Here is a 91,984-nt window from a genome sequence, read left to right on the forward strand (position 1 = left end):
GCGGGTTTCGTCGGCGAAACTGGCGAGTACGGCGTTGCCGTGTTTGAGATTGGCGGCGAGGTCCGGCAGTGCGGGAAACTGGCCTTCGCCATCGTAGGTGGCATGGGCGAGCAGTTCGAATGTCAGGGATACAGCAGGACGTGCGAAACCGCCTCTCATCTACAGAAACTCCAGGAGCGGCCGGCGCTGGGCGCGCGGCGGGGGAAAACCGGGTCGTGAGAGTTTAACCCGCATGGGGCGGTCATTCGCCTTAATCAGCCATTGAGCAGCCATTAATCAGCCGCTGATCAACCGTTATTCGGCCAGCAAAAATCTGCCGGTTTGCCCGCCGATTCACTGCAGATTTGCCGTTCATACTGGCCTGTTTGAAAGAACTGTAATTAAAAGCGCATTCGGCAATCCGTCAGCAATGCGCCTGGCTTATTTCGCCGCTTTCCCGTCGGCCGATTGAACCGGTCCTGAACCGACCCCAGCAAACCGCGCGCCCGGCGGCCGCGCACCGCGAATGCCCTGAATCGCACCGGGGTATACGCCAAGCCCGGCGACCCGGTGCGCCTTGCATACGGCGATATAAGCATCGCGGCATGACCTCAATGCGATTCTCGCGATGGGAGCCTATGACGCCTTGGCCTAACCTTCGAACCTGTCAAAAGATGTCAAAACAGACTTCAAAAATAGACATGCGCCAAAAGAGCGCATCTGGCTGTGCGTCGACACCCACAAGTCAAAAACCTGCGAGACGAACCTGATGACGGCTCCCCAAGGAGATGCGGGACCGTTTCAGCATGCTGATAAAGGAGGCACTCACCATGATGGAACCGCACGCACAGCCGTTGTCGGACGTAGCAAGCCTGACCGACCCGGCCCTTCGCGACAGCGAAGTCGATGAAACCCTCGCCGAAGCAAGCGGCTTTCTCGACCGATATTTCGGCATCCTCCAGCGCGGCAGTTCCGTGCGCCAGGAGTGTATTGCCGGCGTCACCACCTTCCTTGCGATGGTGTATTCCGTGTTCGTCGTGCCGGGCATGCTCGGCAAGGCGGGCTTCGACACCAGCGCCGTATTTGTCGCCGTGTGTCTGACCACCGCATTCGGCTCGCTGCTGATGGGGCTGTGGGCGCGCCTGCCGATCGCCATCGGCTGCGCGATTTCGCTGACTGCGTTCACCGCCTTCGGTCTGGTGCTCGGCAAGGGCCTCAAGCCCGAAGTCGCGCTCGGCGCGGTGTTCCTGATGGGCCTCGTATTCACGGCGATTTCCGTGACCGGCGTGCGCTCGTGGATTCTGCGCAATCTGCCGCACGGCATCGCGCACGGCACGGGCATCGGCATCGGGCTGTTCCTGCTGCTGATCGCGGCCAACGATGTGGGCCTCGTGGTGAAGAATCCCGGCGCGGGTCTGCCGGTGTCGCTCGGCCATATCACGTCGCTGCCGGTGATCATGTCGGTGATCGGTCTCGCGGCGATCTTCGGCCTCGTGCGCCGTCGCGTGCCGGGCTCGATCCTGATCGTGATCGTGGCGATTTCGGCGCTCGGTCTTGCGCTCGATCCGGCCGTGCAATTCCATGGCGTGTTTGCGTGGCCGTCGCTGTCGGCGCCGGGTCATGCTTCGCTGATCGGCGCGATGGACATCAAGGGCGCGCTCTCGCTCACGGTGTTGCCGAGCGTGCTCGCACTCGTGATGACCGCCGTGTTCGATGCGACCGGCACGATCCGCGCCGTGGCCGGGCAGGCGGGCCAGCTCGACGCGAATGGCCGCATCATCAACGGCGGCCGCGCGCTGACGGCCGACTCGGTCAGCTCGATTTTCTCGGGCTTCTTCGGTGGCGCGCCGGCGGCGGCGTATATCGAATCGGCAGTCGGTGTGGCGGCGGGCGCCAAGACGGGTCTGGCCGCGGCGCTCGTGGGCCTGCTGTTCCTCGCGGTGATGTTCTTCGCGCCGCTCACGGGTCTGGTGCCGTCCTACGCCACGGCGCCGGCGCTCATGTACGTCGGCCTGATGATGCTGTCGAGCGTCGCGCGTCTGGATATGGAAGACATGGTCGATTCGATGGCGGGCCTCGTGTGCGCCGTGTTTATCGTGCTGACCGCGAATATCGTCACGGGCATCATGCTGGGCTTTTCGACGCTGGTGATCGGCCGCGTCGTCAGCGGCGAGATCAAGAAACTCAACGTCGGCACGGTGATCATCGCCGTGGTGCTCGCGACGTTCTACCTGGGCGGCTGGGCTATCTGATGCATTGCACGCAGCTGTCACCGCGTCATTGATATCGATGGTCCGCCATCGGCAAGACGGAACGCCTGGCGGCCCGTCCTGCCGGCTTCACGGCCCGCGTCCGCTTTGCTGCGGCGCGGGCCGTGCGGCATTCCGGGGCCGCGCGCAATGCGCTTATCCCGGCAGGATGCTGTTGTTGCGGCCGCCGCCGCCGCTGCGCTTGCGCGGTTTGGGTTCGACGCCGATGCGCGGATCGCGCGCAAGCACGAGCGCGACGAGCGCTTCGGCGGTGTCCTCGAAAGCCTCGTCGTCCTGCGGCACGTACAGCCATTTGCCGAGCACGGGATGCACACGCAGCGCGGCAAACGATTCGATCAGCGCGGCGTGCTGCTCGCGCGAGGTGGCCACCAGCAGACCGTTGAAGGGCTTCGCGCGGTCGGCGGCGATCAGGCAGAGCAGGCCGTCCACATAGGCGGCGTCGCAGCCGAACATCGGCTTGCGCACGTAGGTGGCTTCGCGCTCGAAGGCGTCGAAGATCCAGAGCAGCGAGTTGCGGATTCTGGACGGCATGGGCAGGCGGGGCAGGTGAAGGGGGCGAACCGTCATTCTAGTAGCGTGGCGGGCGAGCTTGACATCGGCGCGATGCGACCTATGCTAAACCACATGGTTAAGTATGAAGACGACGCGCTGAACCGCACCTTCGCGGCGCTCGCGGACCCCACGCGGCGGGCCTTGCTCGCGCGCCTTGCGCAGCAGGACGTGCTGTCGGTGAGCGCGCTCGCGCAGCCGTTTGCGATGTCGCTGCCCGCGGTCATGAAGCATCTGGACGTGCTCGCGGAAGCCGGTCTCGTCACGCGCGAGAAGACCGGGCGCACGGTGGCGTGCCGTCTCGCGGCGGGGCCGATGGAGGACGCGATGCAGTGGCTCGCGCACTACGAACGCTTCTGGAGCGCAGCGCTCGATCGTCTGGCCGCATTCGTGGAGGAAGACCCATGTCAACCCAACCCGACGCTGCTCCAGCCGGCGCTGCAAACACCAACGCAAACACAGGCGCTCACGCCGGTGCCCCCAGCCTCATCCTCCGGCGCCGTATCAACGCGAGCACCGCGAAGGTCTACGCGGCATGGACGCAAGCCGCGCAACTGATGCGCTGGATGCATCCGCTCGACACGATCTGCCTGCACGCCGAGGCCGATGTGCGGCCAGGCGGGCGCTTTCGCGTCCTGATGCGCTCGCCGGATGGCGAAGAACATGACGTAAGCGGCCGCTATCTGGAAGTCGTGCCGGAATCGAAACTCGTATTCACGTGGGCCTGGCGCAGCACGCCCGAGCGCGAATCGCGCGTGACGCTCACGCTGCGCGCCGACGGCAGCACCACGGAACTGACGCTGCGCCACGAACGTTTCTTCGACGAAGAAGCCCGTGACTCGCACCGCGAAGGCTGGTCGAGCGCGCTCGATCATCTGGTGGAACTGTTCGAATGATGGCGTGAACGGTGCATCCACAGCGCCGTTTTATCGATGCAAACCCGCAAGGAGGCAGACACGATGGAATCGCACAAGATTGTTTCGGAGGCCGAATGGATGGCGGCGCGCGAGGCGCTGCTTGCCGAAGAACGCGCCTTTACGCACGCGCGCGACGCGCTGGTGGCAAAGCGCATGGCGCTGCCCTGGGTGAAAGTGGAGAAAACCTATACGTTCGACACGCCGCAAGGCTCGCGCACGCTGGCGCAGTTATTCGGCCCGCGCAGCCAGTTGCTGACTTACCACTTCATGCTGGGCCCGGATTGGGAAGAGGGGTGTCCAGGCTGCTCGTTTCTGTCCGATCACGTGGACGGCATGCTCACGCATCTCGAGCATCACGACGTCACTTATGTCGCCGTTTCGCGCGCGCCGCTCGCGAAGATCGAGGCCTTTAAAAAGCGCATGGGCTGGCATTTTCCGTGGGTCTCGTCGAACGGCAGCGACTTCAATTTCGACTATCGCGTTTCGTTCAGCGAAGCCGACAAGGCGCGCGGCAAGGCCATTTACAACTACGTCGAGCAGGACTATATGAGCGACGAATTGCCCGGCATCAGCGCGTTCTATCGCGATGAACAGGGCAAGGTGTATCACACGTATTCGGCGTATGCGCGAGGCGTGGAGATGGCGCTGGGCACTTACGCGATGCTCGAATTCACGCCGAAGGGCCGCAACGAAGAGAAGGATATGCGCGAATGGATGCGCCATCACGACCGCTACGAAGACAGCGCACAGGCGCACGCGTGCTGTGCGCACGAGCAGAAGCCTTCATAGCTTGCGAGGGATGTAAAGCAGAAGAAATGTGCCTGTAAGCGTAGGCGAAAAGCGTCGATTATAAGCACAACGAAATCGACAGCGCGCCTGCGCTAGAGCGACATCTCGAAGGCAGGCCGCAACAACACTTCGATCGCCATCACGATGAGTCCCATCGCAGCGGCGGCGAGCGTCAACGTGCCATATTCGTCGTAGCGCGCGTCGTAGAGGCACGCAACCACGAACAGAATGGCGAGCAGATTGGTCAGCCAGTCGAAGTTCAGCGCGAGGAGCATCGGCGTATCCGGGTGCCGGGCCAAAGAACGCGCCGGCGGGTAGTGCAAACCGGCGCGATTTTATCGGATTGACCTTACGGATAAGCAACAATAGTGTGGTGCAGCCCACTTATTTTTGCGTCGAACTTCAGACGGGACTGAAGACGATGCCTCAACCCACGGGCATTTCGTCGCGGATCCAGTCCGTGACCGAGGTGCGTTGCGGCGTCCATCCCAGCAGCTTGCGCGCGCGTTCGCCGCGCACCCGGCTGTTCGAGCCCAGACCATACGACGCCATTTCGTAGCCCCATTCCTCGATAGCCTGTTCGAGCGGCCAGTCCTGCGGCGCGCCCAGACCCATCTTCTGCGCGAGCGCGGCCGTCATGGTGCGGAAGTCCGCTTCGCCGCTGTCGACGAAATAGAACGTGCCCGCAGGCGTTTTCTCGAGCGCGAGCCGATAAAGCTCGGCCACATCGTCGACATGCACGTTCGACCAGATGTTCAGACCGCGCCCGACATGACGCATCACGCCGCTCTTTTGCGCCTGACGGATCAAGCGCGGCAACTGCACGCTGGCCGTATCGGGCACCGCGCCCACGCCGTAAATCAGCGTGTTGCAGAGCACCGCGCTCTTCACGCCGCGCTGCGCGCCGGCCAGCACGAGATCGTCGATGGCCACGCGCGGCGCCTTGTCGGGCGTCGGCGCGGGCAGGGCGTCTTCGTAATAGATCTTGTCGGTGGCTTCGCCGCCCGAAGCATCGCCGACGATGCTCGACCCGCTCGTATGCAGCAGCGTCTTGCCCGAGCCTTCGAGCGCGTCGAGCAGCGCCTGCACCGCGCCGCGATGGTCGCTGCTGGCGGCGTTGATCACGGCGTCGGCGGCGCGCGCTTCGCGCATCAGCAGATCGCGGTCGTCGAGCGTGCCCGCCACGGGCGCAATGCCCAGCGCTGCGAGCGCGCCGAACTGTTCCTCGCGGCGCACGAGGCCGCGCACTTCATGGCCCGCGCGCACCAGATGCGCCGCAATCGTGCCGCCGATAAAACCGCCTGCGCCCGTCACAAATACTTTCATGGTTACTCCTGCGTTTTCCATTGATCCATTGAGTCTGGCAGTGAGTATCGCGGCATTCGCGTCTTGCAAAAACCGTGTTAGTCTCAAATGAATCTTGACTGCGGATCAATAATGAAAACCTCCACCGACGAATTGCTCGTATTCGTCACCGTGATCGATGCGGGGTCGATCACCGCCGCCGCCGAAAAACTCCAGCAGACCGTTTCAGGCGTGAGCCGCGCGCTCACGCGGCTCGAAAAGCAGCTTGGCGTCGCGCTGATTCTGCGCACCACGCGCCGCCTGCAACTGACCGAAGAGGGCGAACTCTTTCTCGAACGCGCGCGCACCATTCTCGCGGCGATGGAAGACGCCGAGGAGGCCGTCACGCGTCATCGCGAACAGCCATCCGGGCGCTTGCGCGTGGATGCGGCCACGCCGTTCATGCTCCATTGCATCGTGCCGCACACGGCGGCCTTTGCCGCGCGTTACCCGGACATCCAGCTCGAACTGACGAGCAACGAACGCATCGTCGATCTGCTGGAACAGCGCGTGGATATTGCGATTCGTATCGGCGCGCTGCAGGATTCGACGCTGCATGCGCGCTCGCTCGGCGTGAGCCGGCGGCGCGTGGTGGCCAGTCCCGCGTATCTCAAGGCGCACGGCACGCCGCGCACGCTCGACGCCTTGCGCGGGCATCGGCTGATCGGTTTCACGGCGCCGCAGCAGTTGAACCGCTGGCCGCTGCGCCTGCAAGCCGCGCGCAGCGATGCCGATACCGAAGCACAACAAGGCGCACAGCAAGGCGCGCTATTCGGCGACGAAGCCAACGAAGGCCTCGCGATCCAGCCCGCGCTGTCGGCATCGAGCGGCGAGACCATCCGTCAGCTCGCGCTGGGCGATGCGGGCATTGCCTGCCTGTCCGACTTCATGACCGCCGCCGACCGCGCGGCCGGCCGCCTCGTCACCGTGCTCGACGACGCGCTGCTCGCCGAGCGTCAGCCGATCCACGCGGTCTACTACCGCAGCGCCGCGCTGGCCGCGCGCGTGCAGTGCTTCCTGGCGTTCATCGCCGGCCGGCTGGCGCTTTAAGTGCGCAAAGGCGGCGTCGGGCTGCCGGATCGGGCTAGTGGATAGTCCCAGGCCGCGCCGCTGCATGTCGGAGTTGTCTATACAGGCGCGCCAGGCTAGACTGCCCGTCACTTGTATAGACAGGATTCGATCATGCTCCTCACGCCCGGCCATCTGACCCTGCCGCAACTGCGCCAAATCGCACGCGAATCGGTGAAACTCGAACTCGATCCGGCGAGCTTCGACGCCATCGACGCCTGCGCGCGCGCCGTCGCCGACATCACGGCCAAGGGCGAGCCCGCCTACGGCATCAACACGGGTTTCGGCCGCCTCGCGAGCACGCATATCCCGACCGACCAGCTCGAACTGCTGCAGCGCAATCTGGTGCTCTCGCACGCCGTGGGCGTGGGCGAGCCGATGTCGCGTCCGGTCGTGCGTCTGCTGATGGCGCTCAAGCTGTCGAGCCTCGGTCGCGGTCATTCGGGCATCCGCCGCGAAGTGATGGACGCGCTGATCACGCTGTTTAACGCCGACGTGCTGCCGCTGATTCCCGTCAAGGGTTCGGTGGGCGCATCGGGCGATCTGTCGCCGCTCGCGCATATGTCGGCGGTGCTGCTGGGCATCGGCGAAGTGTTCATCCGCGGCGAGCGCGCCAGCGCCGAAGCGGGCCTCGCCGCCGCCGGCCTCAAGCCGCTCGCGCTGCAGGCCAAGGAAGGGCTCGCGCTGCTCAACGGCACGCAGGCGTCCGCCGCGCTCGCGCTCTACAACCTGTTCGCGATCGAAGACCTGTACCGCACGGCGCTGGTTTCGGGCGCGCTCTGCGTGGACGCGGCCGCCGGTTCGGTCAAGCCGTTCGACGCACGCATCCACGAACTGCGCGGCCATCGCGGCCAGATCGAAGCGGCGGCGTCGTACCGCGCGCTGCTCGAAGGCTCGGCGATCAATCTCTCGCACCGCGACTGCGGCAAGGTTCAGGACCCGTATTCGCTGCGCTGCCAGCCGCAGGTGATGGGCGCGTGTCTCGACCAGATGCGCCACGCGGCCAACGTGCTGCTGATCGAAGCCAACGCGGTGTCGGACAATCCGCTGATCTTCCCGGAAACGCACGAAGTCCTCTCGGGCGGCAACTTCCACGCCGAGCCGGTGGCGTTCGCCGCCGACAACCTCGCGCTGGCCGCCGCTGAAATCGGCGCCCTGGCCGAGCGCCGCATCGCGCTGCTGATCGACGCGACGCTTTCGGGTCTGCCGCCTTTCCTCGTCAAGGACGGCGGTGTGAACTCGGGCTTCATGATCGCGCACGTGACGGCGGCGGCGCTCGCATCGGAAAACAAGACGCTCGCGCACCCGGCTTCGGTCGATTCGCTGCCGACTTCGGCGAATCAGGAAGACCACGTGTCGATGGCCACCTTCGCCGCGCGCAAGCTCGCCGATATCGCCGAGAACACCGCCAACATTCTCTCGATCGAGTTGCTGGCCGCGGCTCAAGGCGTGGATCTGCGTGCGCCGCATTCGACCAGCCCGGCGCTGCATCGCGTGATGCAGGCCGTGCGCGCCGAAGTGCCGCATTACGATCTGGACCGCTACTTCGCGCCGGATATCGCGGCCATCACGAAGCTCGTGCAGGACGGCGCGATCGCGGCGCATAGCCCGTTCGCGTTCGAATCGCAGGCGCAGTAAGCGCTGTGAGAACCGTGACCTGCGGCCGCGGGTTTCGATCGAAGCCCGCCGCCGCCGGATCGAACCCGCGATGAACGCCCCCGCCTATCAAGGCATCAAGGACTTCATCCTCGCGCGCATTCATGCGGGCGAGTGGGGTGAGGGCGACCAGGTGCCGTCGGAGAACGAGCTTGCGCGCGACTTCAAGGTCGCGCGCATGACCGTGAACCGCGCGCTGCGCGAACTGACCGCCGAGCAGGTGCTCACGCGCGTGCAGGGCGCGGGCACTTTCGTCGCGCGGCCGAAGTACGAATCGACGCTGGTGGCGATCCGCAGTATCTCCGACGAGATCCTCGCGCGCGGTCACGCCTATCACGCCCAGGTGCTGGAGATCGGCAGCATCGACGCCGACGACGCGCTGGCCGATGAAATGAATCTGCGCGCAGGCGCGACGCTGTTCCGCTCGCGCCTGCTGCACTTCGAAAACGACGAGCCGGTGCAGCTCGAAGAACGCTGGGTCAATCCCGCGCTCGCGCCCGACTATACGGCGCAGGACTTCACGAACATCACGCCGAATCAGTATCTCGTGCGCGTCGCGCCTTTGCAGCGCGTCGAATACCGCATCGAGGCGCTCGCGCCCGAGGACGACACCCGCACCCATCTGGCGATGAAAGCCGCCGAGCCCTGTCTCGTGCTGCATCGCCGCACGTGGTCGCGCCAGGCGGTGGCATCGGTGGCGAATCTCTGGCATCCGGGCAGCCGCTATCGCTTTACCGGGCACTTCTGAAACGCGTCGTCGCGTGACGCGAACGCGTAGTTTGTCACGGACTCCGAAGCATATTCGCGGTGCCCATCTTTCGTTTCGACCCCGCTTTTTAGCGGACGAAATCGCGTTTCTCTCATTTCCCTTTCGATTGCAACGATTCGTACGCGGGTTGCATCCTGCCTTGCAATGCAGCTAACCTTGAGACATCGGCCTGTTGGTGATGGCCCGCAAGGGAGGTTTTGGGCGATGGAAGATTCCGGCGCAACGCTCATGCCCGTGTGGCGCGCGAATCTCGCGATGCTCACTCGCGAAGTGGGCGCGGTCACGCGGCTCGCGCGGATGATGACGTTTTCCGAGAGCTATATGAAGCTGATCGTGTCCGGAAGGCGCGACTTCAGCGCGGAGTTCGTGCGCGGCGTGGAAGCCGTCACGGGCCTGCCAGAAGGCTGGATGGACGATAGCCACGAGGGCGAGGTGCCGCCGCAGGCGCGCGCCGCGATCGCCGATGAAACGCCGCACGCGCGCTTTCGTGGCACGGCGCATCCGGTGCGCAAGGCGCCGGTGCTGCGCGCGGAGCCGATTTTCGGGCAGCGGCCGGGCGCGCGCTTGGAGAGCAACGCAACGCCAGGTGCCGCGAAGCGCCCGGCAGGCACGCGCAAGATTCGCGAACTGGCCGCACAGGACGTGCGCAAGCTCGAACGTCACCTGAGCATGCTGCCGGTGGAGCCGGGCACCTTGCGCGCGCGCATCGAGGATGTCATCGCCCAGGCCGAACCCGACGAGCGCGCCCGCGCCGATCTGGAAGGGCGGCTCGAACAGATCGAGAAGCACCGCGAGTTGCTGTTACGCCACGTTTCGCGCCTGCACGCGCTGCTCACACGCTCCGGCGAAGAAGACGAACCCTGAGCGCCGATCCGATCAAACCCGCAGTTCCGCCAGAATCTGCTCGGCGAGAAAGTCGCACGGCGGGCGATTCGAGCGCGCGCTGCGCGCCAGCACCACTTCGAGTTCCGGCAACTCGGGCAGGCCGTGCTGGCGGCCCAGCGTCACGAAGGTCTCCGGCACCGCGCAGCGGGCCAGCGGCGCAATCGCCAGACCGGCCGCCACCATGCTGCACAAGCCCATCAGACTCGGGCTTTCGTATGAGGTGCGATAGGTGATGCGCTCGCGCTCCAGCGCCTCGATGGCGTTCTCGCGCGCCACGCTGCCCGCGCTGAAAAGCGCAATCGGCAGCGGTCGTTCGCGCCAGATTTCACGGCCGATTGCCGCCGTTGCCGTGGCGGGCGGCCCGGCCCAGACCATCGGTTCGAAGCGGATAAATTCGCCCGCGAGGCCGCCCGAACCCGTCGTGCCCGTCACGCAGGCCAGATCGATCTTGTTTTCGCGCACCAGCGGCGCAAGCGCGCTGCTCGGCAGCCCCACCACCTGAATCTCCACCTTCGGCCAGTTCGCCGAGAACTTGCGCAGCACCGGCGGCAATAGCGAGGACGCGTAATCGTCGGGCATGCCGATCGACACGCGGCCCTTGACCTCCGGGTGCGCCAGCGTCGCCCAGGCCTCGTCGCGCAGCGCCAGCATGCGCCGCGCATAGCCGATCAGCGTATGGCCGTCGGGCGTGGGCGTGACGTTGCGCGGCGCGCGAATAAAGAGCGGCTTGCCGATCGCCTCTTCGAGCGCGCGGATCTGCATCGATACGGCCGCCTGCGAGCGGTGCACGATCGCCGCGCCGCGCACGAAACTGCCGGCGTCGGCGACGGCCACCACCATGGCCAGGACGTCGAGGTCGAGGGTCTTCATGAAATCGGGGTCAAAATCGAAACGATGACGGGATTTCAATCAGAAAATCTGATTGAAAAGTTCAATATAACGCGTTTGTCTGAAGATGGCGACGCCCGTATGCTGGTCTCGGTTCGCCGCATCTTTCGCATCATTTCATTGACCCTCGAGACCGGGAAACGCGATGTCGATCAGCTCGTCAAGCTCGCCAGATACTTTGAACTACGAACGATTCCAGCAACTGCAGATGCGTCTGGATATGTCGCGCGGCAAGCCCGCGCCGGAGCAGCTCGATCTCTCGCAGGCCTTGATCGACGAAGCGGGCAAGGCCGGATATCGCGCCGCCGACGGCTTCGATTGCCGCAATTACGGCCTGTTGCTGGGCCTGCCCGAAGCGCGCGAACTGGGCGGCGAACTGCTCGGCGTGGCGGCCGCGCAGGTGGTGGCGGCCGGCAATTCGAGCCTCGAACTGATGCACGACGCGATGGCGTTCGCCTTGCTGCATGGCGTACCGCAAGGCGAGCAAGGGGCTGACGCTCAGCGCGGTACGCCGTGGCGCGCGCAGGGCGATATCGCGTTTCTCTGTCCCGCGCCGGGCTACGACCGTCACTTCGCGATCTGCGAAGCGCTGGGCGTGCGCATGATTGCCGTGCCCATGCGCGACGACGGCCCCGATATGGACATCGTGGAAGCGCGGGTGCGCGAGGACGCGTCGATCAAGGGCATGTGGTGCATGCCGCTCTACAGCAACCCGACGGGCGCGATCTACGCCGATGAAGTCGTGCAGCGGCTCGCCGCGATGCCAACCGCCGCACCGGATTTCCGCCTGTTCTGGGACGACGCCTATCGCTTCCATCATCTGGGCGATGCGGCGCACACCACGCTCGACGTCATGGCGGCGAGCGCGGCGGCCGGACACGCCGATCGCGTGCTGATGTTCGCCTCGCTCTCGAAGGTGACGATCGCGGGCGGCGCGATGGCGTGGCTGGCGGCCTCGCCGCGCAACGTGGCCTGGTGGCAGCGCAGTGTTTCGGCGCGCACGATCGGGCCGGACAAGCTCAACCAGTTGCGCCACGTGCGCTATCTGCGCGACAAGGCGACGCTCGAAGCGTTGATGGCGCGTCATCGCGCGCTGCTCGCGCCGAAATTCGCCGCCGTGGACGAGGTGTTCCGCGCGCGTCTTGCTCAGGTGCCGGGCGTGCACTGGAACCGGCCGCAAGGCGGCTATTTCATCAGTCTGTTCGTGCCGCCGGGCACGGCGCGGCGCACGGTCGAACTCGCGGGCGAGGCCGGGCTCGTGCTCACGCCGGCCGGTGCCGCGTTCCCCTATGGCGTCGATGCGCAGGACAGCCATTTGCGTATCGCGCCGTCGTTTCCGTCGCTCGACGAGGTGCGGCTGGCGGCGCACGGCATCGCGCTTTCGGTGTTGCGTGCGATTGAAATGCATGAAGAAGCGCACGAAGAAGCGACCGCCTGAACGACGGCGGGGGAGCGCCCGCGCCGATGTGCTAAAACGACAGGCGCGTCCCTTCGTCCCGAGGTTCCGGTGTCCGCTTCGCCCCGATTCACCGTCGCACGCCTGTCACGCGCGCTCGCCTGTGCGGGCGCGTTGATGCTGACGGGCGCGCACGCCCAGACGTCCGCCGATCTCGACCTGCCGCCCGCCACGCTGGAGCGCGACGTCCATCTGTTCGTGATCCAGAAAGACGGCTCGGTCGAGGAGCACGACGATTCGACGATGCGCGCCAACACCACCGCCGGCGTCGATGCCGTGGCGCAGCGCTACGTCTGGTTCAATAAGGATATCGAAACGATCACGGCACTGTCCGCGCAGACCATCGACCCTGATGGCAGCGCGCACGAGGTTGGCGCGAGCAGCATCCGCGACGTGCAGGAGCCGCGTTCGGCAGGCGCGCCCACGTTTCAGGACGGCGTGCTGCGCACCGTGATTTTCCCCGGCGTGCAGCCGGGCGCGCGCGTGCGGCTGGTGTTCGCCAAACGCCGCGCGCAGGCGCTCCAGGCGGGCACGTTCGCGTATTTCGTCGAGCCGCCTGGCGAGCCGGTCGCGTTCCAGCGCCTGATCTTCGATCTGCCCGCCGATGTGCCGCTTTACGCCGATGCGCGCGGCTTCGATGCGCTCGCGCCCGTCACCGAAAACGGCCGCACCCGCTACACCTTCGATTTTCGCCAGGGCCAGCCGGTGCCGCTGGAAGCGGGCGCCGTCGCGCGCGTGAACTGGGGCGCGCGTCTGATGGTGACCACGGTGCCCGACTACGCGAGCTTCGCCGCGCGTTACCGCGAAGCCGCCGCCGATGTCACCGCGACCGATCCCGCCATCGCCGCCTTTGCGCAGTCGCTCACGGCAGGGATCGCCGATCCGCGCGAGAAGGCCGCGCGCATCTACGACTGGATGCGGCTGAATATCCGCTACGTCGCGCTCTTTCTCGGCCAGACGGCTGCCGCGCCGCATCGCGCGGTCGACATCCTGCGCGACCGTTATGGCGACTGCAAGGATCACGTCGCGCTGTTCACGGCGCTGCTGGCGGCCGTGGGCATCCGCGCCGAGGGCGCGCTGCTGAACCTCGGGCCGGTGTATTCGCTGCCGGCGGTGCCGGGTTACGGCGAGGAGGCGATCAATCACATCATCGCGTGGCTGCCCGATCTGGGCGTGTTCGCCGATACCTCGTCGGGCGGCGTTGCCTTCGGTTTTTTGCCGGCGGGCGTGATGGACCGCCCGGCGCTGCTCATCGATGAAGGCGTGCTGGTGCGGACGCCCGCGACCCAGCCGCGCGCGAGATCGGCGCAACTCGATATCGACGTGGGCGAGGACGGCAACGCGTCGTATCGCTATCGTGCGGAAGATGTGGGCGCGGGCGCGGAGCCCGAGCGCAATACCTTTCGCCGCGCGACGCATCAGGCCGCGCAACTGATCGCCGCGCAGCGTCTGCGTCAGACCGGGCTGGCGGGCACGGCGCATCTGGTCACGAGCGCCACCGCGCTCACCAGCGGCCCGTTTGCGACCACGATGGACGGCGTGCTCGACCACGTCGTCTGGCCCGACGGCACCACGGCGCTGCCGGCCTTGAGCAGTCTTTCGGGCGGCATCGCCACGCAGCTCGACAACTGGCTGGCCGTGCAGCAGCGCACGCAACCGTGGGCGTGTATCAGCGGGGATTACGAGGAACATGCGCGCATCGTGCTGCCCGCGTTTGCGCGTGTGACCGATCTGCCGCGCGATATGCAGGCGAGCATCGCGCCGCTCGACTACAGCGCGCATTACATGTTCGATGCGGCGACGCGCACGGTGGAGATTTCGCGCCGGATGTCGGCGCATTTTGGGCGGCAGATGTGCACGCCCGAGCAGTTCGCGCAGATGCGCGAGGCGCTGTTGCGCATGCAGCGCGACGCGCACGCGCAGATCGTCGTGCGCGCGAAAGCGCCTTGAGCGACCGGCTGGCTAAGGGAACAACGCAGTAACAGCGCGGTAACAGAACCGTTCAGCCGCCGCGCGTCGTCACCGGCACCCAGGCGCCTTGCTTGACCTGATAGAGCGTCGATGCGCCATTCTTGAGCGCGCCGGTCGCATCGAATGCGATGTGGCCGGTCACGCCGTCGAAGGTCAGTGTTTTGAGCGCGGCGCGAAACACATCGGGATTCGCCGATTTGGCCGCCGTCATCGCGTGAATCGCGGCCCAGGTCGCGTCATAGCCGAACGGCGCGTAACCGAGCACATCGGTGCCGAAGCGGCTCTTGAACTTCTGCGCGAAACGCGGGCCTTCGGGCAGTTGCGCGAGCGGGCGGCCGTATTCCCAGGCCATCGCGCCTTCGCCGGCCGCACCGGCCAGTTGCACGAAATCGGGCAGCGCCACGCCGCCGCCGCCCACGAACTGCGTGTTCATGCTGCGCGCCTTCATCTGCTTGACGAGCGCGGCCGCCTGATGGGCGAGACCGCCGAAGTAGAGCAGGTCGGCGTCGGCGGCCTTGATGCGCGCGAGCTGTGCACCGAAGTCGCCCGCGTCGGTGGGCGCGAAGTCGCGCGCGACCACGTTGCCGCCGTGCTCCTTGACGGTGCGCTCGAACACATCGGCTTCGCCCTGGCCGAACGCGCTGCGATCGTCGACGATGGCGATGCGGCGCGCCTTCACCACGTCCACGGCCCACGCGCCCGCGATGCCGGCGTTCTGTGCGTCGTTGGCGATCACCGTGAAGGTGTTGGCGAAGCCCTGCGAGGTGATGACGGGATTGGTCGCGGCGGGGTCGATCATCGGAATGCCGGCGCTCTCGTAGATGCGCGAGGCCGGAATCGCCGTGCCGGAATTGAAGTGGCCGACCACGGCGGCGACGTTTTCGTTCGCGAGGCGTGCGGCGGCCTGCACGCCCATGCGCGGATCGGCGCGGTCATCGACGGCGACGAGTTCGAAATGCGCGACCTGGTCGCCGATCCTGATGCCCTGGGCGTTGGCGTCGTCGAGCGCCAGTTGCACGCCGTTTTGCAGGTCGTGGCCGTAGTTCGCGTAGTCGCCGCTGAGCGGCGCCACGAAGCCGATGCGCACCGTGAGTGGCCCGGCCGCGCGCGCGGTGCCGCCGGGCGCCACGGCGAGCGTGCACGACAGCGCGAGCGCGGCGAGCGCAAGCAGGGCGCTGCGACGCGCGCCATGGCGCTTGGGCAATGCGGATAAAACAGTGGATGGGCGAGGCGCCGTTCGGGCGGCCGAAGGCGCGCGCGATTCGAGGCGTGGCGTAGGGCGCGGTCTCATCGTGACTCCTGGCGCTGTGCGGCGCGGCGGTGTTCTTGTTCGTTGCGGTTGCGCGCGGCCTGAACCGGTCAGGCTGAGGCAGCTAACAGTGGTCCAGACAGTGATCGAAGCACTGACGACGGCGCTTGCGGTATGGCTTGACTTTGACGTGGCCGGACCGGCTGCCCCTTTATCGTGCTCCAGCGGTCCGCGCCGCCGCGGCAAAACGCTCGCGGGGCTTGAGTGCAACTGAATGCAATATAGCAGGCCCGCATGACGCGGGTTGGCGTCGTGCGGACCGGGGCTTTAGTAGCCCGACTGCAGCGCCATCAGCGTTTCGCGCAGATGCACGAGCGGCGCCATGGTGCCTTCGTTGGCCCAGCCTTCGAGGTCGTCGAGCGCGCGGTTGCAGCCGTCGAGCACCACGTCCAGATCGACCGGTACGCCGTTGGCGAGCGCGAAGCGGATGATGGCTTCGAAGCGCTGGCAGTCGTCGTCGCCATAGGCGATGTCGAGGTTATCGGCGATCGTCTGGGCGATGTCGCTGCGCTCGCGGTCTTCGGCATCGACGAAATCGATGATGCCGCGCGCCACGTCGGGCGCATGGTAAAGCGCGATATCGAGCCACTGGGCGGCGTCGAAACCGGGTTCGTGGCTGTTTTCTTCGAAGAATTCGATGGCTTCCTGCTCGTGCGTTTCGCCGCCGTCGACGGCGAGGCACAATTGCTCGAAAGTTTCTTCCTGTTCGCTGCGGATGGGATCGGACATCGGTGAATCTCTTGCTTCTTGACTAACGGGGTAACGCGGAAAAAGCGTGTGAGTGCCGCAACGGGAACGCGCCGGTCGCGAGCACATGCGGAACGCATTATAGGATGCGCCGCGCCACGTCGCCGGATTCGGCCGTAGAGGCCGCGTTCAGCCAGCCCTCAGACCCGGCTCAGCGTGACCTCAGACCAGATCGACCGACCACGCATCGAACCACTCGCGCGGCCGCGCGATATGGTCCTGCGCCGCGACGATTTCCAGCTCGTAACGCCCCGCGTCATACGTGGTCCTGACCACCGCGTTGACGGCCGCGAGCGTGTGTTCGAAGGCGCGCCGCAGCGTGTCGCCGAGCATCAGGCGCGCCACGAAAATCGCGCTCGTGATGTCGCCCACGCCCACCGGCTGGCGCGCGAACGGGTAGAGCGGGCGCTGCGCGAGCCACGCTTCGCGCTCGCTCACGACCAGCATGTTGAAGGTATCGGCGGGGCTGTTGCGGTCGAGCAGATGCTTGACGAGCACGAGCTTCGGGCCGCGCGCGATCAGTTCGCGGCAGGCATCGACGGCTTCTTCGGCGGTTTCCAGCTCGCGCCCGACGAGCCGTTGCAACTCGCTGTGATTGGGCATCATCGCGTCGGCCACTTCGGGCATATGCGTGACGAGGAATTCCTGGATGCCCGGCTCGACGCGGCAGCCGTTGTCGCCCGCCTGCGCGTTGAGCGTGCCCATCACCGGATCGCAAAAGTAGCGCGCCTGCGGATTCGCGGCCTTCACGGCCCGCACCACGTCGATCACCCCCTGCGCCTGCTCGGGCGTGCCGAGATAGCCGGACAGCACCGCATCGCAGCGCGGCAGCATGCCGATCGCGCCGATCCCTTCCACGAGTTCGACCATCTGCCCGGCGTCGATAGCGCTGCCGGTCCAGTGGCCGTATTGCGTGTGATTCGAGAACTGCACGGTATTGAGCGGCCACACGTTCACGCCGAGACGGCGCATCGGGAACACGGCGGCGCTGTTGCCCGCATGGCCGAACACGACGTGCGACTGGATGCTGAGTACGTTTTTCATGGTCGGTTCGCTTCGGTCTGCCCGGAAGGCCCGGAATCGCTCGAACTGCGCCGCGAGGCACGCAGCATGGGCGTTGGCGCGCTTTTTGTGCGCAGTGCAGCAACGATAACCGAATTCGCCGCGCCCGGTCGATGGGCGCGTGCGAGCGGTGTTGTGCCGATGTTGAGTGGCGATGACGTCGATCTTGCGCACCCGAGCGCGCGCCGCGCGGCCTCAGGCCAGTTCGCGATACAGCGCCATATAGCGCTGCGCCGATGCCGACCAGCCGAAGTCCTCGCGCATCCCGCGCGCGCGCGTCTCGCGCCAGTCGCGCCCGCGTGCGTGCAGCGCGAAGGCGCGGCGGATCGCGGCGGCGAGCGCATCGGGCTCGAAGCGCTCGAACACGAAGCCGGTGGCGGTGCCATCGGCGAGATTTTCGAGCGAGGCGTCGGTGACCGTATCGGCGAGACCGCCCACCCGATGCACGAGCGGCAGCGCGCCGTAGGCAAGCGCGTAAAGCTGCGTGAGCCCGCACGGTTCGAAGCGCGACGGCACCATCATCACGTCGGCGCCCGCGACGATCTCGTGCGCGAGCGCTTCGTCGAAGCCGAGTTCGACGGCCACCGAATCGGGATGCTGATGCGCCGCGCGCGTGAAGCCCTGTTCGAGGCTGGCGTCGCCGGTGCCGAGCACGACCAGTTGGCCGCCGCGCGCGACGATCTCGGGCAGCGCCGCGAGCAGCAGGTCGAGGCCTTTTTGCTCGGTCAGCCGGCTCACCACGCCGAACACCGGCGCGTCGTGTTTCTGCGTCAGTTGAAAGCGCTGCTGCAGGGCCGCCTTGCAGCGCAGCTTGCCGCTCATGCGCGTGACCGAATAGCGCGCGGCGATGGCGGCGTCTTCGGCCGGGCTCCAGACGGTGTAATCGACGCCATTGAGGATGCCGACCAGATCGTGGGCGCGGCCCTTGAGCAGTGCTTCCAGGCCGCCGCCCTGCGCCACGGTCTGAATCTCGCGCGCGTAGGTCGGGCTCACGGTGGTGATCTTGTCGGCGTAAAAGAGGCCCGCTTTCAGGAACGAGAGCTGGCCGTAGAACTCGACGCCGTGCATGTCAAAGAAGTCGTTCGGCAGGCCCAGTTCGTCGAATTGCCCGGCGGGGAAAATGCCCTGATAGGCGAGGTTGTGGATCGTGAAGACGCTGCGCGCCACGCCAGCCGCACGGGTCGCGCCGCGCTCGCGCGCCGCCGCGCGCAGATACGCGCCCGCCAGACCCGCGTGCCAGTCGTGCGAATGGACGATGCGCGGCGCCCACGCGGGATCGAGATGCAGCGCGAGCTGCGCGGCCGCCCAGCCGAGCAGCGCGAAACGCTGGGCGTTGTCGCCGTAGGGCACGTGTTCGGCGTCGAGGTAAGGGCTGCCTGGGCGCGCGTAAAAGGCATCGGCGCGAATCATGTAGACGGGCAGATCGTTGCCGGGCAGACGGCCCAGTTCGAGCGTCGCCTCGGGCGCGCCAAAGCTGCGTTCGAGCCGCGCGATCGGGCGCAGATCGGCCAGACCCGCTGCCACGGAGGCGAAGCCGGGCAGCAGCACGCGCGCGTCCGCGCCCAGTTCGATCAGGGCGGCGGGCAGGGCGGCCGTCACATCGGCGAGACCGCCGGTCTTGAGGAGGGGATAAAGTTCGCTGGCTACATGCAGGACGCGGATCGTCATCGGGCGGGAATCCTCTCGTGGGCGCGACGCGCTCAGGGTTCAGGTCGCTTCAGGCAATTTCAATCAGCTTCAGGCAGACATCGGCATGAGCCGCGCGGATTCACGCGCCGCCCGGCTGATTCGCCAGCGCCTCGCGCGTCACCAGTACGATGCCGTTTTCGGTGCGGTAGAAGCGCTCGCCGTCGCGCACCGGGTCTTCGCCGATCACCGTGCCGTCCGGAATCACGCAGCCGCGATCGACCACCACCTTGCGCAAGCGGCAACTCGCGCCCACGCTCACCTGCGGTAACAAGACTGCCTCGGCAATGTTGCAGAACGACTGCACGACCACATTTGTCGACAGCACCGAGCGCGAAATTTGCGAACCCGAAATCACGCTGCCGCCGCACACGATCAGGTTGGTGCCGGAACCCTGCAGGCCGTTGAGGTCGCGCACGAACTTGGCGGGCGGCAACTGTTCCATATAGGTCCAGATCGGCCAGTTGCGGTCGTAGAGATCGAGCGCCGGGATCGTCGAGGCGAGGTCGAGATTCGCCGACCAGTACGCGTCGATCGTGCCGACGTCGCGCCAGTAAGGCTCGGCGCTGGCATCCGACGACACGCAGGACATGCTGAACGGATGCGCGATCGCATGCCCGTCGCTGACCACGCGCGGAATGATGTCCTTGCCGAAGTCGTGTTCGGCGCCGCCGCGCGAGATGTTGTCTTCGAGCAGATGAATCAGGTAGGCGGTCTCGAACACGTAGATGCCCATGCTGGCGAGCGCGATATCGGGGTGGCCGGGCATGGCGGGCGGATCGTCGGGCTTCTCGACGAAACCTGTGACGCGGCGCTGCTCGTCCACGGCCATCACGCCGAAGGCGCGCGCCTCCATGCGCGGCACCTCGATGCAGCCGACCGTGCAATCGGCGCCGCTGGCGGCGTGATCGGCGATCATGCGCGTGTAGTCCATCTTGTAGATGTGGTCGCCGGCCAGCACGACCACGTATTTCGGCTTGATCGAACGGATGATGTCGATGTTCTGGTAGACCGCGTCGGCCGTGCCGCGATACCAGTGCGCGCCTTCCACCCGCTGCTGCGCGGGCCAGAGATCGAGGAACTCGTTGAATTCGCCGCGCAGGAAACCCCAGCCGCGCTGCAGGTGGCGCAGCAGCGAGTGCGCCTTGTACTGCGTCACCACGGCAATGCGGCGGATGCCCGAATTCAGGCAGTTCGATAAAGCGAAATCGATGATGCGGTACTTGCCGCCGAAGTGAACCGCGGGTTTGACGCGCTTGTTCGTGAGGGGGCCGAGGCGCGTGCCGCGACCGCCCGCGAGCACGATGGCGAGCGTGCTGCGCTGCAGATCGTTGAGGCTTGCCGGAGTTTCCATGGTCGTCTCCTTGTTGTGCCCCGGGTGTCCCTGGTCTTTGCCGATGTCCGTGCGCACTGCAAGGTGCAGCACAGGACCGGCGTCATTTTTGTGACCGCGCTCTGAATGTTCTAGCACCGAAAACGGCGTTGCGCGAATTCGTCGCGCCGGGAGCGCTCACGTCTGCCCGATCTATTGAGGAAGCAAACGGCTTGCCTGGAGCGTGGAATCGGCAGATTGACGGTATCGCCGCTGTCGAAGACGTTCGCGGCGCATGCCCGCTAGAATCGCTGGCGGTCCGCGTGACCGTGCCCTTCATCATCCCACTGCCCATGCCATCGATCCGCAAGCTTTTCGCCTTCGCCGCCTGCTGCGCTGCCGCATTGAGTCTCGTTGCGTGCGCGAGCGCGCCCACTTCGTCTACGTCGACCGTTTCAAACCCGGACGGCCCGGCCTACGGCCCCGAACTTCAGGGCTTCGATTACCCGTATCCGGTTCACGATTTCAGCTTCACGTCGCAAGGGCGGACGCTGCATATGGCTTACATGGACGTGCAGCCGCAGCATCCCAACGGCCGCACGGCGGTGCTGCTGCACGGCAAGAACTTCTGCGGCGCGACCTGGGAAGACACGATCACGCGTCTTTCGGCGGCGGGTTATCGCGTGATTGCGCCCGACCAGATCGGCTTCTGCAAATCGAGCAAACCGGCCGCGTATCAGTTCAGCTTCCAGCAACTGGCGCGTAACACGCATGCGTTGCTGGCTTCGCTGGGCATCGGGCGCGCGACGGTGATCGGCCACTCGACGGGCGGCATGCTCGCAGTGCGCTATGGTCTGATGTATCCGCAGGAAACCGGGCAACTGGTGCTGGTGAATCCCATTGGTCTCGAAGACTGGAAGGCGAAGGGCGTGCCCTCGCTTTCGGTGGACGACTGGTATGCGCGCGAACTGAAAACGAGCGCCGACGGTATCCGCCGATACGAACAATCGACCTATTACGCGGGCACGTGGAACGCGCGCTATGAGCCGTGGGTGCAGATGCTCGCGGGCATGTATCGCGGTCCGGGCAAGGCGCAGGTCGCGTGGGATTCGGCGCTGCTGTACGACATGATCTACACGCAGCCGGTGATCTACGAATTCGGCCAGTTGCGCGTGCCCACGCTGCTGCTGATCGGCGATAAGGATACGACCGCGATCGGCAAGGACGCCGCGCCGCCCGAGGTGCGTGCGCAGCTTGGTCACTATCCGGTGCTGGCGAAAGCCGCGCAGAAAGCGATTCCGGACGCGACCCTGGTGGAGTTCCCGGATCTGGGCCATGCGCCGCAGATGCAGGACCCGGAGGCGTTTCATGCGGCCTTGCTCAAGGGACTGGCGGCGTTGCACTGATTCGCTGACGCACGCAGATAGACGCAAGCACACAGACGCACGCACATAACGCAAAGCGGGCGCATCCCACCAGGATGCGCCCGCTTTTTTTATCGCCTCGGCGAGGCGGTCAAACGGCCGCGGCCATCTCCTCACGCACTTCGGCGGTGATCTCGAACGAGCGCAGACGCTTCGCGTGATCGAAGATCTGCGCGGTGACGATCAGTTCATCCGCGCCGGTTTGTTCGATCACCGATGCGAGGCCCACGCGCACGTTCTCGCGGTCGCCGATCACCGAGCACGCGAGCGAATGCGACACGCCCGCCAGTTCGTATTCGTTGGCGGCGATCTGCTCGACCGGCGGCGGCAGTTGCCCCGGCGTGCCGCGACGCAGATTGACGAACTGTTGCTGCAGCGAAGTGAAGAGGAAGCTCGCTTCTTCGTTGGTTTCGGCGGCGAACACGTTGACGCCGACCATCGCGTGCGGCTTCGCGAGCGTCGCGGAAGGGCGGAACTGCGAGCGATAGACGCGCAGCGCGGTGAGCAGATGATCGGGCGCGAAGTGCGAGGCGAACGCGAAGGGCAGGCCCATCTGCGCAGCCAGTTGCGCACCGAACAGGCTCGACCCGAGGATGTACAGCGGCACGTTCAGACCCGCGCCCGGCACCGCGCGCACGCGCTGGCCTTCGACGGGCGCAGCAAACAGACGCTGCAATTCGGCGACATCGTCGGGGAACGCTTCGGCGCTGGCCTGCAGATCGCGGCGCAGCGCGCGCGCCGTGGTCTGGTCGGTGCCGGGCGCGCGCCCCAGACCCAGATCGATACGGCCGGGATAAAGCGCCTCGAGCGTGCCGAACTGCTCGGCGATCAGCAGCGGCGCGTGGTTGGGCAGCATGATGCCGCCCGAACCCACGCGGATCGTCTTCGTGCCGCCCGCCACATAGCCGATCACCACCGATGTCGCGGCGCTCGCGATACCCGTCATGTTGTGATGCTCGGCGAGCCAGTAGCGCCGGTAGCCCCAGCGTTCGGCGTGCTGGGCGAGGTCGAGCGTGTTGCGCAGGGCAGCGCCGGCATCCGAGCCGGCGGGCACGGGCGAGAGGTCGAGAACGGAAAAAGGAATCATGGGGCGTTCCGGTGGCTTATGTCGTGTTGGGGCGTCGCGGGCAGCTTCGTGAGCCGCCGCAAGGCAGACGCAAGGTGGCGGCCATTGTGCCAAAGCACTTCCGATCCTGCTGACGGCGAGCCGGAACCCATACGCCCGGCGTGGTTTCCATTTGCGGCGAGTCAATTGTGCGCAAATCGTGAGCGAAGCGTGAGCCAGGCAAGAGTCAATCGCGAATTGATTTAAATCGCATGCATTATCTCAACTGAATCGGAATTATTCTTATTTAATTGATTGGGCGTGGTCTTTAATTCAAATTTATTAAAACTACTTTGCGATATGCTTACTGATTTTTTTCAATTCATAAAATCCTGGAAGGCCAATGTGGATAGCATGAAAAGATTTCAATTATCGCAATCCTGAGAAGGTTTTTTGCACGGTAGGAAAGAGCGGCAAACCGGTGTTGCTGCTACAATTTTTTCCGCTGAATCAGGGAGGAAGCCCCCCACATGCATTCAATTTTCAGAGCTTCCTTAATCAAGTTGTCAACTTGATTTGCTTTGCATCAAAACAACGTGTTCTCAATTGGGGAGTCGCGGGTCGCGTCTATGCGGCATCGATTCGATACGCGTCTGGTTTATTTATGAAATTCTGGGCTGGACAAAGGGTCCGAGGCGCCATGCGTAATCTCGCCAATATGTCGCACGATGCGCGGCCTATGGGTTTTGAGAAAGCACGGCCGCCTGCGGCAATGCGCGCGCCATGCCCCGTTCGCATGCGAGGCGCCGCGGCATGACGACATCGCTCTATTCCTTCTCGCCGCTCGCCTGGTGGCTGCTCGCCGCGCTGTGCGGCGCGGCCACCTTCTACGCCATCTGCGCCGCGCTGACGATGCCGCGTTTCGGTTCCGCCGCGCAGGTGCGCGAGGCCGCGCGTCTCGCCCGCACGCGCAAGCCGCTGGCGGTGAGCGTGCTCAAGCCGTTGTGCGGCGCCGAGCCGCGTCTCTACGAAAACCTCGCCACCTTTTGCGAGCAGCACCATCCGCGCTATCAGCTGATCTTTGGCGTGTCGTCGCCGAATGATCCGGCGATTGCCGTCGTCGAGCGCCTGCAGGCTGCGTGGCCGGGGCACGACATCACGCTCGTGGTCGACGCGCGCGTGCACGGCAGCAATCTGAAGGTCAGCAATCTGATCAACATGGCCGAGCAGGCGCGTCATGACGTGCTGATCGTCGCCGATAGCGATATCGCCGTGGCGCCCGACTATCTGGAGATTGTCACGGCGCCGCTGACCGATCCGCGCGTGGGCGTGGTCACGTGTCTCTATAGCGCGCGCAGCATCGGCGGCTTCTGGCCGCGCGTGGGCGCGCTCTTTATCAACGAATGGTTCGCGCCTTCGGTGCGCGTCGCGCATTCCACCGGCTCGCGTGCGTTCGGCTTTGGCGCGACGCTGGCGCTGTCGCGCATGACGCTCGAGCGCATCGGCGGCTTTGCGGCCCTGAAAGACTGTCTCGCCGATGACTACCTGCTCGCGCGTTTCGCCCGCGATCATGGTCTTGCCACGGTGCTTGCGCCCGTGCTGGTCGCCACCGACGTGATCGAGCCGACTTTCCGCACGCTCTGGCTGCGCGAGACGCGCTGGCTGCGCACGATCCGCTCGGTCAATCCGGCGGGCTTTTCGTCGCTATTTATTACCTTCACGACGCCGTGGCTGCTGATCGGCGCGCTGGGCTATGCCGCGCTGCTCGCGGGCAGCGGCGGCGTGCCGGTGTGCGCGTCGACGCGTGCCGTGCTGGCTGCGCTGGGCACGAGTACGGCTGGCGGTATCATCGCCCGGTTGGCGCTGCATGCGCGCAGCAGTGGCAGCCTGGGCACCTTTTTGCGCGATCTGCCGCTGGTGCCGCTGCGCGATGGGTTGCTGCTGCTGCAATGGCTGGCGGCGGTGTTCGGCTCGCACGTGATGTGGCGCGGTGTGCGCGTGCCGGTGGCGAATGCCGATAGCGGGGCGCCGGCGGGTATGAAGCAGGCTGTGAAGCCAGCCGTGAAGCAGACTGTGAAGCCGGTGATCAAGCCCGTCGTGAATCCGGCATCGGCGCCGCGTCGCGCGGCCGTCAAGATCACGGATGGACGTTAAGACGCCGCCAGGCACGAACCGATTCCTCGCGCGCTGCACGATTCTTGCCAGTGTGCGCGCCAACATTTATTTTTGGCCTCACTCACGCAGGCTAGCCGGAGCATCTCTCATGAAAACGCTGTTTTTGCAGGCCCCGTCCTATGACGGCTTCGACGGTGGCGCGGGTTCGCGCTATCAGGCGAAGCGCGAGATCCGCTCGTTCTGGTATCCCACGTGGCTCGCGCAGCCCGCGGCGCTCGTGCCGGATAGCCGCGTGCTCGATGCGCCCGCGGATGGCATCGGCGTCGAAGAGACGCTGAAGATCGCGCAGGACTATGACCTCGTCTTCATTCACACGAGCACGCCGTCGTTTCCCACCGATGCGCTCTTTGCCGAAGACCTGAAAAAGCGCAAGCCTTCGCTGCTGGTCGGCATGGTGGGCGCGAAGGTGATGGTCGATCCGCACAACTCGCTCACGGCCACCGAAGCAATCGATTTCGTGTGCCGCGAGGAATTCGATTTCACCTGCAAGGAAATCGCCGAGGGCAAGCCGTTTGCTGAAATCAAGGGCTTGAGCTGGCGCGCGAAAGACGGCTCGATCGAGCACAACGAGGCGCGTCCGATCCTCGAAAACATGGACGAATTGCCGTTCGTCGCGCCGATCTACAAGCGCGATCTGAAGATCGACAATTACTTTATCGGCTATCTGAACTACCCGTATGTATCGGTTTATACGGGCCGGGGCTGCAAGTCGCGCTGCACGTTCTGCCTGTGGCCGCAGACGGTCAGCGGGCATCGTTATCGCACGCGTTCGGTGGAGAACGTGATCGCGGAAGCGAAGTGGATTCGCGAGAACATGCCAGAAGTCAAGGAGCTGATGTTCGACGACGACACCTTCACCGACGATCTGCCGCGCGCCGAAGCGATTGCAATCGGTCTGGGCAAACTCGGCATGACGTGGTCGTGCAATGCGAAAGCCAACGTGCCGTACAAGACGCTCAAGGTCATGAAGGAAAACGGCCTGCGTCTGCTGCTGGTGGGTTTCGAATCCGGCGACGACCAGATTCTCGTGAACATCAAGAAGGGCGTGCGCACGGATTTCGCCCGCCGTTTTAGCGCCGATTGCAAGAAGCTTGGCATCAAGATTCACGGCACGTTTATTCTGGGTCTGCCGGGCGAGACGCAGGACACGATTAAAAAGACCATCGAGTACGCGAAGGAAATCAATCCGCACACGATTCAGGTTTCCCTGGCTGCGCCGTATCCGGGCACGACGCTCTATAAGCAGGCCGTGGAAAACGGCTGGATGGAAGAGAACAAGGTCATCAATCTGGTGAGCAAGGAAGGCGTGCAACTGGCGGCGATCGGTTATCCGCATCTGTCGCGCGAGGAGATTTATCACCACCTCGAACAGTTTTATCGCCAGTTCTATTTCCGTCCGTCGAAGATCTGGGAAATCGTGCGCGAAATGCTCACGAGCTGGGACATGATGAAACGCCGTCTGCGCGAAGGCGTGGAGTTCTTCCGCTTCCTGCGCGCGCACGAGGCATGATGTCTGCGCAGCCGGCCATCGCGCCCGAAGCGGATCGCGCGCTCATCTTCACCGCCGACGATTTCGGTCTGCATGCGCGCGTGAACGCGGCGGTCGAGCAGGCGCATTGCGAGGGCGTGCTCAATGCCGCGAGTCTGATGGTGGCCGCGCCCGCGGCCGCCGATGCGGTGGCGCGCGCGCGGCGTCTGCCGTCGTTGCGCGTGGGCCTGCATCTGGTGCTGGCCGATGGCGCGTCGATGCTGCCGCGCACGCAGATTCCCGCGCTCGTCGACGCCGATGGCCGCTTCGGCGACAACATGGTGCGCGACGGCTTTCGCTTTTTCTTTCTGCCGCATGTGCGCACGCAGCTTGCGAAAGAGATTCGTGCGCAGTTCGAAGCGTTCGCGGCGACCGGGCTCGCGCTCGATCACGTGAATACGCACAAGCATTTTCATCTGCATCCCACGGTGCTTTCCCTGATCCTCTCGATTGGCCGCGAGTATGGTTTGCGCGCGATGCGTCTGCCGCTGGAGGCGGGCGCGCCATTCGCGTTGCGGCCGTGGCTGGCGCTGGTGCGCTCGCGTCTCGCGCGCGCGGGCGTGGCGCATAACGACTACGTGGTGGGCATCGCCCACACCGGTGCGATGGACGAAGCGGTGCTGCTAAACGCCATCGCGAATCTGCCGGCGCAGGGTGTGGGCGAGATCTATTGCCATCCGGCTGCGGCCAGCGCAACGGACGCAGCGCCGATCACGCCTTCCATGCAGCACTACCGGCATGCCGATGAACTCGGCGCGCTGATCTCGCCGCGCGTGGCCGAAGCGCTCAAGCGCAGCGGTGTGCGTCACGGCGGCTTTACCGACGTGTTTTTCGCATCCGACGCACATACCGACGCACATACCGACGCACATACCGACGCACCCACGGCCGCGCGCGGCGTGCGGGAGGCGCGGGCGTCATCATGAAGTGGCTTCAGTGGCTGGGCCTGCCGGTCGGGATCGCGATCCTTATCGGCCTCGCGGTGCACGACGGCGCGCACGATATCGCGCGCGTGATCGGCACGGCGGGGCCGGTGCTGCTCTGGCTCGTGCCGTTTCACGCGCTGCCGTTGCTGCTCGACGCCTACGCGTGGCATCTGCTGCTCGACAAACGCGCGCCGCTGCGTTTTCTCTGGTGGATCGCGACGGTGCGCGAAGCCATCAACCGTCTGCTGCCCGCCGTGGGCGTGGGCGGCGAGATCGTCGGCGTGCGGCTCGCGCGCTGGCACGTGCGCGATAGCGATGAGGCGCAGGACGCGCGTGCGATGAGCGAAGTCACGGCATCGGTGATCGTCGAGGTGTTCGTGACGATTGCCGTGCAGTACGCGTTCTCGGCGCTGGGCGTGGTGCTGATCGTGGCGGCGACCGGCGAATCCGGCTCGCTGCGCACCATCGTGACGATTGCGCTCGCGTTGCTGCTCACCGCGCCGCTGCCCGTTCTCGCAGTGTTCCTGCTGCGCCGGGGCGGCGTGTTCCATGCGATCGAGCGCTGGGCCGCGCGCTTTTTCGGCGCCGATAATCCCGTCATGCTCGGCATTGACGGCAAGCAACTCGACGCCGATCTCGACCGGCTGATGTCGCGCACCGGTCTGATGGTCCGCGCGTTTTTCTGGCAACTGGGCGGCTATATGCTGGGTGCCTTCGAAACCTGGTGGGCGCTTGCGCTGCTCGGCCATCCGGTGACGGTGGGCGAGGCGCTCGCCATCGAAGCCATTACGCAGGCGGTGCGCCACGCGGCCTTCATGGTGCCGGCGGGACTGGGCGTGCAGGAGGTGGCGGTGGTGCTGCTCGCGCAGCTTTTTGGCGTGAGCCAGGAGGTGGCGTTTTCGCTGGCGCTGGTCAAGCGCATGCGCGAGGTGGTGTTCGGTGTGCTTGCGTTGCTGTCCTGGCAGGCCGCCGAAATCGTGCGCACGCGCCGCAACGTGAGCGGCAAATTAAGCGGCAACCTGAGCGGCAAATTGAGCGCGCGCCCGCACGTATCGACGCGTCCCGCGCGCCACGATCGCACGCTTTGAAGGTACATTGTGGGAAGTAAGCGCACGCTGAGCCTGGTTTGAGCCCGAGCTTGAACCCGGCTTGAGCCCGATGTCCAGCGTGCGCGCGACCTTCAACCGACGCGGTAGCCCGATCTTCACGCCATGTCGCCCACTCAACGTTCCAGGCGCTCGCTGGGCGCCGGACTCGCCATGCTGGCGGCGCTCACGCTCTGCGGCTGTGACGATCGCCGGATCGATTCGATGCTCGATACCCTGCGCCAGGCCTTCAGGACTTTCTTCGATTCGGTAAAGCCCGACGCGCTGCTGCTCAAAGGGCTGACGCCCGGCGTTTCGACGCTCGAACAGGTGCGCGCGCAAATGGGCAAGCCCGAAACCGAACGCGTTTTCGACGACGGTTCGCGCCGCCTCGAATATCCGCGCGGGCCGCAGGGGCTCAAGACCTATATGGTCGATATCGGCCCGAACGCGCGCCTGGTGGCGATCACGCAGGTGCTCACGGCGCAGAGTTTCGCGAAGGTGCGCATCGGCATGAGTCAGGACGAGGTACGGCGGCTGCTGGGCAAGCCCGGACAAGTGGCCGCGTACCGGCTCAAACAGGAAACCGTCTGGAGCTGGAAGTGGCTCGAAGGCGGCGTCACGCCCGAAGCGTATTTCAACGTGCACTTCGGCCCGGATGGGCAGGTCACGACGACGTCTCGCTCGGATGTGATGCGCGGGCATTAGATCGAACATGAGGTTGCAGGACGCAATCGCAAAAACAACAAGCTGGAGGTGCGCATGGTGATGCATCGGCGACGGCCCCCGCGTGTGGGGCTCGTGCTGGGCGGCGGGGCGGCGCGCGGCTGGGCGCATATCGGCGCGATTCGCGCGCTGGAAGAAGCCGGCATCAAGCCGGATGTGGTGTGTGGCACGTCGATCGGCGCGCTGGTGGGCGCGGTCTACGCGAACGGCGATCTCGACTGGCTCGAGGACTGGGTCGGCAAGCTCACATGGCAGACCGTGGTGCGCCTGCTCGATCTGCGTTTTTCGGGCGGGCTGCTGGGCGGGCGCAAGGTGATCGACCTGTTCGCGAAGCAGTTCAACGGACGCGCCATCGACGATCTCAAGATGCCGTTCACGGCCGTGGCCACCGAACTCGATACGGGCCGCGAAGTCTGGCTGCGCGAGGGCGGCGTGGTGGACGCGGTGCGCGCCTCGATCGCGATTCCCGGCATCTTTACGCCGATCTGGCATGACGGCGTCTGGCTTGTCGATGGCGGGCTGAGCAACCCGGTGCCGGTTTCGGCGGCGCGTGCGATGCGTGCGGATACCGTGATCGCCATCGATCTCAATCACGACATCCTGAATGGCCGCGACCTGGGCGGCGCAATCGACACGGTGCCGCGCGAGACGCCGGTGGAAGTGCCGCGTGCCGGCGAAGCGGGGCCGGTGGAGGCCGCCGCGGCCGCTGCCGCAGCTGCTGCTGCCGATGGCGCGCCCACTGAACCCGCGCCGCTGCTACGCCGCAACGGCAAGCGTTTCCCGAGCTGGCTGCAGCCGTCGGGCGCCGCCGCGCTCGGCAGCCCCGACGTGCGCGTGGCGCCGCCGCCGAGTACGCGTGTGCCGTCGATGCTGAGTTCCATCGCGCAGAGTATCGACATCATGCAGGTGCGCATCACGCGCAGCCGCCTCGCTGGCGAGCCCGCCGATGTGCTGATTCAGCCGCGCCTGGGCGGCATGGGGATTTTCGATTTCCATCGCGCCGGACCGGCCATAGCGGAAGGGCGCGCGGCCGTGCAGTACATGCTGCCGGCGATCAAGGCGCAGTTGGGGCTGGATTGAGGGCGCGAGGGCATGAAGGTGGGCTGGGCTTCAGGTTGGCGCGACCCACACCCATCCGCTTGAAGTCCTGCGCAATTGCGTCACCGAAAGCGGCGCGATCTCCAGTTGCCGGAACGCGGCGGACGGCGCGTCCAGCGCATGCAGCACGGCGGCGCGAATCACGCTGGCGTGCGTGAAGGCGACGAGGGACGCATCGGCGTGGGCGTCGGGCAGGGCGTCCAGCCAGGCGCTCACGCGCTCGCGCACCGCTTCGAACGATTCGCCGCCGCCGGGCGGTTGGAACGCCGGATCGCGCGTCCATGCGGCCAGCGCATCGGGCGTTTCCTGCGCGATGTCGATCAGACGGCGACCGCTCCACGCGCCGTAGGCCGTATCGCTTAACGCGTGGTCGATCCGGGCATCGAAGCCCGCCGCCGCGGCGCTCGCGCGTGCGATAGCAGCAGGACTCGTCAGCGCACGCGGCGCGCTGCGTCGGCTTTCATCGCTCTCACCGCTTCCATCGATAAGCGCCGCCCAGCGCGTGCGCCACGCCTCGACGGCTTCGACCGCGCGCGCATCCAGCAACCGAGCGACATCGATTTCGATATCGTCATCGTCACCCGAAGCCGCGCCGAAGACGCCCGCCTTGAGCGCCGCATTCGCCGCGTGGCTGATCAGCCAGACCTTTATCGCCATCCTGTTTCCTTACTCGCCGATTCGTCGTGTATTACATTCGTGCCGCGTCGCCCTGACGCAGCGCGTAGAATACAGGCTGCACGTCACACGGAAGCCGGTGCAAACCCGGCGCGGTCGCGCCACTGTGACCGATTGTTTTTGCAGCCTGCCGTCCCGCAACAAGCCCGCAACAAGCAAACGGAAGTCAGACCCGCGTGACGTACGCACCACCCGGTGCACACACCTCAATCGTTTTTCAACGACCCATCGGGGCGCGTAACCCCAGGAGAAGTCATCATGTCCGAAGCCGTCCTCGACGCGGCCCATGTTCCCGCCGCCACCCCGGCGCCCATCCCCCTGCGCGAAATTCTGCCCTGGGCCATTTTCGCGGGTCTCATGCTGCTGCTGGCGCTGTATTTCGTCGGCGCGGAGCAGGGCGCGACCTCGCTGGTGCCGGGCATGTACGTCCACGAATTCGTCCACGACGGCCGCCATCTGCTCGGCTTTCCCTGCCACTGACCGGGAGCTGACATGGTAGGCAAGCTGTTGGTACGCGGGATGCTCGCTGGCATCGCCGCGGGACTGCTCACGTTCTCGTTCGCGAAATTCGCGGGCGAGCCGCAGGTCGATCAGGCCATTTCCTTCGAGGAAAAAGCCGACGCCGCCAAGGGCGAAGCGCCCGAGCCCGAACTCGTCAGCCGCGATGTGCAGGCGAGCTACGGCCTCTTTACCGGCGTGATGGTCTATAGCGCGTCGATCGGCGGGCTGTTCGCGCTGGTGTTCGCCTATGTGCGCGGCCGCACGGGACCGATTTCGGCGCGCGCGCTGTCGATGTGGCTCGCGCTCGCGGCCTTCGTCGCGATCTATCTGGTGCCGAATATCAAATATCCGGCGAATCCGCCTTCGGTGGGCGACCCCGACACCATCGGTTTTCGCACCGGCCTGTTCTTCCTGATGATCGCGATTTCGCTCGCCGTCACGGTGTTCTCGCTCAAGGTGCGCGCCGCGCTGGCGGCGAAGTGGGGCGGCTGGAATGCGTCGATTGCGGCGCTCGTGCTGTTCGTCGTCGTGATCGGCGCGATCCAGGCCGCGATGCCGACGATCAACGAAGTCCCGGGCGCGTTCCCGGCCGTGCTGCTGTGGAAGTTCCGCACCGTGGCGATCGGCATGCAGGCGATTCTCTGGAGCGTGGTGGGCCTGCTGTTCGGCGCACTGGTCGAGCGTCTGGAGCGCGCCAGCGTGCTCGCCGGTTCGCTGGCTGCACGCCGCGCCTGACCTATTCGAGCGGCGAATACCTTAGGGTATTCCCGCGCTGAACCCTGCCGCACCTCGGGCCGCGCGTCTATCGCAAAAGCGACCCGAAACTTGTCAAAACCCACTCGACGCCCCGCTTGCCGGGGCGTTGTCTTTTCCGCTTTCAATTTCATCGCAGCCCTGACAGCGCGGGCGAAAAGCCCGGCCAGGCGCGCCTGTCGCCCGACGAGCCGTAAATGCTGCGCCGCAACACGGCGCCGCTTGCGGTTTGAGCAATCTTTTTGGCCTTGCGACGATCCGCGCCAATCCCCCAGGCGCCTTGCATGAGCGATGTGCGCCCGGGTTCGAACAACGACTTTGCGGAGACGCGCGTGATCCTCTACGGTTTTGGCCCGGTGCTGCTCGCTGGCACGATCCAGACGATCGAACTTTCGCTGCTCTCGCTCGGCGTGGCCGTGCTGCTCGGTCTGGCGGGCGCGGCGGCGAAGCTCTCGTTCAACCGGCCGCTCGCGGCCATCGCGACGGGTTACACGACGCTGATCCGCTCGGTGCCCGATCTCGTGCTGATGCTGCTGCTGTTCTACAGCATCCAGATCGGCGTGAACGAGGCCACCGACGCGCTCGGCATGGCGCAGATCGATATCGATCCGTTCGTGGCCGGCGTGCTCACGCTCGGCTTCATCTACGGCGCGTATTTCACCGAGACCTTCCGCGGCGCGTTTCTCTCGGTGCCGCGCGGGCAACTGGAAGCGGGCCACGCTTACGGCATGAGCGGCGCGCGCGTGTTCGCCCGCATCATGTTCCCGCAGATGATGCGTTTCGCGCTGCCGGGCATCGGCAATAACTGGCAGGTGCTCGTGAAGGCGACGGCGCTGGTCTCGATCATCGGTCTCGCCGATGTCGTGAAGGCCGCCCAGGACGCCGGACGCAGCACCTTCAATCTGTTCTTCTTCCTCGTGATTGCCGCGGCGATCTATCTCGCGATCACGACCGTCTCGAACTTCGTGCTGATCTGGCTCGAACGCCGCTATTCGGCGGGCGTGCGCCACGCGCAACTCTGAGGACCGCGCCATGAACGAAATCCTCCAGCAATTCGGCCGCGCGTTCATCTACTGGGACGGCGAGCATGTCTCCGGCCTCGCGATGACGCTCTGGCTGCTCGTGATCTCCGTGGCCTTCGGCTTTGTCTGCGCGGTGCCGCTGGCGGTGGCGCGCGTCTCGAAGCGCCGCTGCATCTCGCTGCCGGTGCGCTTCTACACCTATGTGTTTCGCGGCACGCCGCTCTACGTGCAGTTGCTGCTGATCTACACCGGCGTCTACAGTCTCGCCTTCGTGCGCAGCGAGCCGCTGCTCGACGCCTTCTTTCGCAGCGGCCTGAATTGCGCGATTCTCGCCTTCGCGCTCAACACCTGCGCCTATACGACCGAGATCTTCGCGGGCGCGATCCGCGCGACCTCGCACGGCGAAGTGGAAGCGGCGCGGGCCTACGGCATGAGCCCGTTCACGATGTACTGGCGCATCATCCTGCCTTCGGCGCTGCGCCGCGCACTGCCGCTGTACAGTAACGAAGTGATCCTGATGCTGCACGCCACCACGGTCGCCTTCACGGCGACGGTGCCCGACATCCTCAAGGTCGCGCGCGACGCCAATTCCGCCACCTATCGTTCGTTCGAATCGTTCGGCCTCGCGGCGCTGATCTACTGTGGCGTATCGTTTGTGCTGGTGGCCGCGTTCCGCCGCGCGGAAAAACGCTGGCTCGGCTATCTCGCCGTGCGCACGCGCTGAAACCATCCGTTTGAATCAAGCTTAATTCTGGAGACCATCTTGCCTCAGACGACGACCCACGCCGCCTGCGCTTTCGCCGCTACGGACAGCAAACTGATCGCGCGCGACATCCACAAGCGCTATGGCGACAACGAAGTGCTCAAGGGCGTTTCGCTCGATGCGAAGAAAGGCGACGTGATCAGCATCATCGGCGCGAGCGGCTCGGGCAAGAGTACGTTCCTGCGCTGCATCAATTTCCTCGAAAAGCCGAACGCCGGCGAGATCGTCGTGGACGGCGAAGCCGTGCGCACCAAAGCCGGCCGCAACGGCGACCTGGACGTGGCCGATCACAAGCAGTTGCAGCGCATCCGCACCAAGCTCGCGATGGTGTTCCAGCACTTCAATCTCTGGTCGCACATGAACGTGCTGGAGAACGTGATGGAAGCGCCCTTGCACGTGCTGGGCGTGCCGCGCAAGGAAGCCGAGGAACGCGCGCGCGAGTATCTGGAGAAGGTGGGTCTCGCGCCGCGCGTGGAGAAGCAGTATCCCTCGCATCTTTCGGGCGGCCAGCAGCAGCGCGTGGCGATTGCACGGGCGCTGGCGATGCACCCGGACGTGATGCTGTTCGACGAACCGACATCCGCACTCGATCCCGAACTGGTGGGCGAAGTGCTCAAGGTCATGCAGAAGCTCGCCGAGGAAGGCCGCACGATGATCGTCGTCACGCACGAAATGGGTTTTGCGCGCAACGTCTCGAATCATGTGATGTTCCTGCATCAAGGGCGCACCGAAGAAGAGGGCACACCCGCCGATGTGCTGGGCGCACCGAAAAGCGAGCGCCTGCGCCAGTTCCTTTCGGGCAGTCTCAAGTAAGCTGCCGGCAACCAGGTTTACGTTGTTCCCGCCGATGAATCGCCCTGCAGCTTCTGCTTCACCTTCCACGCCCGCCGCCTCGCCCGCGCCGGGCGGGCCCGCGCGCGCGACGCGCACCACGCAGGTGGCGATCGTCGCGTTGCCGCCGGTGTCGATGTCGGGCGTCGGGCCCATTGTCGATGCGCTCAATCTCGCCAACGAGATCGACGGCCGCGCGCTGTACCGCTGGCAGATGTGTTCGTGGAACGGCCGTCCCGTGCCGCTCGCGGGCGGCGCGCAATGGCCCGCCGATGCCGCGTTCGGCGACGGCCTCGCCTGCGACTGGCTGATCGTCGTGACCGAGCGCTACCAGCAGTTCGCGGATTACCGCCTGTTCCTCGCCAGCCTCGCGCGCGTGGGCCAGCGCACGCCGCTCGTCACCGGCATCCATCACGGCATCTGGTGGCTGGCGATGGCGGGGCAGTTGCAGGGCTATCGCGTGGCGGTGAACTGGGAAACCTACCAGCAGTTCGCCGAGCAGTTCGAGCGCACCATCGTCACCCAGCATATTTACGAGATCGACCGCGATCGCGCGACCTGCGCGGGCGGTCAGGCGACGCTCGATTTCATGCTGGCGATGATCGGCCGCGAGCACGGCCCGGAACTCGTGGACCGGATCGCCGATGCGATGGGCGCAAGCACCTTGCGCAGCGGCGACGAGCGCCAGCGCATTCCGTTCGTGACCGCGCCCGGCGAGCGCCATCCGCGCCTGAACGACGCGCTCATGCTGATGGAAGCGAATATCGAAGACCCGCTCACCACCGATGAAATCGCTGGTCACGTGGGCGTGTCGCGCCGTCAGCTGGAGCGGCTGTTCCGCCAGTACCTGAACGCGATGCCGTCGAAGTACTACCTGGGTCTGCGGCTTGCGAAGGCGCGTTCGCAGTTGCAGCGCACCAGCAAATCGGTGGTGCAGATCAGTCTGGCGTGCGGGTTTTCATCGGCGGCGCATTTTTCCAATGCGTATCGCGAGCGCTTTGGCGTGACGCCGCGCGAGGACCGCCGCAACTGGATCGAGCGCCAGCACGGCGGCGCGGCGCAGGAGCCGCGCGCCGGGGCGCTGGTGGAACCGCCGGAGCAAGCTTAGCGGCCTGCCTGGCGGCAGGGTTTGACGCGCGCGCCGCGACAAACCTTGTCAAATCCGCCGCATCCGACGAAAAAACGCGTCGCCCATACGCAAGACGTTTGCCGCGCGGTTGCCTACACTGCAAGCCATACGTATCTCATCCGTGCGCACGGGGCCAGCACGAAAAGCGATAGCGCCCCGTGTGAGCACTGTGTACTACCCCATTCGAGCCAGAGCGCCAGAGAGGATTAGCCATGAACGACCAGACTGTGAGCCGTGAGACTTTCGACGAAGTGATGGTGCCGTGCTTCTCGCCCGCGCCGTTCGTCCCCGAGCGCGGCGAAGGCTCGCGCGTGTGGGACACCGCCGGGCGCGATTACATCGACTTCGCCTGCGGTATCGCGGTGACGTCGCTGGGCCACGCGCACCCGGAACTGCTGAAGGTCTTGCACGAGCAGGGCAGCAAGCTCTGGCACATCGGCAACGGCTACACCAACGAGCCGGTGCTGCGCCTTGCGAAGAAGCTCGAATCGCTGACTTTCGCCGATCGCGCCTTCTTCGCCAATTCGGGCGCGGAAGCCAACGAAGCCGCGCTCAAGCTCGCGCGCCGCGTGGCCTTCGATCGTCACGGCGAACAAAAAGCCGAAATCGTCTCGTTCACGCAGTCGTTCCATGGCCGCACGTTCTTCACCGTGAGCGTGGGCGGACAACCCAAGTACTCCGAAGGATTCGGCCCGATTCCGCAAGGCATCATCCATCTGCCGTACAACGATATCGAAGCCGCGAAGCGCGCGATCGGCCCGCAGACCTGCGCGGTGATCGTCGAGCCGGTGCAGGGCGAAGGCGGCGTGATTCCCGCCGATCCGGCCTTCCTGAAAGCGCTGCGCGAAGCCTGCGACGCACACAACGCGCTGCTGATTTTCGACGAAGTGCAAACCGGCGTGGGCCGCACCGGCACGTTCTACGCGTACGAAGACACGGACGTGACGCCCGATATCCTGACCACGGCGAAGGCGCTCGGCAACGGCTTCCCGATCGGCGCGATGCTCACGACCGAAGCGCTCGCGGCGCACTTCAAGGTGGGCGTGCACGGCACGACCTACGGCGGCAATCCGCTGGGCGCGGCGATCGCGCACAAGGTGGTCGAACTGATCAGCGATCCGGCCGTGCTGGCGGGCGTGCGCTCGCGTGGCGAAGCGATCCGCGCGAAGCTGGCGGCGCTCAACGATCGTTTCGACGTGTTCCGCGAAGTGCGCGGCAAGGGTCTGCTGATTGGCGCCGAACTCAATGCGCGCTTTGCCGGCCGTGCGAAGGACTTCAACACGGCGGCGGCCAACCGCGGCGTGATGATGCTGATCGCCGGTCCCGACGTGCTGCGCTTCGCGCCGTCGCTCATCATGCCCGAGGCGGATCTGAACGAGGGCTTCGCGCGCCTCGAACAGGCCTTCGAAGACGTGCTCGGCGCGCGCTGAAGCGCCGCGCCATTGACCAGAACCAGGACCGACGATGCTATTCGTTCGCCCCGCAAGGCTCTCCGATCTCGATGCGATCGCCCATATGGCGCGCACCGCGCAGCCCGTGCTGCACTCGTTGCCGCACGACCGCGCGGCGCTGGAGGCGCGCATCGCGCTGTCCGAAGACTCGTTTCGCGCGGATGTCGACTTTCCCGGCGAGGAGTTCTATCTCTTCGTGCTCGAAGACTCGGCGACCGGGCGGCTGGTGGGCACCTCCAGTATCGTCGCGGCAGCGGGTTATTCGGAACCGTTCTACGCATTCCGCAACGACGCGCTGATCCACGCCTCGCGCGAACTGCACGTGAATCGCAAGATTCACGCGCTCACGATGTCGCACGAACTCACCGGCAAAAGCCGCCTCGCGGGCTTCTATATCGATCCCGCGTTGCGCGGCGATGCAGCGGCGCATCTGATGTCGCGCGCCCGCATGATGTATGTGGCGATGAACCGTCGCCGCTTCACGCCTGAAGTGTTTTCGCTGCTGCTGGGCGTGACCGACGATCAGGGCGTCTCGCCGTTCTGGGAAGCGGTCGGGCGCAAGTTCTTCGGCCGCGATTTCAAGGACATCGAAATGGCGTCGGGCGGCCGCAGCCGCACCTTTATCGCCGAAGTCATGCCCGCGTATCCGATCTACGTGCCGCTGCTGCCGGAAGCCGCGCAGCGCGTGCTGGGCGAGCCGGACCCGAGCACCTTGCTCGCTTACGAGATCCATCTGGAAGAAGGTTTCGAGCCGGACGGTTACGTCGATATCTTCGACGCGGGCCCGGTGCTGACCGCGCAGGTGGATCGCACCGCGTCGGTCGCGGGCAACCAGACGCGCACGGTGCGCGAGCACGCCGCGCATGCCACGCAAGGCGTGGCATGTCTGGTCGCGAGCCAGCAGGGCGGCGAGTTCCGCTGCGCGCTGGCGACGCTGCCCGCGCTGCCGGCGGCCGCAACGCATCGCGGCGCGCATGCGGTACACGGCGACGCGCCGCTCGATGCGGCCACGCGCGCCGCGCTCAATGTGCAGGATGGCGAAGCGGTGCGCTGTGCGCCGCTGTATCGCCAGCAGGAAGATAACGAGGATGCATCGATGGGAGAGACGCAATGATCGTAGTACGCGTCGTGCAGACGGGCGATGTGGACGCGCTCGTCGCGCTTGCCCAGGAAACCGGCCCCGGCCTTACCACCTTCAAGCCCGACCGCGACGCGCTCGCGGCGCGCATCGAACGCACGCGCCGCACGCTCTCGGGCGAGGCGCCGGCGGCCGAAGCGGGCTACTTCTTCGTGATGGAAGATACGGCCACGGGCGATGTAGCGGGCGTTTGCGGCATCGAAACCGCGGTGGGCCTCACGCAGCCGTTCTACAACTACCGCGTGAGCACGGTGGTGCATGCAAGCCAGGATCTGGGCATCTGGACGCGCATGCGCGCGCTCAATATCTCGCACGATCTGACCGGTTACGCCGAAGTGTGCTCGCTGTTTCTCTCGCCGCGCTATCGCACGGGCGGCATGGGCGGGCTGCTGTCGCGCTCGCGCTTCATGTTTATCGCGCAGTTCCGCGAGCTGTTTCCCGAACGCATCTGCGCCGAATTGCGCGGCCATTTCGATGCGGAAGGCACCTCGCCGTTCTGGCGCGCGGTGGGTTCGCACTTCTATCAGATCGACTTCAATGCCGCCGATTATCTGAGCGCGCATGGCCGCAAGTCCTTCCTCGCCGAGCTGATGCCGCGTTATCCGGTCTACGTCGAGCTGCTGCCCGACGAGGCGCAGGCCTGCGTCGGTCTCACGCACGCGGATACCGTGCCCGCGCGCCGCATGCTCGAAGGCGAAGGGCTGCGCTACGAGAACCACGTCGATATCTTCGATGCGGGCCCCGTGCTCGAATGCCATATCGCCGACTTGCGCACGGTGCGCGAGAGCGTGCTGGTGCCCGTGCGCATCGGCACGCCGCAGGTGGCCGAAGGCGACGAGCGCGTGCGCTCGCTGGTATCGAATACGTCGCTGGGCGACTTCCGCGTGGGCTTCGCGCCGGGCGTCGTGCAGGACGGCGTCTTCACGCTGGGCGCGCAGGAAGCGGCGGCGCTGAACGTCAAGGAAGGCGAACAGGTGCGCGTGCTGGCGGCGTCCCACGCGGCGCGGTAATGCAGTAACGCGCTAACGCGGTCATGCGCAGTAACGCGGCCAAGAGCAGATAACAAGGATCACCATGAACGAGCTTTTCATCGATGGGCAATGGTGTGCGGCCAACGGTCCCGCCTTCGCTTCACGGAACCCCGGCACCAACGAAACCGTGTGGAGCGGCAAGGCCGCCAACGCTGAAGACGTCGAGCGCGCCGTCAACGCCGCGCGCCGCGCATTCCCCGCGTGGGCACAGACGCCGTTCGAAACGCGCTGCGAAATCGTCAAGCGCTTCGCCGCGCTGGTGAACGAACGCAAGGAAGACCTCGCGCGCGCCATCGGCCGCGAAACCGGCAAGCCGCTCTGGGAAGCGCGCACCGAAGCCGCCGCGATGGCCGCCAAGGTCGGCATTTCGATCACGGCTTACGGCGAGCGCACCGGCGAAAAGCGCAGCGACATGGCCGACGGCGTGGCCGTGCTGCGTCATCGTCCGCATGGCGTGGTGGCCGTGTTCGGGCCGTACAACTTCCCGGGCCATCTGCCCAACGGCCATATCGTGCCCGCGCTGATCGCCGGCAATACGGTGGTGTTCAAGCCCTCCGAACTCGCGCCGGACGTTGCGCGCGCAACGGTCGAGATCTGGAAGGAAGCGGGCTTGCCCGCTGGCGTGATCAATCTGGTGCAGGGCGAACGCGAGACGGGCATCGCGCTCGCGAATCATCGCCAGATCGACGGGCTGTTCTTTACCGGCAGCTCGGACACGGGCACGCTGCTGCATCGCCAGTTTGGCGGGCGCCCGGAAATCGTGCTGGCGCTGGAGATGGGCGGCAACAATCCGCTCGTGGTCGCGCCGGTCGAGGATATCGATGCCGCCGTGCATCACGCGATCCAGTCGGCGTTTCTGTCGGCGGGGCAGCGCTGCACGTGCGCGCGCCGCATTCTGGTGCCGTCGGGCGAATTCGGCGACCGCTTTATCGAGCGCTTCGTCGAGGTCTCGTCGCGCATCGCGGTGGGCGAATACAACGCCGATCCCCAACCGTTCATGGGCGCCGTGATTTCGGCGCGCGCGGCCGCAAAGCTGATCGACGCGCAAACGCTGCTGCTCGCGCGCGGCGCAAAAGCCTTGTTGCCGATGCAGCAGCGCGACGCCGCGCTCGGCTACGTCACGCCCGGCATTCTCGACGTGACGGGCGTGGCCGATCTGCCCGACGAAGAGCACTTCGGCCCGCTCGCGCAGATCATCCGCTACGCCGGTTTCGACGACGCCATCGCCCAGGCGAACAACACGGCCTACGGTCTGTCGGCCGGCCTGCTCGCCGACGATGCCGCGCTCTGGCAGCGCTTCTCGCGCGAGATCCGCGCGGGCATCGTCAACTGGAACCGGCCGACCAATGGCGCGTCGAGCGGCGCGCCCTTCGGCGGGCCGGGCCGTTCGGGCAACCATCGCCCGAGCGCCTTCTATGCCGCCGACTACTGCGCGTGGCCGATGGCCTCGGTGGAAAGCGCACAACTGCAGATGCCCGCGAGCGTTTCGCCGGGCCTTCAATTCTGAGGATCGACGATGAACTCATCCGCCAGGCTGGCCGCCACGGCACTTGAAGCCAATTTCGACGGACTCGTTGGCCCGACGCACAACTACGCCGGGCTGTCGTTCGGCAACGTCGCTTCGCAGAACAACGAGAAGTCGGTCGCCAATCCGCGCGCCGCCGCGCAGCAAGGTTTGCGCAAGATGAAGCGCCTCGCCGACCTGGGCTTTGCGCAGGGCGTGTTGCCGCCGCAGGAGCGTCCGTCGATTCGCCTGCTGCGCGAACTCGGCTTCACCGGCAAGGACGCCGACGCCATCGCGCGCGCCGCGAAGGACGCGCCCGAACTGCTGGCTGCGGCCAGCTCCGCTTCGGCGATGTGGACCGCGAACGCGGCAACCGTCAGCCCATCGGCCGACACGCCCGAGCGCCGCGTGCATTTCACGCCCGCCAATCTGTGCAGCAAGCTCCATCGCGCCATCGAGCACGAGTACACGCGCCGTACGCTCGGCGCGATCTTCGCGGACCCGTCGCATTTCGTCGTGCACGATGCGCTGCCGGGCACGCCCGCGCTCGGCGACGAAGGCGCGGCCAATCACACGCGTTTTTGCGCGGAATACGGCACGCGCGGCGTGGAGTTCTTCGTCTATGGCCGCAGCGAATATCGTCGCGGACCGGAGCCGAAGCGCTTCCCGGCGCGCCAGACTTTCGAGGCGAGCCGCGCGGTTGCGCAGCGCCACGGCCTGAGCGAAGCGGACACCGTGTTCGCGCTGCAGAATCCCGATGTGATCGACGCGGGCGTGTTCCACAACGACGTGATCGCCGTCGGCAATCGCACGACGCTGTTTTGCCACGAGCGCGCGTTCGTCGACCAGAAGGCCGTCTACGAAGAACTGGGCAGCAAGCTGGGCGCGCACGGCGCGCCGTTCAACGTGATCGAAGTGCCCGACTCGCAGGTGAGCGTGGCCGACGCGATTTCCTCGTATCTCTTCAACAGCCAGTTGCTGAGTTGCGCGGACGGCAAGCAGGTGCTGGTCGTGCCGCAGGAATGCCGCGAAAACCCGCACGTGGCGCGCTATCTCGACGAACTCACGGCAAAGACCGGGCCGATCGACGAAGTGCTGGTGTTCGATCTGCGCGAAAGCATGAAGAACGGCGGCGGCCCGGCGTGCCTGCGCCTGCGCGTGGTGCTCGACGAAGCCGAACGGGCTGCCGTCGCGCCTGGCGTGTGGATGAACGACACGCTGTTTGCCCGCCTCGATACGTGGATCGAAAAGCATTATCGCGATCGTCTCGCGCCGCAGGATCTCACCGATCCGGCGCTGCTGGTGGAGTCGCGCACCGCGCTCGACGAACTCACGCAGATTCTCGGCCTGGGCTCGCTCTATGACTTCCAGCGCTGAAGCGGTGCTGGCGGATTTTCTCGGCGCGACGCTCGCGGGCACGCGTCCCGCCGATGCCTCGCAAGCGCAGGGCGCGTGCGCGAACGACACGGTGCGCTGGCAATGGCTCGACGAAGGCGTGCTGCTGCTGGAGCCCGCGCGCGTGAGCGAAACCACGCCCAGCGTGCTGCTTTCCGCCGGCGTGCATGGCGATGAAACCGCGCCGATCGAACTGCTTGCGAAGATCGTCGCCGATCTTGCGGCCGGGCGTCTCGCGCTCGCGTGCCGGGTGCTCGTGGTGCTGGGCAACGTGGCGGCGATGCGCGCCGCAATGCGCTATCAGGACGACGACCTCAACCGGCTGTTTGGCGGGCGTCATGCGCGCGTGCCGCAAAGCCGCGAAGCGCCGCGCGCTGTCGCGCTCGAAGCGGCCGCACAGCGCTTTTTCGCGGCGGCGTCCACGCAGCCGGGCCGGCGCTGGCACCTCGACATGCACACGGCGATTCGCGCCTCGGCGTTCGAGCAGTTCGCCTTGCTGCCTTATACCGGGGGCGAACCTACGCGCGCCATGTTCGACTGGCTCGCGGATGCGCGCATCGCCGCCGTGCTGATCCACACGGAAAAGGGCGCGACGTATTCCTCGTTTACCGCCGATCACTGCGGCGCGACGGCCTGCACGCTGGAACTCGGCAAGGTGCGGCCATTCGGCGAGAACGATCTCGCGCGCTTTGCGAACGCCGACGCCGCGCTGCGCAGACTGCTTGCGGGCGCAACGAAAACGGATAACGCGCTGCTGCCGCGCGTGTTCACCGTGATCGGCCAGATCACGAAACAGAGCGACGCGTTCGCGCTGCACGTGGCCGCCGATGTGCCGAATTTCACGCCGTTCGCGCGGGACACCGTGCTCGCCGAGGATGGCGCGTATCGCTACGTGGTCGCGCACGACGAGGAGCGCATCGTGTTTCCGAATCCCACTGTGAAGCCGGGTTTGCGTGCCGGTCTGCTGGTGGTGGAGACCACCGAAGCCACGCTGGCGGCGCTGATCTGAGGCCCGCCTCAGGTTGGCGCACTTGCGTAGCCACGACACGCAATTGCATCTTCGCAGCAGGGCTGTTTGGCGGGCGCGCGCGCAAGGCGCGGTACAATCGCGCCCCTGCGGTTGCTGCGGCGCATCACAGAGGGTGCGATCGTTTGAGCCGCAATTTTGGCGCAGCGATCCTGTGCCGCGCCCCGCAAACCGACGGAGCGCACCGTATTTCGACTGGAAAGAGACATTGATGAACATGAACTGGAACAAGCTGGCCACTTTCGCGCTCTGCACGGCCGTCACCTTCGGCGCGGGCATTTCGGCAGCGCAAGCCGCCGACCTCAAGGAAATCCGCTTCGGCGTCGAGGCGTCGTATGCGCCTTTCGAATCGAAGTCGCCGAGCGGCGAACTGCAAGGCTTCGACATCGACGTCGGTAACGCCGTCTGCGCGAAGCTCAAGGTCAAGTGCGTGTGGGTGGAAAATTCGTTCGACGGCCTGATCCCGGCACTGCAGGCGCGCAAGTTCAACGCCATCAACTCGGACATGACGATCACGGATCAACGCCGCCAGGCGATTGATTTCACCGATCCGATCTACGCGATCCCCAACCAGATGATCGCGAAGAAGGGCAGCCCGCTGCTGCCGACCGCGGAATCGCTCAAGGGCAAGCACGTGGGCGTGCTCCAGGGCACGATCCAGGAAACCTACGCGAAGGCCAAGTGGGCGCCGGCTGGCGTCGACGTCGTGCCTTACCAGACGCAGGACCAGATCTACGCCGATCTCGTCTCGGGCCGTCTGGACGCTGCGTTCCAGGACGCAGAAGCCGCATCGAAGGGCTTCCTGAACAAGCCGCAAGGCGCAGGCTTCGCCTTCGCGGGCCCGCAGGTCGTCGACGCGAAGCTGCTCGGCGAAGGCGTGGGCTACGGCGTGCGCAAGAACGACGCCGCGCTGAAGGCCGCCCTGAACGGCGCGCTCAAGGACCTGAAGGCTGACGGCACGATCGACAAGATCGCCGCGAAGTACTTCGACGTGAAGGTCGTGCTGAAGTAAGCCACGACGCTGAAAAGCACTGCAGGACACGCTACCGGCCAGCTCTGTCTGGCCGGTATTTTTTACTCGATAAATAGTTCGGATTGCTGATTAGTGCTGTGCTCTGCCTTGCGTGAAAGCCCTACGCAACAGGCGCAGGACCCCTATAATTTTTGTGCAATTGAGTGTTTGCTTCATATGCTGGCCGTATTGGCCAGGATAGAATTGGTAAGGAAATAGTGGCCGCGACTGTTGTGTTTTAGCGTCATCGCGCACGTCAAAGCGCGGGACAACACGCATCGGCGGCCAGCAAGAACGAATCAGAAAAGAGACCACCATACGACCTTGGCGCCGCTTCTGGCACGGCGCCTCGCGGGGGAACCATGAGCTTCAGTGCCGTAGCCCGGCAGCAAGAGTCCGGCGTCGAAGGCGAACAGCCATCCTGCGGCCCGCTGGCCGATCCATATCAGGTCTATTTTGCGCGCCAGCCCCTGCTGGACCGCGACGGCATGTTGTGCGCGTACGAGACACTGCCGCGCGTCGTGCTCAGAGAAGTGCTTCATGAAGTCGAAGGCGAAGTCGACCCGCAGGCAACGGCTGCCGCCGCGCTGATCAAGGGCTTCTGCACGCCGGCTTTGCGCGCCGCCTTATGCGGCCATCCGGCCTGGCTCGACGTCACGCGCGAAGTGCTGTTCGACGACAGGCTGCTGCGCCTCGCGCCCGAAAGCGTGATCCTCGAACTGCCGGTCGGCATTGGCGCGGACCCGGAACTCGTTGCGCGTCTCGTCGCCTTGCATGCGAAGCGCTATCGCTTCGCGCTCGACAACGTGACGAAGGCCGACGAATCGTTCGCGAAGCTGTTGCCCTACGTCGACGCCATCAAGCTCGACACGCGCGATATCGCGCCCGCGCTGCTGCCGAAGTTCGCCAGCGTGCTGAAGTCGGCGGGCAAGATCCTCGTTGCGCTCAACGTGGAAACGGCCGCCGACCACGATCGCGCTCACGCGCTCGGCTTCGACCGGTTCCAGGGCTATTACTTCGCGAAGCATCAGGGCGGTCTGCGCCGTGCGAGCGCGCCGCGTCAGGCGCTGCTCAACCTGCTGCAACTGCTCGCGTCCGAGCCCACGGTGATGCAACTCGAAGCGGAGCTCAAGCTCAATCCCGTGCTGGTGATGCACTTGATGCGCCTCGCGAATTCGAGCGGCTATGCGCTGGGCCGCCGGGTGACGACGCTGCGCGAGGCGATCAACGCCACGGGCACCAACCGCATCGCGCGCTGGACGCAGTTACTGCTTTACGCCGATGGCCGCAAGGTCAAGCTCGAAGACGATCCGCTGCTGCAACTGGCCGCCACGCGTGCGCGCTTCATGGAACTGGCTGCCGCCATCGTGCCGGAGGCTGGGCCGAGCGAAGAGGGCGCCGCGTTTCTGGTGGGCGTGTTCTCGTTCGTCGATGCGGTGTTCGGCGGCTCGATCGACAGCGCGCTCGAAGTGCTGCGCATCGCCAAACCGATCCGCGCGGCGATCGCGCACCGCGAAGGCGTGCTGGGACGTCTGCTCGACGTGATCGAAGCGCTGGAAAGCGGCGATTGGGCCACGGCCGATATGGCCTGCGCATCGCTCGCGCCGCTCGATCTGGGCGCAGCGGCCGAGCTTGCCCTGACGGCAGCGGCGTGGGCGGGCACCGCCGATCGCAACGCCGAGGCGCAAGGACTGGAGCGTATCGAGGATTGAGCGGGGAAGAAACGAGAGCGGAGCGGCGCGATGCGCCGTCGGAGAGAAGCGGGCGCGGCAATCACGCCGCTACCCGCTCGAACGGGCCTGAAACGTTCAGGCCTTGACCGGACTGGCCGCGAAGAAGCGCGACAGTTCGTGCGCGAGTTCGTTGAGCGCGCTCATTTCCTTCTGCGAGATGCGGCGCGGTTCCTGGGTCAGCAGCCAGTCGCCGTAGAGCAGGGCGACGGGCGCATCGCCCTGGACGGCCACCGGCAGCAGCACGAAGGCGCGCGTATCGTCGAAGCGGGCGCGATACCAGCCCGGCAGACGCGCCAGCATTTTCGGGTCGCGCGCATTCTCGATGAAGATGCCCACCGAATTGGCGATGGCCAGATGGAACACATCGGGCTGGAACGCCGCGCTGAACGACAGCTTTTCCAGACCATCGTCCATCTGCGGACCAAAGCCGCGCTGCGCTTCGAACATGTTGGCGCCGCGCCGCACGAACACCACCGTGCGCGCAAAGCCCAGACCGGCCAGCACGGTTTCGGTGGCGAGCGTGAGCGCCGTGTTCAGCGAACTGTCGGGCGGCAGCGAGCGCAAGTCCACGACGCCCGCCGAAATACGCGCTTCCGGGTCGAGCGATTCGCGCGCGATCGCATCGGCGTTCGCCCGCAATTCGACGATCTCGCGCATCACGCCGTCGTCGGCTTCCTCGCGCGCGAGCGCCAGACTCATCTGCACCAGCGTTTCCGGATCGGTCGACAGCGCGCGGCCATAGAAGTGCGCGAGATCAGTGATGTGCTCTTCGCGCGTTTCTTCGGTGAGGCCAGGCGTGGTCAGCACGCGCGCGACTTCGGTCGAATAGTTGGTGATCGCGCGCAGCCACTGCACGTTGCGCGGCTCGGTGCCGGCCGGATCGAACTCGCCCATGCCTTCGCGGATCGCTTCGGGCAGACGCCAGCGCGAAGCCGCATCCTGGCCGATCTCGGCAAAGGTCACGCCGAGCACGTCGATGCAGGCTTCGTCCTCGCCCACGCCGTTGTCGCATTCGCGGCGGATCTGGTCCCACTCGGGTTCGAGATAGAACACCACCAGCAGCTTGCCGACCTGACGCATCAGCGTGCAGACCACGGCTTCCTCGCCGGCGCGCAGGTCGCCGCGCTCCGTGAGCTTGCGGGCCACGAAGCCGGACAGCATGGTGCGGTTGAGTTCGAGTTTGGCGTCGATGCGGCGCGGTGCGCTGTGATGGAAGTGATCGACGATCTTCAGGCCCACCACGAGATGGCCCACGGCATCCATGCCGAGCACCATCAACGCACGCGTGACGGTGGTGATGTTGCCGCCGAAAGCCATGTACATCGCCGAGTTGGCCAGACGCAGCACCTTCTGCGTGAGCGCGAAGTCGGACAGCACGACCTTCACGAGCGCGCTGAAGTCGTAGTCGTCGTTCGTCATGGCGGCGACCGTGGTGCGCAGCGATTGCGACAGCATGGGGAAGTCCCCGCGCTCGTTCATGCGAGCCCAGAGCCGGTCGAGCAGGACAGCCTTTACCATCTGAACCATGTCAATTTCGCTAATGCCCTGCGTGTATCGGTGTCGGCATCAGTGCACGCGGTGGACGTGCAGGGTGCGCGACTCGAAACGCTGCGAGAGCTCCTCCGAAGGCAACGCCTTGCAGACGAGCCATCCCTGGATGTGGTCGCAGCCCATCTTCGTGAGCAACTCGCGCTGCGCCTCGGTTTCGACGCCCTCGGCGACGAGTTCGAGTTCGAGCGTACGCGCAAGCCCCACTACCGCGTTGACGATCGCCTGATCGTTACGCGAAGTGAGCAGATTCTCGACGAAGCTGCGGTCGATCTTCAGTTTCGAAAGCGGAAAGCGCTGCAAATACGCAAGGCTCGAATAGCCGGTGCCGAAGTCATCCACAGCAAAGCGGATGCCCAGGCCCGTGAGCTCTTCGAGCAGCTTAACCGCATGTTGCGGGTCTTGCATCAGCAGGCTCTCAGTGATTTCGAAGACAAGCCGACGCGGATCGAGCCCTGTGAGCTGGATCGCCTCCTCTACGCTGTCCTTGAATCGCGGATTGCGGAACTGCTGCGGCGATACGTTGACCGCGATGTACTGCAAGGCGATGCCTTGCTCGTCCCATTGCGTCAACTGCATGCAGGCCGCTTTCAAAACCCAGTTGCCGAGATAATTAATCAGGCCGACGGATTCCGCAAGCGGAATAAACGTTGAAGGCGGCACGAGACCGTGCAATGGATGTTGCCAGCGGATCAGCGCTTCGACCCCGACCACCCCGCGCGTGATGCTGCTGGTGATGGGCTGGAAGTGCAGCGAGAACTCGCCGTTGCGCACGCCATCATAGAGATCGGACTCGAGCTTCAGACGCAGCGCGTCGGTCGGATCGTTGTCGGGTACATGCAACATCAAGGTGTTGCCGCCCGCGGCCTTGGCTTGCTGCAGCGCCTGGTCGGCGCGGCGGATCAGCGGCGTCGGGTCGGCCGGCTTTTCAGTCGGATCGTCGGCGGCGCTGTCCGTATGCGCATCGTTGGTATCGCTGGCTTCATCCGCATGAGCCGGAGCGTGGATACGCTGGTCCGGATGGAACGCAATGCCGATGCTCGCCGACAGATGCACGGGCTGATCGCGGAACGTGTAGGGCTGCAGGATCGAGGTGAGCAGACGGCGCGCGAGCGCTTCGGCGGCCACGCGGATGTTGCCCGGTTCGCCGCGCAGTTGCGGCGTGATGAGAATCGCGAATTCGTCGCTGCCGATGCGCGCGATCAACTCGCCCTGCAAGGCGAGATGGGTCAGGCGGCGCGCGGTTTCGCGCAGCAGTTCGTCGCCGGCGTCATAGCCGAGCGCACGGTTCACGCGCTGGTAGTCGTCGAGATCGAGCAGCAGCAGGGCGACCGGCACGCCATGCGCGTCGGCTTCGGCCTGGGCCTGTTCGAGTGCGGGACCGAGCGCGGCCTGGTTCGGCAGACCGGTGAGCGGGTCGTGATGCAGTGCGTGCGTGAGACGCGCCTGCGCGCCTTGCCATGCGGAGACATCGAAGCCCGCGATCGCGAAGCCGTCCATGCCCGCATAGGACGCGCGCTGCACACGCAGCTCGACGGCCATCGGATAGGTCAGCGCCTTGATCAGATCGACGGTTTCTTTCTCCACGCCGCCGCTTTCCATCACGCGCACGAAGAGGGCGTCCAGACGCGCGAGATGTTCGGGCGCGACGAGGTCGTGCAGCGTCGCGCCGAGCAGGAATTCGCGGTGATAGCCGGCAAAGCGCAGGCTCGCGTCAGAAACATAAAGAAAGCGCAGGTTGCGATCGACGTGCACGAGGAAGTCGACGGCGCAAGCAGTCTGTTCGAACGAACGCGACACGGAATCCGAGGTGACGGCAGGCAGCTTCGGCGTCGGCGCAATGGCCGTGCCCGATGCATCCTGCATCGTGTTCAGGCTGGCGGACTGCGCGGTCAGCGCCGCCAGATCCGCTGCGGCGGGAACGAGCGGCGCGCCGCCTGTCGCGGCGAGCGAAACGTCGGCTGCGCCTCGGCGGCCGGTGCGTGCCCGCAAACGGCCCATGACCGTGCGTAGCCAGCCCGGGCGGGGCGCGGAGATCCTGTTCGCTTCCATGTGTTTCGCTGGCAACCTTTGTACTTAGTCGGCGTGTGTGCGTCGAGTCCGTCTCGCGGGGCGGGCGGATCGGCCACCGGCATGACACGCCCCATCAGACCGGGATATCGACCCCGTACACGAAATCTTTAGCGACCGCGCAGAAAAAACGACGAGATGGCCCGCTCATCGCCGCGGGCGATGCCAGCACGGCCAGATTCGGTTAAAGTGGCGCCGGTCGGACGTCCCCGGCGATGCAGGATGCATGCTCAGCGCCCCACGCGCAAGACTTTGCGTTAGTCTTTTGTATTGGCTGCATGAGAACCGGGGCGCCAGACCGGCCATTTTCCCGTACGCCAATTTTTGACCGGTTATTGTCCGATCAGGTCCGCGCGACCGGAACCCATCGAGGTGTTCCGCGCGGGCCGGGTCTTCCAGACCGAATTTATCCGCCCGAGCCTTTTCGCCATGTCCGATTCATCGTCAGCGTCCGCACGACCGGAGCATCCGGCCGCGCCAGGCGATAGCGGTCCCGGCGCTCCGCAGTCCGACCTGCACGCGCAGTCCGCCTCACCGTTTGCCCAGCCCGGCAGTCCCCAGCCGTTCGTCTATCTGGGCCGGCAACCGATCCTCGACCGCAACGGCGCGCTCAGCGCCTATGAGCTGCTATTTCGCGGCGGCCCGCAGAATCGCGCCGATGTTTTCGACGACGCGCTCGCCACCGCCCAGGTGATGACGCGCACGATGGGCCAGCTCGGCGTGCCGGCCGTGCTGGGCCGCCATCACGGCTACGTCAACATGAGCCGCGAGCTGCTGTTCGACGACATCGTCCATCTGCTGCCGCCCGACCGCTTCGTGCTCGAAGTGCTCGAACATGTGGGCTTCGATACGGCGGTGCTCGAACGTCTCGCGCAGTTGCGCCGCGCGGGCTACCGCATCGCCTTCGACGATGTGAACGCGCTGACCGACGGCCTGCGCCGCGCGCTGCCATACGCCGACATCGTCAAGGTCGATCTGCTGCAGACCGAGCGCGAGGCGCTGCCCGCGCTCGTGGCCGCGATCTCGGCCGAAGGCAAGACGCTGATCGCCGAGAAGGTGGAGACGCGCGAGGACTTCGAATACGCGCGCGAACTGGGCTTCGACCTGTTCCAGGGTTATTTCTTCGCGCGTCCACAGGTGTTGCGCGCGCCGCGGGTGCGTGCCTCGCGGCTGGCGCTGGTGCGCCTGCTCGCGCTGGTGGCGGGCGACGTGGGTATCGCGGAACTCGAAACCGAATTGCGCAGCCATCCGGGCGTGGTGGTGCAGTTGCTGCGCCTCGTCAATTCGAGCGCTTATGCGCCGGGCCGGCCGATCTCGTCGCTGCGCGAAGCCGTGCTGGCGGCGGGCACGCGCCAGATCGCGCGCTGGGCGCAACTGTTGCTCTACGCGAGCGGACGCGATCTGCCGTGGGGCTCGGACCCGCTCGTGCAACTCGCCGGTACGCGATCGCACTTCATGGAACTGGCCGCGCGCAGCCTCGCGCCCAATGACGCCGATTTCGCCGATGCCGCCTTCATGACCGGCATCTTTTCGCTCGTGCACGTGCTGGTGGGCTCGACGCCCGCGAACACGCTCGAACGCCTTGGCCTGTCGGTCGAGATCAGCGAGGCCGTGGACGGCCAGCGCGGCGAACTCGGTACGCTGCTGCGCGTGGCCGAAGCGGCCGAACGCGGCGACGACCAGCTCGCGCAATCGCTGGTGGCCGAAGCGGGCGGACGTTTCGAGGCGCTCACGCCGCCGTTGCTCGGCGAACTCAACCTGTGGGCGGGCGCCTGGTTCTCCGCCTACGCGGATGGTTGATCCGCGGCACGCAGCAACGCGCTGAAAGAGCCGCGTAAGCCACATGAGCCATGCGGCGCCGCGTTCTGCGCGCGGCAGCCGAGTGTGGTCCAATAGGGGCGCTCGCCGCCGCGCAGTGCGCGTGCATCGTCAGTTCATTGCTGGCGGCGACCCGTTCAAGGACCACGAGGACATCCGACATGAAACCGAGGTATTTCGCGGGCGCCGCTGCAGTGCTCGTGTGCGCCGGGCTTTCGCTGTTCGCGCTGAGCGCGCAGGCCACGCTCAAGCCGGGCGACCCCGCGCCCGACTTCACGACGCAGGCGTCGCTGGGTGGCAAGACCTACACCTACACGCTCGCTTCCGAACTCAAGAAGGGGCCGGTGGTGGTGTACTTCTATCCGGCCGCCTTCACCAAGGGCTGCACGATCGAGGCGCATGAATTCGCCGAAGCCGTCGACGAATACAAGAAGTACGGTGCGACGGTGATTGGCGTGTCGCACGACAACATCGACACGCTCACGAAGTTCTCGGTGAGCGAGTGCCGCAGCAAGTTCCCGGTGGCCGCCGACGAAGACTCGAAGATCATCAAGTCTTACGATGCGTCGATGCCGCTGCACGCGTCGATGGCCAATCGCGTGTCTTACGTGATCGCGCCGGACGGCAAGATCATCTACGAATACACCAGCCTGTCGCCCGACCAGCACGTGGAGAACACCTTGCGTGCCGTCAAGGAATGGGCGGCGCAACATCCGCAGCAGTAAGCCGGCGGCGCGCGCCTGAGGACGTGGCGGCCTTGCGGTGAGACAAGTTCTTGCCACGGGGCCAAAACGGCGAGGGCGGCGCGCTGTTATCGTGCCGCGTTGCATCGTTCCGGGTGACCCGATCCGATGCGCGGCGACTTCCCCCTTTGCTTCGTTCGCGCGCGCCTTGCAGCGTGCGTGCTGTCCGTTTTCGTATGCCCATATTCGTACTGCTTTTTGCCTTCGCCGCGCTGGTTTATGGCGCGGTGCGCGCGTATCAGGCCATTGCCGCAAGCTTCGGCGTTGGCGTGGCGATCGGCGCGGCTGTGGTGGCCGCGGCCGTCGTGATCGCGCTGATTGCGTGGTGGCTGCAGCGACGCCGTGACATCGCGCCGAATTTGCGCGGCGAGGGGAACTGGACCCATCGCGTCGCCGGTCCGTGGGGTGAGGTGCTGCTGGCTGCGGGCAAGCGCCTGTGCGAAATCACGCAAGGCGCGGAGCACGGCGCGTACATCTTCGCCGATCTGCAAGGCGCGCAGCCCGCACGCGATGCAAACGGCTGGCATGTCGCACTGCGCGTGGCCGACGCGCGCAAACCGCTCTGGCAATTGCCGATGCCCAGCGAGCGCGAGGCGAAACGCTGGGCGCGTATCTTCACGCTCGCCATCGCGCAGAAACTCTGACGGCCGCGCACAGTCGTATCTGGTTGATTTCCCACTTGATTCTCGCTTGATCGTTCATAGATAGCCCATGTTCCGCACCTGTTGCCTTGGTCTTGCCCTCGCTGCGAGCGCGACACTCTTCACCGCCTGCGACCAGCAGAAAGTCGCCGACGCCGTCAACGCCATCAAGCCGGATTCGATGGCGTTCGGCGGCCTGAAAATCGGCGTATCGACCGTCGAGGACGTGCGCCAGAAGGCCGGCAAACCCGAGATCGTCTGGCAGAACGACGACGGCACCGAGCGGCTCGAATATCCGCGCGGCCCGAACGGCCTGAATACGTGGATGCTCGACTTCGACGCCGACGGCAAGCTCGTCGCCATGACCCAGGCGCTGACCGCGCAGAATATCGCCCAGGTCGTGCCCGGCATGACGCAGGACGATGTGCGCCGGCTGCTTGGCAAGCCCGCCGAAGTGGCGAAGTACGCGCTGAGTCACGAGGAAGTGTGGAGCTGGCATTGGGCCGAAGGCGGCGTGACCGGCGACGGCATGTTCAATGCGCACTTTTCGCCCGATGGGCTGGTGGTGCGCACCTCGCGCTCGGATGCGCCAGGGCACGGAACGCACTGAGCGGGCAGGGAGCGCTTGATTGCGCGGAGGGTCGGGAAATGAAGCGTCTGGCGTTGTTGTGGAGAATCGTGAAGGGCGATGCGCGCGTGCTGTGGTACGCGCTGCGTCAGCCCGGCCGCCCGGTGTGGCTGATCCCGGCGACGGTGCTGCTGGCGCTTTATGCGCTGGACCCGTTCAATGTCGCGCTGCCGGTGGCGGGCGTAATCGACGACGGGATCATCGTGCCGCTGGTGCTGCATCTGCTGGTGCGGTTCCTGCCGATGGAGATGCGGCGGGCAGGGAGAGAAGCGCGGGGGTGAGGCGCAAGCTCTGAGGCCACGAAGACGTTGAAACTGCCTGGCGGCAGCCTGACTTGATGTTAGTCGATGTAAGGTATACTTTACATCAATGGGCCGGCGACAAGGCGGCCCCGGAGGCCGTCATGCAACTCTACGAGATGGGACAAGCCGTCGCGCAGCGGCGTGCAGAACTCGATCTGACCCAGGCGCAACTGGCGAAGCTCGCCGGGCTCTCGCGCCTGACCATCAATCAACTCGAATCGGGCAAGCTCAAGGATTTGGGGATCAACAAGCTGATCACCCTGATGAGTGTGCTCGGCCTCGAACTTGCCGCGTCGGCGCGGCCGCAGCAGCGCGGGCTCTACAAGGCGGCCGTGAGCGCGAACGTCAGCTACGAAGGCCATCTCACCGAGCGCCAGTTGGCGAAAGCGCTTGCTTCCGGTCAGATTCCCGCAGGCTGCGAATCGCAGATTTCGACGATCCTCGACGAAGTGCCCGTGCCGGTTGTCGTCAAGGCGGTCGAAGAGGCGTCGATGAGTTCAGGGACGCCCGCGCGCCAGATCTGGAAGAACCTCGCTGCCTGGTCGAAGGCGTTGCATCTTTATCGGGGAGTGTGGGTATGAATGTTCCCGCGACGTTGCCCGACGGCCCGTGGCAGCCGCTCTTTCGGGAGGCGTTGCGACTTATCGATGAGATCCGCACGCATGGCACTTCGAGCCCGTTCTGGACGTTTGGCGGTGGCACGGTGCTGATGCTGCGTTACGGACATCGTCTGAGTCGCGACATCGATATCTTCGTGCCGAATCCGCAGTACCTCGGCTACGTGAATCCGCGCATCAATTCCACTGCGGCGGATATCACCGCGGACTACGAGGAACACGCGCAATTCGTGAAGCTGATCCTGCCCGCTGGGGAAATTGACTTCGTGGTGTCGCAGAATCTGACGTCGCCGGGCTTCGACGAATGGACGCTCATGGGCGAAGCGGTCAAGGTAGAGACGGCGGCGGAGATCGTGGCCAAGAAGATGTGGTATCGCGGCGATCGTCCTGCGGCGCGCGACCTGTTCGATCTTGGTCTCGTGATCGAACGCGAGCCCGACAGTCTGATGGCGGCGGGCGCATTTCTCGTGCGGCATCGCGAGACGTTTCTGCGCCTGCTGGTCGAACATCGTCCGTTTCTGGCTTCCCGGTTCAACGATATCCGTACGCTGGATTACTCGCCGTCATTCGAATACTGCGCGGCGCTGGTGACGGATTTTCTGCAAGCGATTCCCGCGGCGCCGGCGAAAGCCCCGCGCTAACCCCTCTCACCCGTGCCGAACAAACGCGAACACCTGCTCGGCAAACAGCACCGCCGCCACGACGATCATCGCTGCGCCCGAGAGCTGGCTCACCATGCGCGCCGCTTTCGGACGCGTGCCGAGCACGGCCTTCGAGCCCAGCCCGACGACCGAATACACCGACGCGCAGTTGATCATGTGCAGCACGCCCAGCACCAGAATCTGCACCGACACCGACCAGCCCGCGTCGCTGCGCGTGAACTGCGGCAGCAGCGCCACGAACAGCAGAATCGCCTTCGGGTTCAGCCCGCTGATCGCGAAGCCGCGCAGCGCCCAGCCTTGCTTGCTGCTCTGCGCCTGATCGTCGCCCGCGCTAAGCTGCGACGCCGGCCGCATCACGGTCTTCACGCCCAGCCACAGCAGATACGCGCCACCCACCACGGTCAGCACCGACAGCACGGCCGGCACGCTCGTCACCAGCGTGCCCACGCCCGCCGCCACCACCAGCGTGATCGCCAGATAGCCGAGCAGCATGCCGCCCACCGCCGGCGCCACCACGCGTCCGCGCAGGCCCGCTGAAATCGCATAGGCCCAGTCCGCGCCGGGGACCATGACGAGAGAGAACGAGACGATCCAGAACGCGGTCAACAAACTTGCTTGCACAGCCGTACTTCCCTTTCTTTTCCGGTGATGACGATGCGTGCGGACACGTGCGCCAGGGTCGCAAATATTAGGGTTTTGGAGCGGGGAAGTGCTCCCTATTTCTTGTCAGAAGGCGCGTCCGCGCGCTAATATTTCGCGCATGGATGCCATTGACCGCAAGATTCTTGCTGAGATTCAGCAGGACGGACGACTTTCGATCACCGAGCTGAGCGAGCGCGTGGGCTTGAGCCTGTCGCCGTGCCAGCGGCGGCTGCGTGCGCTCGAAGGCGCGCAGGTCATCAGCGGATATCGGGCGACGATCGAACCGTCGGCGGTCGGGCTGAATTTTTCGGCGATCGTCTTTGCGACGCTGCGCGAAGGCAGCAGCGAGAACGTGCAGGATTTCGAGGACGCGCTGGTCGACATTCCCGAGATCACCCGCGCCGAGCGTCTGTTCGGCGAGCCCGATTACATGCTGCACGTCGTCACGCGCGATCTGAAGGCGTTCCAGACGCTCTACGACCGCCGCCTGCTGCCGTTGCCTTCGGTGTTGCGGCTGACGTCCACGCTCGTGATGAAGAGCATTTTTCAGGATCGTCCGTTGCCGCTTTGACGTTGACCCAGCGCCACAAAAAAAGCGGCTGAAACTTTCGCTTCAGCCGCTTCGTTTTTCACCGCAGTTTCACCGCATCGACCGCTTATTCCACCGCACGCGGCGGCGGCGCGACCTTGCCGCGCTTCTCGTCCCACCAGACGCGCAGGCGGTCCATATAGAGATAAACCACCGGCGTCGTATAGAGCGTGAGCATCTGACTCACGATCAGACCGCCGACGATCGAAATCCCCAGCGGCGCGCGCAATTCCGCGCCTTCGCCGCTGCCGAACGCGAGCGGCAGCGCGCCCAGCAGCGCCGCGAACGTCGTCATCATGATCGGGCGAAAGCGCAGCAGACACGCCTGGAAGATCGCATCGCGCGAACTCAAACCCTGACGCGAGGCCTCGATCGCGAAGTCCACCATCATGATCGCGTTCTTCTTGACGATGCCGATCAGCAGGATCACGCCGATCAGCGCGATGATGCTGAACTCGGTCTTGAACAGCAGCAGCGCGAGCAGCGCGCCCACGCCCGCCGAAGGTAGCGTCGAGAGAATCGTCAGCGGGTGGATGTAGCTCTCGTAGAGCACGCCCAGCACGATATACACGGCCAGCAGCGCGGCGAGAATCAGCAGCGGCTGGTTGTCGAGCGACTGCTGGAACGCCTGCGCCGTGCCCTGGAAACTGCCGTGGATGGTCTGCGGCATGCCGATCTCGGCCATCGTGTCGTAAATGGCCTGCGTGGTGTCCGAGAGCGATTTGCCAGGCGGCAGGTTGAACGAGATCGTCGAGGCCACGAACTGGCTCTGGTGGTTCACCGAGAGCGGCGTCGTGCCCGGCCCGAACGAGGCAATCGCCGACAGCGGAATCATGGTTTCCTTCGACGTCGACACCGCCGCGCCCGACGACGCGCTCGACTTGCCGCTGGCGGCGAGTGAGTTGGTCGCGAGGTTGCGTGCGGAATCGGCGGCGAGGGTGGCCGCGCTCGTTGCCGTGGTGCCGCTCGTGCCGCCCGTCGACGCACTGGTGGTCGCCGTGACCGTGCCCGCCGTCGCGTTGGTGCTCTGCGCGCCGCTCGCCGTGCCGCCCGAAGTGCTGACCCAGATCTGGTTGAGCATGTCCGGGCTTTGCCAGTATTTCGGCGCGACTTCCATCACGACGTGGTACTGGTTCAGCGGGTTGTAGATCGTCGAGACCTGGCGCTGGCCGAACGCGTCGTAAAGCGTGTTGTCGATCTGCGAAGGCGTGATGTTCAGGCGCGCGGCGCTCTTGCGGTCGATCGTCACCATCGCTTCCAGACCGCCTTGCTGCTGGTCCGAATTGACGTCGGCGAGTTCGGGGCGTGCCTGCAAAGCCTCAGTGAGCTTTGGCCCCCACTTGTAGAGATCGGCGGTGTTATCGGCGAGCAGGGTGAACTGGTATTGCGCGTTCGATTGGCGCCCGCCCACGCGGATGTCCTGCACCGCCTGCAGGAAGGTGCGCGCGCCGGCGACGTTCGAGAGCGGACCGCGCAGTTGCGCGATCACCTGATCGGCGGAAATCTTGCGCTCGCTCTTGGGTTTGAGCGAGACGAACATGAAGCCCGCGTTGGTCGCGCGTCCGCCCGTGAAGCCCGCCACCGAATCGACCGCCGGATTGGCCTGCACGATGCGCTGCATCTCGGCGAACTTCACTTTCATCGCCTGGAACGAGGTGGACTGGTCGGCCTGAATGCCGCCGATCAGACGCCCGGTGTCCTGCTGCGGGAAAAAGCCCTTGGGCACGATCACGTAGAGCACGACGTTCAGCGCGATGGTGGCGATCAGGATCAGCAGGATCAGCAGCGGCCGCGCGAGCGCCCAGCCGAGCGTGCGCTCGTAGCCGTTCTGCAGGCGCATGAAATTGCGCTCCAGCCACTGCGCGAAGCGGCCTTCTTCCTTCTTCTCGTGTTTTTCTTCGAGCAGACGCGAGCACATCATCGGCGTGAGCGTGAGCGAGACGGCCAGCGACACCGCAATCGCCAGCGACAGCGTCAGCGCGAATTCGCGGAACAGCCGGCCGACGATGCCGCCCATCAGCAGGATCGGCAGGAACACGGCCACCAGCGAGACGCTGATCGAGAGCACCGTGAAGCCCACTTCGCGCGCGCCGATCAGCGCCGCCTCCATTCGCGATTTGCCGTTCTCGATGTGCCGCGAGATGTTTTCCAGCACCACGATGGCGTCGTCGACGACGAAGCCCGTCGCGATGGTCAGCGCCATCAGCGAGAGGTTGTCGAGCGAAAAACCCATCAGATACATCGCCGCGAAGGTGCCGATGATCGAGATCGGCACGGCTACGCTCGGGATCAGCGTCGCGCGCCAGTTGCGCAGGAACAGGAACACCACCATCACCACCAGCGCCACGGCGATGAGGAGCGTGCGTTCGGTGTCCTTGAGCGAGGCGCGGATCGTCACCGACCGGTCGGAAGTGGGGATCACGTCGACATCGGCGGGCAGCGAGGCCTTCAGTTGCGGCAGCATCGCGATCACGCGGTCGACGGTCTCGATGATGTTCGCGCCGGGCTGGCGGTACAGGATCACCAGCACCGAATGCTTGCCGTTGGTCAGACCCAGATTGCGCAGGTCTTCCACCGAATCGACCACTTCGCTCACATCCGAGAGCTTGACGCCCGCGTTGTTGCGGTAGGCGATCACGAGGTCCTTGTACTGGCTGGCCTTGCTCGCCTGGTCGTTGGTGTAGAGCTGGTAGCGCTGCGGACCGAACTCGATGTCGCCCTTCGGACTGTTCGCGTTCGCCGAGGCCAGCGCGGCGCGCACGTCTTCGAGACCGATGCCGTAATGGAACAGCGCATGCGGTTCCAGTTCGATGCGCACGGCGGGGTTCGCCGAGCCGTTCACATCGACTTCGCCGATACCGTCCACCTGCGAGAGCGACTGCTGCAGCACCGTGGCCGCCGAGTCGTACAACTGGCCGGGCGTCAGCGTGGGCGAGGTGAGCGCGAGAATCAGGATCGGCGCGTCGGCGGGATTGACCTTGTGGTACGTGGGGTTCGAGCGCAGGCTCGTGGGCAGGTCGGCGCGCGCGGCGTTGATGGCCGCCTGCACGTCGCGGGCGGCGCCATCGATGTCGCGGTTCAGGCCGAACTGCAGCGTGATGCGCGTGCTGCCCACCGAGCTTTGCGAGGTCATCTCGGAGACGTCGGCGATCGAACCGAGGTGACGTTCCAGCGGGCTCGCCACGCTGGTCGCCACGGTTTCCGGGCTGGCGCCCGGCAAGGTCGCCTGCACCGAGATGGTGGGGAAATCCACCTGCGGCAGCGGCGCCACCGGCAGCTTCGTGAAGGCGAAGAGGCCGGCGAGCGCGATGCCCAGCGCAAGCAGCGTGGTCGCGACAGGGCGCGAAATGAACGGGCGCGAGAGATTCATCGCGTCAGTGCTCCGCGTCGGCCGAAGGCGCGGGCGGCGCGGGCGGGGTTGGCGGGGTGGGATTGGAACCGCCGCCAAAACGCTTGCGCATACGCGCTGCGAGCGCGTCGAAGGCCAGATAGATCACCGGCGTCGTGAACAGCGTGAGCGCCTGCGACACGATCAGACCGCCCGCGATCGCAATCCCCAGCGGCCGGCGCAATTCCGAACCCGCGCCGGTGCCGAGCATCAGCGGCAAGGCGCCGAGCAGCGCCGCCATCGTCGTCATCATGATCGGGCGAAAGCGCAGCAGGCAGGCCTGATAGATCGCCTCGCGCGGCGGCTTGCCTTCGTTGCGTTCGGCGTCGAGCGCGAAGTCGATCATCATGATCGCGTTCTTCTTGACGATACCGATCAGCAGCACGATGCCGATGATGCCGATGATGTCCAGATCGTGCCCGGTGATCATCAGCGCAAGCAGCGCGCCGATCCCGGCGGAAGGCAGCGTCGAGAGAATCGTGATCGGATGCACGAAGCTCTCGTAGAGCACGCCCAGCACGATATACATCGTCACGATAGCCGCGAGGATCAGGAACAGTTCGTTCGACAGCGACGCCTGGAACGCGAGCGCCGCGCCCTGGAAGCGCGTCTGGAACGAACCGGGCAAGCCGATATCCTGTTCGGCCTGCTGGATCGCCTTGACCGCCGCGCCCAGCGACGCGCCCGGCGCGAGGTTGAACGACACCGTGGTGGCCGGGAACTGCGAGAGGTGCGAGACCAGCAGCGGCGCGGGCCGCTCGTGGAACTTCGCGATGGCCGAGAGCGGCACCTGGCCGGTGGTCGAAGTCGAGGAGGGCAGGTAGATCGAGTTCAGCGAATCGGTGTAGTGCTGCATCACCGGATCGGCTTCCAGGATCACGCGGTACTGGTTCGACTGCGTGAAGATCGTCGAGATGATGCGCTGGCCGTAGGCGTCGTAAAGCGCGTTGTCGACGGTCGCGGGCGTGATGCCGTAGCGCGCCGCGCTCGCGCGGTCGATCTCGATGAATACCGACGATCCCTGATCCTGCAGGTCGGTGGCGACATCGGCGAGTTCGGGCACTTGCTGCAGACGGCGCACGAGCTTGGGCACCCAGGTCGTGAAGTCCTGGATGTTGGGCGTCGTGAGCATGAACTGATACTGCGTCGGACTCACGGTCGAGTCGATCGTCAGATCCTGCACCGGCTGCATATAGAGCGTCGCGCCCGGCACGTGCGAGGTCGATTGCTGCAGATCGCGGATGATCTCGCTCGCGGTTTCGCTGCGGTCGTCGCGCGCCTTCAGGTTGATCAGCATGCGCCCGCTGTTGAGCGTGATGTTGGTGCCATCCACGCCGATAAACGACGTCAGGCTTTCGACGTTGTCGTTCTTGAGGATTTCGTCGGCGAGCGCCTGCTGGCGTTCGGCCATCGAAGCGTACGAGACCGACTGCGGCGCCTGCGTGATCGCCTGGATCACGCCGGTATCCTGCACGGGGAAGAAGCCCTTGGGCACCGCCACGTAGAGAAAGCCGGTGAGCACCAGCGTGATCGCGAACACCAGCAGCGTGAGACGCTGGCGCGCCAGCACCCATTCGAGCGCCACGCCGTAACGGCCGATGATGTAGTCGAAGAACGCATGCACGCGCGTCTCGAAACGGCGGCTTTCGGTGGGCGGCGTGTGGCGCAGCATCTTCGCGCACATCATCGGCACCAGCGTGAGCGAGACGATCGCCGAAATCACGATGGTCACGGCCAGCGTGATGGCGAATTCGTGGAACAGACGCCCGACCACGTCGCCCATGAAGAGCAGCGGAATCAGCACGGCGATCAGCGAAACCGTCAGCGAGATGATGGTGAAGCCGATCTGCTTCGAGCCTTTGAGTGCCGCTTCGAGCGGCGTGTCGCCGTCTTCCACGTAGCGCGCGATGTTCTCGATCATGACGATGGCGTCGTCCACCACGAAGCCGGTCGCGATCGTGAGTGCCATCAGCGAAAGATTGTCGAGCGAGAAGCCGCACAGATACATCACGGCCAGCGTGCCGATCAGCGAGAGCGGCACCGAAAGGCTCGGAATGATGGTCGCGTAGATGTTGGCGAGGAACAGATACATCACCAGCACGACCAGCACGACCGACATCAGCAGTTCGAACTGCACGTCGCGCACCGAGGCGCGGATCGTGGTGGTGCGGTCGGTGACGATCTGCACGTCGAGCGACTGCGGCAGCGATTCCTGCAACTGCGGCAGCAGCGTCTTGATGTTGTCCACCACGGCGATCACGTTCGCGCCGGGCTGGCGCTGCACGTTCAGGATGATCGCGGGCGTGTCGTCCACCCACGCGCCGAGCTTGGTGTTCTCCGCGCCCTGCACGATGTTGGCCACGTCCGTGAGCATCACCGGGCGGCCGTTGCGATAGGCGATGACGGCGTCCTTGTAGGCGTCGGCGTCGGTCAGCTGGTCGTTGGCGTTGATGGTGTAGGCGCGCGTCGGACCGTCGAAGTTGCCCTTCGGCGTGTTGACGTTCAGGTTCGAGATGCTGGTGCGCAGATCGTCGAGATTCAGGCCATAGGCCGCGAGCGCGCGCGGGTTCGCCTGGATGCGCACGGCCGGGCGCTGGCCGCCGGACAGACTCACCAGACCCACGCCCGCGACCTGCGAAATCTTTTGCGCAAGACGCGTATCGGCGAGATCCTGGATCTGCGTGAGCGGCAGCGTTTTCGAGGTGATCGCGAGCGTGAGGATCGGCGCGTCGGCCGGATTGACCTTGGCGTAGATCGGCGGCGCCGGCAGGTCGGACGGCAGCAGGTTGCCGGCCGCGTTGATGGCGGCCTGCACTTCCTGTTCGGCGATATCGAGCGGCAGATCGAGGCTGAACTGCAGCGTGATGACCGAAGCGCCCGCCGAACTCTGCGACGACATCTGGTTGAGCGACGGCATTTGCCCGAACTGGCGTTCGAGCGGCGCGGTCACGGAGGAGGTCATCACATCCGGGCTTGCGCCCGGATAGAAGGTCTGCACCTGGATGGTCGGGTAATCGACTTCAGGCAGCGCGGACAGCGGCAGGAAATGCAGCGCGACGAGACCGACCAGCATGATCGCCGCCATGAGCAGCGCCGTGCCGACCGGGCGCAGGATAAAGGCGCGGGACGGATTCATGCGGCTTACTGGCCCGAAGTCTCAGAGGCGTGGCGGCGATGGCCGTGGTGTGCGCCCGAAGCGCCCGATGCTGCGGCGGCGCCCGACGCGCCGGAAGCGCCCGAGGCATGCTTCGGATGCTCGGCGGGAATCGTGATCTTCGCGCCTTCGCGCAGACGGTCCGAGCCGTCGATCACGACACGCTCGCCCACCGCGAGACCCGAGGCGATGCTGGTGCGCTCGGCATCGACCGGGCCCACTTTCACGACGCGCACCGTGACGGTGTTGTCCGCCTTGACCACGTACACGTACTGGCCTTGCGAGCCGTTGAGCACCGCCGAAGTCGGCACGATCACGGCGTTGTGGATCGTATCGACGAGCAGTCGCGCATTGACGAACTGGTTCGGGAACAGCATCTGGTCGTTGTTGGCGAAGCTCGCGCGCAGCTTGACGGTGCCCGTGGTGGTGTCGATCTGGTTGTCGATGGTCTGCACGAAGCCGTTTTCCAGCAGCGTGGTATTGCTGCGGTCGTAGGCCGCCACGGACATCTTCGTGCCGGCGTGCAGCTGCTTCATGATCGACGGGAGGTTGTCTTCGGAGGTCGTGAAGATCACGCTGATCGGCTGCAATTGCGTGAGCACGACGAGCCCGTTGGTGTCGCCCGAAGTCACATAGTTGCCCGGATCGACCTGGCGCAGACCCACGCGGCCCGACACCGGCGCGGTCACGCGCGCGTAGGTGAGATCGAGCTTGTAGGTGTCGATGTTGGCCTGATCGGACTTGACCGTGCCTTCGTACTGCTTGACGAGCGAGGCTTGCGTGTCGACCTGCTGGCTCGCGATCGAGTCCTGCGCGAGCAGCGTCTGGTAGCGCTTCAGGTCGAGGCGGGCGGTGGCCAGCAGCGCCTGGTCGCGCGCGAACTGGCCTTCGGCGTTGGCGAGCGAAATCTGGTACGGGCGCGGGTCGATCTGGGCGAGCACGTCGCCCTTGTTGACCATCTGGCCTTCCTGGAAGTTGACGCTTTGCAGCGTGCCCGATAGTTGCGTGCGCACCGTGACGTCGGCCAGCGGCGTGACCGTGCCGAGCGCGGTGATGACGATGGGCATGTCGCCGGCCTTGGCCGTCGCCACGCTGACCGGCTGCGGCATGTTGGCCATGGCGCCGCCGCGTCCCGCATGTTTGCCGCCGCTCGCGGCGTTGGGCGCACCCGCGCCGCTGGACGGATTACGGTTCCAGGGCTGCCAGCGCAGCAGCACGATGGCCGCCACAACCAGCACGATACCCAATGCAATCAGCTTGCCGCGCCGTTTGCGCGGTGCCGGGGCGGACGATGACGGCGTATCTCGACGAGGGGAATCCGGGCGCTTTTCTTGTTGATCCATCGGTCAGGTCGGTTGCGAGTATCGGTGACGTGCGTAGAGACGTGCGTGTCGGTTAGGCGGTCTGGCGCGTGCGTGCGGGCGGGCATGGGCGCCGCTGGCCGCGCGGCCAAGGATGCCGATGCTACGCGAGAAGCGCGCAAGCTTGATGTCAGGTGCCGGCTGGCGGGCCTCGTGAGGCTGGCTGGCTGGATCGCGAAAGGCGGGCCTGGGCGGGCGACGGGGACGATGCGCGGTGCGGGTCGCTGCGCAGTTCGCTGCCGGGTCCGCTGCCCGGTGTGCTGGCGAGCGGCTGACCTCGCGTTGCCGCTTTGCGCTTTGCTTCCCGATGTCGCCTGGCAACCTCGCGCCACGCAAGCGCGTGCGCTTGCGACGGCGTACGAATGACTGACCGACGCCTTACCGGCAGCTCACGCTACCTGAAAAGCATGATGCTACGTTGCGCCCTTTGTTACCGTCCAGTGCCGTATCTTTCGAGGCGTTACGGAGGTTACAGGTCGTATCAGGCCTGTGTAAGGATTTGGGTCGTCGGTCGTCAGAAATAAGGGGAGTTAGCGCGGATTTTTTAGCGCGGATGGCCGTTCTCGGTTGCGCGCGTGCGCAACGGTGGCGGCAGGCAGGGCGTGCCGCCGATTTCGGCCGCGATGCGCTCGACGCATTCGCGCAGCAGCGGCACGGCATGCGAGACGAGCCAGTCGCGCGGACACTGCTGGGCCGCGCCGCCGCAATTGATCGCGTAAAGCTCGCCGTTCGGTCCCGCGAACGCGCCCGCGATGGCGTTCAGGCCTTCATACCATTCGCCGACGGCCATGCCGTAGCCCTGCGCAGCGGTTTCCGCGAGTGCGGCGTCGAGCCGGCTGCTGACAAAGCCCCAATCGTTGCCCGCAGCGGCCTGCAGCGCCGAGGTCAGTTCGGCCCGCGTGTGAGCGTCGAGCGAGACCAGATACGCGCGCCCCACGGCCGTGCGGCTCATGTCGATGCGCGAACCCACTTCGAGCCGCGACACCAGCACGGCCGAGCGCGGCCGGATTGCGTCGATCACCACCATATCGAGCCGGTCGCGCACGGCAAGATGCACCGAAAGGGCGGTGCGCTCGGCCAGGCGCGTGAGGAACGGACGGGCGCGCTCGCGCAGATCGGCGTTGCGCAGGAAGCCGCTCGACAGTTCCAGCACCGACGAAGTCAGCACGAAGCGTTCGCTGTCGGGCAGGCGCGCGAGGAAACCGGTGGACACTAGCGTGCCGGTCAGGCGCGAAAGCGTGGCTTTGGGAATACCGGTAAGCTCCGTCAGTTCGCGATTGCCCAGCGGCGTTTCGGCCGCGGCGATGGCGCGCAGCACGGCGAGGCCGCGCGCGAGCGCAGTGACTTCTTCGGCGCTGCCGTCTTTGGTGTCCCGCGCCGCGTCGGCACGGGAGGGGGGCGTGGAATTCATCGGCAAAGCTCTCAGGCGTAGTTGTAAATTAATTTGTCTTGTTGCTTTTCGTGTTTTCCGGAACACAATTTCACGTTTCATTGCATCGCGTGCAAAGCTGCTATAGCACGCCCCGACGGACCGGAATGTGGGCATGACCGCTTTCCATCGGACGAAACCCGCGTCATATCAACAAATGTGCGGAAAACACGGGCCACATCGTTATTCAAAAAACATAATGTGTTCTGTTTGATAGTTCGCGTAATCTGGCGAGAAATTGCTTGACTTAGTCAGCATCTGGGTAAAAAATGGAATCTAATTTCGACAGGATCTCGAAATCTTGACAACGCACGGCGTAGTCGCGGTTTCTGCGGTCATGGCGCAATCGTGGTGAAGTCTGTAGTGCGATCGTATGGCAAGGGTTTCGAATCGTTTCAAGGTCGTCTGAAACATCGGCTTGAACCCCAAACCTCGCGAATCTTGCGAGGTTTTTAAGTGCCGCGGTTTATGCATAACGCATAAATCCCATTATCTGGATACGATTGCTTCAAGGATTACTTCGCGATTCGCTGCCGGCCCGGTCCACAGGTCGAATACCGTCTCTCAGGTTCTAGCACGGCCCTCGGAATGGCTAGAACTTTTCAAAGCGTCACGTTCACACGTGGCGCTTTTTTTTCGCTGTGCGCTGGCGCACATCATTGCGGAATTCCACCCCCCGATCCGTTCGGCGAGCTTTGCCGTACCATCGCCGCACACCTGTTCGATGGAGCGGCACATGTTATCCGAAGAAGAACTGGCTTTGCTCGAAGCGATCCGCGAAAGCGGCAGTCTGTCGCGTGCCGCCGCGCGCCTGAACAAGGCGCCTTCGACGGTGTCGCATGCGGCGCGTCAACTGGAAGCACGCTTCGACGCGCTGCTGTTCGACCGGCGCCGCTACCGTCTGCAACTCACGCCCGCCGGGCAACTGCTCGCCGATGAAGCGGGGCGCCTGATGCAGGACGTCGCGCGCATGACGCAGCGGGTGCGGCAGGTGGCGAACGGCTGGGAAGACCGCCTCTGGATCGTCACGGACGAGATCATCGAATTCGAACTGCTGATGCCCGTCGTGCGCGATTTCGATGCGCTCGACTCGGGCGTGCGGCTGCGCTTTACGCACGAGGTACTGGCCGGCACGTGGGAGGCGCTGCGTGACGGGCGCGCCGACCTGATCGTGGGCGCGACCAACGAGCCGCCCGCGATCGCCGGTCTGCACTGGTTCGAACTGGGCGTGATGGAGTGGGTGTTCGCGCTCGCGCCGCGCCATCCGCTGGCGGGCGTCGCCGGGCCGCTGTCGCGCGAACGGATTCTGTCGACGCGTGGCGTGGCTGTCGCCGATTCGTCCCGGCATATGCCCGGTCGCGCTTATGGGCTGCTGGGCGGACAGGATGTACTCGCCGTTCCGTCGATGCGTGCGAAGATTCTGGCGCAGCGCGACGGCCTGGGCGTTGGCTGGGTGCCGCGCGAGCGCGCTGCGAAGCTGCTGGCAAGCGGCGAGCTCATCGAGAAAGAGACGGCGAGCCCGCGCGAGCCGAACACGCTCTATGTGGCCTGGCGCGCCGAACGGCCGGGCCGCGCGCTGCAGTGGTGGATCGACCGCCTGCGCGAGCCGCGCCTGGCGAGCCGGCTGGTGAAGGGGATCGAAGTCGGCGCCTGAGCGGACACACGGGCACGCATCGCAGTAGCAAAGTAAGCGCCATTCCAGAACGTTCGAAAAAATCGAATATCTTCGTCGCGGATGTCGTACGGCAATGCACGTCGCGCCCGGCACCATGACGTTACGGTCCAGCACGGATCATCACCCACCAGGAGAAACGTCATGAATCGCTTTGCCAACAAAACTGTCCTCGTCACCGGCGGCACCAGCGGCATCGGTCTCGCGACCGCGCAAGCCTATGCAGCCGAAGGCGCACGCGTGATCGTCACCGGCCGCGACGAAGCCACGCTCGCCGCCGCCCGCGAAACCCTGGGCGGCGATGCCCGCGCCTACCGCAACGACGCCGCGTCGCCGGCGGCCTCGCGTGAACTGGCCGCTGCGCTGCGCGAAGACGGCATCCGCCTCGACGCCGTGTTTATCAACGCGGGTGTCGCGAAGTTCGCGCCCTTCGATCAGGTCGACGAAGCGCTCTGGGACCAGAGTTTCGATATCAACGTGAAGGGCGCGTATTTCCAGATTCAGGCACTGCTGCCGCTCCTGAATACGGGCGCGTCGATCGTGCTCAATGGCTCGATCAATGCGCATATCGGCATGCCGTCGTCGTCGGTGTATGCGGCCAGCAAGGCGGCGCTGGTGTCGCTCGCGAAGACGCTTTCGGCGGAGCTGCTGCCGCGCGGCGCGCGTGTGAATGTCGTGAGCCCCGGCCCCGTGACGACGCCGCTGCACGGCAAGATCGGCATGGATCAGGCAACGAAAGACGCGCTGGCGGCGCAAATCCCGCTCGGCCGCTTCGGCACGCCGGCTGAACTGGCTTCGACGATCCTGCATCTGAGCGCGCCGGAATCCGCGTTTATCGTCGGCACGGAAATCATCGTCGATGGCGGCATGAGCCAGCTTTGATCGCTGCCTGACAGCACCAGCAGTAAAAAAGGCGCGAACGGTGCAAACCGTTCGCGCCTTTCGTTAAACATTAGCTGCGGTTCAGGACACCGATTCGCGTTCCGGCGTGGCGGTGATCTTGTGGATCGAGAGATCGGCGCCGTTGTATTCCTCTTCCTGATCGATGCGCAGGCCCACGGTCGCGCGCAGCACGCCGTACACCACAAAACCGCCGAGCGAGGCCATCACGATGCCGGCCAGCGTGCCGACGATCTGTGCGCCCAGCGATACCCCGCCAATGCCGCCTAGCGCACGCGTGCCGAAAATCCCCGCCGCGATGCCGCCCCACGCGCCGCACAGACCGTGCAGCGGCCACACGCCGAGCACATCGTCGATGCGCCAGCGGTTCTGCACGCAAGTGAACATATAGACGAACAGCACGCCCGCCACCGCGCCCGTCGCCAGCGCGCCGAGCGGATGCATGATGTCCGAACCCGCGCACACGGCCACCAGGCCCGCGAGCGGCCCGTTATAGGTGAAGCCCGGATCGTTGCGGCCCGCGGCCCACGCGGACAGCGTGCCGCCCACCATCGCCATCAGCGAATTCACGGCCACGAGGCCGCTGATCTTGTCGATGGTCTGCGCGCTCATCACGTTGAAGCCGAACCAGCCCACCGCGAGCACCCACGCGCCGAGCGCCAGAAACGGAATGTTCGAAGGCGGATGCGCGGCAATGCGGCCGTCGCGCGAATAGCGGCCATGCCGCGCGCCAAGCAGCAGCACGGCCGGCAGCGCAACCCAGCCGCCGAACGCGTGCACCACGACCGAACCGGCGAAGTCATGGAAGGGCACGCCGAACACATGCGTGATCGCGTCTTCGAAACCCAGACGGTTGTTCCAGACCATGCCTTCGAAGAACGGATAGATGAAACCCGTGATGACGAAGGTGGCGAACAGCTGCGGATTGAATTTCGAGCGCTCGGCGATGCCGCCCGAGACGATCGCCGGAATGGCAGCCGCGAAGGTCAGCAGGAAGAAGAAACGCACCAGCTGATAGCCGTTGTGTTCGGCGAGCAGCGTGGCCGGCGAGAAGAACTGCACGCCATAGGCGATCGTGTAGCCGATGAAGAAATAGGCGATCGTCGAGACCGAAAAGTCCACAAGGATCTTCACAAGCGCGTTGACCTGATTCTTCTTGCGCACGGTGCCGAGTTCGAGGAACGCGAAGCCCGCGTGCATCGCGAGCACCATGGCGGCGCCTAGCAGCAGAAACAGCGTATCGGTGCCGGATTTGAGGTTGTCCATCTTGCGTCCTGCATTTGCCCTAAAGGAGCGCGTTATGAGCAAGATGTGGGCCAGCTATGCGCCAGCATGGTGAAACGCCGGTCGGCGAAACGCATTTTGGCAGTGCGCGCGTGCACCGGCGCGGAACCTGGCGGTGCGATTCATGCGCCGATATCGCGCGGATGAACGACGCCGGTGCACGGCGGATGCGATGTGCATCGGCACAATTGCAGTGCCTGCGCGCAAAGGTGGTGAGGCGACGCGCCAGATTGGGGCGATTTATTCGTTTTTCCTTTCTTTATCAAGGTGTTGTCGGCTATTCGAAATATTCTCTCAGGCGAATCAGGGGCGCGATGAAGGCGCGTTTCAATGGACGTTTGAATGGAGGTCGCGGCGGCGTCACTTACGCCTTCGTCCTTGGCGCAAGAGAAGGCTTGCGCGCCAGGCACATCGGGCGCACGCGGGGCGCAAACGTAGACATAATGAGCGGATTCCAACCTTCCGCCGTCCGGACGCCCCGAACCGCCATTCAATGCGCCTCACCACCAAAGGGCTGTTGCTGATCGCGATCCCCGCCGTTTTCGAGTTGACCTTGCTGTCGGCCATCGTCAAGGCCGAGGCCGACGCGGAAGCCGCCGAGCGCATGGGGCAGCATAGCCAGGAGGTGCTCGCGCAGGCCGGCCGCGTGCTGGAGCCGGTGCTGGTCGAATCGGTCAAACTGCGCGGCGCGGTGGCGGCGGGCGAACCGCGCTTCTCGACGCCAGTGGCCACCTGGATGGACGTGGACCGCCGCATCGACCGGCTGGTCGATCTCGTCTCCGATAACCCTTCGCAAGTCGAGCGCGCCGTGCAGATCCGCCAGGCGGTGCAGAGCTACCGGCAGTGGTCGGATCGCATTCAGGACCTGCTGCACTCGGGGCGTCGTGCTGATCTGGTCGAGCGCTTTCGCACGTTCACCGACTTCGACGTGCTCGACCGCGTGCGCACGCAGGTCAGCGCGTTCCAGACCGAGGAACGGCGTCTCGACGTGCTGCGCGTGACGGCCGCCGAACAGGCGCGCGCGCAGCAGCAAACGCTGGTGATGACGGCCGTGATCGGCTCGATCATGCTGGTGGCGCTGTCGGTCTGGCTGTTCACACGCGGCGTGCGCGGGCGGCTCAATGCGCTGTCCGACAACGCGGGGCGACTGGCGGGCAACGAGCCGCTTGCGCCGCTCACGAGCGGCAACGACGAAATCGCCCAGCTCGATCTCACGCTGCATCAGATCAGCCAGCGCCTCGTGGAGGCGGAGCGGCTGCGTCTGGGTTTTCAGGCCGATCTCGCGCGCCGCGCCGAACAACTGGCGGCGATCAACGAAAACCTGCGTCAGCAGACTCAGGAAAACGAAATGTTCATCCATAGCGTGTCGCACGATCTGCGCGCGCCGCTGGTGAACCTGCAAGGTTTTTCGCGCGAACTCAATCACGCTTGCGACGATCTGCGCGAGCGCGTGGCGCATTCTTCGCTGACGCCCGAAGCGCGCGAGCGGGTCGAGCGCATCATCAACGAGGATATCGGCGAAGCGCTGCGCTATTTGCAGACGGCGGTGCTGCGCGCCTCGCACATCATCGACGCGCTGCTGCGGCTGGCGCGCGTGGGGCGCGTGGAGTACCGGCGTCAGCGCGTCAATGTGCAGGAACTGGTGCAGCGCGTGGTGGATGCGATGCATGCTTCGGTGCGCGCGCGCCAGGCGCAGGTGAGCGTGCGCACGCTGCCGCCCGTGTGGGGCGACCCGACCGCGCTCGAACAGATCTTCGCGAATCTGATCGGCAATGCGCTGAATTATCTCGATGCGTCGCGCGAAGGGCGTATCGAGATCGGCACGGCCACGGCGCCGCCGGGCGTGGAATCGCTGCAGATTTTCTACGTGCGCGACAACGGGCTCGGCATTCCCGACGTGGCGTTGCCGCGCCTCTTTCAGGCATTCCAGCGCATGCATGGCAACGTCGCGCCGGGCGAAGGCATCGGTCTCGCGCTGGTGCGGCGCATGGTCGAACGGCACGGCGGGCGCGTGTGGGTGGAATCCGTGGAGGGCGAGGGCACGACGTTTTATCTGTCGCTGCCCGATGCGCTGGCGGTCGTGCCGCCCGCGCCGGGCGAAGCCGCGGCGCTGATGGCCGCGCACGAGCGCGAACTACGTGGCGGCGACGTCGACGACGAAGTCGAACTTGCCGCCGTCGCGTCCGCTAGCCGGATCTTGCCGGCGTCCTGAGCGTGTAATGCGGTTTTGGAAGCCCGTCAGCAGGCGAAAAGCCGGCGCTGTTTGAGCAGTTGCCGCCCGCGCACCGACCACAAACAGCCCGCCACCGCGAGTACGAACACCAGAGCCAGCGCGCCGCGCGGGCTCAGCCACGACGACACGGCGAAGTCGGCCGGAGCGGCAAAGGTGCGCTCCAGCATGAGCAGCGCGCCCCAGAGCGCAACAGCGGCCTGGATCAGCATGCGTGTGCCGCGCACGCGACGCGCGCGTTCGGCCGACGTGCCGCGCCGGTTCGACGGCCGGCAAAAGAAGGCGATTGCCATCAACACAATCGCGAGAAGAACGACCCAATCCGTGAGCGCCATCGCCACACACTCCAGCTATCGAACAAAAAGTAAGCCGATATTGTCGAGAGCGGGCTTTGGCGCGGACATCAGATCGGTCCGAATTTCTCGCGTGTTTGCGTTAAATATTGTCAGCGATGCGCGCAGTGAAGCCGGCGCATCTACCATGCGTCAAGGCTGAAATCAAGGCTCGATGCGCGTGCCCAGCAGCGCCAGAAACTGGCGCAGCCATTCGGGATGCGCGGGCCAGGCCGGCGCGGTGACGAAGGGCGCATCGGTCACGGCGCTGTCGATGGCGATATCGGCATATTCGCCGCCCGCGAGGCGCACTTCGGGCGCGCAGGCCGGATAAGCCGAAATGCGCTTGCCGCGAATCACTTCGGCGGCGGCGAGCAATTGCGCCGCGTGGCAGATCGCGGCAATCGGCTTGTTCGCGCCCGCGAAGTATTGAACGAGCTCGATGACTTTCGGATTCAGGCGCAGGTATTCGGGCGCGCGGCCGCCTGCAATGGCCAGTGCGTCGTAGCTTCTGAAGTCGATATCGTCGAAGCTTGCGTTCAGGGCGAACTGGTGGCCCGGCTTTTCGGTATAGGTTTGATCGCCTTCGAAGTCGTGGATCGCGGTCTTGATGCGCTCGCCGGCCTTCTTGCCGGGACAGACGGCATCCACCTGATGCCCGACCGCTTGCAGCGCCTGAAACGGCACCATCGTTTCGTAGTCTTCGGCAAAGTCGCCCGTGAGAAATAGGATCTTCTTGACTGCCATCGCTTGACTCCTCGTTGAGATGGTGGAACGGTTGTTGCGCTCAGGCAGTCTACTCCAGCATGATTGACGATTTCGCGAACCCGCCCACGCGCCGTGAATCGCCTTCGTATGAAGGCATGCTCTGGCGCGCCTACGAACGCGGACGCGATGCTGCACCGCTTGCCGCGCTATTTCGTGCGGCCATCCAGACGCTTGCTGCATCGCGCTACGATGCGGCGCAGCGCAATGCGTGGGCCGCGGTCGCCGACGATGTCGAGGCTTTCGATGCGCGGCTCGCGCGTGGCGTGACGCTCGTAGCCGAAGCCACCGGCGCGGTTTCATGTGCGGCATCACGTGAATACGCGGCGTTCGGCCAGTTGTTTCCATGCGATCACGTGGAAATGCTTTACGTCGCGCCCGCATGGAAGGGGCGCGGTCTCGCGACGGCGCTGATTGCGCGCTTCGAAGCGTTGGCGCGCGAGGCGCGGGCCATCACGCTCGACACCGACGCCAGCGCGCTCGCGCGGCCCGTGTTCGAGCGCGCGGGTTTTTCGCTGGTCGCTCAGGAATGGGTGCGGCGCGGCAGCGTATCATTGCCGCGTTTTCATCTTTGCAAGCCGCTCGATGCGGAATCTTTAGCGGTGTCTTTATCAGGATGACCATGTCTTTGAAGTTATCGAAACGATGGGCGACGTTGCCCGCCCTGGTCTGCGCGATGCTCGTCGTCGCCGGCTGCGACAAGCAGAATGCGCCGGCGCCCGACCTCGGCAAGCAGGCGTCCGATGCGATGCAGCAGGCGGCCCAGAGCGCGGCCAGCCAGGCGGCCGCGCAGGCGGCGCAGACGCTCGACAAGGCGGCCAGCTTCGTGAACCAGCAGATCGGCGCAGCGCAGAAAAAGCTCGACGAAACCGCCTCGCAGACGCAGGCGCAGATCCAGTCGCAAAGCGATAGCGCAAGCGCGTCGATCGCCGATGGCGCGAGCGCATCCTCCGACGAACTGGCCTCGCAGGCGCGCGGCCAGTGGCGCGACGCGGCCAGCGCTGCGCACGCGCTGCTCGGCAATGCGGCGGCGGCCACGGGCACGGGCCTGTCGCTGGCCGGGCGCTCGTTGCAGCGCTGGGCCGCGAGCGGCGCGGCCGCGGGTTCGAGCGCGGGTTCGTCGTCCGGCGCGAGCCAGTGACAGGCGACGCAAGTGAGGACGCGACCCCGCAATCCCGCGCGCTTGACGAAGAAAATTAATGTATCTATGATGGTTACACTTTATCCAGCCGCGCAGTCTGCGGCCGATGTGTCGTGAATACGAGCAGCCGTTTTGCCTTTGCCGTTCATGTGCTCGCGCTGCTGGCGCTGCAGGAAGGCGCGCCGCTGTCCTCCGACATCATCGCGGGCAGCGTGAACACGAATCCCGCGCTGATCCGCCGCTTGCTGACGATGCTCGCCAACGCGGGTCTCACGACCTCGCAACTGGGCGCGGGCGGCGGGGCGCTGCTGGCGCGCGAGCCACAGGCGATCACGCTGCTGGACGTCTACCGCGCGGTCGACGATGCGCAGCTTTTCGCCATGCATCGCGAGGAGCCGAATCCGGCCTGCATGGTGGGGCGGCACATCCAGGTGTCGCTGCGCGGCATCATCGACGATGCGCAGCGTGCGATGGAGGCGTCGCTGGCCGGGCGCACGCTGCATCAGGTCGTCGACGAGATGCAGCGCAGCGAGCGCAAGCGCGAACGCGGCAAGCCCGCACGGAGCGCGGCGGGCGGCGCGCACTGAGTGACAGAACCCGACGGGGCAATGCCCCGTTTTTTAACCCCGTTAAATGTAACTATTGTGGTTACATAAATGTTTCGCACAGGAGTCTGCAAATGAGCAAGTCGCTGAAGATCGCCCTTTTTGGTGCCACCGGCATGGTCGGTTCGCGCATCGCCGCCGAAGCCGCGCGCCGTGGCCATCAGGTGAGCGCCTTCGTGCGCCAGCCCGAGCGTGTTGCCGTGAATCCGAACGTGCAGGCCGTGAAGGCGGATCTGCTGGACGCCAAGCAGGTGGCGCAGGCCGTGCGCGGTCATGACGTGGTCGCGAGCGCCTACGCGCCGCCCATGAGCCAGCTCGACGACCTGCAGACGGCCAGCCGCGCACTGGTCGAAGGCACGCGCGCAGCGGGCCTCAAGCGTCTGGTGGTGGTGGGCGGCGCGGGTTCGCTCGAAGTCGCGCCGGGCAAACAGCTTGTCGATACCGAAGGCTTCCCGGACGCCTACAAGCCGATCGCGCTCGCGCACCGCGTCGCGCTCGGCTACTACCGCACGGTTGCCGATCTCGACTGGACCTTCTTCGCGCCTGCCGCGCTGATCGCGCCGGGCGAGCGCACCGGCACGTTCCGCACCGGCGCAAACACGCTGATCGCCGACGCAGCCGGCAACAGCCGCATTTCCGCCGAAGATTACGCGATCGCATTCGTCGACGAACTGGAGCAGGGCCGTTTCATCCGCGAGATCGCGACTGTCGCGTATTGACCCGTCTGGTGAGCGAACGCCATTGAGCCAGGCGAATGCATGATGTGCCTCAAGGACACTTGCATTCGCTTGCAATTTCTTCAGGCCGGCGTGTGACGTACCGCGCGTGAGTGCGGCTACACTGGAGCGTTCTGATTTCGCCCCTACGCCCATGAATTCAAGCCTGGAGCGGGACGCGGCGCTCGCGCAGACGTCCGCCGGGCGTGCGCTACGTCGGCTGGCGCATCGCTTCGTTATGCTGGGCATGTGGATCGCGCTCGGCTGGGGCGTGTTTGTCTCCGTCGCGGCCTTCGCTGCGGGTCCCGGCGCCGCCGCGGTGCCGGTTCTGCCCGCGCTGCAAAGTCTGATTACGGGCGCGCCCGCGACGGCATCGGGCGCTTCCGCCGCCGACGCAGCTTCCGCACCGTCACCGGCCAGTCAGGCCGAATTCAATCGCTCGCTCGACAGCGTCATCAGCACGCTCGACAACGAGCGTCAGCGCAACGCGCTCGTCTCGCAGCTCAAGAAGTTACGCAACGTCTCGCAGAACGTCGCGCCTGCGCCCGCATCGGGCGTGGCCGCCGTCACGTCCGGCCTGCTTGGCGCGATCGCCTCGGGGCTGGCTTCGGTCGAGAGCGACGCGCGCCACCACGGCGCCAGTCCGCTGCATTACTGGGCCGGGCGTTTCCGCTCGGCGGGCGTGGAGATTTACGTGCTCGCGTCGGGCGGAGAGGGCGAGAGTCCCGGGCGCATCGTCTTCGACATGATCGCGATGCTTGCGGGTTGGGGTTTCTGCGCGGCCATTCTGCGCTGGCTCGAACGCCGTCTGCTGCGGCGCTTTTCCGTGGACACAGGCTTGCGCCCCAGTCCCACGACGATCGAACTGCTCGTGTTCGTGCTGCACCGCGTCGCGCCGTGGATCGTCGCTTTCGTCGGCGCGCTGGTGGTCGAGCGCGCGCTGCCGGAAGCGCTCGGGCGCACGCTCGGCGTGGTGATTGCGTATGCGATCGTTGCGGGCGCGGTGTTCTCGTCGATCTGTCTGATCATGTTTTCGCTATTCGGCTCCGGTCACCGGCGCGCGGCGGTGCGCGTGGTGATTCGCGATGCCAGGCGTTTGCTATGGGCCATCGGCGTGTGTGCGGCGCTCGGCGATGCGGCCACCAATTACGAGGTCGCGCATCAGCTTGGTTCGAATCTCGCGGCGCTGGTGTCGACCTTCGCGAACATGGCCGCCGCCGTGCTCACTGCCGCGTTTGCGATTGGTTTCCGGCGTCCGGTCGCGCATCTGATCCGCAACCGCAGCTATCAACTGCGCCAGGATCACAAGGCGCTCACCGAAGTCTTCGACGTGCTGGCCTCGCTCTGGCAATTGCCGATGCTGCTGCTCGCCGCCGCGTCGATCACGGCCACGCTCGGCGGCCTGAGCAGCAACGAGAACGTGTTGCAGATTTCGGTGGTGACGGCGCTGCTGCTGGTGCTGGCGTTTTTCCTTTCGGCGGTCGTGTTGCGCATCACGCGGCCCGACCTCGCGCGCGTGCGGCGGCGCTCGCCGTATCTGCGCCGTCTGCTGCGCTTCGCGGGCACGCTGCTCGTGCTGTTTGTGTGGCTGGCGTATTTCGAATCGTGCGCGCGTCTCTGGGATATTTCGCTTGCGGGCATCATCGAGGCCAGCGTCGCCGCGCGCGGCATCGCTCACGCGATCTTCGCGATTCTGGCGACGGTGTTCCTCGCCTGGCTCGTGTGGATTCTGATCGATACCGCGATTCTCGAAGCGCTCAATCCGAGCGGTCCGCGCACCAAAGGCCGCGCGCCCAGCACGCGCGCGCGCACCATGCTGCCGCTCGTGCGCAACGCTTTGCTGGTGTCGATCCTCACGATCGCGGGCATCGTCACAGCCGCGAATCTCGGTATCAACGTGACGCCGCTGCTGGCGGGCGCGGGCGTGATTGGCCTCGCGATCGGCTTTGGCGCGCAGTCGCTCGTGACCGACCTGATCACGGGCCTTTTCATCATCATCGAGGAAACCATTTCGGTGGGCGACTGGATCGATCTGGATAACGGTCACGCGGGCACCGTCGAGCATCTGTCGATCCGCACGGTGCGGCTGCGCGACGGCCAGGGCGCGATCCACTCGATCCCGTTTTCGCAGATCAAGATCGTCAAGAATCTCTCGCGCGATTTTGCGTTCGCGGTGTTCGAAGTGCGCGTGCCGTTTGCCGTCGATCTGGATACGGTCACGCGCATGATCCGCGAAACGGGCGCGGAACTGGTCGCGGATTTCCGCTATCGGCGCGAGATTCTTGGGCCGGTGGAAGTGTGGGGCCTCGACCGTTTCGATCCGAACTGGATGGTGGTGAAAGGGCAGATCAAGACGCGGCCGTTGCAGCAATGGAGCGTGGCGCGCGCCTTTAATGCGCGGCTGAAGCGGCATATGGACGAGGCGGGCATCGAGATGCCGGTGCCGCAGATGCAGGTGCATATGTCGTCGCGCAGCGAGGACGAGCCGGTGCGCGAGCCGGCGTCCGGCCCGGAGGCCGCGCAGGGCATGCAAGGCACGCAGGATATGCAAGCGGAAGATCCCACCACGCGCGGCGTGACGCGCGATGCGTCGCACGAGCCGCGTCCCGCGCCGCCGCCGACGGGCAGCCCGGAAGGCGCGCCGCCGCAGATTCCCACCGCGGGGCGCAACTGATCGACGCGTTTAGCCGGCGAACGGCGTGGCAAGGCCCACGAGCGGCACGATATCGTTGACGCCGGTAGCGATGTGCTCAGCCGCCACGCCATACACGTGCAGCGAAATACACGGCCCGGCCATCTCGTCGATGGCGCGCGAGAGGCGGTGGATGCCCGCACGGCCACGCCCGCCGAAGGCCACCGTGCCAGCATTGCGTGCATGAGCGCGCAGAACCGTCGCGCCATCGCGCTCTGCATCCCATCGATACAGCGTTTCGGTCAGCGTGCCTTCGAGCACCGCATAGCCGCACCACGTATGGTGCGCGTGGATCGGGCTTGCCTGGCCCGGCAGCCACACCAGTGCGGCGACCGCATATCGCCCGGCGGGGCACGCGGCGAGCAGATGCCGCCGATAGCGCGTCGCGCAGCCTTCGCGTTGCGCGGGCGTGACCAGCGCGGGATCGGCTAGCGCAAGCCGCAGCGCCGCGCGCACGCCTTGCGCAAACGCGGCGCAGCGCGACGGATCGTCGGGCGTGCGACAGGCCTCGAACGCCGCATCGAGCGCGGCGCACAGCCGTGCCACGGCGGCAGGGTGATCGGCTAAAGCGGATGGCGCTGCGGCCCGCAGCAGGGCCGGATCGGTAGGGGCGTTCATGGATTCTCTCGTCGCGTTGTTCTCCATGAAGAGTTATACCGGCGCGCGCCGAGAAACAGTTTCCATTCTTTTTTATAGATGCGGCGTAAGATAGAAGAAAGTTCTACGTTTCGGGGTAGCTGGGAATGGATATCATCGATAGAAAGCTGGTCGAGCTGTTGCAGGACGACGCGACCATGCCTGTCGCGGAACTCGCGCAACGCGTCAATCTCTCGCAGACGCCGTGCTGGAAACGCGTCCAGCGCCTGAAGGAAACCGGCGTGATTCGCGCGCAGGTCGCGCTGTGCGATCCGAAGAAGCTGGGCGTGGGCACGACCGTATTCGTCAACGTGCGCACCAATCAGCACACCGAAGCCTGGGCGCAGAGTTTTACGCGCGTGGTGCAGGACATTCCCGAGATCGTCGAGTGCTATCGCATGAGCGGCGAGACCGACTATCTGCTGCGCGTGGTGGTGTCCGATATCGACGACTTCGATCGCGTCTACAAGCAACTGATTCGCTCGGTGCCGCTGTTCGACGTGAGTTCGAGTTTCGCGATGGAGCAGATCAAGTATTCGACGGCCTTGCCGGTACGGGGCGTGTGATATCGCGCGCCGCACGAATGCCGGCTATTCCTCGAACCGCAAGCCGTCTGCAAGGCGTCGCGGCGTAGAATGCCCGTTCCCTCTTTCAGCCGGGCAGGCCACGATCCATGGACGATAAGCGCAAGAAGAACCCCACCGTTGGCGTTGGCGTGTTTATCGTGGTGGTGGTGCTCATCGTGATCGGCACTGTGCTGTTCAATGCGATGCGCAGCAAGCGCGAGTATGACGAGACGGTAGGCGCTCAGGTGGCTAGTTCGGCGGCCAGTTCGGTGGCCAGCGCGGCGGCCAGCGTTGCAACGAGCGCACCGCAGGCGAGCGGCGCAGCGCAATAACGCCAGCCGCTCAAAGCCGCGCTTATTCTTCCGGCAGCCGGATCAGGCTGGCGTCCTTGCGGATCAGCCATGAGGCCGCGAGCATCTGCTTGCACTGGTGCGCGAGCAGTTTCACATCTTGCGCGAGGTCGCTGGTGGCGCCGATCGCGCGTTCCGCTTCCACCACCATGGTGTCCAGATCGCGCGTCATGCGGCGCGTGATCTCGATTTGATCCTCGGGCACGGGCGTTCCGGCTTCGGCGGCCACGAGGTTTTCGCGCACGCAGTTCAGCGCCTGGTCGAGCGCGTCGAGGCGCATGGCTGGCGCGGCCTGATCGGCATTGGCGGCGCTGCGCAACAGCGGCGCGGAAGCCGTGATCTGCGACGCCAGCACGTGGCTGCGCACCAGCAGATCGTTGAGTTCGGGCACGAACTTCTGCGCCGATTTCGGTTCGAGCATCATGCGCTGGAACGCCTGGCCGAGATTCGCGAACGCCACATGCACGTTCTTGCGCGCGAGGCGATAGCGGAAGTCGCGGGCGAGCGAGGGCACAGCGGCGGCGGCTGCACCCACTCCTGCCGATGCGGGCAACGGTGTTGCGGCAGCCTGCGCATTGGCCTGAGCCGATACTTTCGCGCCGACAGCCGCTACCGGAGCCGGCGCCAAAGCCGTTGCGCCAGCACCGTCGAGCGCGAGCGCCGCTTCTTCGTGGGCTGCCTGGGCCGCCTGAGCGCTGGCGGCATGGGTCGTTTGCGCGGCCACGCGCGCCGCGCTTTCGGTCAGCATCGGCCCGGCGAAAGCCGCCTGTGCATTGCCGGCGCTGGCAGTCTGACTCGTGCGGCCGCTCCACCACCAGCTCGCTTCCAGATAACCGCGTGTCGCGGCGATCATGTCCTGCACCAGCTTGCCCATCAGCCGGTATTCCCAGTACGGGAACAGATGGCTCGCGCCGATCGCGATCATGCAGCCTACGACCGTATCGATGGCGCGCTCGCCGATGATGCGCATGCTGCCCGGCGCCAGCAGATGGAACATCAGCAGCACATAGGCCGAGGTGAACACCACGCTCGCCGTGTAGTTGAACAGCAGCAGGCTGTAGCTCATCACCATCGCCGCGAACATCGACACCAGCAGCACGAGCGGCTGCTTCACGAGCAGGATCAGCGCAATACTGGCCACGCAGCCGATCAGCGTGCCGACGATACGCTGCGCGTTGCGCTGGCGCGTCAGCGAATAGCCGGGCTTCAGGATGATGATGCTCGTCATCACGATCCAGTAGGCGTTGGTGAGCGGCAGCAGCCGCCCGAGCCAGAAGCCCACGGCGACTGCAATCGTCACGCGCAGCGCGTGGCGAAAGCTCGGCGAGGCCATCGTGAGATTCGAGAAAATCTGCAGCCACGAGACGCGCCGGTTGGTGACGAAGCGCGTGAGGGCTTCGTCGATGCGCAGCTCGGTTTCGGTGGTCGGCACTTCGCTCGCGAGGCTGCGGCGCATGCGGTCGATCAGGCGCGTCGCGCTCCAGATGCGGCGAAACGATGCCGAGATCGCGGCGTAGGCTTCGGGGTCTTTGGCCGGCAGATCGCGCCGCTTGAGCAGATCGAGTTCGAATTCGATCGCGCGCAGTTCCGCCTTCACGTTGATGTTCGCGCGCGGCGCTTCGTTCTGCAGCACGGCGAGACCGATGTCTTCGAGATCGGCCGCGGCCTTGCGGATCAGATCGCGATAGAACACCAGCAGATCGGAGCCGCCGAAGGTGTTGCGCACGAGCGGGTAGTCGGTGTGCGCGCCCACGAACAGTTCGTGCAGATCGACCGTGTTGATGAAAAGGTTGAAGTGCATCGCGCGCCGCGCATCGACGCGTCCGCTCCTGAGCTTCGGCAGATTGCGCAGCACGATGTCGCGCGCCGCGTCCTGGCGCTCGACCGCCGCGATCTGTTTGGCGACCAGATTACGGAAACACTCGTCGAGATCGTTGTCGAGATCGAAAAACTGCGCGCGTGCGAGCAGGTAGTCGGCGCAGGCAAACACGCTTTCGGCCAGCGCCTGTTGCTCGATCCGGTCGAGCATCAGGCGGCTCACGAGCGTCGACCAGGCCGTGTACCAGAGCCCGCCCAGCAGAATCCACGCGGCGTTGATGAGCGCCTGGTGCGGCGTGAAATGCTCCTCCAGCGTCATCACCATCATGAACAGCGTGGCGAAGCTGATCTGCGGCCAGCGGTTGCCGTAGACGACGATCAGCGACAGCACGAAGGTGAGCGGGACGACCGTGGCCCAGAGCGCGATCGGGCTGAAGGTGGCGAGGCCGGTGGCGTAGGCGGATAGAAAACCGATCACGCTGCACGCCAGCATCTCGTTGCGCTTGTACTTGAGCGGGCCGGGCATGTCGACCACGCAGGCGCCGAGCGCGCCGGTCGAGAGGGTGAAGCCCAGCTCGCTCTTGTCGAACACGAACAGACACAGAATGGCCGGAAGCGAGATGCCGACCGCGATGCGCAGACCGCCGTAGAAGTACTGGCTATAAAGGAACTTCCTGATTTCTACGGAATAGCGCATCGACTGCCATGGATTTCGGATGCGGACGAAAGCGCCGCGGACTGTGGCGCTGAGTTTAAATGATTTCGGGTGCGATCCGTCCGTCTCTGTATTCGGGGATGCGCGCGCGCCCGCCCGGTGCGCGCGCCGTTCGCGCTAGTCCGCGCTGAGCGTCGGCGCATCGCCGAGCAGGCCGTGCGTGCCGCGGATGCGGCGCATGCGCGTGCGATACCAGAAGGTCCACGCGAGCAGGGCGCCGAACATGCAGTAGCCGAGAATCGGCGAGACCACGAGGAAGCGCTCGATCGGCCAGGTGGCGGCCAGCCAGGTGCGCAGCGAGGCATCGCCGATCAGGCCCACGCCCCAGACAAACGTCAGCAGGCGCATGGCCGTCGCAAAGCTGCGGTTCTCGCTCCACAACAGTTCGAGCCGGCCGACGCCTTCGCGGGTCTGGCGCGCCACCGTGGCGCGCGTGAGATAGAACACGAGCGGCCGGCGCGCCAGCAGCGAAAGCACAAACGTGACGCCGATCGCGCCGGTGGAAAAGCTCTCGCGCATCAACAACGCGCGCGTGCCGCCGCCGAACGCCATCGCGATCAGCGAGAGCACGATGCCGAGCAGGATCACCGCCGAGAGCGCATCGATACGCCTGAAGCGCACCAGCTCGACGATCGTCCACGCCAGCGGCGGAACCGCCGAGGCAATCAGGCCGCCGACTTCGCCCCAATAAGGTTGGGCGAGCCGGTACGCGACCCAGGGCAGCAGCAGATTGACCGCCATTTCGGCGACGAATGCTGGACGCACTTTCATGGGATGCGTACTCCAGAAAAAGGATGAACAAAGTATGGTTCACGCGCGGACCATCGGCAATCCGTGGATCGCGGCGCGAGGTTGCAGCGTTCGCATCTTGCGTGCCCGATGTGGCGTGGCGCTCGAAGCGGGACTGCATTGCGCCTGCTGTGCGCCATATCGCCGTGGACGGCTTCATGCGACACTGCAACGTTATTCGCCCGATTCCACGCCGTTATTGCCATGTCCGATCGCCTGTCCATCCCGCTGCACGAAGTCGAACTCGTCGCCGTTCGCGCGCAGGGCGCGGGCGGCCAGAACGTCAACAAGGTGTCGAGTGCGATTCATCTGCGCTTCGATATCCGCGCGTCGTCCTTGCCCGAAGTCATCAAGATGCGCCTGCTTGCGCTCGCCGACCGGCGCATCACGCACGAAGGCGTGGTCGTTCTCAAATCGCAGGAGTACCGCACGCAGGAGCTGAACCGCGAGGCGGCGCTCGTGCGTCTCGATGCGCTGATCGAAAGTGTCAGCGTGACGCGCAAGGCGCGGGTGGCGACGCGGCCCACGCGCGCTTCGAAGATGCGGCGTCTGGACGGCAAGTCGCGCCGCAGCGAGATCAAATCCGGGCGTCAGCGTGTGACGGAATAACGCAGCGCGTCGGGCGGATCTGGTTGCAATTGGCTGGGATGGGTGCCGCAGAGCGCGCCATTGCGGCGCAGGGCGTTGAAACAGGTAGTGGCGCGCGCGACCGGAGCGGCCGCGCGGCGTGCAGCGTGTTCGGCCGTATCAGTGCGTCGTATCGGGCACGTCGAGGATCAGGATGATGGTCCAGTCGGCGTCGCCTTCATGGTGATACTGGCGCTCCGCGACGATGAACGGCTGCTGCTTGCCTTCCGGCCCGAGGAACAGGACGTCGCCTTCCATCGGCAGGCATTCGACCGGGGGCAGGGCGAGGAAAGCCTCGGTGCCCTTGCCGCGCGGCATCAGCTTTTCGATCTTGCGGGATGCCGCTTCGGTCCATTCGATGTCGAGCTGGATGTTGCTCATGGATGTTTCTCCGCGCGAGTCGCGCACAAAGTAGGGGGAATTTCGAGGTGCGCGACTTTAGCATAACCCGCGCGCGCGCCGACCTGTGGGCGCGTTGGCGTCAAATGTTCCCGTCCTTCTTGCTGCGCAAAACAAAAAAGCCGAGGCCGGGGACCGGCGTCGGCTTTTCAGGCGTGGCTCAAGCGTTATCGGAGGATTACTGATCCGACTTCGGCGGGGCCTTGTGATGCGGATGGCCGCCTTTCTTGTGATGCTTCATGGGCATTTCCGCCGGCGCCTGCGCAGCGGCCTGCTGGCGCGACTGGAGATCCTGCGCGCGTTGCTCGACATCGGCGGCTTTGGCCGGATCGGTGCTCATCATGACGCCGTTATCCGATTGTGCATAGGCGGCGCCCGTCAGTGCGGACAGCGAAATCAGGACTGCGAGGGACACTTTTTTCATCACTACCTCCGAAGAGCGGTTTATGGACCCAGCTGGTGCCTGCCGAGCAGGAAAAGGCATGTCATTCTAACGATCAACCTGGGTTGGCAGATGACATCGCATCAGGCTTGCGCGCGCGATTTACAACTCCTTACATCTGCCCGGGTCCCATCCTGACACATCTGACCCGATCACGGCGACGACGTGCTCATGCGGGCTCTCATGCAGCCTTAGACGGTTACTTCGGCCCGCGCGCTGGACCGTGACTAGAACCAGCCAAGCATGACGTAGACGTGAAACTGCGCAATCCCGATCAATTCGTGCAGCGCGGTTTCTGCGCTGCGCAGGTTGCCGCGGCGCGGCCAGAGGCCAAGGCGCACATGCCGTACCTCGGATATGGCCGCCACCGGGTGCATGCCGAAGCGCCCGAAGTCCAGCATCGCGCGTGCCATGTGATACGACGAGGTTACGACGAAGAGCGTATCGGCGCGCTGGGCGTGCACGATCGGCGCGACGTTGCGGGCGTTCTGCCAGGTCGTGAGACTGGTGTTTTCGAGGATGAGATCGTCGCGGGTGATGCCGGCGCGCAACAGCCAGGGCGCATAGGTATCGGCTTCGCTGGCGGCGTGATGCTGCGGATTGCCGCCGCTCACGATCACCTTGCACAGACCCCCGGCGGCAACGCAGCGCTGGTGCAGCGCAGCCGACAACCGGATGCGCGCATAGACGTCGTGCTGCGGCGCCAGCGAGCCGTCGTCCATGACATCGATGCCGCCGCCCAGCATCACGATGGCGGTGCGCGGGCCGAACGAGGTGGCGTTCGGCGAAGCGGGATCGTAGGGAGTACGATAGGACAGCGGCTGGGCCAGATCGAGCAGCGGCTTTGTCAGCCACCCTGCCGCGAGCAGCCAGAAAAAGATGACAGCACCAAACGCCACCGCCCGGCGTTGACGGCGCCACAGCACGAATAGCGCAAAAAATAGCGCAAATATTCCGAATAGAATCAATTTGAATGAGGTAACGTATTGTTTTTCGGGATGAAGCATGTCGCGCGTGAATCGGCCGCCAATGGCCACCGCGATGATCATGCCGGAAGCGACGACCTTGCGCGGCGAAGCGCTCCACAACGAGCGGCTGTCGTTCTGCGCGGCGTCCGGTGCTTTCGCGGGGGCCCGAATAACCTGCAGTCCGTGCCACGGCGCAGGACAGCGCAAGGCGCGCGGCGAACGGCTGCGTAGCGCTTGCCGGCCTTGCGCCCTATCAGGCGGAATGGCAGCGGGACTGCATTTTAAGAAAGATGTGAGATGACCACGTATTCCAACGAAGCAGTACTCGAAGCCTTGCGGCGGGTGCAGTATCGGCAGGTCCCGTGGGCGCGTAGTCCCAGAGTTTTCCAATATCTGCGTAATCTCGGCCTGATGGATACCGTCAGGCAGCGCACCGTGGCTCCTGCTCCCGGCTTCCATGCTCCCGTCGATATCGCCGTGCTGACCGAGCGCGGCCGCGCGGAATTCGCGCGCCTCGCCCGCGACGAACGTTCTCTCCAGTGGACCGACCAGCGTACGGCCGACTACGTGGCCGAAGCGCTCGCCCAGTCTTCCGACGAAGCGGGCTCCACCGCTTTATAGCCAGCCAAAAAAAAGCCCGTATCGAAAGATACGGGCTTACCGGTATTACTGCTGCCACGCTGTGCTTAATGGCAAAGGGATAGACCGCGCGCTCGCGCGGTGGTTCCCGTCTTCGTCACGCCATCGACACGATTGCAGCGCGTAATTATTCGTTTCGCATTTATTTCGCGTTAATTCATTTCGCAGACCGGAGCTTCGCACAGCCGCTCCGTCGATCGTTTCGCTCGTTCCGCTTTGAGCGCGGTGCGCTAGTGGCGTGCGCGCGGCGGCTCGGATCGCGGCGGCGGAGTACGGCGCGCGTTATCGACGATATCGCTGCGCAGATCGCCGCGCGGCACCGGCTGGACATTGTCGGCGGGGCGAGCGCCTGCGGACGGCCAGGCGTGCGCGCCCGTGCGGGCGATGGGCCAATGCGGTGCGCTGGACTGGGGCGGCTGGGCCGTCGCATCGTTCGAGAGCCATGACGCCACCACGGTGGGCAGGGCAAGCGACGCGAGCAGGGCGAGGGCGGACAGCGAAACCATGATGCCCCGATTGTGCAGAGTCATGGATCTCATGGCAGCCTCCCGTCAGAGCGGGTTTTGGACTTGAGTGAACATGCCTCTAAGGTACGGTCGTGCGCGAAAGCATGCTGTAAATATTGGTAAAGAGATGTTTCGCGCGCATCGATCGGGCGTGCGCAGGCCCAATCCGGCGAGGTTTAACGCCGTTTGACGAATTTAGAGGAAGCGCACCAGCGCCTGTCTGCGCGTGCCTTCGAGTGAGCTCGATGTGGCAGGCAGACAACGCCCGGAAAGGCTCGAAGCCTCGGTGGCTGGCGGCGAGCGCCGCGAGGGAAATCGCCGGACGCGAAAGGCGCCCGGCGCAAAGTGCGAGAAGTGAACGTGAATCTGTTGCCGGCCAGCAGGTTCAGGCCATCTTGACGGGCGCGCGCCACGATTCCGGGTTGGTCCAGAATGCGCCGCGCAGACGGTCGCGGCTCGGCGGTGCCGGCGGCTTGGTGGCGGTGGCGCCGATGCGTCCGCGCAGCGAAATTTCGCGGCCGCTCGTGCCCAGGCGCTTCACGATTTCGGCGAGCGTGCCGTCAGCCTGCCATTCGTCGAAGCGGCGGCGGCAGGTGGGCGGCGAGGGGTAGCGGCCCGGCAGCTTGGACCAGCCTTCACCCGTCGACAGCACCCACAGCACTGCGTTGACCACAGCACGCGCTTCGACGCGAGGCCGTCCACGGCGCTCGCTCCGTGCGGGTTCCGCACAGAACAACGCCTCGACCAGGGCCCATTCGTTATCTCTCAAATCGTCGAACAGCATCATGTTTCACCTCAGCGAAGCTATCTCCGGTGCGCTGCCCCGCGCTGCGCACTCTTCATGTACCCCGACCGGTTGGCGGAGTACCAGGCGGAATCGGTTGGGACGGGCCAGTCTCTTTCAAACATCGGACCGTCCGCCGATCCTGTGTCTGCCTTAATGCGAGAAGCGTGCCAGCTCACACGCTTTCGTCTCGAAGCCGCGTGGCATCAAGCCCGCGCGGGTGCTTGCCAGGGGCGTATGAGACTCGAAAACGCATGGCCGGGAAATCGGGACAATCACCAATCTTGTGCAAACAGGCCCGCCAGGCGTGCGTTTTAGCTGCATTGCTGCACTGCGGCGAACAATGACCGGTGCGATTCACTCCGCTGTAACGATCCAGCAAGCGATTAAAATTGCATCAAACAAAGTGATTCATGAGGCGAATGGATGAATGTGACGTTGCGGCAATTGCGGGTGTTCATCGAAGTCGCGCGTTTGCAGAGCTTCAGCCGCGCGGGCGATGAAATCGGTCTCACGCAGTCGGCGGTGAGCCGTTGCGTGCGCGAGCTGGAAACCGAGATGGGCGTGAAGCTCGTCGATCGCACCACGCGCGAGGTGCAGCTGACCGACGTGGGCGCGAACCTGATCGCGACGATTCCGCGTCTGATCGGCGATCTGGACGACGCGCTGCGCGAGATCCGCGAAATCGGCGAGCAGCGGCGCGGGCGCGTGGTGGTGGCGGCCAGTCCGACCGTCGCCTGCCGGCTGATGCCCGAAGTGGTGGCCGCGTGCGGACGGCAGTTTCCGTACGTCACGCTCGGCCTGCGTGACGATGTGCAAAGCGATGTGGTGCGCAAGGTCCGTTCGGGCGAGGTGGATTTCGGCGTCGTGATCGGGCCCTTCGTGGGCGCGGCGGCCGCCGAGGATCTGGAGACCGAGTTGCTGGCCACCGATTCGTTCTGCGTGGTGGTGCGCGGCGATCATCCGCTCGCGAGCCGCGACGAGGTGCCGTGGACGGCGCTCGACGGCGAGCGGCTGGTGATGCTCGATCATGCGTCGGGCAGTCGTCCGCTGATCGACGCGGTGATGCAGGAGCAGGGCGTGAGCGCGCGCATCGTGCAGGAACTGGGGCATCCGGCCACGGTGTTCGGGCTGGTCGAAGCGGGGGTGGGGGTGAGCGTGCTGCCGTGGCTGGCCTTGCCGGTGCCGGCCGGGTCGTCGCTGCTGGCGCGCTCGCTGGTGCCGCGCGCCGAACGCACGGTCGAGCTCGTGCGACGGCGCGATCGTTCGCTTTCGCCGGCGGCCGAGGCCGTCTGGACGCTGATCCGCGAACTGGGCGGGCAGCGCTGAGCGCGGCTCTGGAGGTGTTGTGCGGGTTTTGTGGCGCTAAACTGACGGTCGGAATCGGATGTCATTCGACCGTCACTTCACCGTCAACCTTCACGGAATCCCCCGATGCGCGATCTCGATCTGTCCTCGTCCGTTAGTCCGTCGTTGAACACTACGCAAGCGGCTCTCGCCGCGCCTGGCATGGCGCGCGAAGCGGTGCAGGCGCTGCGCGCGTCGCAGATCCGCGAAGTGGCGAATGCGGGCTTTGGCGTGGCGGACGTGCTGCCGTTCTGGTTCGGCGAATCCGATCGCGTGACGCCGGCCTTTATCCGCGAAGCCGCCGCCGCGGCGCTCACGCGCGGCGACACGTTCTACACCCACAACCTGGGTATCGCGCCGCTGCGCGAGGCGCTGTCGCGCTATGTGAGCGATCTGCACGGCCCGACGCCGATGGAGAGCATCGCGGTGACGAGTGCCGGCGTGAACGCGCTGATGCTGGCCGCGCAACTTGTCGCCGGCGCGGGCGACCGTGTCGTTGCGGTGACGCCGCTGTGGCCGAATCTCGTCGAGATTCCAAAGATTCTGGGCGCCAGCGTGGCGACGGTCGCGCTCGATTACGGTGCGCGCGGCTGGACGCTCGATCTCGATCGTCTGCTGGCCGCGCTCACGCCGGGCACGAAGCTGCTCATGATCAACTCGCCGAACAATCCGACCGGCTGGGTGATGACCCGCGACGAACAGCGCACCGTGCTGGAGCATTGCCGTCGCCACGGCATCTGGATCGTCGCCGACGAAGTCTACGAGCGGCTCTACTACGGCGAAGCCGGCGAGCGCGCCGCGCCGTCGTTTCTCGATCTGGCCGCGCGCGACGAACGGCTGATCTGTGTGAATTCGTTCTCGAAGGCCTGGCTCATGACCGGCTGGCGGCTGGGCTGGATGGTCGCGCCGCGCACGCTGATGGACGACCTGAGCAAGCTGGTCGAATACAACACTTCGTGTGCGCCGTCGTTCGTGCAGCAGGCCGGCGTGGTGGCGGTCGAACAGGGCGAGGCGTCCACGCAGACGCTGGTGGCCGATCTGCGCGCCTCGCGCGATCACCTGGCCGCGGCGCTGGCGCCGTTGCCAGGCGTCGACGTCAAGGTGCCGCATGGCGCCATGTATCTGTTCTTCCGTCTCGCAGGCGCGCAGAGCAGTCTCGAACTCTGCAAGGCGCTGGTGCGCGAAGCGGGGCTCGGACTCGCGCCGGGCAGCGCGTTCGGCCCGGAAGGCGAGGGCTTCGTGCGCTGGTGCTATGCCTGCGATCCGGCGCGGCTCGATGCGGGTGTGGCGCGTCTTGCCGGCTATCTGGCGGAGCATGGCGGGCTGTGAGTGACGTCGTTGCGATGCCGTTCGCATCGATCGAATGGCACGCGAATGGCGATCGAGCGACGAACATTCGGCGATCGATGCGCAATCAATACGCCATTGACGGAATCGGTCTAAAACACGCCCGGAGGCGACTTTACGCCCCCGGCGTTTTTGCGTAAGATGGCGCTCAGTCACGCGATTCCCTGCGGGAATTTCGCTGCTCCGTCCGGCTGGGTCTGGCACTTTGTCTGTTCAAGCATCGCAAAGTACCGTAAAGCGGCCCCCCGGTGCGTGCTCCCATCAATATGACCGATCAGAATCGGGCGAGCGCGTCTCCAGTTCCACATCGTCTTTCGTCTGTCTGATCCGGTTCCTTGAACCTGATTTACCTTACTTAGGGTCTGACCTGGCTGCATGAATACCCAAGAGGCGAAGATCGTCCTCGAGACTGCATTGATCTGCACGCAGGAGCCGCTGAAGATCGGCGAACTGCGCAAGCTGTTTGCCGACGACATTTCGGCCGACACAGTCCGTAACCTGCTCGAAGACCTGCGCCAGGAATGGTCGGGGCGCGGCGTGGAACTGGTAGGCCTCGCATCAGGCTGGCGCTTCCAGAGCAAGCCGGCCATGCGCACGTATCTCGATCGCCTGCATCCCGAAAAGCCGCCGCGCTATTCGCGCGCCGTGCTTGAAACGCTCGCGATCATCGCGTACCGGCAGCCGGTCACGCGTGGCGACATCGAGGAAATTCGCGGGGTGACGGTCAACACGCAGGTCGTCAAGCAGCTCGAGGACCGTAACTGGATCGAGGTCATCGGTCATCGGGACGTGCCGGGACGCCCGGCTTTGTATGCCACGACGCGCCAGTTTCTCGACGATCTCGGCTTGAGATCGCTCGACGAACTGCCGCCGCTCGACGATCCGTCGAACCAGTTGGGCGAGCAGTTGCTGGCCCAGCATGCGATCGAATTCCCGGAAAGCGAAGTGGCGCAGTTGATCGCCGAAGGCACGCAGGCGAGTCTCGACGCTCTCGATGCGGCGGTTGAGGCGGCGGTCGATTCCGCCGTTGACGCCACAGGCACGGCCGATGCGGACGATGAAACCATCGCCGAAGCGGTCCATGGCTCGCATGAAAACGACGCGCCGCCATCCGCCGAAGTACCGGATGCAACGCCGTCCGCAGCAACACCGGCGCACGCCGAAGACGCCAACGCCGAAGCCGCCCTCGCGCAGGACTTCGACGCCGGGCGCGTCGATGCGGGCGCAACGGAGCTGGCTGGCCACGCTGCCGGCGAGCCCGCAGAAGAACACGAAGACCGCCGCGACGCGGCGCAGGACGACCCCGTCTCGACGACGGACGACGACGCCGCCCGACGCGGCATCTGAAGCAACAAACACACTGACGCGCCCCTCGCAACCGGGCGCGCAACCTGACATTTCGAGGTTGTTTTGACTGATATCCACGACACCGATTCGGGCGACGCGCCCGAATCCTCGCGTCGCGCGTCCTCCGCGCGCCATAACGACAGATA

The 91,984-nt window shown here is 65.4% G+C and carries 82 protein-coding genes, 1 pseudogene and 1 riboswitch; of the genes and pseudogenes, 54 read left to right on the forward strand and 29 right to left on the reverse strand.

Annotated elements, in window-relative coordinates; genetic code table 11:
- Nucleotides 1-809: 809 nt before the first annotated feature.
- Nucleotides 810-2,231, forward strand: coding sequence for an NCS2 family permease (locus G3N59_RS29840; RefSeq protein ID WP_205986434.1), 1,422 nt, complete (start codon nt 810-812; stop codon nt 2,229-2,231).
- Nucleotides 2,232-2,384: 153 nt separating this feature from the next.
- Here the strand turns inward: G3N59_RS29840 and G3N59_RS29845 are convergent, their stop codons facing one another.
- Complete coding sequence (locus G3N59_RS29845; protein WP_205986435.1) at nt 2,385-2,780, reverse strand: hypothetical protein; 396 nt, start codon at nt 2,778-2,780, stop codon at nt 2,385-2,387.
- Between the two features lie 93 nt (nt 2,781-2,873).
- Here G3N59_RS29845 and G3N59_RS29850 point away from each other — a divergent pair, with 93 nt between their 5' ends.
- The 3 genes from G3N59_RS29850 to G3N59_RS29860 all read left to right on the forward strand — a co-directional run bounded on the left by G3N59_RS29850 (nt 2,874) and on the right by G3N59_RS29860 (nt 4,504).
- Nucleotides 2,874-3,356, forward strand: coding sequence for a metalloregulator ArsR/SmtB family transcription factor (locus tag G3N59_RS29850; RefSeq protein ID WP_205986436.1), 483 nt, complete (start codon nt 2,874-2,876; stop codon nt 3,354-3,356).
- Nucleotides 3,356-3,694 carry an SRPBCC family protein gene (locus tag G3N59_RS29855; RefSeq protein WP_205986512.1) on the forward strand — a complete coding sequence of 113 codons (339 nt, stop codon included), beginning with the start codon at nt 3,356-3,358 and terminating at the stop codon, nt 3,692-3,694. Before G3N59_RS29850 ends, G3N59_RS29855 begins: the two co-directional genes overlap by 1 nt.
- A 63-nt stretch (nt 3,695-3,757) precedes the next feature.
- Nucleotides 3,758-4,504 carry a thioredoxin family protein gene (locus G3N59_RS29860; RefSeq protein ID WP_205986437.1) on the forward strand — a complete coding sequence of 249 codons (747 nt, stop codon included), beginning with the start codon at nt 3,758-3,760 and terminating at the stop codon, nt 4,502-4,504.
- A gap of 92 nt (nt 4,505-4,596) precedes the next feature.
- On the opposite strand, the gene G3N59_RS29865 is transcribed toward G3N59_RS29860, so the two are convergent.
- Nucleotides 4,597-4,779, reverse strand: a complete 183-nt coding sequence (locus G3N59_RS29865; protein ID WP_027821027.1) for a hypothetical protein — start codon at nt 4,777-4,779, stop codon at nt 4,597-4,599.
- 151 nt (nt 4,780-4,930) lie between these two features.
- Nucleotides 4,931-5,830 carry an NAD-dependent epimerase/dehydratase family protein gene (locus G3N59_RS29870; protein ID WP_205986438.1) on the reverse strand — a complete coding sequence of 300 codons (900 nt, stop codon included), beginning with the start codon at nt 5,828-5,830 and terminating at the stop codon, nt 4,931-4,933.
- Nucleotides 5,831-5,941: 111 nt separating this feature from the next.
- On the opposite strand from G3N59_RS29870, the gene G3N59_RS29875 reads away from it, so the two are divergent.
- From G3N59_RS29875 to G3N59_RS29890, 4 genes are all read left to right on the forward strand, one after another.
- Nucleotides 5,942-6,898, forward strand: a complete 957-nt coding sequence (locus G3N59_RS29875) for a LysR substrate-binding domain-containing protein (protein ID WP_205986439.1) — start codon at nt 5,942-5,944, stop codon at nt 6,896-6,898.
- A gap of 132 nt (nt 6,899-7,030) precedes the next feature.
- On the forward strand, nt 7,031-8,554 hold the full coding sequence (hutH, locus tag G3N59_RS29880; RefSeq protein WP_205986440.1) for a histidine ammonia-lyase: 1,524 nt from the start codon (nt 7,031-7,033) through the stop codon (nt 8,552-8,554).
- Nucleotides 8,555-8,624: 70 nt separating this feature from the next.
- A complete protein-coding gene (gene hutC / locus G3N59_RS29885) occupies nt 8,625-9,320 on the forward strand; it encodes a histidine utilization repressor (RefSeq protein WP_205986441.1) in 696 nt (231 codons plus the stop codon).
- Between the two features lie 225 nt (nt 9,321-9,545).
- Nucleotides 9,546-10,205: a hypothetical protein gene (locus tag G3N59_RS29890; RefSeq protein ID WP_205986442.1), complete on the forward strand. Its 660-nt coding sequence runs from the start codon at nt 9,546-9,548 to the stop codon at nt 10,203-10,205.
- A gap of 12 nt (nt 10,206-10,217) precedes the next feature.
- On the opposite strand, the gene G3N59_RS29895 is transcribed toward G3N59_RS29890, so the two are convergent.
- The gene (locus tag G3N59_RS29895; RefSeq protein WP_205986443.1) at nt 10,218-11,096 is read right to left on the reverse strand and encodes a LysR substrate-binding domain-containing protein; all 879 of its coding nucleotides are present in this window, start codon (nt 11,094-11,096) and stop codon (nt 10,218-10,220) included.
- 163 nt (nt 11,097-11,259) lie between these two features.
- On the opposite strand from G3N59_RS29895, the gene G3N59_RS29900 reads away from it, so the two are divergent.
- Both G3N59_RS29900 and G3N59_RS29905 read left to right on the forward strand, forming a co-directional pair.
- Nucleotides 11,260-12,552: an aminotransferase class I/II-fold pyridoxal phosphate-dependent enzyme gene (locus G3N59_RS29900; RefSeq protein WP_205986444.1), complete on the forward strand. Its 1,293-nt coding sequence runs from the start codon at nt 11,260-11,262 to the stop codon at nt 12,550-12,552.
- 135 nt (nt 12,553-12,687) lie between these two features.
- The gene (locus G3N59_RS29905) at nt 12,688-14,520 is read left to right on the forward strand and encodes a DUF3857 and transglutaminase domain-containing protein (protein WP_205986501.1); all 1,833 of its coding nucleotides are present in this window, start codon (nt 12,688-12,690) and stop codon (nt 14,518-14,520) included.
- A gap of 52 nt (nt 14,521-14,572) precedes the next feature.
- Here G3N59_RS29905 and G3N59_RS29910 read toward each other — a convergent pair whose 3' ends face one another.
- The 5 genes from G3N59_RS29910 to glgC form a co-directional block, all read right to left on the reverse strand.
- Entirely contained in the window at nt 14,573-15,832 is a 1,260-nt protein-coding gene (locus G3N59_RS29910; RefSeq protein WP_205986445.1) for a branched-chain amino acid ABC transporter substrate-binding protein, read from the reverse strand.
- 285 nt (nt 15,833-16,117) lie between these two features.
- Entirely contained in the window at nt 16,118-16,579 is a 462-nt protein-coding gene (locus tag G3N59_RS29915; protein WP_205986446.1) for a hypothetical protein, read from the reverse strand.
- A gap of 180 nt (nt 16,580-16,759) precedes the next feature.
- Nucleotides 16,760-17,641, reverse strand: coding sequence for a pyridoxal kinase PdxY (gene pdxY, locus G3N59_RS29920; protein WP_205986447.1), 882 nt, complete (start codon nt 17,639-17,641; stop codon nt 16,760-16,762).
- A gap of 213 nt (nt 17,642-17,854) precedes the next feature.
- Complete coding sequence (gene glgA, locus G3N59_RS29925; RefSeq protein ID WP_205986448.1) at nt 17,855-19,327, reverse strand: glycogen synthase GlgA; 1,473 nt, start codon at nt 19,325-19,327, stop codon at nt 17,855-17,857.
- A gap of 100 nt (nt 19,328-19,427) precedes the next feature.
- Nucleotides 19,428-20,699: a glucose-1-phosphate adenylyltransferase gene (gene glgC / locus G3N59_RS29930; RefSeq protein WP_205986449.1), complete on the reverse strand. Its 1,272-nt coding sequence runs from the start codon at nt 20,697-20,699 to the stop codon at nt 19,428-19,430.
- A 311-nt stretch (nt 20,700-21,010) separates the two neighbouring features.
- Between glgC and G3N59_RS29935 the strand changes: the two genes are divergently transcribed.
- On the forward strand, nt 21,011-22,063 hold the full coding sequence (locus tag G3N59_RS29935; RefSeq protein ID WP_205986502.1) for an alpha/beta hydrolase: 1,053 nt from the start codon (nt 21,011-21,013) through the stop codon (nt 22,061-22,063).
- 109 nt (nt 22,064-22,172) lie between these two features.
- Here G3N59_RS29935 and G3N59_RS29940 read toward each other — a convergent pair whose 3' ends face one another.
- Entirely contained in the window at nt 22,173-23,168 is a 996-nt protein-coding gene (locus tag G3N59_RS29940) for an LLM class flavin-dependent oxidoreductase (protein ID WP_205986450.1), read from the reverse strand.
- A 771-nt stretch (nt 23,169-23,939) separates the two neighbouring features.
- On the opposite strand from G3N59_RS29940, the gene hpnI reads away from it, so the two are divergent.
- From hpnI to G3N59_RS29970, 6 genes are all read left to right on the forward strand, one after another.
- Nucleotides 23,940-25,280, forward strand: coding sequence for a bacteriohopanetetrol glucosamine biosynthesis glycosyltransferase HpnI (hpnI, locus tag G3N59_RS29945; protein ID WP_205986451.1), 1,341 nt, complete (start codon nt 23,940-23,942; stop codon nt 25,278-25,280).
- Nucleotides 25,281-25,389: 109 nt separating this feature from the next.
- On the forward strand, nt 25,390-26,811 hold the full coding sequence (hpnJ, locus tag G3N59_RS29950) for a hopanoid biosynthesis associated radical SAM protein HpnJ (protein WP_205985698.1): 1,422 nt from the start codon (nt 25,390-25,392) through the stop codon (nt 26,809-26,811).
- On the forward strand, nt 26,811-27,755 hold the full coding sequence (gene hpnK, locus G3N59_RS29955) for a hopanoid biosynthesis-associated protein HpnK (protein ID WP_205986452.1): 945 nt from the start codon (nt 26,811-26,813) through the stop codon (nt 27,753-27,755). Before hpnJ ends, hpnK begins: the two co-directional genes overlap by 1 nt.
- The gene (locus G3N59_RS29960) at nt 27,749-28,843 is read left to right on the forward strand and encodes a lysylphosphatidylglycerol synthase domain-containing protein (RefSeq protein WP_205986503.1); all 1,095 of its coding nucleotides are present in this window, start codon (nt 27,749-27,751) and stop codon (nt 28,841-28,843) included. Before hpnK ends, G3N59_RS29960 begins: the two co-directional genes overlap by 7 nt.
- 123 nt (nt 28,844-28,966) lie before the next feature.
- Entirely contained in the window at nt 28,967-29,548 is a 582-nt protein-coding gene (locus G3N59_RS29965; protein WP_241024428.1) for a hypothetical protein, read from the forward strand.
- Nucleotides 29,549-29,605: 57 nt separating this feature from the next.
- Nucleotides 29,606-30,646: a patatin-like phospholipase family protein gene (locus G3N59_RS29970; RefSeq protein ID WP_205986505.1), complete on the forward strand. Its 1,041-nt coding sequence runs from the start codon at nt 29,606-29,608 to the stop codon at nt 30,644-30,646.
- A 30-nt stretch (nt 30,647-30,676) separates the two neighbouring features.
- Here G3N59_RS29970 and G3N59_RS29975 read toward each other — a convergent pair whose 3' ends face one another.
- Nucleotides 30,677-31,321, reverse strand: a complete 645-nt coding sequence (locus G3N59_RS29975) for a histidine phosphatase family protein (RefSeq protein ID WP_205986453.1) — start codon at nt 31,319-31,321, stop codon at nt 30,677-30,679.
- 89 nt (nt 31,322-31,410) lie between these two features.
- A riboswitch (cobalamin riboswitch) is annotated at nt 31,411-31,511 on the forward strand.
- Between the two features lie 86 nt (nt 31,512-31,597).
- Here G3N59_RS29975 and G3N59_RS29980 point away from each other — a divergent pair.
- The 14 genes from G3N59_RS29980 (at nt 31,598) to G3N59_RS30045 (ending at nt 46,608) form a co-directional block, all read left to right on the forward strand.
- Nucleotides 31,598-31,819: a CbtB-domain containing protein gene (locus tag G3N59_RS29980; protein ID WP_205986454.1), complete on the forward strand. Its 222-nt coding sequence runs from the start codon at nt 31,598-31,600 to the stop codon at nt 31,817-31,819.
- 12 nt (nt 31,820-31,831) lie between these two features.
- Nucleotides 31,832-32,575 (forward strand): CbtA family protein, encoded by a 744-nt coding sequence (locus G3N59_RS29985; protein ID WP_205986455.1) that lies wholly within the window; start codon nt 31,832-31,834, stop codon nt 32,573-32,575.
- A 350-nt stretch (nt 32,576-32,925) separates the two neighbouring features.
- The gene (gene hisQ, locus G3N59_RS29990) at nt 32,926-33,615 is read left to right on the forward strand and encodes a histidine ABC transporter permease HisQ (protein ID WP_205986506.1); all 690 of its coding nucleotides are present in this window, start codon (nt 32,926-32,928) and stop codon (nt 33,613-33,615) included.
- A 10-nt stretch (nt 33,616-33,625) separates the two neighbouring features.
- Nucleotides 33,626-34,339 carry an ABC transporter permease gene (locus G3N59_RS29995; RefSeq protein WP_205986456.1) on the forward strand — a complete coding sequence of 238 codons (714 nt, stop codon included), beginning with the start codon at nt 33,626-33,628 and terminating at the stop codon, nt 34,337-34,339.
- A gap of 36 nt (nt 34,340-34,375) precedes the next feature.
- Nucleotides 34,376-35,191, forward strand: a complete 816-nt coding sequence (locus G3N59_RS30000) for an ABC transporter ATP-binding protein (RefSeq protein ID WP_346777964.1) — start codon at nt 34,376-34,378, stop codon at nt 35,189-35,191.
- 34 nt (nt 35,192-35,225) lie between these two features.
- Nucleotides 35,226-36,317 (forward strand): GlxA family transcriptional regulator, encoded by a 1,092-nt coding sequence (locus G3N59_RS30005; protein ID WP_205986457.1) that lies wholly within the window; start codon nt 35,226-35,228, stop codon nt 36,315-36,317.
- Nucleotides 36,318-36,550: 233 nt separating this feature from the next.
- Nucleotides 36,551-37,768, forward strand: coding sequence for an aspartate aminotransferase family protein (locus G3N59_RS30010; RefSeq protein WP_205986458.1), 1,218 nt, complete (start codon nt 36,551-36,553; stop codon nt 37,766-37,768).
- Nucleotides 37,769-37,802: 34 nt separating this feature from the next.
- Nucleotides 37,803-38,903 (forward strand): arginine/ornithine succinyltransferase subunit alpha, encoded by a 1,101-nt coding sequence (gene aruF / locus G3N59_RS30015; protein ID WP_205986459.1) that lies wholly within the window; start codon nt 37,803-37,805, stop codon nt 38,901-38,903.
- Complete coding sequence (gene astA / locus G3N59_RS30020) at nt 38,900-39,937, forward strand: arginine N-succinyltransferase (RefSeq protein WP_205986460.1); 1,038 nt, start codon at nt 38,900-38,902, stop codon at nt 39,935-39,937. The genes aruF and astA overlap by 4 nt, the downstream gene beginning before the upstream one ends.
- A 64-nt stretch (nt 39,938-40,001) precedes the next feature.
- Nucleotides 40,002-41,465, forward strand: a complete 1,464-nt coding sequence (astD, locus tag G3N59_RS30025; RefSeq protein ID WP_205986461.1) for a succinylglutamate-semialdehyde dehydrogenase — start codon at nt 40,002-40,004, stop codon at nt 41,463-41,465.
- A gap of 9 nt (nt 41,466-41,474) precedes the next feature.
- The gene (astB, locus tag G3N59_RS30030) at nt 41,475-42,839 is read left to right on the forward strand and encodes an N-succinylarginine dihydrolase (RefSeq protein WP_205986462.1); all 1,365 of its coding nucleotides are present in this window, start codon (nt 41,475-41,477) and stop codon (nt 42,837-42,839) included.
- Nucleotides 42,823-43,866, forward strand: coding sequence for a succinylglutamate desuccinylase (gene astE, locus G3N59_RS30035; protein WP_205986463.1), 1,044 nt, complete (start codon nt 42,823-42,825; stop codon nt 43,864-43,866). The genes astB and astE overlap by 17 nt, the downstream gene beginning before the upstream one ends.
- Nucleotides 43,867-44,095: 229 nt before the next feature.
- A complete protein-coding gene (locus tag G3N59_RS30040; RefSeq protein WP_205986464.1) occupies nt 44,096-44,896 on the forward strand; it encodes an ABC transporter substrate-binding protein in 801 nt (266 codons plus the stop codon).
- A 488-nt stretch (nt 44,897-45,384) separates the two neighbouring features.
- Entirely contained in the window at nt 45,385-46,608 is a 1,224-nt protein-coding gene (locus G3N59_RS30045) for an EAL domain-containing protein (protein WP_241024441.1), read from the forward strand.
- A gap of 96 nt (nt 46,609-46,704) precedes the next feature.
- Here G3N59_RS30045 and G3N59_RS30050 read toward each other — a convergent pair whose 3' ends face one another.
- Both G3N59_RS30050 and G3N59_RS30055 read right to left on the reverse strand, forming a co-directional pair.
- Nucleotides 46,705-48,147 (reverse strand): HDOD domain-containing protein, encoded by a 1,443-nt coding sequence (locus G3N59_RS30050; RefSeq protein ID WP_205986508.1) that lies wholly within the window; start codon nt 48,145-48,147, stop codon nt 46,705-46,707.
- Nucleotides 48,148-48,195: 48 nt separating this feature from the next.
- The gene (locus tag G3N59_RS30055; RefSeq protein WP_205986466.1) at nt 48,196-50,229 is read right to left on the reverse strand and encodes a GGDEF domain-containing protein; all 2,034 of its coding nucleotides are present in this window, start codon (nt 50,227-50,229) and stop codon (nt 48,196-48,198) included.
- Nucleotides 50,230-50,676: 447 nt separating this feature from the next.
- On the opposite strand from G3N59_RS30055, the gene G3N59_RS30060 reads away from it, so the two are divergent.
- From G3N59_RS30060 to G3N59_RS30090, 7 genes are all read left to right on the forward strand, one after another.
- Complete coding sequence (locus G3N59_RS30060) at nt 50,677-52,047, forward strand: EAL domain-containing protein (protein ID WP_205986467.1); 1,371 nt, start codon at nt 50,677-50,679, stop codon at nt 52,045-52,047.
- A gap of 179 nt (nt 52,048-52,226) precedes the next feature.
- Nucleotides 52,227-52,790 (forward strand): peroxiredoxin, encoded by a 564-nt coding sequence (locus G3N59_RS30065; RefSeq protein ID WP_205986468.1) that lies wholly within the window; start codon nt 52,227-52,229, stop codon nt 52,788-52,790.
- A 194-nt stretch (nt 52,791-52,984) separates the two neighbouring features.
- Nucleotides 52,985-53,452: a hypothetical protein gene (locus G3N59_RS30070; protein WP_205986469.1), complete on the forward strand. Its 468-nt coding sequence runs from the start codon at nt 52,985-52,987 to the stop codon at nt 53,450-53,452.
- A 67-nt stretch (nt 53,453-53,519) separates the two neighbouring features.
- Nucleotides 53,520-54,059 (forward strand): outer membrane protein assembly factor BamE, encoded by a 540-nt coding sequence (gene bamE / locus G3N59_RS30075; protein ID WP_205986470.1) that lies wholly within the window; start codon nt 53,520-53,522, stop codon nt 54,057-54,059.
- 38 nt (nt 54,060-54,097) lie between these two features.
- Nucleotides 54,098-54,358 carry a hypothetical protein gene (locus tag G3N59_RS30080; protein WP_205986471.1) on the forward strand — a complete coding sequence of 87 codons (261 nt, stop codon included), beginning with the start codon at nt 54,098-54,100 and terminating at the stop codon, nt 54,356-54,358.
- Between the two features lie 122 nt (nt 54,359-54,480).
- Nucleotides 54,481-54,960, forward strand: coding sequence for a helix-turn-helix domain-containing protein (locus G3N59_RS30085; RefSeq protein ID WP_205986472.1), 480 nt, complete (start codon nt 54,481-54,483; stop codon nt 54,958-54,960).
- The gene (locus G3N59_RS30090; protein ID WP_205986473.1) at nt 54,957-55,637 is read left to right on the forward strand and encodes a nucleotidyl transferase AbiEii/AbiGii toxin family protein; all 681 of its coding nucleotides are present in this window, start codon (nt 54,957-54,959) and stop codon (nt 55,635-55,637) included. Before G3N59_RS30085 ends, G3N59_RS30090 begins: the two co-directional genes overlap by 4 nt.
- Nucleotides 55,638-55,643: 6 nt before the next feature.
- On the opposite strand, the gene G3N59_RS30095 is transcribed toward G3N59_RS30090, so the two are convergent.
- Nucleotides 55,644-56,279, reverse strand: a complete 636-nt coding sequence (locus G3N59_RS30095; protein ID WP_346777961.1) for a LysE family translocator — start codon at nt 56,277-56,279, stop codon at nt 55,644-55,646.
- A 139-nt stretch (nt 56,280-56,418) separates the two neighbouring features.
- On the opposite strand from G3N59_RS30095, the gene G3N59_RS30100 reads away from it, so the two are divergent.
- Nucleotides 56,419-56,871 carry an Lrp/AsnC family transcriptional regulator gene (locus G3N59_RS30100; RefSeq protein WP_205986474.1) on the forward strand — a complete coding sequence of 151 codons (453 nt, stop codon included), beginning with the start codon at nt 56,419-56,421 and terminating at the stop codon, nt 56,869-56,871.
- Between the two features lie 85 nt (nt 56,872-56,956).
- Here the strand turns inward: G3N59_RS30100 and G3N59_RS30105 are convergent, their stop codons facing one another.
- The 4 genes from G3N59_RS30105 to G3N59_RS30120 all read right to left on the reverse strand — a co-directional run bounded on the left by G3N59_RS30105 (nt 56,957) and on the right by G3N59_RS30120 (nt 66,203).
- Nucleotides 56,957-60,259, reverse strand: coding sequence for an efflux RND transporter permease subunit (locus G3N59_RS30105; protein WP_205986475.1), 3,303 nt, complete (start codon nt 60,257-60,259; stop codon nt 56,957-56,959).
- Nucleotides 60,260-60,263: 4 nt separating this feature from the next.
- Nucleotides 60,264-63,413, reverse strand: coding sequence for an MdtB/MuxB family multidrug efflux RND transporter permease subunit (locus G3N59_RS30110; protein WP_205986476.1), 3,150 nt, complete (start codon nt 63,411-63,413; stop codon nt 60,264-60,266).
- Nucleotides 63,414-63,418: 5 nt separating this feature from the next.
- The gene (locus tag G3N59_RS30115; RefSeq protein WP_205986477.1) at nt 63,419-64,774 is read right to left on the reverse strand and encodes an MdtA/MuxA family multidrug efflux RND transporter periplasmic adaptor subunit; all 1,356 of its coding nucleotides are present in this window, start codon (nt 64,772-64,774) and stop codon (nt 63,419-63,421) included.
- A 562-nt stretch (nt 64,775-65,336) separates the two neighbouring features.
- The gene (locus G3N59_RS30120) at nt 65,337-66,203 is read right to left on the reverse strand and encodes an IclR family transcriptional regulator (RefSeq protein ID WP_205986478.1); all 867 of its coding nucleotides are present in this window, start codon (nt 66,201-66,203) and stop codon (nt 65,337-65,339) included.
- Nucleotides 66,204-66,957: 754 nt separating this feature from the next.
- On the opposite strand from G3N59_RS30120, the gene G3N59_RS30125 reads away from it, so the two are divergent.
- Nucleotides 66,958-67,875, forward strand: a complete 918-nt coding sequence (locus G3N59_RS30125) for a LysR family transcriptional regulator (protein ID WP_205986479.1) — start codon at nt 66,958-66,960, stop codon at nt 67,873-67,875.
- 162 nt (nt 67,876-68,037) lie between these two features.
- A complete protein-coding gene (locus G3N59_RS30130; protein ID WP_205986480.1) occupies nt 68,038-68,775 on the forward strand; it encodes an SDR family oxidoreductase in 738 nt (245 codons plus the stop codon).
- Nucleotides 68,776-68,856: 81 nt separating this feature from the next.
- Here G3N59_RS30130 and G3N59_RS30135 read toward each other — a convergent pair whose 3' ends face one another.
- Nucleotides 68,857-70,059, reverse strand: a complete 1,203-nt coding sequence (locus G3N59_RS30135) for an ammonium transporter (protein ID WP_205986481.1) — start codon at nt 70,057-70,059, stop codon at nt 68,857-68,859.
- 511 nt (nt 70,060-70,570) lie between these two features.
- Between G3N59_RS30135 and G3N59_RS30140 the strand changes: the two genes are divergently transcribed.
- Complete coding sequence (locus G3N59_RS30140) at nt 70,571-72,289, forward strand: sensor histidine kinase (protein WP_205986482.1); 1,719 nt, start codon at nt 70,571-70,573, stop codon at nt 72,287-72,289.
- Nucleotides 72,290-72,315: 26 nt separating this feature from the next.
- Here the strand turns inward: G3N59_RS30140 and G3N59_RS30145 are convergent, their stop codons facing one another.
- Nucleotides 72,316-72,642, reverse strand: a complete 327-nt coding sequence (locus G3N59_RS30145) for a hypothetical protein (protein WP_205986483.1) — start codon at nt 72,640-72,642, stop codon at nt 72,316-72,318.
- Nucleotides 72,643-72,804: 162 nt separating this feature from the next.
- Nucleotides 72,805-73,386 carry a DJ-1/PfpI family protein gene (locus tag G3N59_RS30150; protein WP_205986484.1) on the reverse strand — a complete coding sequence of 194 codons (582 nt, stop codon included), beginning with the start codon at nt 73,384-73,386 and terminating at the stop codon, nt 72,805-72,807.
- Between the two features lie 59 nt (nt 73,387-73,445).
- On the opposite strand from G3N59_RS30150, the gene G3N59_RS30155 reads away from it, so the two are divergent.
- The 5 genes from G3N59_RS30155 (at nt 73,446) to G3N59_RS30175 (ending at nt 78,540) form a co-directional block, all read left to right on the forward strand.
- The gene (locus G3N59_RS30155; RefSeq protein ID WP_241024439.1) at nt 73,446-74,024 is read left to right on the forward strand and encodes a GNAT family N-acetyltransferase; all 579 of its coding nucleotides are present in this window, start codon (nt 73,446-73,448) and stop codon (nt 74,022-74,024) included.
- A gap of 2 nt (nt 74,025-74,026) precedes the next feature.
- Entirely contained in the window at nt 74,027-74,545 is a 519-nt protein-coding gene (locus G3N59_RS30160; protein WP_205986485.1) for a hypothetical protein, read from the forward strand.
- A 113-nt stretch (nt 74,546-74,658) separates the two neighbouring features.
- Nucleotides 74,659-75,132, forward strand: a complete 474-nt coding sequence (locus G3N59_RS30165; RefSeq protein ID WP_205986486.1) for an Rrf2 family transcriptional regulator — start codon at nt 74,659-74,661, stop codon at nt 75,130-75,132.
- Between the two features lie 92 nt (nt 75,133-75,224).
- On the forward strand, nt 75,225-75,869 hold the full coding sequence (locus G3N59_RS30170; protein ID WP_205986487.1) for an NAD(P)-dependent oxidoreductase: 645 nt from the start codon (nt 75,225-75,227) through the stop codon (nt 75,867-75,869).
- A gap of 235 nt (nt 75,870-76,104) precedes the next feature.
- Complete coding sequence (locus G3N59_RS30175; RefSeq protein WP_241024445.1) at nt 76,105-78,540, forward strand: mechanosensitive ion channel family protein; 2,436 nt, start codon at nt 76,105-76,107, stop codon at nt 78,538-78,540.
- A gap of 9 nt (nt 78,541-78,549) precedes the next feature.
- On the opposite strand, the gene G3N59_RS30180 is transcribed toward G3N59_RS30175, so the two are convergent.
- Nucleotides 78,550-79,176 (reverse strand): cysteine dioxygenase family protein, encoded by a 627-nt coding sequence (locus tag G3N59_RS30180; RefSeq protein ID WP_205986489.1) that lies wholly within the window; start codon nt 79,174-79,176, stop codon nt 78,550-78,552.
- 125 nt (nt 79,177-79,301) lie between these two features.
- Here G3N59_RS30180 and G3N59_RS30185 point away from each other — a divergent pair, with 125 nt between their 5' ends.
- Together G3N59_RS30185 and G3N59_RS30190 are read left to right on the forward strand one after the other, a co-directional pair.
- The gene (locus G3N59_RS30185) at nt 79,302-79,760 is read left to right on the forward strand and encodes an Lrp/AsnC family transcriptional regulator (RefSeq protein WP_205986490.1); all 459 of its coding nucleotides are present in this window, start codon (nt 79,302-79,304) and stop codon (nt 79,758-79,760) included.
- Between the two features lie 107 nt (nt 79,761-79,867).
- Entirely contained in the window at nt 79,868-80,092 is a 225-nt protein-coding gene (locus tag G3N59_RS30190; RefSeq protein WP_205986491.1) for a hypothetical protein, read from the forward strand.
- Between the two features lie 22 nt (nt 80,093-80,114).
- Here G3N59_RS30190 and G3N59_RS30195 read toward each other — a convergent pair whose 3' ends face one another.
- Together G3N59_RS30195 and G3N59_RS30200 are read right to left on the reverse strand one after the other, a co-directional pair.
- Nucleotides 80,115-82,625 carry an FUSC family membrane protein gene (locus G3N59_RS30195; RefSeq protein ID WP_205986492.1) on the reverse strand — a complete coding sequence of 837 codons (2,511 nt, stop codon included), beginning with the start codon at nt 82,623-82,625 and terminating at the stop codon, nt 80,115-80,117.
- Between the two features lie 135 nt (nt 82,626-82,760).
- Complete coding sequence (locus G3N59_RS30200) at nt 82,761-83,414, reverse strand: VC0807 family protein (protein WP_205986493.1); 654 nt, start codon at nt 83,412-83,414, stop codon at nt 82,761-82,763.
- 222 nt (nt 83,415-83,636) lie between these two features.
- Between G3N59_RS30200 and arfB the strand changes: the two genes are divergently transcribed.
- Nucleotides 83,637-84,041 (forward strand): alternative ribosome rescue aminoacyl-tRNA hydrolase ArfB, encoded by a 405-nt coding sequence (gene arfB, locus G3N59_RS30205; protein ID WP_205986494.1) that lies wholly within the window; start codon nt 83,637-83,639, stop codon nt 84,039-84,041.
- Nucleotides 84,042-84,179: 138 nt separating this feature from the next.
- Here arfB and G3N59_RS30210 read toward each other — a convergent pair whose 3' ends face one another.
- From G3N59_RS30210 to G3N59_RS37480, 3 genes are all read right to left on the reverse strand, one after another.
- Nucleotides 84,180-84,440: a hypothetical protein gene (locus G3N59_RS30210; RefSeq protein ID WP_027818234.1), complete on the reverse strand. Its 261-nt coding sequence runs from the start codon at nt 84,438-84,440 to the stop codon at nt 84,180-84,182.
- 196 nt (nt 84,441-84,636) lie between these two features.
- Nucleotides 84,637-84,882, reverse strand: a complete 246-nt coding sequence (locus tag G3N59_RS30215; protein ID WP_205986495.1) for a hypothetical protein — start codon at nt 84,880-84,882, stop codon at nt 84,637-84,639.
- A 245-nt stretch (nt 84,883-85,127) separates the two neighbouring features.
- Nucleotides 85,128-86,327 carry a YdcF family protein gene (locus G3N59_RS37480; protein ID WP_346777962.1) on the reverse strand — a complete coding sequence of 400 codons (1,200 nt, stop codon included), beginning with the start codon at nt 86,325-86,327 and terminating at the stop codon, nt 85,128-85,130.
- On the opposite strand from G3N59_RS37480, the gene G3N59_RS30225 reads away from it, so the two are divergent.
- Nucleotides 86,211-86,489, forward strand: coding sequence for a hypothetical protein (locus G3N59_RS30225; protein ID WP_346777963.1), 279 nt, complete (start codon nt 86,211-86,213; stop codon nt 86,487-86,489). The two genes, G3N59_RS37480 and G3N59_RS30225, sit on opposite strands and share 117 nt — an antisense overlap.
- A 248-nt stretch (nt 86,490-86,737) precedes the next feature.
- Here the strand turns inward: G3N59_RS30225 and G3N59_RS30230 are convergent, their stop codons facing one another.
- Together G3N59_RS30230 and G3N59_RS30235 are read right to left on the reverse strand one after the other, a co-directional pair.
- The gene (locus tag G3N59_RS30230; RefSeq protein WP_205986497.1) at nt 86,738-87,046 is read right to left on the reverse strand and encodes a hypothetical protein; all 309 of its coding nucleotides are present in this window, start codon (nt 87,044-87,046) and stop codon (nt 86,738-86,740) included.
- Nucleotides 87,047-87,410: 364 nt separating this feature from the next.
- Nucleotides 87,411-87,797, reverse strand: a pseudogene (locus tag G3N59_RS30235) (transposase); the annotation flags it as partial.
- 426 nt (nt 87,798-88,223) lie between these two features.
- Here G3N59_RS30235 and G3N59_RS30240 point away from each other — a divergent pair.
- The 3 genes from G3N59_RS30240 (at nt 88,224) to scpB (ending at nt 91,838) form a co-directional block, all read left to right on the forward strand.
- The gene (locus tag G3N59_RS30240; RefSeq protein ID WP_205986498.1) at nt 88,224-89,126 is read left to right on the forward strand and encodes a LysR family transcriptional regulator; all 903 of its coding nucleotides are present in this window, start codon (nt 88,224-88,226) and stop codon (nt 89,124-89,126) included.
- A gap of 180 nt (nt 89,127-89,306) precedes the next feature.
- Nucleotides 89,307-90,473 (forward strand): pyridoxal phosphate-dependent aminotransferase, encoded by a 1,167-nt coding sequence (locus tag G3N59_RS30245; RefSeq protein WP_241024449.1) that lies wholly within the window; start codon nt 89,307-89,309, stop codon nt 90,471-90,473.
- 393 nt (nt 90,474-90,866) lie between these two features.
- Complete coding sequence (gene scpB / locus G3N59_RS30250; protein ID WP_205986500.1) at nt 90,867-91,838, forward strand: SMC-Scp complex subunit ScpB; 972 nt, start codon at nt 90,867-90,869, stop codon at nt 91,836-91,838.
- Nucleotides 91,839-91,984: the final 146 nt, after the last annotated feature.

Source organism: Paraburkholderia sp. Ac-20340, from assembly GCF_017104965.1.
Lineage (GTDB): Bacteria > Pseudomonadota > Gammaproteobacteria > Burkholderiales > Burkholderiaceae > Paraburkholderia.

Bases quoted from the DNA above. Each gene is read 5' to 3' on its own strand.
- G3N59_RS29840 (WP_205986434.1), top strand. From the start codon at position 810: ATGATGGAACCGCACGCACAGCCGTTGTCGGACGTAGCAAGCCTGACC.
- G3N59_RS29845 (WP_205986435.1), bottom strand. From the start codon at position 2,780: ATGCCGTCCAGAATCCGCAACTCGCTGCTCTGGATCTTCGACGCCTTC.
- G3N59_RS29850 (WP_205986436.1), top strand. From the start codon at position 2,874: ATGGTTAAGTATGAAGACGACGCGCTGAACCGCACCTTCGCGGCGCTC.
- G3N59_RS29855 (WP_205986512.1), top strand. From the start codon at position 3,356: ATGCGCTGGATGCATCCGCTCGACACGATCTGCCTGCACGCCGAGGCC.
- G3N59_RS29860 (WP_205986437.1), top strand. From the start codon at position 3,758: ATGGAATCGCACAAGATTGTTTCGGAGGCCGAATGGATGGCGGCGCGC.
- G3N59_RS29865 (WP_027821027.1), bottom strand. From the start codon at position 4,779: ATGCTCCTCGCGCTGAACTTCGACTGGCTGACCAATCTGCTCGCCATT.
- G3N59_RS29870 (WP_205986438.1), bottom strand. From the start codon at position 5,830: ATGAAAGTATTTGTGACGGGCGCAGGCGGTTTTATCGGCGGCACGATT.
- G3N59_RS29875 (WP_205986439.1), top strand. From the start codon at position 5,942: ATGAAAACCTCCACCGACGAATTGCTCGTATTCGTCACCGTGATCGAT.
- hutH (WP_205986440.1), top strand. From the start codon at position 7,031: ATGCTCCTCACGCCCGGCCATCTGACCCTGCCGCAACTGCGCCAAATC.
- hutC (WP_205986441.1), top strand. From the start codon at position 8,625: ATGAACGCCCCCGCCTATCAAGGCATCAAGGACTTCATCCTCGCGCGC.
- G3N59_RS29890 (WP_205986442.1), top strand. From the start codon at position 9,546: ATGGAAGATTCCGGCGCAACGCTCATGCCCGTGTGGCGCGCGAATCTC.
- G3N59_RS29895 (WP_205986443.1), bottom strand. From the start codon at position 11,096: ATGAAGACCCTCGACCTCGACGTCCTGGCCATGGTGGTGGCCGTCGCC.
- G3N59_RS29900 (WP_205986444.1), top strand. From the start codon at position 11,260: ATGTCGATCAGCTCGTCAAGCTCGCCAGATACTTTGAACTACGAACGA.
- G3N59_RS29905 (WP_205986501.1), top strand. From the start codon at position 12,688: ATGCTGACGGGCGCGCACGCCCAGACGTCCGCCGATCTCGACCTGCCG.
- G3N59_RS29910 (WP_205986445.1), bottom strand. From the start codon at position 15,832: ATGAGACCGCGCCCTACGCCACGCCTCGAATCGCGCGCGCCTTCGGCC.
- G3N59_RS29915 (WP_205986446.1), bottom strand. From the start codon at position 16,579: ATGTCCGATCCCATCCGCAGCGAACAGGAAGAAACTTTCGAGCAATTG.
- pdxY (WP_205986447.1), bottom strand. From the start codon at position 17,641: ATGAAAAACGTACTCAGCATCCAGTCGCACGTCGTGTTCGGCCATGCG.
- glgA (WP_205986448.1), bottom strand. From the start codon at position 19,327: ATGACGATCCGCGTCCTGCATGTAGCCAGCGAACTTTATCCCCTCCTC.
- glgC (WP_205986449.1), bottom strand. From the start codon at position 20,699: ATGGAAACTCCGGCAAGCCTCAACGATCTGCAGCGCAGCACGCTCGCC.
- G3N59_RS29935 (WP_205986502.1), top strand. From the start codon at position 21,011: ATGCCATCGATCCGCAAGCTTTTCGCCTTCGCCGCCTGCTGCGCTGCC.
- G3N59_RS29940 (WP_205986450.1), bottom strand. From the start codon at position 23,168: ATGATTCCTTTTTCCGTTCTCGACCTCTCGCCCGTGCCCGCCGGCTCG.
- hpnI (WP_205986451.1), top strand. From the start codon at position 23,940: ATGACGACATCGCTCTATTCCTTCTCGCCGCTCGCCTGGTGGCTGCTC.
- hpnJ (WP_205985698.1), top strand. From the start codon at position 25,390: ATGAAAACGCTGTTTTTGCAGGCCCCGTCCTATGACGGCTTCGACGGT.
- hpnK (WP_205986452.1), top strand. From the start codon at position 26,811: ATGTCTGCGCAGCCGGCCATCGCGCCCGAAGCGGATCGCGCGCTCATC.
- G3N59_RS29965 (WP_241024428.1), top strand. From the start codon at position 28,967: ATGTCGCCCACTCAACGTTCCAGGCGCTCGCTGGGCGCCGGACTCGCC.
- G3N59_RS29975 (WP_205986453.1), bottom strand. From the start codon at position 31,321: ATGGCGATAAAGGTCTGGCTGATCAGCCACGCGGCGAATGCGGCGCTC.
- G3N59_RS29980 (WP_205986454.1), top strand. From the start codon at position 31,598: ATGTCCGAAGCCGTCCTCGACGCGGCCCATGTTCCCGCCGCCACCCCG.
- G3N59_RS29985 (WP_205986455.1), top strand. From the start codon at position 31,832: ATGGTAGGCAAGCTGTTGGTACGCGGGATGCTCGCTGGCATCGCCGCG.
- G3N59_RS29995 (WP_205986456.1), top strand. From the start codon at position 33,626: ATGAACGAAATCCTCCAGCAATTCGGCCGCGCGTTCATCTACTGGGAC.
- G3N59_RS30005 (WP_205986457.1), top strand. From the start codon at position 35,226: ATGAATCGCCCTGCAGCTTCTGCTTCACCTTCCACGCCCGCCGCCTCG.
- G3N59_RS30010 (WP_205986458.1), top strand. From the start codon at position 36,551: ATGAACGACCAGACTGTGAGCCGTGAGACTTTCGACGAAGTGATGGTG.
- aruF (WP_205986459.1), top strand. From the start codon at position 37,803: ATGCTATTCGTTCGCCCCGCAAGGCTCTCCGATCTCGATGCGATCGCC.
- astA (WP_205986460.1), top strand. From the start codon at position 38,900: ATGATCGTAGTACGCGTCGTGCAGACGGGCGATGTGGACGCGCTCGTC.
- astD (WP_205986461.1), top strand. From the start codon at position 40,002: ATGAACGAGCTTTTCATCGATGGGCAATGGTGTGCGGCCAACGGTCCC.
- astB (WP_205986462.1), top strand. From the start codon at position 41,475: ATGAACTCATCCGCCAGGCTGGCCGCCACGGCACTTGAAGCCAATTTC.
- astE (WP_205986463.1), top strand. From the start codon at position 42,823: ATGACTTCCAGCGCTGAAGCGGTGCTGGCGGATTTTCTCGGCGCGACG.
- G3N59_RS30040 (WP_205986464.1), top strand. From the start codon at position 44,096: ATGAACATGAACTGGAACAAGCTGGCCACTTTCGCGCTCTGCACGGCC.
- G3N59_RS30045 (WP_241024441.1), top strand. From the start codon at position 45,385: ATGTTGTGCGCGTACGAGACACTGCCGCGCGTCGTGCTCAGAGAAGTG.
- G3N59_RS30050 (WP_205986508.1), bottom strand. From the start codon at position 48,147: ATGGTAAAGGCTGTCCTGCTCGACCGGCTCTGGGCTCGCATGAACGAG.
- G3N59_RS30055 (WP_205986466.1), bottom strand. From the start codon at position 50,229: ATGGAAGCGAACAGGATCTCCGCGCCCCGCCCGGGCTGGCTACGCACG.
- G3N59_RS30060 (WP_205986467.1), top strand. From the start codon at position 50,677: ATGTCCGATTCATCGTCAGCGTCCGCACGACCGGAGCATCCGGCCGCG.
- G3N59_RS30065 (WP_205986468.1), top strand. From the start codon at position 52,227: ATGAAACCGAGGTATTTCGCGGGCGCCGCTGCAGTGCTCGTGTGCGCC.
- G3N59_RS30070 (WP_205986469.1), top strand. From the start codon at position 52,985: ATGCCCATATTCGTACTGCTTTTTGCCTTCGCCGCGCTGGTTTATGGC.
- bamE (WP_205986470.1), top strand. From the start codon at position 53,520: ATGTTCCGCACCTGTTGCCTTGGTCTTGCCCTCGCTGCGAGCGCGACA.
- G3N59_RS30080 (WP_205986471.1), top strand. From the start codon at position 54,098: ATGAAGCGTCTGGCGTTGTTGTGGAGAATCGTGAAGGGCGATGCGCGC.
- G3N59_RS30085 (WP_205986472.1), top strand. From the start codon at position 54,481: ATGCAACTCTACGAGATGGGACAAGCCGTCGCGCAGCGGCGTGCAGAA.
- G3N59_RS30090 (WP_205986473.1), top strand. From the start codon at position 54,957: ATGAATGTTCCCGCGACGTTGCCCGACGGCCCGTGGCAGCCGCTCTTT.
- G3N59_RS30100 (WP_205986474.1), top strand. From the start codon at position 56,419: ATGGATGCCATTGACCGCAAGATTCTTGCTGAGATTCAGCAGGACGGA.
- G3N59_RS30105 (WP_205986475.1), bottom strand. From the start codon at position 60,259: ATGAATCTCTCGCGCCCGTTCATTTCGCGCCCTGTCGCGACCACGCTG.
- G3N59_RS30110 (WP_205986476.1), bottom strand. From the start codon at position 63,413: ATGAATCCGTCCCGCGCCTTTATCCTGCGCCCGGTCGGCACGGCGCTG.
- G3N59_RS30115 (WP_205986477.1), bottom strand. From the start codon at position 64,774: ATGGATCAACAAGAAAAGCGCCCGGATTCCCCTCGTCGAGATACGCCG.
- G3N59_RS30120 (WP_205986478.1), bottom strand. From the start codon at position 66,203: ATGAATTCCACGCCCCCCTCCCGTGCCGACGCGGCGCGGGACACCAAA.
- G3N59_RS30125 (WP_205986479.1), top strand. From the start codon at position 66,958: ATGTTATCCGAAGAAGAACTGGCTTTGCTCGAAGCGATCCGCGAAAGC.
- G3N59_RS30130 (WP_205986480.1), top strand. From the start codon at position 68,038: ATGAATCGCTTTGCCAACAAAACTGTCCTCGTCACCGGCGGCACCAGC.
- G3N59_RS30135 (WP_205986481.1), bottom strand. From the start codon at position 70,059: ATGGACAACCTCAAATCCGGCACCGATACGCTGTTTCTGCTGCTAGGC.
- G3N59_RS30140 (WP_205986482.1), top strand. From the start codon at position 70,571: ATGCGCCTCACCACCAAAGGGCTGTTGCTGATCGCGATCCCCGCCGTT.
- G3N59_RS30145 (WP_205986483.1), bottom strand. From the start codon at position 72,642: ATGGCGCTCACGGATTGGGTCGTTCTTCTCGCGATTGTGTTGATGGCA.
- G3N59_RS30150 (WP_205986484.1), bottom strand. From the start codon at position 73,386: ATGGCAGTCAAGAAGATCCTATTTCTCACGGGCGACTTTGCCGAAGAC.
- G3N59_RS30155 (WP_241024439.1), top strand. From the start codon at position 73,446: ATGATTGACGATTTCGCGAACCCGCCCACGCGCCGTGAATCGCCTTCG.
- G3N59_RS30160 (WP_205986485.1), top strand. From the start codon at position 74,027: ATGTCTTTGAAGTTATCGAAACGATGGGCGACGTTGCCCGCCCTGGTC.
- G3N59_RS30170 (WP_205986487.1), top strand. From the start codon at position 75,225: ATGAGCAAGTCGCTGAAGATCGCCCTTTTTGGTGCCACCGGCATGGTC.
- G3N59_RS30175 (WP_241024445.1), top strand. From the start codon at position 76,105: ATGCTGGGCATGTGGATCGCGCTCGGCTGGGGCGTGTTTGTCTCCGTC.
- G3N59_RS30180 (WP_205986489.1), bottom strand. From the start codon at position 79,176: ATGAACGCCCCTACCGATCCGGCCCTGCTGCGGGCCGCAGCGCCATCC.
- G3N59_RS30185 (WP_205986490.1), top strand. From the start codon at position 79,302: ATGGATATCATCGATAGAAAGCTGGTCGAGCTGTTGCAGGACGACGCG.
- G3N59_RS30190 (WP_205986491.1), top strand. From the start codon at position 79,868: ATGGACGATAAGCGCAAGAAGAACCCCACCGTTGGCGTTGGCGTGTTT.
- G3N59_RS30195 (WP_205986492.1), bottom strand. From the start codon at position 82,625: ATGCGCTATTCCGTAGAAATCAGGAAGTTCCTTTATAGCCAGTACTTC.
- G3N59_RS30200 (WP_205986493.1), bottom strand. From the start codon at position 83,414: ATGAAAGTGCGTCCAGCATTCGTCGCCGAAATGGCGGTCAATCTGCTG.
- arfB (WP_205986494.1), top strand. From the start codon at position 83,637: ATGTCCGATCGCCTGTCCATCCCGCTGCACGAAGTCGAACTCGTCGCC.
- G3N59_RS30210 (WP_027818234.1), bottom strand. From the start codon at position 84,440: ATGAGCAACATCCAGCTCGACATCGAATGGACCGAAGCGGCATCCCGC.
- G3N59_RS30215 (WP_205986495.1), bottom strand. From the start codon at position 84,882: ATGAAAAAAGTGTCCCTCGCAGTCCTGATTTCGCTGTCCGCACTGACG.
- G3N59_RS37480 (WP_346777962.1), bottom strand. From the start codon at position 86,327: ATGGAAGCCGGGAGCAGGAGCCACGGTGCGCTGCCTGACGGTATCCAT.
- G3N59_RS30230 (WP_205986497.1), bottom strand. From the start codon at position 87,046: ATGAGATCCATGACTCTGCACAATCGGGGCATCATGGTTTCGCTGTCC.
- G3N59_RS30240 (WP_205986498.1), top strand. From the start codon at position 88,224: ATGAATGTGACGTTGCGGCAATTGCGGGTGTTCATCGAAGTCGCGCGT.
- G3N59_RS30245 (WP_241024449.1), top strand. From the start codon at position 89,307: ATGGCGCGCGAAGCGGTGCAGGCGCTGCGCGCGTCGCAGATCCGCGAA.
- scpB (WP_205986500.1), top strand. From the start codon at position 90,867: ATGAATACCCAAGAGGCGAAGATCGTCCTCGAGACTGCATTGATCTGC.